The following is a 114,561-nucleotide window of genomic DNA, read 5'->3' as shown; positions in this document are numbered from 1 at the left end:
AGGCTGCGTCCATGCCGGTCCGCGGCGATTGCTCGCGGACCGATCCAATCGCTGCGACACGCACCTGGGAGGGGACGTGGAACTGAAGACTCTGACATGGGGCAGCGCCTGCGCGTTGCTGTGCCTGGCCGGATCGGCGCGCGCCGCCACCGACGACGATGGCCCGGTGACCGCCGAGTTCGGCGGCCGTCTGCACTGGGATTTCGCCCACTTCGACAACGACCATCGCGGCACGCCCAACCCCGACGACACCGAGATCCGCCGCCTGTGGCTGGACGTGTCCGGCAAGTTCTTCGGGTTCGGCTACAAGGTCGAGGGCGATTTCGCCGGGTTGCAGGACGATTTCAATGGCAAGGGCATCGAGGCCAAGGACGTCTACATCACCCGCACGTTCGGCGCCGGCATGCTGACCGTGGGCCAGTTCAAGCAGTACTTCTCTCTCGACGACCGCACCGGTTCCAACTTCGGCCAGTTCCTGGAGCGCAGCGGCGCGGGCAGCACGCTGGCGCCGCTGTACCGCAAGGCGGTGTCGTGGCAGGCCGCGGGCACCGATACCACCTGGGCGGCCAGCGTCTACAGCCTGCAGAGCATCGATGTCTCCAACGTCCGCGGCCATGCGTTCGGCGGCCGCGGCACCTGGGCGCCGGGCGCGCGCGACGGCGACGTGCTGCACTTGGGCCTGTCGCTGGCGCACGAGCACTACGACCACCCGGGCGCCGGCGGCGCACCGGCGCTGAGCATCCGCCCGCGCCCGGCCGGCCACCTGTCCGACGACAGCCGCGTCACCCTGGCACGCTTCGCCGACGGCCGCGACACCGACGTGGACAAGTGGTCGCTGGAGTACGCACAGGTGCGCGGGCCACTGTCGTGGCAGGGCGAATTCAGCGGCGGGGTGTTCGACGACGGCGCGCAGCGCGCCGACGTGATGTCCGCCTACGGCTTCGTCAGCTGGTTCGCCACCGGTGAGTCGCGCCGCTACGACCGCAAGACCGGCCGCTTCACCCGCATCAAGCAGGTCAACCACAAGTACGGCGCCTTCGAACTGGCGCTGCGCTACGACCGCATGTGGGGCGAGCAGCACCGCGACGGGCAGCCGGACCTGCTCGACGCCTCCACCGCATCGTGGACGCTGGCCGGCAACTGGTACCTCAAGCCGAATCTGCGGCTGATGCTCAACCTGATCGACAGCCGCAACCGCGATCACCTGGCTGGCGTGACGCTGGACCACACGCGGGCGATTACTGGACGCTTCCAATATGACTTCTGAGAGCCGGGATTGGGGAGTGGGGATTCGGGATTCGCAACGGCGGCATCTTGCGATGTGACGTTTGGTCGGCCTCTTTTCTGATCCCTGATGTGGGGTCCACTTTCTTTCATGCATCACCCTGAGGAACTTCCATGCTGACCGCGCTCGGTTTCGGAATGGTCATTACCTTCATGTACTTGATCATGAGCAAGCGGCTGTCGCCGCTGGTCGCGCTGATCATCGTGCCGATCGTGTTCGCGCTGGCCGGCGGCTTCGGCACCGGCATCAACGAGATGATGCTGGAGGGGATCAAGAAGATCGCGCCCACCGGCGTCATGCTGATGTTCGCGATCCTGTACTTCGGGGTGATGATCGACGCCGGTCTGTTCGATCCGCTGGTGCGGCGCATCCTGCGCCTGGTCAAGGGCGACCCGATGAAGATCGTGGTCGGCACCGCGGTGCTAGCGCTGCTGATCTCGCTCGACGGCGACGGCTCCACCACCTACATGATCACCGTCTCGGCGATGCTGCCGCTGTACCGCCGCCTGGGCATGAACGCGCTGAACATGACCTGCGTGACCATTCTCGCCGGTGGCGTGATGAACCTGACGCCGTGGGGCGGCCCGACCGCGCGCGCCGCCACCGCCCTGCACGTGGACCCGGCCGACGTGTTCGTGCCGCTGGTGCCGGCGATGGCGCTGGCGATCGTCGGCATCCTGCTGCTGGCCTGGTACCTGGGCCTGAAGGAGCGGCGCCGGCTCGGCGTGGTGACGCTGCCCGGCGATGCCTGGATGGACGGCAGCGTCGCCGACGACGGCGAGGCCCTGCCCACCGTGGAAGACGCCGAGGACATCAAGCGGCCGCGGCTGCTGTGGGTGAACCTGGTGCTGACCCTGGCGCTGATGGCGGCGCTGGTGATCGGCGTGCTGCCGATGCCGGTGCTGTTCATGATCGGCTTTGCGCTGGCGCTGCTGATCAACTACCCGAACCTGGCCGAGCAACGCCGGCGCCTGGTCAACCATGCCGGCAACGTGCTGTCGGTGGTGTCGCTGATCTTCGCCGCCGGCGTGTTCACCGGCATTCTGTCAAACACCGGCATGGTCGAGGCGATGTCGCGCAGCTTCCTGGCGGTGATCCCCGACGCCTGGGGCCCGTACCTGGCGGTGATCACCGCGCTGGCGAGCATGCCCTTCACCTTCTTCATGTCCAACGACGCCTTCTACTTCGGCGTGCTGCCGATCCTGTCCGAAGCCGCCAGCCACTACGGCATCACCCCGGTGGAAATGGCCCGCGCCTCGCTGGCCGGGCAGCCGGTGCACCTGCTCAGCCCGCTGGTGCCGTCCACCTACCTGCTGGTCGGCCTGGCCAAGGTCGACTTCGCCGACCACCAGCGCTTCACCCTGAAGTGGGCGGTGTTGATTTCGTTGGTGTTGATGGGCGGCGGGTTGTTGTTCGGCCTGTTCCCGCTGGCCAAGTGAGCGCCGCCCGGGATTGGGGATTGGGCATTCGGGATTCGTAGAAGCCACTGCCCGCGCGCTCATCCAATCCCGACTCCCCAATCCCCAATCCCAACTCCGAAGGAGTTCACCGTGACCCTCAGAATCGCCTACGTCACCAGCGGCATGGGCAGCATCGGCACCGCGATCTGCCAGAAGCTGGCGCGCAATGGCCATACCGTGGTCGCCGGCTGCGGGCCGGACTCGCCGCGCAAGTCGGCGTGGCTGCGCGAGCAGCGCGAGCTTGGTTTCGACTTCATCGCCTCCGAGGGCAATGCCACCGACTGGGATTCCACGGTGGCCGCGTTCGCCAAGGTCAAGGCCGAGGTCGGCGAGGTCGACGTGCTGGTCAACAATGCCGGCGGTAGCCGCGACATGCTGTTCCGGCAGATGGGGCGCGAGGATTGGCAGGCGGTGATCGCCAGCAACCTGCATGCGCTGTTCAACATCACCAAGCAGGTGGTGGACGGCATGACCGCACGCGGCTGGGGCCGCATCGTCAACATCGGCGCGGTCAGCGCGCAGAAGGGCCAGATCGGGCAGATCAACTACGCCACCGCCAAGGCGGCGATGCAGGGCTTCAGCCGCGCGCTGGCGCAGGAAGTGGCCTCGCGCGGTGTCACCGTCAACACCGTCTCGCCCGGCTACATCGCCAGCGCAGCGATCAGCGGCTTCCCGCCGGACGTGCTCGATCGCCTGGCCAGTTCGGTGCCGCTGCGCCGGCTCGGCAAGCCCGAGGAAGTGGCCGCGCTGTGCGCCTGGCTGGCCTCTGACGAGGCCGCCTACGTCACCGGTGCCGACTACGCGGTCAACGGCGGCCTGCACATGGCCTAGGGCGTGTCACCAATTCCCGAGTATGCCGCGTTGGGTCTGGCAGGCGCGCGGCCGGCGTTGCGTGGCGCAGCGCCTGACTGGCCGTCAGGTCAAGCCGCGCGGCGCCGGCCGCGCGCCTGCCAGGCCCAACCCGAAGGGCCGCGATTGCGCGCGCCCATGGCCGCGTCATCGCTCGGGCGTGGACGGACGTCCACTTCCTCGCTCTTCCTTGCCACAGGCGCACGCAATCGCGGCGCGGCATGCTCGGGAATTGATGACACGCCCTAGCCATGCGCAGCGCCGCGACGCGCGCCTGGCATACACTGCCGGTTCCGTTTCGTCCGTCGCGCCCGCTCCGCATGTCCGACAAACCCGAACCCGGCGCGCCCGCCGCGCGCCTGCAGATGGCCGACATCGCGCGCATGGCCGGCGTGTCCGAATCCACGGTGTCGCGCGCGCTGGCCGACAATCCGGTGGTCGCCGAACGCACTCGCGCCTACATCAAGCAGCTTGCGCGCGATGCCGGCTATCGGGTCGACCCGGTCGCGCGCAGCCTGCGCTCGCGCCGCTCCAACATCGTCTGCGTGGCGGTGCCGCTGATGCACGCGCACGAGCAGCCGCTGTCGGACCCGTTCATGATGACCATGCTGGCGCTGCTCGCCGACGCGTTGACCGCGCGCGGCTACAGCATGCTGTTGTCCAAGCTGGACCAGCACCAGGACCACTGGGTCGAGGACCTGGCGCAGAGCAGCCGCGCCGACGGCGTCATCATGCTCGGCCAGAGCCACGAGCACGCCTCGCTCGACGCCGCCGCGCGCGGCGGCCTGCCGATGCTGGTGTGGGGCAGCCGCATCGACGGCCAGGCCTATGCCAGCGTGGGCAGCGACAACCTGCGCGGCGGCGAACTGGCCACCGCACACCTGATCGAGCACGGCCGCCGACGCATCGCCTTCCTCGGCGACGAGCAGCTACCGGAAGTGGCGCCGCGCTTCGCCGGCTACCGGCGCATGCTCGACGCGCACGGCCTGGCGTTCGACCCGCGACTGCACGCGCGCAGCCATTTCCTCAGCGAGGACGCCTATCGCCTGACCCGGGCGATGCTGAAGAAGACCGACCCGCCGGATGCGGTCTTCGCCGCCTCCGACGTGATCGCACTGGGCGCGATCCGCGCCCTGATCGAAGCCGGCCACCGCGTGCCGCAGGACATCGCCCTGGTCGGCTTCGACGACATCCCCCTGGCCGCCTACAGCCAGCCGCCACTGACCACCGTGCGCCAGGACCTGGCACACGCCGCTACGCTGCTGGTGGACGGTGTGCTGAACCTGATCGCCGGGGCGCCGGTGGAATCGGTGGAGCTGCCGGTGAGTCTGGTGGTGCGGGAGTCGGCGTGAAAGGCTGGGATTGGGCATTCGGGATTCGGGATTCGTAAAAGCGGGACTTGCGCGCTGAGGGTGTACTGGCTGAGCCGGCTTTTTCCAATCCCGACTCCCGACGCGCGAATCCCGGCTCCGCCGCTTTACGAATCCCGAATCCCTACTCCCGAATCCCGCCCCCTCACCAACCCCATCGCCACCGCCGCCGCCAGCATCAGCGCGCCGGCCAGGCGAATCACGTTGCGCGGGTCGCCGTGCAGCAGGCTGTCGTAGTACAGCGGCAGGGTCACGATCTGGATCAGCATCGGCAGCACGATGAACAGGTTGAACAGGCCCATGTACACGCCGGTGCGTTCGGGCGGGATGCTGTTGGCCAGCATCAGGTAGGGATTGCCCATCATGCTGGCCCAGGCCAGGCCGATGCCGATCATCGGCAGCAGCAAGAGCCAGCGGTCGTGGATCGACGGCAGCAGGCACATGCCGAGGCCGGCGGCGACCAGGCACACGGCGTGGGTGGCCTTGGGGCCGAACCGGCGCGCCACCGGCACCATCGCGAACGCGGCCAGGAACGCGACGAAGTTGTAGAAGCCACCGATCTGCCCGTTGACCAGGCCGGCCTCGCGGAAGCCATGCGAATCGGCCGCGGTGGTGCCGAACAGGGTGGTCGACAGCGACAGCACGATGTACTGCCAGTAGCAGAACATCGCATACCACTGGAACAGCATCACCGGCGCCATCTGCCGCATCGTCGGCGGCATCTGCCGCACCGCGTCGACGATCTCGCGCAACGTCGCCAGCGGCCCGACCGCGGCGCTGCGCAAGCGCTGCAGTTGCGCCGGCGGCAGCACCGGCTCACGCACGCTGCGCGCGGTGAGCAGGATCGACGCGGCGGAGAAACCCGCACCGATCGCGAACGCGGCGATGGTGACGTAGGGAATGTGGTGGGCGTTGGCCGCGTCCTGGTTCATGCCCAGCCACACCAGGAGCGGCGGGGTGACGTAGGCCAGGGTCTGGCCAAGGCCGGTGAACGCGCTCTGGGTCAGGTAGCCCAGCGGCCGTTGCGGTGGCGCCAGCACGTCGCTGACCAGCGCACGGTACGGCTCCATCGCCACGTTGTTGGCCGCATCCAGCATCCATAGCAGGGCCACCGCCATCCACAGCGCCACGCTGAAGGGCATGGTCAGCAGGCACAGGCTGCAGACCAACGCGCCCACCACCATGTACGGCATGCGCCGGCCCCAGCGGGTCAAGGTGCGGTCGCTGAGCACGCCGACCACCGGCTGCAGCACCAACCCGGTGATCGGGCCGGCCAGCCACAGATACGGCAGGTTGGCGTGGTCGGCGCCCAGGTAGTTGTAGATCGGGCTCATGTTGCTCTGCTGCAGCCCGAAGCTGTACTGCACGCCGAAGAAACCGGCGTTGAGCGCCAGCACGCGTGAGAGCGGAAGCAGGGGACGATCGGAACGCATGAGCATCGGCATCGGCCTGAAGGGGTCGGACACGCGGGAGGCGTGCCGCGGCGGCGGAGCGGAGTGTCGCTGCGCCTGCAATCGTTTGTAACGCTGCGTTGCACCATGCAAAATGCAACCTAATCCCGTTTGAAAGAGAGCGAACGGTACGGCGACCGGCTTTGCTGCACTGCAAGTTGCAATCGTTTGCAGGCAGCCGTATCTGTAGCCCGCCGCACCCACCGTTCGCGCCGTGTCCTGCCCGTTTGCGGCATTGGCGCGCCGCCGCCCACTGCACCCTCGCTTCGGGAGAGACAGCGATGCACCACCCTTCGATCCGCCTGCAGACCCTGGCCCTGGCCGTCGCCGCGGCGCTGTCCGCCCCGGCCGCGCTCGCGCAACAGGCCACCCCCGCCACTGCAGACGCCCCGGCGGCGCAGGGTGACGTGGTCAGCCTGGACTCGGTGTTCGTCACCGGCACCGCCACGCCCAAGAGCAAGCTCAAATCCAGCGTCTCGGTGAGCACCGTCGGCGCCGAGGCGATCGAACAGTCGGCGCCGCGCAGCACCGCCGAGATCTTCCGCAACATTCCCGGCATCCGCTCCGAATCCAGCGGCGGCGAAGGCAACGCCAACATCGCCGTGCGCGGCCTGCCGGTCGCTTCCGGCGGCGCCAAGTTCCTGCAATTGCAGGAAGACGGCCTGCCGGTGCTGGAGTTCGGCGACATCGCCTTCGGCAACGCCGACATCTTCCTGCGCGCCGATTACAGCCTGGAGCGGATCGAGGCGATCCGCGGCGGCTCGGCCTCCACCTTCGCCAGCAACTCGCCGGGCGGCATCATCAATTTCATCAGCAAGACCGGCGAGACCGCCGGCGGCAGCGTCGGCCTCACCCGTGGCCTGGGCGGCTACGACAACACGCGCCTGGACTTCGACTACGGCGCACCGTTCGCCGAGCACTGGCAGTTCAACGTCGGCGGCTTCTACCGCCGTGGCGACGGCATCCGCGATGCCGGCTACACCACCGACAAGGGCGGCCAGCTCAAGGCCAATCTGACCCGGCTGTTCGACAACGGCTACGTGCGCGTCTACGCCAAGTACCTCAACGACCGTGCCGCCGGCTACCTGCCGGTGCCGACCCGGGTCAGCGGCCGCGACGGCGCACCGCACTTCGGCAGCATCGACGGCTTCGATCCGGGCACCGACACGCTGTACAGCCCGTACTTCCGCAGCAGCGCCACCCTCGATGGCGGCAACAAGCCCTCGCGCGTGGAACTGGGCGACGGCATGCATCCGCTGTCGCGTGCGTTCGGCGCCGAGGCGCAGTTCGACGTCGGCGGCGGCTGGACCCTGACCGACAAGTTCCGCATCGCCGACACTTCCGGCCGCTTCGTCTCGCCATTCCCGGCGCAGGTCGCCGATGCCGGCGCGCTGGCGGCGAGCATCGGCGGCGCCGGCGCCGGCCTGCGCTACGTCGACGGGCCGAACGCCGGCCAGGCCTACACCGGCCTGGCGCTGCGCACGCACCTGTTCAACGTGCACCTCAACGACCTGGGCAACGCGGTCAACGATGTCAGCCTGGCCCGCGACTTCGGCAGCGGCGACGGCGGCAACCTCAACCTCAAGGCCGGCTGGTACACCTCGCGGCAGACCATCGACGTGGACTGGACCTGGAACTCCTACGTGCAGTCGCTGGCGCATCGCCCGCGGCTGCTGGACGTGGTCGCCGCCGACGGCAGCCTGCGCTCGCAGGACGGTCTGTACGCCTACGGCGTGCCGTACTGGGGGCTGGACAATACCCGCCACTACGACGTGCGCTACGACATCAACGCACCGTATCTGGCGCTGAGCTGGGACCAGGGCCCGCTGAGCGTGGACGGCAGCCTGCGCTACGACATGGGCCGCGCCCGCGGCAACACCGCCGGCGGCGTGCTGGCCAGCAATGTCGACGTGAATGGCGACGGCGTGATCGAGGCGCCGGAGCAAAGCGTGGCCACCATCGACTACGCCAACCGCAAGCCAGTGCGCTACGACTGGAACTACCTGTCGTACTCGTTCGGCGGCAACTACATGTTCAACGACGATCTGGCGGCCTTCGCGCGCTACAGCCGCGGCGCTCGCGCCAACGCCGACCGCCTGCTGTTCGGCGTGATCCGCGACGACGGCTCGGTGTCCTCCAACGAAGCGGTGAACGTGGTCAAACAGCTCGAAGGCGGCCTGAAGTGGCGCAGCGGCGGGCTGAGCCTGTTCGCCACCGCCTTCGCCGCGCGCACGCAGGAGCAGAACTACGAAGCCACCACCCAGCGCTTCTTCGACCGCACCTACAAGGCGCACGGCCTGGAGCTGGAAGCCGCGTACCGCGCCGGTGGTTTCAACCTCAACGGCGGCCTGACCTGGACCGATGCCACCATCGACAAGGACCAGATCACCCCGGCCAACGCCGGCAACACCCCACGGCGGCAGGCGCGCTTCGTCTGGCAGCTGACGCCCAGCTACCGCGGCGAGCGCTACCAGGTCGGGGTCAACGCGATCGGCACCAGTTCGGCCTACACCCAGGACAGCAACCAGTTGAAGATGCCAGGCTACACCCAGGTCAACCTGTTCGCCGACTACCGCATCACCGATGCGCTGACCGTCTCGCTCAACGTCAACAACCTGTTCGATACCTTCGGCCTGACCGAAGCCGAGGAGGCCTCGATCGCCGATGCGTCCTCCGGCGTGATCCGCGCGCGCTCGATCCCGGGCCGCACCTCCAGCCTCAGCCTGCGCTACGACTTCTGACGAGGACCGCACATCCGCGCCCCGCCCGGGGCGCGGCCAAGCCCCCCATGACCGCACCCGCTCCTTCCGCACTGTCCGCGCTCGCCCACACCCTCTGGCAGGCGCATCTGCCTCCGGACGCCGCCGCCGTGTTGCTGCCGCGCCTGCAGCGCCACGGCGAACGCCTGCTGGCGCCTTTGCACGCGCTGTACGGTGCGCATCCCGCGTTCGCGCAATGGCTGCCGCACTGGCTGACGCAATTGGCGGCTATCGCCACTGCGCGGCCGCCAGCGCTGCGCCAGCTCGATGCCGAGCGCGCCCCCGACTGGTTCGCCACCCCGGCGATGCTCGGCTACAGCGCCTATGTGGACCGCTTCGCCGGCACCTTGAACGGCGTCGGCGAACGCGTGCCCTACCTGCAGGAACTGGGCGTGCGCTACCTGCACCTGCTGCCGTTCCTGCGCGCGCGCGCCGGCGACAACGACGGCGGCTTCGCGGTCAGCGACTACGGCCAGGTCGAGCCGCGACTCGGCGACACCGACGACCTGGCGGCGCTGACCGCGCGCTTGCGCGCGGCGGGCATCAGCCTGTGCGCCGACTTCGTGCTCAACCACACCGCCGACGACCACCCCTGGGCGCTGGCGGCCAAGCGCGGCGATGCGCGGTTCCTGGACTATTACCACCACCTCCCGGACCGCGACGCGGTGAATGCCTACGAGCGCACCCTGGGCCAGGTATTCCCGCACACCGCGCCGGGCAACTTCACCTGGGTGGAGGAGGCCGGCGCGTGGTTGTGGACCACGTTCTATCCCTACCAGTGGGATCTGGACTGGAGCAATCCGGCAGTGTTCGGCGAGATGGCGCTGGCGCTGCTGCACCTGGCCAACCTGGGCGTGGAGGTGTTCCGCCTGGATTCCACCGCCTATCTGTGGAAGCGCCCGGGCACCGACTGCATGAACCAGCCGGAAGCGCACACGATCCTGCAGGCGCTGCGCGCGCTTACCGACATCCTGGCCCCGGCGGTGCTGCTGAAGGCCGAGGCGATCGTGCCGATGGCGCAGTTGCCGCCCTACTTCGGCGACGACGCCGCGCGCGGCCACGAATGCCACCTGGCCTACCACAGCACGCTGATGGCGGCCGGCTGGGTGGCGCTGGCCGAGCAGCGCGGCGACATCGTGCAGGCAGCGATCGCGCAGACGCCGGCGCTACCGCCGGCCTGCGGCTGGCTCAGCTACGTGCGCTGCCACGACGACATCGGCTGGAACGTGTTGCAGCGCGAAGCCGCCGGCGGCGATGGCGTGGCCCCGTTCGCGCTGGCGCGCATCGCCCAGTTCTACGCTGGCCGCACGCCGGACAGCTATGCGCGGGGCGAAGCCTTCCAGAGCAGCGGCGATGGCGTGCACGGCAGCAACGGCATGAGCGCGGCACTGACCGGTATCGCCGCGGCGCTGGCCGCCGACGACGCCGACGCGCTGGAACTGAGTGTGCGCCGCCTGCTGCTGCTGTACGCCGTGGCGCTGGCGATGCCGGGCATCCCGCTGCTGTACATGGGCGACGAATTGGCCCTGGGCAACGACGAAGCCTATCGCGACGACCCGCTGCGCCGTCACGAAGGCCGCTGGTTGCATCGCCCAGCCATGGACTGGGAGCGTGCTGCTCGACGCCACGACACCGCCAGCCTGCCCGGCCAGGTCTATACCCGCCTGCGCCACCTGATCACCGCGCGCGCCGCTACCGCGACACTGGCTGCCGATCAGCCGCTGCGCGCGGTGCCGCTTGGCGATCCCGCCCTGCTCGGCCTGGCCCGCGGCGAGGACTTCGTGGCGGTCTACAACTTCAGCGCCCACCCGATCGCGGTGGATGTCGCCGCGGCGCTGGGCACTGGCGACTGGCAGACCATCGCCGACGGCGGCAGCGATCCCGCAGCGCTGGCGAACTGGAACGGCACCCTGCCCGCCTACGGCCTGCGCTGGTGGCGGCGCGGCTGAGACGGGAGCAGCAGTGGCGTGCAGCCGGGACTGAAGTCCCTCCCACAAGGCACAAGCTGTCTGATACGCGGCGGCACAGGTGTGCGTTGTAGGAGCGGCTTCAGCCGCGACCAGCGTTAATGGGAACGCCCGTCGCGGCTGAAGCCGCTCCTACAAGGACAAAGCAAGCTGCGTCCGGCGGCGACTAACGGAGATAGGCTTCAACCGCTGCACCATCTCACTTCCGGGAACCGAAGCGCCCTACACCGAGATGGCAAGCCGCCTTGCCATCATCGCGATCGGTAAGTTCTTACTTGCCGCGCAGCATTCCCAGCAACGCCTCGGCCGCCGCCTCGGACGAGGCAGGATTCTGCCCGGTGACCAGGTGGCCGTCCTCGATCACGTGCACGCCCCAGTCGGCGCCCTTGCTGTAGTCGCCGCCCAGGCGCTGCAGTTCGTCCTCGACCAGGAACGGCACCACGTCGGTCAGGCCGACCGCGGCTTCCTCGCCATTGGTGAAGCCGGTGACGCGGCGGCCCTTCACCAGGGGCGTGCCATCGGCCGCGGTCACCCGGCGCAGCACGCCCGGCGCATGGCAGACGAAGCCGATCGGCTTGTCGGCGCGCGCGAACGCCTCGATCAGCGCGATGGAATCGCGGTCTTCGGCCAGGTCCCACAGCGGGCCGTGGCCGCCCGGATAGAACAGCGCGTCGTAATCGTCCATGCGCACCGACGCCAGCGGCCGGGTGCTGGCCAATTGCTGCTGCGCCGCCGGGTCGTCCTTGAAGCGGCGCGTGGCTTCGGTCTGCGCGTCCGGCGCATCGCTCTTCGGGTCCAGCGGCGGCTGCCCGCCCTTGGGCGAGGCCAGCGTGACCTCGGCGCCGGCATCCTTGAACGTGTAGTACGGCGCGGCGAATTCTTCCAGCCAGAAGCCGGTCTTGTGGCCGGTGTCGCCGAGGCGGTCGTGCGACGTCAGCACCATCAGGATCTTCATGCGGGTCTCCTCGTGAGGGGAAGCGGCCATGCGGGGGCAGGCCGGGCGCCGCAGTATCGGCAGCCGCACATTCGCGGCGGGTGAGCGTCACGCGGCGCCGTTCAGTCAAGCGCTCGATGCCGCAAGCCCGCCGACGCCACCCGCTACGACGCCAACCTATCGACCCGCTACGGCGGCGTACGAGCGAGATGACCGGTGCTTAAAACACGACCTGGCCCAGCACGAATCGGCCATCGGCCGCCGATGGCCAGCACTCGGATACCGACGAGCATTGACGCCAGCGCTATGCTCTGGGTTTCGATCCAGGTGAGCCGCATGGCGCGCAGCATGGACGCGATGCGGGCGATGGTGCGCTCCGTACGCACGCAGCCAAGCATCGAACTCGGCATGGCCAGGAGAGATACACGGTCAAGCCAGCAGCTCCACGACATGCACCGCACATGGCGATGCAGTCGCGACGGCCACGACAGGGCCCCACCCCACCGCTGGATCAGCAGGGCCAACGGCTCGGCCTGGAGGGCACAGAAAGCCGAAAAAGTGTTCTTCGGCAGCGGCTTTCCGCCGTCGAGAACATCCACACAGGACATCATCGATGCAAGGAAAGCCCGACCATGACACACATCCCTCCACATCTTCCCTCTTGGCCAGCCTTATCTTGTTCGATAGCGACTCTTGAGCATGCAGCTACTTCTTCACGACGGACGTTTCCGGGAGACTCTGAATGACGTCACCCTTGTCATCCATAAAGTCCAACGACGCCTTGCCGCCGGGAGAAACGGACATGACGATCCTGGGCGTTCCGGAATTGTCCGCAAGAATGACAGCGGACGATTTTCCGCGAGTACGTCCGACAAAGAGTCTCTGCGTCTGCTGGCCGCCTGCATCCTTCCATTGCTTCAACAACGCATCCTTCTCCGGTCCTTCTGGAGCAGCCAGATACTTTTCATATATCCCCTCGTACTGCTTAGAGAGTCCGCGGTCGAACACGGAAAGGCCGGTTTCCATGAATCCGTCTTCCTCGTAGTGATGCAGCGCCAGTTGCTGATCTCCGCCATAGCGATCCATCGAAAGATGCACGCCACCATTGGGCTGCCCATCCTTGTCGACGTTGCCGTCATAGATCAACCCACCGACCTCGTCGCCTACACCGTTATAGAAGAGCATTCCAGGCATCTTGCTCCTTTCGGTTTTCACGACCTTCCCGTCCATCACCGGATCGGGCAGCAATCCGCGGGCCGCCAACACCATGGATCTCGACCCATCCTCATTGACGATATTGATGCGCTTGACATCGATCTCGGAAAATACCTGCTTACCGGCAGGGCTTCGGGCACCCATCAGCATTAGCCCCAAAGGAAAAGCGAACGCCACAGCCGAAAAGATCTTCAGAATTCTATTTTGCCTGCGCAACTGCGCGATGACCCCAGCGGCCCCCACATCACTATCCTTGCCTTCCATCATAGACACGCGAGCCTCCTGATTGGCGATAAGTGCGCGACCCAGCATAAGTACTTAATTCTTCTTTCTACAAGCAAGACGGACATGAGCAAACCATCGTTCTTGCCAGAGAAAATGCCTCGGACTTCCTTTCGTTTCTTTAAGCAACAAACGGCCGACCGCCCGCAATGCGAGGTTGCGATAGCCCCAGGAACAATGCAGTCGCATTCGACGCGTGCAATCGTCCACGCGGCTGGGCCGCTCCGAATGCCGCCTCGCAGCGGCAACTCCTTCATTTCTGGAGCGATCCCTGCTCCACCTGATCCATGCGGATGCGGTTGGCGAACAGCGAGAACGCCAGCATCCCGGCCAGGCCGCTCGCCCGTGCCACCCATGTCGGCAACCAGCGTGGCGGCGCCAGCACGCCGGACTCGAACAGCGGCGCGAACGCGGCTACATCCTCCAGCGCCATCTTGCCGGCGAACAGCCAGCGGCACAGCGGCAGCCGATCGCGCTGCAGCGCCTGGCGGAAGAAGGTGTGCACGGACACCAGCCCACGCAGGTACACGGTGTCCTTGGTGAAGGCAGCGCCGCCGCTGGTGGGGACGCCGCGGAACACGCGCTGCGCCGAGGAGAAGCTCTCCGCGGGCGATTGCCCGGCTGCGTCGAAGTAGCGGTACACCTCGATGAAGTCGGCACCGTCGCGGGCCAGCGCGATCGCCTCGATGCGCAGGCTGATCCGCTTCATCCGCGCGATGTCGATGCTGCCGGTGATCTGCTCGGCGAACGTCGCCAGGCCTTCCTGCGTGGCGGTGGTGCGCGGGGAGGACAGCGCCAGGCTCGGCAACTGCGCCTGTTGCCGGCCGTTGAGCGCGGTCAGCGAATGCACCAGCGCCTCATGGTGGAACAGTTGCGCGCGGTCGTAGTCGCTGAAGTGCGCGCCGGAGCGCAGGCGGATGCGCTGCGCGCCGGCCGCGGCCTTGGCCAGCAGGTCCGGATCCAGTTCCACCGTGATCACCCGCGCGCCGAAGAATTCATCGAGGTCGCGCTGCAGCAGCAGGCGCAAGGCGGTGGCCGAGACCGGCACCTGTTCCTCGGCCGAGAACAGCTCGCGGTCCAGCTCCTGAGCGATGCGGATGAAGTGGCCGGCGGCCTCGCGGGTGGTGGGGCCGTGGCCAGGCATCGGGTCGTCCGGCACCCCGAACAGCTGCGCCGAATACGTGCCCACCGCCGGCGTGCCGAGCGCTTCCAGCAGGGCAGCGGCCAGATCCCAGCTGTGCACCGAGGCCTGCAGATAGGCGCCGAGCGGATGCGCCGGATCGGCGGCCTGCGCGATCGCCGCCAACTCGCGGCGGGTGTCGGTGAAATCCAGCCTGGGGTAGTCCACCTGCGGCAGCTGCGGCTGCCCGCGCGCCACGCTCTCCAGGAACGGCGCCTGCAGCGCCACCGGCCAACTGGCCAGGGCCAGCAGGCGGATGCCGCGCACCGCCTTGACCAGCCGCGCATCGAGCGCAGCGTGGTGGCGGATCTCGGTGGGCAGTGCGCGCTTGGCCACGACTGGCGTCAGCGGCGCAGGGTGCGTGGTGGCGGCCGCTTGGCACCTGGTTTGCCGCCACCCGGTTTGCCGCCGCTGGGCTTGCCGCTGCGGCCGGCAGCCGCGTTCTGCGCCTGGCGCTGTGCCAGCTTGCCGGCGGCGCCAGCGACCTCGTCGCGCAGCTTCAGGTAATTGGCCAACCGCGCCTCCTCGATCTCGCCGCGCTCGATCGCCGCCTGCACCGCACAGCCCGGTTCGGCCAGGTGCGCGCAGTCGTTGAAGCGGCACTGCGCGGCCAGCGCCTCGATGTCGGCGAAACCGCCCTCGGCCAGGTCTTCCTCGCCGGTGGGTTTGAGTTCGCGCATGCCGGGGGTGTCGATCAGGCAGGCGCCGGACGGCAGCGGCAGCAGCGCGCGATGGGTGGTGGTGTGGCGGCCGCGCGAGTCGGTGGCGCGCACCGCCGCAGTGCGCATCTTCTGCACGCCGAGCAAGGTGTTGGTGAGGGTGGACTTGCCGGCACCGGACGAGCCCACCAGCACCGCGGTCTGCCCCGGCCCCAGCCACGGCCGCAGCGCGTCGACGCTCTCGGCCTGGCGGGCGTTGACCGTGAGCAGCGGAATCGACTGCGCCGCCAGTTCCTCCAGCACCGCCAGCGCATCGTCGGCGTATTCGGTGAGGTCGGCCTTGGTCAGCACCACCACCGGCGCCGCACCGCCGCCGCCGACCAGCAGCAGATAGCGCTCGATCCGGCGCGGATTGAAGTCCGCATCCAGGCCGCAGACGATGAAGACCGTATCGATGTTGGCCGCGATCACCTGCTGGTGGTAGTGCTCGCCGGCGGCGCCGCGCTTGATCGCGGTGCGCCGCGGCAGCAGCGCGACGATGCGCGTGTCCTCCAGCAACACCCAGTCGCCGACCGCGGCGCGTTCGTGGCTGGGAAAGCGCGGCCGCTGCCAGTCCGGCAGCGATTCGACCTTGAAGCCGGTGTCCACCGCGTCGGCGACCACGTAGCCGGTGCGGTGCTGCTCCACCACCCGCGCCGGCCGCGCCTGCGGATGCGCGTCGAACAACGCGCGCCAGGCCGGCTCCTCGGGCAGTCCGGGCCAGGGCCAGCCGATGGGGCGCAACGCGTCGAAGTCGATCGGGGAGGAGGTCATGCGCGGATTCTAGAGGGTGCGCCACGCTTGAGGTGAGCACATTGCGTCCGCCGGCAGACGCGCAGGGTGGCGCCTGGCGGGCTGACCGCCTCGCCGCGACGATACGGCGCGCGGCAGTGCGGCTTCCCGGGATTGGCCAGCAACAGCGCAGGACCCGCGCGACGCGTGTGTTGGCGCCACAGGGACCAGCCACGCGCCGCGCCCGTTGCAGCGCCGAGCGTGGAGGCCAGCCGCCGTAGACGACCCGCCACCACGGCGCCCCTCCGCCCCGCCGCGGTGTCACATTTCCGCTACCATGCAGGTCCCACGCCCCACCGGCCGATGCGATGCCCACCCTGCCGATCAAGCCGCTCGCGATCCGCGATCGCCTGTCCGAAGTCCGCTACGAAATCCGCGGCGAACTGGCACGGCGAGCCCGCGAGCTGGAGGCCCAGGGGCGCAAGCTGATCAAGCTCAACATCGGCAATCCCGGCGCGTTCGGCTTCCGTGCACCGGAACATCTGCAGCGCGCCATCGCCGACGACATGGGCCGCACCGATCCCTACACCCACCAGCAGGGCCTGCCGGAGGCGCGCGAGGCGATCGCCGCGGCCTACGCCCGGCGCCAGCATCCGGACGCGCATCCGGACCGCATCTTCGTCGGCAACGGCGTCAGCGAGCTGATCGACCTGTCGCTGCGTGCGCTGCTCAACCCGGGCGACGAAGTGCTGGTGCCCTCGCCGGACTACCCGCTGTGGTCGGCCGCCACCATCCTCAACGACGGCCGCCCGGTGTACTACCGCTGCGCGCCGGAGAACGGCTTCCAGCCCGACCCGGTGGAGATCGAGACGCTGGTGTCCTCGCGCACCCGCGCCATCGTGCTGATCAACCCGAACAATCCCAGCGGCGCCAGCTATTCGCGCGCGTTGTTGGAGAAGATCGTCGCCATCGCGGTCAAGCACAACCTGCTGCTGATGGTCGACGAGATCTACGACCAAGTGCTGTACGACGCTGCGGAATTCGTGTCGGTGGCGCCGCTGGCCGGCGCGCATCCGTGCATCAGCTTCGGCGGCCTGAGCAAGGTGCACCGCGCCTGCGGCTGGCGCGTGGGCTGGGCGCTGCTGTCCGGCGACGCCGAGCGCGTCGGCGATTTCCGCAACGCCATGGACCTGCTGGGCGCGCTGCGCCTGTGCGCCAACGTCCCCGGCCAGTTCGCGATCGATGCCGCGGTCAACGGCCCGGACACGATCTCGCCGCTGTGCGCGCCGGGCGGGCGCCTGTACGAAACCCGCCGCGCGGTGATCGAGGCCTGCGCGGCCAGCGAGCACCTGTCGCTGGTGCAGCCGGCCGGCGCGCTGTACGCGTTCCCGGCCGTGGTCGGCCCCGCCGCGCGTGGGTTCGACGATCACGCCTTCGCCCTGGAACTGATGGAACAGGAAGGCGTGCTGGTGGTGCCAGGCTCCAGCTTCAACGTGCCCTACCGGCACCATTTCCGGGTCACCCTGCTGCCGGAGGCGGCCACGATGCGCGAGGTGTTCGCGCGCATCGACCGGGTGCTGGCGCGGCGTGCCGAGGACGCCACCAAGGTGGTGCCGCTGAAGCCGCGGGCGGCTGTGGGGCGGTGAATCGGGAATGGGGAATTGGGAATGGGCAAAGCGCGCTGGTCGGCGCAGCTGAGCGCATGCGCGGCCACGTTTCGACGGTCGCTGCGCGATGAACGCATCCATTTCGGCGCCCCAGCACCACGCGCACTTGCGTTACCTGGCGCTCGGCGATTCCTACACGATCGGCGAAGGCGTTGACGCCGACGGACGCTGGCCGATGCAACTGGCCGCGGCGCTGCGCCGCGACGGCATTGCCCTGGCCGATCCGCAGATCATCGCCACCACCGGCTGGACCACCGACGAACTGGACGCCGGCATCGATGCAGCCGCGCCGCAGGGACCGTTCGACCTGGTGACGCTGCTGATCGGCGTCAACAACCAGTACCGGGGCTATCCGCTCGACGACTACCGCGCGCAGTTCGACGCGCTGCTGCAGCGCGCGATCGCCTTCGCCGACGCGCGGCCGCAGCGGGTGCTGGCGGTGTCGATCCCGGACTGGGGCGTGACCGCCTTCGCACAGCCGCCCGCGCACGATCCGGCGCGCATCGCCGTGCAGATCGATGCCTTCAACGCTGCCGCGCAGGCCTGCTGCGCCGCACGCGCGGTGCGCTTCGTCGACATCACCGGTTGCAGCCGCGATGGCGGTGGCGCTCCGGCGATGCTGGCGGCCGACGGGCTGCATCCCTCGACGGCAATGTATGCGCGCTGGACCGCGCTGCTGTTGCCGGCGGCCCGCGATGCGTTAGCCTAACTAGCACACGACGCCCGCTGCCAAGGACCGACATTGCGCGACGCCAGCACCACCCAGCCCATGACCCGCCCGCAGGCCCTGGCCATCGCCCGTGCCTTCCTGCCCACGCATCCGCTGGGCAACCGCTACGACTACTACTACACGCGCACCAAGCTGCGCACCGATCCGCTGTACCCCGGTGTGCTCGCCGCGCTGCGCGGCACCGACGCGCCGGTGCTGGACCTGGGCTGCGGGTTGGGTCTGCTCGCGCACGCGCTGCGCGCCGACGGCCAGCGCCAGCGCTACCACGGCGTGGACATCGATGCGGCCAAGATCCGCCGCGCCGCGGCCATCGCCGCGCGCAACGGACTGCAGGACACGCAGTTCGCGGTCGTCGACCTGGGCCAGTCCTGGCCCGAGCACCACGGCAGCGTCGCGATCCTGGACGTGCTGCAGTACCTTGACCGCGACATGCAGTCCAACCTGATCCGCAGCGTGGCGCGAATGCTCACGCCCGGCGCCAAGCTGGTGATCCGCAGTGGCCTGGGCGATGCCAGCGGCCGCGGCCGCACCAGCCGCATCACCGACGTGCTCGCGCACCTGGCCGGCTGGATGCAGGAGCTGCCCAAGGCCTACCCCACCCGCGACAGCCTGCAGGCCCAGCTCGACGACGCCGGCCTGCGCGCCAGCTTCGCGCCGCTGTACGGCAATACGCCGTTCAACAACTGGTTGATCGTGGCGGAACCGCGCTGAGGCGGCCCCCGCCGCGCGCGCAAGCCGCCTCCCCACGCCTGCGCGCCTCGGCGGCGCGACGCTCCTCTCCCCCCACGGAATCCCCATGACATCCCCCACGCTTCCGCCCTATTCCGGGCTCGGCATCGCCGCGTTTGCGGTCAGCCTGATCGCTGCCGTCCTGACCCTGGCCTTGGTCGGCGTCTCCGCCGCGCTGGTGTATTACCAGCCCGCCAGCCTGGACGAAGACGCGCCGCTGGCGATGCTGGTCGGCATGGCGATGATGGTCGGCGTGATCGCCGAACTGGCCGCCGCAGCGCTCGGCATCGGCTGCCTGTTCCAACGCGACCGCAGGAAACTGTACGGTGTGCTCGGCCTGGTCTTCGCGGTCACGACCCTGGTCGGCATCACCGCGCTGATCGTTTTTGGGCTCGTCCAGGGCGGCTGAGTCCCGCGAACCGCACGCCGCGGGCGACGCGACGCGGGCCTACCGGGATGGTCGGTCGGCGCTCGGCATGGCCATCGCGCCGACTGGCGGCGCTAGCCCGGCAATGCGCTGCCGAGGCCGCGCTCGCGCATCGCCTGCAACACGCCTTCCACGATCGCCGGGTTGTGCCCGTGCGCCGCGCCTTCGTGCAGCAGCACGATGGCGCCGGGCCGCAGGTCGCGGGCGATGCGCGCGACGGTGACCGCGGGGTCGCAGCGCACGCCATCGAATCCGCGCGCGCTCCAGGCCACCCGGGTCAGGCCATGCCGGCGCAGCGGTGCGGCGACGAAGGGATTGGTCATGCCCACCACCGAGCGGTACCAGCGCGGCGCGGTGCCGGCGATCGCCGCCAGCGTCTGCTGCGCCTGGCCGATTTCCTGCGCCATGCGCCGCGGCCCCAGGGCCCAGAACCAGGCTTGCGGATGGTGCTGGCTGTGGTTGCCGATGCCGTGGCCGCGGCGCAGGATCTCGCGCACCAGCTGCGGGCGCGCGGCGGCGCGGGCGCCGACCAGGAAAAAGGTGGCCTTGGCCTGATAGCGATCGAGCAGGTCCAGGATCGCCGCGGTGTCGTCGGAGGGGCCGTCGTCGATGGTCAGCCACACCTGCGGCGCGCTGCCGGGCAGGCGGTCCAGCACCGGCGCGTACAGCCGCGCCCGCGGCAGGAACACCGGCAGCACCAGCGCTGCGTGCGACAGCAGCAGCGCCGGCAGCCCGACCCGCCAACCGTAGGCCCACCACAGCGCCGCCACCAGCACCTGCGAGGCCAGCGCCCAGGGCAGCCAGCGATACGGGTGGCGCGGGATGCGATGCAGCGTTTCCGGAACTGTCATGCCCCATGATGCCATGCGGCGTAGAATGACCGGTCCGACTCTGCGACGACTGCCTGCCATGTCCCTCGACCCCGCCCTGCGCTCCCGTATCGAAACGCTGCTCAGCTCCAACCGCGTCGTGCTGTTCATGAAAGGCCAGCCGAGCATGCCGCAGTGCGGGTTCTCCGCCAAGGCGGTGGGCGCGCTGAACGAGCTCGGCGTCGACTTCGCCCACGTCAACGTGCTGGCCGACCAGGACATCCGCGAGGGCATCAAGGTCTACGGCGACTGGCCAACCATCCCGCAGCTGTACGTGGACGGCGAGCTGGTCGGCGGCAGCGACATCATTCTGCAGATGGCCGGCAGCGGCGAACTGAGCGAACTGCTGGGCGTGGCCGCGCCGGACCGCACCCCGCCCTCGATCACCATCACCGACGCCGCCGCCGAGATGCTGCGCGGCGCGCTGGCCGACGCTCCGGGCGCGAGCCTGGCGCTGGCGATCGACGCGCAGTTCCAGCCGAACTTCCAGCTGGCGCCGACCGATCCCAACGCCATCGCCGCCGAGTCCAACGGTCTGCGCGTGCAGTTCGACCTGGGCAGTGCGCGTCGCGCCGACGGCATCACCATCGACTGGGTGGACGACCTGCGCGGTCGCGGCCTGGCGATCGACAATCCCAACGCGCCCAAGCCGGTGCAGGACCTCAGCCCGCGCGACGCCGACGACCGCGTGCGCGCCGGTGGCCTGATCCTGGTGGATGTGCGCCCGCCGGAAGAGCGCGCGGTGGCGGCGGTCAACGTGCCGTTCCGCACCCTCGACGGCGAGCAGCGTGCGCAACTGGAAGCGCTGCCGAAGGACACCGCCCTGGCCTTCCTGTGCCACCACGGTGGCCGCAGCGGGCAGGCGGCCGAGCATTTCCGTTCGCTTGGCTTCACGAAGGTGCACAACGTGGTCGGCGGCATCGACGCCTGGACCGACCAGGTCGACGGCAGCGTACCGAAGTACTGAGCCACGCACCTCGTGCTGGTTTGCGTCCAGTGTGGACGCGTCGAAAGGGCGATCGAACGATCGTCCTTTTTTGTGCCCGGCCGCCACAACGCGCAAACGCGTAGGAGCGGCTTCAGCCGCGACCGGGCGTTCCCGGTAAGGCCCGGTCGCGGCTGAAGCCGCTCCTACGACAAGCCCGTCGCACACCACCGCGATGCATGCATTGGTGCGCCAGATTCAAAGCATTGGCCCCGCCATGCGCCCATCGCCTGCCATCGCGGCGTGCGCGGCGCATATCGCCTGTAGGAGCGGCTTCAGCCGCGACGGGCTTTCTCGGGAAAACCTGTCGCGGCTGAAGCCGCTCCTACGAAGGTATGACGTCGGTTGCATGAGTGCACATCAAGGCGCCAGACGGACATCACGCGCGCCGCGACACATCGATCAACGGCGTGCGATAAAGCGACGCCACATGAGGGGTAAAGATGTAGGCACCGCCGCCCTCACCCAGGCCTCTCTCAACCAGGCCTCTCTCAACCACTCTTCCCTCAACCAGCGAACCCACCCGCATCCAAAAACGCCTGCTCTTCCGCCGTGGTCGCGCGCCCCAGCGCCGCATTGCGGTGCGGGAAGCGGCCGAAGCGCTGGATCACGTCCTCGTGCACCACCGCCCACTGCAGCGACTCCGCGTCGCCGAGCGCGCTGAACAGTTCCACCGCCTGGCGTTGCCGCGCGGCGTCCTCGGCATGTGTGTAGGGAAGATAGAAGAACATCCGCAGTTCCGCTTCGGTCTCCTGGTCGAACCCGGCCGCCAGCGCCCGGTCGGCGTAGCGGCAGGCCAGGCCGTCGGTAGCGAAGGCGTGCGCGCTGCCGCGGAACACGTTGCGCGGCACCTGGTCGAGCAACAGCAGCAGCGCCAGCGCGCCCTCGGCGTCGGCCAGCCAGTCGCCGCGTTCGCCGCGCGCGGCGGCGTGGTGCACCTCCAGCAGGTGTTGGCGGACGTTGGCGTCGAAGGAGTCGTTGGCGGCGAACCAGCGTTCGCGGCCGGCGCTGCGCCAGAAGTCCACGACGGTATGCGCAGGGGTGTCGGTCATCGCAATTTCCATGGGCGGCAATCGGCCTGCATAGCAGGTCCGGCGTCGCGGTCCGGTGCAGCCGGCGACGTCGATGCCGCAGCCGCACTTGGCAAGCGCGCCGGCTCGGGCTAGCGTGCGGGCACGGCCGCAACGGCCGCGTCCATCTTCCGGGGAAAATTCGATGCGTCATCTGTTGCTCGCCTGCCTGGGCGTGGCGTTGTGCGGCCCGGCCGCTGCCGCCTCGCGTTTCGTCGACGATCCCTATCCCAGCACCTACCGTGCGCTGCCGTCGGTGCCGGTGCTGATCGAACACGCCACCGTGCTCACCGGCACCGGCGAGCGCCTGGACGATGCCGACGTGCTGCTGCAGGACGGGCGCGTGCAGGCGGTCGGCCGCGCACTGACCGCGCCGGCCAACGCCACCCGCATCGACGGCCACGGCAAGTGGGTCACGCCCGGCATCATCGACGTGCATTCGCACCTGGGTGTGTATCCCAGCCCGGGCGTCAGCGCGCACAGCGACGGCAACGAGGCGACCGCGCCGGTGACCCCGAACGTGTGGGCCGAGCATTCGATCTGGCCGCAGGATCCCGGCTTCGGCACCGCGCTGGCCGGCGGCGTCACCGCGCTGCAGGTGCTGCCCGGCTCGGCCAACCTGGTCGGCGGCCGCGGCGTCACCCTCAAGAACGTGCCGGCCACCACCTACCAGGCGATGAAGTTCCCCGGCGCGCCGTGGGGCCTGAAGATGGCCTGCGGCGAGAACCCCAAGCGGGTCTACGGCGAGAAAGGCGGCCCATCCACGCGCATGGGCAACGTCGCCGGCTACCGCGCGGCCTTCATCGACGCCAGCGAATACCTGCGCAAGAACGCGCCGAAGCAGAAGAGCCCGCCCAAGCGCCACTGGTGGAGCCGCGGCGCCGGCGACAACGACAGCAGCGGCGACAGCGGCGGCAAGCGCGACCTGAAGCTGGACACGCTGGCCGGCGCCATCAACGGCGACATCCGCGTGCACATCCACTGCTACCGCGCCGACGAGATGACCACCATGCTCGACCTGGCCAAGGAGTTCGGCTTCAAGATCGCCGCGTTCCACCACGGCGTGGAGGCCTACAAGATCGCCGACCGCCTGGCCCAGGAGAACGTCTGCGGCGCGCTGTGGGCGGACTGGTGGGGCTTCAAGATGGAGGCCTTCGACGGCATCCAGGAGAACATCGCCCTGGTCGATCGCCCTGCCAACGGCTGCGCGATCATGCATTCGGACTCGGAGGAAGGCATCCAACGGCTCAACCAGGAAGCGGCCAAGGCGATGGCCGCCGGCCGCCGCGCCGGCATGGACATCCCGCCCGAACGCGCGATCCGCTGGCTGACCAGCAACCCGGCCAAGGCGCTGGGCATCGACAAGCAGACCGGTTCGCTGGCGCCGGGCAAGATGGCCGACGTGGTGCTGTGGAACGGCAACCCCTTCAGCTCCTATGCCCTGGCCGACAAGGTCTACATCGACGGCGCGCAGGTCTACGACCGCGCCGACCGCCGCCTGCAACCCACCTCCGATTTCATGCTCGGCCAGGAGGCTGCTCGATGAGCCGCGCCATGCACTCGCCCCATCGCCTGGCGCAGCGCCTGGCCCTGGCCGCCTGCCTGCTGCTCGGCAGCGCGCCCGGCTTCGCCCAGGACGTGCTGATCCGCGGCGCCACCGTGCACACCGCCAGCGCCCGCGGCACCCTCGCCAATGCCGACGTGCTGGTCCAGGGCGGGGTGATCCGCGCGGTCGGCCCCGGCCTGAGCGCGCCGGCCGGCATGGCCGTGGTCGAGGCCAAGGGCCGCCCGCTGACCCCGGCGCTGTTCGGCGGCATCACCGAGATCGGCATCGAGGAGGTCTCCGGCGAGGCCTCCACCGTCGACAGCACGCTGACCCTGCCGCACGACCAGCCGATGCGTCCGGAGTTCGACGTGACCCTGGCCTACAACCCCGAGTCGGTGCTGATCCCAGTCGCACGGGTGGAAGGCATCGGCTTCACCGCGCTCGGCGCCAATACCGGCGGCGCCTTCGTCGCCGGCCAGGGCGCGGTGATGCGCCTGGACGGCGGCGCCGACCCGATCGGCCCGCACGCGCTGTACCTGCACCTGGGAAGCGATGCGCTGGAACTGAGCGGCAAGTCGCGCGCGGCGCAGTGGATGCTGCTCGACCAGTTGGTGGCCGAAGCGCGTGGGCGCATGCCTGCCGATTCGCCGCATGCGCTGTTGACCCCGGCCGGACGCGCGGTGCTGGCGCGCTATCTCGCCGGCCAGGGCCGCATCGTGGTGACGGTGAACCGGGCGGCCGACATCCGCCAACTGCTGCGCTGGGCCCAGCGCGAGAAGGTGCGCATCGCCATCGCCGGCGGCGACGAGGCCTGGAAGCTGGCGCCGGAACTGGCAAAGGCGCAGGTCCCGGTGTTCGTCAACGCACTGGACGACCTGCCGGCCAGCTTCGACCAGATCGGCGCCACCCTGGAGAACGCCGCACGCCTTAATGCCGCCGGCGTGGCGGTGAGCTTCACCCAGGGCGGCGACGGCGCGCACAACGCGCGCAAGCAGCGGCAGTTGGCCGGCAACGCGGTCGCCCACGGGCTGCCGTGGGATGCCGCCCTGGCCGGCCTGACTCGTGTCCCGGCCGAGGCCTTCGGCGTGGGTGACCGCCTGGGCAGCATCGCCCCCGGCAAGCTCGCCGACCTGGTGCTGTGGGAAGGCGATCCGCTGGACGTGGCGCACTACGCCGAGCAGGTCTGGCTGGGCGGCCGCGCCATCCCGATGCGCTCGCGGCAGACCGAACTGCGCGACCGCTACATGCAGCAGAGCGGCGCGCTGCCGAAGGCCTACAGCCACTAGCGTCGCCGGCGGCGCAGGTGCGGCATTGCCCAGGCGTGCCGCACGTCGCTGGCGACGACGTGCGCGAGCGGCGATGCGCCGTACCATGCCGCGCGAAAAACGCACGCGCGACGCACCGACCGCGACAGGCCGCGACCAACCGATGCGCGGATCGATGCGTCGGTCGCGCGAGCGCCGACGCCGTGCGCTCAGTTGGCGCCGATGTTGGCCTGGATCCAGGCCCAGCCGTTGCCGCGCACCACCTCGAAGCCGGCCTCGACCACGTGCAGGTACATCGCGTTGCTGAAGCGCCCGTCCTGCGCGCGGTTGGTGTGCAGCCAGTTGAGGAACGGCTTGATGTCGATGTCGAGATTGCCGTTGCTCGGCAGGGTCGGCTGGCCGGCGGTGTTGTGCGGAATGAAGGTGTAGACGTAGTAGCCGGCGGCGCTGTTCATGCCTTCCCACAGATCGAAGGTGTAGCCGCCGGCGCTGATGACGTTGCTGGCGGTGAGGGTGCCGATCGGATACGAGTTGTGGCCGCCCCAGATCATCACTTCGGCCTGCGGGATCGCGCTGGAGGAGACCGTGCTGTCCCAGCGGAAGAACAGGTCGTAGGCGAAGTCGCCGGCCAGGTTGCTGCCGCCGGACGAGTACGCGAAGGTCGCCGGCAAGGAGCGCAGGGCCGAGACCTGGCGCGGGAAGGTGCGGTCGGAGGTGGGATTGAAGCCGTAGTGCGAGCCGCGCAGGATCGCCGGATAGCCGTACAGGCTGGCGTTGGGGAAATTGAAGGTCACGGTCATGCTCGGCGTGCTGCCGCTGTGGAAGGTGCCCTGGATGACGTTGTTGGGATCGTTGAAGTTGTTCACCCAGGCGTACTGGTTGCCGTAGACCTGGTAGGGCCCGGCCAGCGCCATCGGCGCAGCGGCGAACAGGGCCGCGGCGAGCAGCGCGCGCACGGACCGCATGCGGCCGCGCAGTGACGGTGCAACGGTGGCGGGAAGGCGCGGCGAAGCGGTGGCGGCGCAAACGGGAGCGGAAGCGTGCATGGCGGTCTCTCCTGAGCGTGCAGGGGCAGCGAAGGTGCTGCCGCGGCGGACGCTAGCAAGGCACGCGCGCCACGAGCTATGACAAGACCCGCGCGCGCCATGCGCCAGCGCAATAGCGCTACCGCGATCCAGGCCGCGGGCGTGGGGCGCTTCACAGGTATCTCGTGCCGGCGAGATTTTCGGCAGGGCATCGTCTACGCAGCGCTGTCGTCGCGACGCCCAAGCGGCACCAGCATTCCGCACTGCACCATGCGCAGCGAGTCGCAGTGGGCACGACGTCGCGATAAGCTGATGGGTCCTTGCGGAGAAGCACGATGACGTTGCGCTGGTACTTCGATTTCATCTCGCCGTTTTCCTATCTGCACTGGCAGCAGGTGAAAACGCTTCCGGAGTTCGACCGGATCCAGCCGGTGCCGATCGTGTTCGGCGCGGTGCTGGCCCAGTTGCAGGCGCGCGGGCCGGCCGAGGTGCCGCACAAGCGCGAGTTCACCTATCGCTTCGTGCAGTGGCAGGCGCAGCAGCAGGGCGTGCCGCTGCGCTTTCCGCCGGCGCATCCGTTCAATCCGCTGACCGCGCTGCGCCTGTGCATCGCTGCCGGGACCACGCCGCAAGCCATCGACGCGATCTTCGACTGGCTGTGGCGCGATGGCCACGCCGGCGACGACGCCACGGCGCTGGCGCCGGTCGGCCAGGCGCTGGGCATCGCCGACGTGGCCGCGGCCACCGCCGAGGCTCAGGTCAAGGCGCAACTGCGCGCCAACACCGAGCAGGCGCTGGCGGCCGGCGTATTCGGCGTGCCGACCCTGCAGATCGACGACACCCTGCTGTGGGGCAACGACGCACACGCGCTGATGCGCGCGGTGCTGGCCGACCCGCAGTTGCTGCAGCGCGGCGAGATGGCGCGCCTGGGCGCCCTGCCGGCCGCGGTGCAGCGCGGCGCCTGAGCCGTCTCCATGTCCATCGACATTTTCCCCTCCCGGAGATCCAGCGGATGCGCATCGGCATCGTCGTAGATTCCGCCTGCGATCTGCCGCAGGACTACATCGCCCGACACGACCTGGTGGTCCTGCCGATCAGCGTGCGTCTCGGCGGCACCGTGCTCGCCGATCGCCGCGACGAAGCAGCGACGCTGGAGTTCCTGCATGCGCAGGTCAGCGCGCACGGCGCCGAGGCCGAAACCGTGCCGTACAGCGTGGCGCAGATCCGCGAGCTGTTCCTGGGCCGGCTGGTCATCGACTACGACCACGTGTTCTGCCTGACCATCGCCAAGACCCGCAGCCCGATCCACGACCACGCGCAGCAGGCCGGCTTCGCCATCCTCAACGACTACAAGCCGATTCGTCAGGCCGCCGGCCACGCCTCGCCGTTCGCGCTGCGGGTGATCGACACCCAGAACCTGTTCGCCGCACAGGCGGTGGTGGCGGTCGAGGCGGTGCGGTTGCGTGCCGATGGCGCGGGCGTGCAGGCCATCCGCGAGCGGCTGGAGACGCTGGCCGAACACACCCATGGCTACATGATCGCGCGCGACCTGTATTACCTGCGCAGCCGCGCGCGCAGCAAGGGCGACCGCAGCGTCGGCCTGCTCAGCGCCGCGCTCGGCTCGGCCCTGGACATCAAGCCGGTGCTGCACTGCCACCGCGGCGAGACCGCGCCGGTGGCCAAGCTCAAGGGCTTCGACCACGCCGTGCAGACGCTGTTCGGCCTGGCCGCCAAACGCGTGGCGGCCGGGCTGATGACGCCCACGCTGTGCCTGAGCTATGGCGGCGAACTGGCAGAACTGCACGCCCTGCCCGGCTACGCGGCACTGCGCCAGGCCTGCGATACCCACGGCGTGGACCTGCTGGAAAGCGTGATGAGCCTGACCGGCATGGTCAACGTCGGCAAGGGCGCGCTGGTGCTGGGCTTCGCCGGCGAGGCGCTGCGCTTCGGCTGATCCGCGCGTCGGCCACGTCGACGGCGGGGCGCCGCCGGCTCTGCTAGGCTGCGCCGCTTCGTACCGCCCACAAGAGATGCCCATGGCCGTCACCTACTCGATCAGCCTGCCCGATCCCGCCCGTGCCCGCGGCAGCCAACCGTCGCTGAGCTTCACCGCGCACGGCGCCGACGCCTTCGCCGAACAGTTGCAGGCCGCCCTGAGCGATCCGGCCTGGTTCGAGCGCTGGCGCGCGATGCAGCCGGAGCCGGACGAGGTGGATCCGGCCCTGGGCGTGACCGATCCGGCGGCACGGGTCAGCGGCCGCCAGGACGATCTGCGCATCGACCTGTCCGCCACCACCAGCATCCCCGGCGACATCCTCAAGCAGCGCCTGCGCCTGCTCGCCGGCAGCGGCTGGGAACTGCGCGACGTGCGCTGAGCCGAACGGCACGGCCGCCGCGCTGCGGTGGCCGAGGCGAGCGCCGCGCCGCTAGGGTGCGGCGACCGCGCGGCGCGGCCAGGACCAGCGCAGATTGACCGCCAGCGTCCCCAGCACGATCAGCGCCAGGCCGAGCCACTGCACCGGCACCAGCCGGTGGCCGTACAGCAGGTAGTCGAGCAACAACGTCACCAACGGGTAGACGAAGGCGACCACCGCGATCGCCGCCACGTGCAGGTGCCGGTAGGCGCTGTAGAACAGCACGTACACCACGCCGCTGTGGATCACGCCCAGGCCGACCAGCCAGAACCAGTGCCGTCCGGGATGCAGCGCCGCGCTGCTGGAGAAGCCGGCCAGCATCGCCGCACCGACCCAGCACTGCACCGTCACCACCGCCAACGGCCGCTCGCGGCTGATCCGCCGCGACATCAGCAACGACGCGCCGCACAGCAGCGCGCCGAGCAGGGTCAACGCGATGCCGACCAGGTAGCCTCGGTCGGCGCTGGACCACAGCCGCAGTGGATCGGCCGAACAGGCCACGCCGACGAAGGCCAGCAGCGTCCAGCCCAGGTCCGAGCGCCGGCTGCGCTCGCCCTGCAACAGCGCCGCCAGGATCAGCATGACGAACGGAAACACGTGGTAGACCATCGTCGCCACGCCGATCGAGGAGCGCGCCATGCCGGCGAACAGCGCCACCCAGTTGAGCACCAGCAGCACGCCGCTGAGCGCAGCGTCGCGCAGCAACGCGCGCTCGCGCCACAACCCGCGCAACTGTCCGCCGAGCAGGCCGCACACGGTCAGGAACAGCGCCCCGAACAGGCAGCGGTAGAACACCGCGGTCACCGGATCCTGGCCGCTCTCATGCACGAACACGCCGACCGAGCCGATCAGCACCTCGGCCAGCAGCAACTGCCACAACGCACGCCGTGCCGCGCCCACAGGCGCTGCCTGCACCGCGCTCACAGTTCGATGCTCCCGTGCAGGTACTGCACGGCCGCGCCGCGCACCTGCACGTGGTCCGGCGTCACCCGGCAGTCCAGTTCGCCGCCACGCGCCGAGGCCTGCCACGCGCGCAGGTCCTGCTTGCCCAGGCGCTGCGCCCACAGCGGCGCCAGCGCCAGCATCCGCGCCAGGTCCGGCACCACCGCACGCACCTGGGCTTCGTCCGCGTACACGGCGATGTAGGCCTGGGCGTTGCGGTACGCCGCCTGCGGCGCGATCGACAGCGCCTGCGCGAGTTCCTGCGGCACCGTCGCCAATGCGGTCGGCGCCTGGTTCGGGAAGCGCAGGACGAAACGCCCGTCGGCCTCGCGGTCCACCGCCAACTCGCCGACCGCCGCGGCGCGGAACCGCAAGGGCAGCGGTGCCAGGCCCTGGGTGGCGACGACGAAGGCGCTGGCCAGGGTGGCATGGCCACAGAACGCCACTTCGCGCAGCGGCGAGAACCAGCGGATCGCGAACGCGCCGTCGGCCTCGCGCACGAAGAACGCGGTCTCCGACAGATTGTTCTCGCTGGCGATGGCCTGCATCAGCGCATCCGGCAGCCAGGCCTGCAGCGGCACCACCGCGGCCGGGTTGCCGCGGAACCGCACCGTGGTGAACGCATCGACGATGAACAGCGGCAGCTGCACGTGCGGCCTCGCGGGATCGGAAAGGAGGCGGCCAGTGTGCGCCCGGCTGGGCGACCAGCACAGAGTCAGATACGCTGCAAATCGACCGATACAGATGAGGCCCGCGCATGCGCCTGTACGAAGCCCTCGCCAGCCAGTTGCGCGACCAGATCGCGCAAGGCACGCTGCGCGCCGGCGAGCGCCTGCCGTCGATCCGGCAACTGGCCGCCGGCCACGGCATCAGCGCCGCCACCGCGGTGCAGGCCTGCCTGCAGCTGGAACGCGAAGGCCGGGTGCAGGCGCGGCCGCGCTCGGGCTATTTCGTGCGCGCGGCGGCCACGCCGGTGCCGACCGGCGCCGGCCCGTCGCGACGACGCGCCCCGGGCACAGTCGCCAATCCCGCGTTGCAAGGCGTGCTGGACATGCTCGCGCGTTCGGACCTGGTGCCGCTGCACACCGCCACGCCGGCGGCGGCGCTGCTGCCCGGCGCGCACCTGGCCAGCGCACTGGCGCGGCAACTGCGCCGCCAGCGCAGTGCCGCGCTCGACTACGCACCGCCCCAGGGGCACGCCGCGCTGCGCCGGCAGATCGCGCAGCGCTACGCGCACTGCGCCACCGCCGTGGCGGCCGACGAGGTGGTGGTGACCGCCGGCGCGATGGAGGCGATCAGCCTGGCGCTGCGCACCCTCACCGCGCCCGGCGACGTGGTGCTGGTCGAGACCCCGACCTACCACGGCATCCTGCAAGCGGTGGCGGCGCTACGCCTGAAAGTGCTGGAGGTGCCCAACCGGCCCGGCCAGGGCATCGACGCCACGCGCCTGGACGCGCTGCTGCAGCGCACGCCGGCGCGCGCCGCGGTGCTGGTGCCGAACTTCAACAATCCGCTCGGCAGCCTCACGCCCGACAGCGCCAAGCGCAGCCTGCTCGACAGTTGCGCACGCCACGGCACGGTGGTGATCGAGGACGACATCTATGGCGAACTCGACTGGTCGGGACAGCGCCCACGGCCGCTGCGCCATTTCGACACGCACGGCAACGTGATCACCTGCGGCGCCTTCTCCAAGGTGCTGGCGCCCGGCCTGCGCGTGGGCTGGCTGCTCGGCGGCGCCTGGACCGACGCGCTGGTGCGTGCCAAATACTTCTCCACCATCGGCGGCGCCAGCCTGCCGCAACTGGCCCTGGCCGACTACCTGGAGCGGCACGACCTGGAACGCCACCTGCGCAAGCTGCGCCGCACCCTGGCCGACAACGGCCAGCGCCTGCGCGAGGCAGTGCTGCGGCACTGGCCGGCCGGCACCCGCATCGGCGACCCGGCCGGCGGCCTGTCGCTGTGGCTGCAACTGGCCGACGCCGGCAGTGGCCAGGCGCTGTTCGAGGCCGCCCTAGCCGAGGGCATCGGCACCTCGCCCGGGCATCTGTTCTCCAGCCGCGGCGACTACGCCGACCACCTGCGGCTGAGCTGCGGCCAGCCGTGGAGCGAGACCCTGGAACACGCGATGCGGCGGCTGGGCGCGCTGGCTGCACGGCTGTCGCGCTGAACTCGGCGTCCAGCGCTGCGCCGCATTCCACACGCTAGGCACGCGCTGCCAGCGCTTGCCTCCCAATCGACTGCAAGGCGTCCTGCCCCGCCTCCGAGCGAGGCGATGCATCCGAATCCATGCACGAGCGCCGGCCGGTCGCGGCGATCGCCCGCGCAGTGGGACACGACCGTGGTGACGTCATCCGACGCAACGGCGCAACGCGATCGACGGCAGTCAGGAGCGGCTTGCGCTATGGCGTCGCCGCGCCGATCGCCAACGCCACGCAGGCACCAAACAGCGTGCAGGCAAGCATCGCCACCGCGCTGAGCGGGCTGCGCCAGCGCTGCCAGGGGAGCAGCAAGATGCGACGGCAAGACATGGCGCGGCTCCGATCCAGGGACGTGGCGAGGGCGAACCCTGCGCAATCTAGCCAGCGCCCGTCTCAGCAGGCGCGAACGCGGTCGCACAACCGCGTGAAGGGCGATTCGCGCCCCCTGTTTGTTTACGAGACCGGCCACGCGGCGCCTGTCGTGGTCACCGGCCTGTCATCTGCGCGCCCGGCAAGGGGCCGGCGGCCCTGCTCGCGTGCCGTCGCGCCGGCACCGTGCAGCACGGCCAGAGGCGACGGCGCGGAAGGCCGGTGCGTCACCGGCAGCCCCGCGCGCGGCACCCTGCCCGGCGGTCCGCGTCGTGCGCGACCGCCGGCGGAGCGCGCTCAGCCCTGCAGCGCGCGTGCGTGGAAGGCGATGTGCTCGCCGATGAAGCTGCCGATGAAGTAGTAGCTGTGGTCGTAGCCAGGCTGCACGCGCAGGGTCACCGGATAACCCGCTGCCTCGGCGGCGGCCTGCAGCAGCTGCGGACGCAACTGCTTCTCGAGGAACTCGTCGCCGCCGCCCTGGTCGATCAGCAGCGGCAGGCGCTCGCTGGCGCTACCGATCAGCACGCTGGCGTCGTACGCCTGCCATTGCGCGCGGTCCTCGCCCAGGTAGGCGGTGAACGCCTTCTCGCCCCACGGCACCTGGGTCGGCGCCACGATCGGCGAGAACGCCGACACGCTGCGGTAGCGGCCGGGATTCTTCAGCGCGATGACCAACGCGCCGTGACCGCCCATCGAATGCCCGCTGATCGCGCGGCGGCCGTTGTGCGGAAACTGCGCTTCGATCAGCGCCGGCAGTTCCTGCACCACGTAGTCGTACATGCGGTAGTGCGCAGCCCACGGCGCCTGCGTGGCGTTGACGTAGAAGCCGGCGCCCTTGCCCAGGTCGTAGCCCTCGGCATCGGCGACCTGCTCGCCACGCGGACTCGTGTCGGGCGCCACCAGGATCACCCCGTGCTCGGCCGCGTAGCGCTGCGCGCCGGCCTTGGTGATGAAGTTCTGCTCGGTGCAGGTGAGGCCGCTGAGCCAGTACAGCACCGGCAGCGTGGCGTGCTCGGCCTGCGGCGGCAGGTACACGGCCACCTGCATGGGGCAGCCAAGCACGGCCGAGTCGTGGCGATAGACGTCCTGCCAGCCGCCGCAGCAGGCATGGTGTTCGATGCGTTCCATGGACAGTTCCGTAGAGAGAGCGCCTGCGGCCGCGACCGGCCGCAGGCGGGGATGCCGCGACGCGCCGAACGGCGACGCGCGCGGCAGCGGGCTTCAGTGCAGCACGCCGTTCTTGCGCGCCACGTGGGTGGAGATCGCGTCCATCAGCGGCGGCGACAGGCAGTCGTACGGTTCCAGCTGCAGTTCGCGCAGGCGCTTGCGTACCCCGTCCATCGCCTCCGGGGGCGTGCCGCTCTCGATGATCGACGACACGAACGCGGCGAAGCCCGGTGCCGACCAGCCCTGCTGCGGCGACAGTTCGGTATGCACGAAATCCAGGCCGTAGAACGGATGCTCGGTGTTCTCGATGCGTCCGTACATGTGCACGCCACAGCCGGTGCAGGCGTGACGACGGATCGTCGCGCTCTCGTCCACCACCTTCAGCTTCTCCGGATGCGCGGTGACCTTGACCTTGTCGCGTGCCACCACCGCCACCACCGAGAAGGTCGCGCCCTTCGGCTTCCAGCACTTGGTACAGCCGCAGGCATGGTTGTGCGCGGTCTGCGCACCCACGTCCACCACCACCTTGTCGCTGGCGCAGTGGCATTCCAGGGTGCCGCCCTGGAACTGCTCCGCGCCGGCACGCACGCCGGCATCCACCGACGGATGAATCGTCACAGTACTCATCTTTCCCCCTCCCGGGTTCGTTGCGTCGCTGCAATGCGCGGAAACGGCCGCGCGCCGGACTGACCTTCGGGTCAGAAGTGGATGACGGTACGGATCGACTTGCCCTCGTGCATCAGGTGGAAGGCTTCGTTGATCTCGTCCAGCGGCAGGGTGTGGGTGATGAACGGATCGAGGTCGATCTCGCCGTGCATCGCCTGCTCCACCATGCCGGGCAGCTGGGTGCGGCCCTTGACCCCGCCGAACGCGCTACCGCGCCAGACGCGGCCGGTGACCAGTTGGAACGGACGCGTGCTGATTTCCTGGCCGGCGCCGGCCACGCCGATGATGACGCTCTCGCCCCAGCCCTTGTGGCAGCACTCCAGCGCCGAACGCATCACGTGCACGTTGCCGATGCACTCGAAACTGAAGTCCACGCCGCCGTCGGTCAGCTCGACGATGACCTCCTGGATCGGCTTGCTGTAATCCTTCGGGTTGATGCAGTCGGTGGCGCCCATGCTGCGCGCCAGTTCGAACTTGCCCGGATTGGTGTCGATGGCCAGGATGCGCCCGGCCTTGGCCTGCACCGCGCCCTGGATCACCGCCAGGCCGATGCCGCCCAGGCCGAACACCGCGACGCTGTCGCCTTCCTTCACCTTGGCCGTGTTGTGCACCGCGCCGATGCCGGTGGTGACGCCGCAGCCGAGCAGGCACACCTTCTCCAGCGGCGCTTCGGGATTGACCACGGCCAGCGAGATCTCCGGCACCACCGTGTACTCGCTGAAGGTGCTGCAGCCCATGTAGTGGTAGATCGGCTGGCCGTTGTAGGAGAAGCGCGTGGTGCCGTCAGGCATCAGGCCCTTGCCCTGGGTGGCGCGCACCGCCTGGCACAGGTTGGTCTTGCCGGACAGGCAGAACTTGCACTTGCGGCATTCGGCCGTGTACAGCGGGATCACGTGGTCGCCGACCTTGACGCTGGTCACGCCCTCGCCCACCGCTTCGACGATGCCGCCGCCCTCGTGGCCGAGCACCGCCGGGAAGATGCCTTCCGGGTCGTCGCCGGACAGCGTGAACGCGTCGGTATGGCATACGCCGGTGTGGGTGATGCGCACCAGCACCTCGCCCTGGCGCGGCGGCTCGACATCGATCTCCACGATCTGCAGCGGCTGGCCGGCTTCGAAGGCAACGGCGGCTCGGGATTTCATGCGATTTCTCCTGGCTGAGGAAATGGGTGTGGGGTATGGATCACTTGAGATAGGAGCGGACCAGCATGCCCATCTCGCGCACGCGCGCGGCGCGCTGCGCGTCGGAGCTGGCGGGCTGGCCGAATTCTTCGCGAACGTGGGCTTCCATCACCTCGGACATGAGGCCGTTGACCGCACCGCGGATGGCGGCGATCTGCTGCAACACCGCCGCGCACTCGGCGCCGCCCTCGAGCGCGCGCTCCAACGCTTCGGTCTGGCCGCGCAGGCGGCGGATGCGGGCGAGGACGCGCTTCTTCTCGTGCGGGGTATGCGGCATGCGACGGGGAACCCGGGAACTATACTGGGGGATAGTATTCCCGCAGCCGGCAAAAGGGAACGCCCGGACCGCCCCGCAGCCCGTCGGCGCGTCCTCGGCCGCCGCCGGAGACCCCGCCAGCGCAGGTGCCGGCGCATGGCAACGCATGTCGGCACAGGACACGAACCGGCCATGTTCGCGCCCCTGGCGCTGCCTATGATGGCCATGCGTTCAAGCGCGGCCCCCGGTTCCGGCGGCCACGTCCCTGTCCGCCCCAGTTCCAGGCAGCCGCGGCCACGTCTAGACTGGGCGACTCCCCGTGTGGCCGCCCCTCAAGATCGTGGATATGAAATCCTTCATTCTGGTCGTCGACGACGATCCGGATCTGCGCCGACTCATCAGCGAGTTCCTGAGCGACCACGGGTATCAGGTGGACACCGCCGAGACCGTGGCGGAAATGCGCCTGCGGATGGCCGAGCGCCAGCCGGACCTGGTGATCCTGGACGTGATGATGCCCGGCGAGGACGGCCTCAGCGCCGCCCGCCAGCTCGCCAGCGAGCGCGGCGCGCCGGCGGTGATCATGCTCAGCGCGCTGGGCAGCGACACCGACCGCATCATCGGCCTGGAAGTGGGCGCCGACGACTACCTGGCCAAGCCGTGCAACCCGCGCGAGCTGCTGGCGCGGGTGCGCGCCCTGCTGCGACGCAGCCAGGCGGCGACGCTGCCGCCGGAAGCGCGCGGCAACGTCTACGAATTCGCCGGCTGGCGGCTGGACGTGATCCGCCGCGACCTGCGCGACCCCACCGGCATCTTCATCAACCTTTCCGACGGCGAGTTCGCGCTGCTGCGTACCTTCGTCGAGCACCCGCAGCGTGTCCTCAGCCGCGATCAGTTGCTCGACTACGCGCGCGGCCGCGACACCGAGGTCTACGACCGCGCCATCGACAGCCAGATCAGCCGCCTGCGCCGCAAGATCAACGAACGCGTGCAGACCGAACTGATCCGCACCGTGCGCAACGAGGGCTACATGCTGCTGCCGAGCGTCGCCCGCCTGTGAGCGGGGCCACGCGCGCCCGCCGCGGCGTGCCGATCTTCGCCCGCGCCTTCCTGCTGCTGGTGGTGGCGCTGCTCACCGCGCAGCTGATCGGCATCGCCCTGGTGCTGCGCACGCCGGTCTACGAGATGCCGGTGCATCCGCCGGAAGTGATCGCCCTGCTCAGCACGCGCATGCCGGCCGGCACCCAGACCCTCAAGGTGCAGGACACGGCGCATGCGCCGCTGCCGGCGCGCGACCAGGTGCGCGACCGCAACGTCGAACGGCTGATGGCGCACTGGCTGGAAGTGGCGCCGGACCAGGTGCGCTTCTACCGCAACAGCGACGGCCGCCTGGAACGCCTGCGCCTGCGCCTGGGCGAACGCCCACCGCCGCCGCCGCACGCGGTCGCCGCCGACGACGACGCCCCCGCGCCCGCCGCGATGGCACCGCCAGCCACCGCGCAGCAACCGCCACCGCTGGAGCCGCCGCACGCGCCGGGCGAGGCGCCGCGCAATGGCGCCTTCGGCGCGACCATGCGCGCGGTGGGCTGGCGCGAGCGCGGCTTCGCCCCGGCGGTGCCGCTGCTGGACGGCTTCACCGCAGCGCTGCGCCAACCCGATGGGCACTGGCGCAGCGTGATGTCGCCGCCGCGGCGGTTCTCCAACGAATTCAAGACCCAGGTGGTGATGCTGTTCCTGGTCGGCATGCTGGCGATGCTGCCGCTGGCCTGGTGGTTCTCGCGGGCGCTGTCGGCACCGATCCGGCGTTTCGCCGAGGCGGCCGACCAGCTCGGCCGCAATCCCGACGCGCAACCACTGCGCCGTAGCGGTCCCAGCGAGATCGTGCAGGCGGCCGATTCGTTCAACGCCATGCAGGCGCGTCTGAACCGGCTGATCAACGAGCGCACGCACATGGTCGCGGCGATCGCCCACGACCTGCGCACGCCATTGGCGCGGCTGGCGTTCCGCCTGGAGACCCTGCAGCCGCCGTTGCGCGAGAAGACCATGGCCGACATCGACGAGATGAAGGCGATGATCTCCGCAGCGCTGGACTTCATCCACAACGACAGCCGCCGCGGCACCCGCTCGCCGCTGGATTTCCGCCTGCTGGTGGAAAGCGTGGTCGACGACGCCAGCGACACCGGCGCCGACGTGGTGCTGCTGCTCGGCGAGGCCATCACCCTCGACGGCGACCCGCTGTCGCTGCGACGCATGGTGATGAACCTGGTGGAGAACGCGCTGAAGTACGGCAAACGCGCGCGCCTGCAGTTGCGTCGCGAGGCCGGCGAGTGCGTGCTGTGGATCGACGACGACGGCCCCGGGATCGATCCCGCGCAGCGCGAGAAGCTGTTCCTGCCGTTCTTCCGCGGCGAGAACTCGCGCAACCGCGATACCGGCGGCATCGGCCTGGGCCTGTCGGTGGCGCACAGCATCGTGCTGGCGCATGGCGGCCAGATCGCCCTGGACAACCGCCCCGAGGGCGGCCTGCGGGTCAGCGTGCGGCTGCCGTGCCAGGCGGTCGGCGGCTGAGCCGGGCGCGCCGCCGTACCGCCTCATGCCGATCGGCTCAGCGCTGGTTCGGCTCGACCACCACCGCAGTGCCGTAACACAACACCTCGGTCAGGCCGGCCATCAACTCGGTGGCGTCGTAGCGCACCGCGACGATGGCATTGCCGCCCATCTGCCGTGCGTGCTGCAGCATGTCCCGGTAGGTCTCCAGGCGTGCCTGCTCGCACAGCTGGGTATAGATGGTGATATTGCCGCCGAAGATGGTCTGCAGCCCGCCCAGGAAATTGCCGACGATGGAGCGCGAGCGCACGGTGATGCCGCGCACGATGCCCAGATTGCGCACGATCCGGTAACCGGGAAGCTCCAGCGCGGTGGTCACCATCGCATCGTTCAGCGGCGAGGCCGCCGCACGCGGCGGCGAGGAATTGTACGGATCGGTCATCGATGCCCCCTGGTGGCGTGGCCCGTGGCTCCGCGGACCGCAGACCCGGTGCGCGCGCACCGAGGCCGGCAGTGTTAGCACCGCAGAAAGAACCACGCAATCGCCAGGACCAGGCCGCCACTCCACAGCAGCAGCATCGCCACCACGCCGGCCAGGACGATCGCCGCGCGCCGCCACCGGCGCAGCCCGCGCGAGCGCCGTACCGCCCACACGCACAGCCAGCCGCCCAGCACCACGCCGCTGACGATCACGGCCCAGCCGAGCAGATCGATGAGCGGATCCTTGGAACCGAACTCGGTGGGGCATTGGCTCGTCGCATGCGCGGATGTCATGCATCCGAGCGACGCGGCCACAAGCGCAACTCGTTCGGGAAGACGCCATCGAACGTTCCTGCGCTCTGCGAGCGCCTGCGAACGCGTGCCGTGCGCCATCAAGGCGCGTGCTTGAGATTGGATTTGCGCAGGCCAAGCCCGTTCCAGAACGCCGGCGGATAGCTCAGATCCGGGCGGCCGACCCACCCCCGCACCAGATCGAGTTCGTAGCCATCGTCCAGCTTCCGATACTGGACGGACGCAATGGCGATCTGGTCCCAATCGCCAGTGAAGGTGAGATCGGCCAACGACGCGGGATAGGACCCGGTACGCAGCTTGTACAGCTCCACCAGCGATACCACCGTCTTGAAATGCTGGTCGCCGAACTTGGCGTCGGCCTGCTTCTGCACGCCGCAGGCGCAGACGGCAAGGGCAACGAGCAACGCCATGCCAACGTTCTTCAGTTTCATGCATCCCCCATATGATCTCTTCGCCGCCGCTGCACTGTCCGCCCGGACCGCAACGGCGACGCGGACATTCCTCAGCGACAGCAGGCACGCAAGCTGCGCAGCTTACCTCGCCAACGGGGGCAGTCGGCTACGGCGGAAGCGGGCACCATTCCGCGATCCAGTCCTGCGACGACGCCGCAAGCGGCACGCACTCTCCTCGGCCAGCGCACCCAGATCGCACAGGAACACCGGATGCGCCGGTGCGACCAGCGCGACCAGCATGCCCTAGCCGCCGCTGTCATCGCCGATCAGCACATGGCCCGCAGATCACGAGCGACCTCGAAGGGCGCATTGCGTTCGGCCAGGTCGGCGGCGGCGTACGGCAGCAATCCATCCGTGCGCGGCTGCCCCGCCTGCGACGCAACCAGCGCGCGGATGGGCGGTGGCAAGGCGGCTAGCGCGAGCGGAATAGCCGTCGCCACCACGACGCCCGCGCGGCGCCCGCGTGGCGCTGCGCCAGGGCCGCGGCGTGGCGGGCAAGCAACAGCGGCACGGCGGTCGCCCGCCAGAACACCAGGCTGACGTACCCCGAGGACATGCCGCCATGGCTGAGGCGCGGCACGAAGACCGACTCGACGGAGGCGTCGTCCAGCGCCGTGCCGACCAGGCGCGCGAAGGTCTCGGTGAGCAGCGCCTCGCACTGCGCCGCCGTCGCCGGCAGCGGCACACCGGCCAGGGTCGAGGCCATCTCCTGCCACAGATACGGATCGCCCCGTCCGCCCCATCGCATCGGCTCGCCCTGGAACAGGCCCGCCATGTCCTCGATCGCGGTCATCGTCCTGCTGGCCTAGGGGCGTGCGGCGCGACGCTCAGTACGCGAACTCGCGGAACACACGGTCGATGTCGCCCTGCCACGCGCCGTGGTACAGCGCCAGCTTGCGCTCGGCCGCGGTCTCGCCGGCGTGCAGGATCTCCACCAGCGGTTCGAGGAAGCGCGATTCGTCCTGGCCGTCGAGGTTCAGGCGCGCGCGGCGGCGCAGACCGTCCAGGGCGATCTTCACCGCCTCGGCGGCAAGGTCCTGCACGGTGCCGTTGCGGAACGGCAGCTTCAGCGCCTGCTTCGGCACGCCATCGCGCAGCGCGTGGCGTTCGACCAGGCTGAAATCCTTGACCAGGTCCCAGGCCGCGTCCAATGCGGCATCGTCGTACAGCAGGCCGACCCAGAACGCCGACAGCGCACACAACCGGCCCCACGGACCGGCGTCGGCGCCGCGCATTTCCAGGTACTTCTTCAAGCGCACTTCCGGGAACGCGGTGGTCATGTGGTCGGACCAGTCGCGCAGCGTCGGCAGCGCGCCCGGCAAGGCCGGCAACCTGCCCTGCATGAAATCGCGGAAGCTCTGCCCGCTGGCGTCGACGTAGGTGCCGTCGCGGTAGGAGAAGTACATCGGCACATCGAGCAGGTAGTCGACGTAGCGCTCGTAGCCGAAGCCGTCCTCGAACACGAAGTCGAGCATGCCGGTGCGGTCGGCGTCGGTGTCGGTCCAGATGTGCGAGCGGTAGCTGAGGTAGCCGTTGGGCTTGCCCTCGGCGAACGGCGAGTCAGCGAACAGCGCGGTGGCGATCGGCTGCAAGGCCAGCGACACGCGGAACTTCTTGATCATGTCCGCTTCGCTGGCGTAATCCAGGTTGACCTGTACCGTGCAGGTGCGGGTCATCATGTCCAGGCCGAGCGAACCGACCTTGGGCATGTAATTCTTCATGATCTGGTAGCGGCCCTTGGGCATCCACGGCATCTCGTCGCGGCGCCACTTCGGCTGGAAACCCATGCCGAGGAAGCCCAGGCCCAACTCGTCGGCGACCTGCTTGACCTCGTTGAGGTGGCTGCCCACCTCCACGCAGGTGTCGTGGATGGTCGGCAGCGGCGCGCCGGACAGTTCCAGTTGCCCGGCCGGCTCCAGCGTCACCGAAGCGCCGTCGCGCAGCAGGGCGATGGTGTGCCCGGCTTCGCGTACCGGCTCCCAGCCGAAACGGGTCAGGCCGAGCAGCAGCGCCTCGATGCCGCGCTCGCCCTCGAAGGTCGGCGGCCGCAGGTCGTCCAGGCGGAAGCCGAACTTCTCGTGCTCGGTGCCGATGCGCCACTGCGCTTCGGGCTTCTCTCCGGAGGCGAGCACCTGGACCAGTTCGGCCCGGTCGGTGATCGGCGTCTCGGCAACGTAGCTGGGGCTCGACAAGGGCAGGACTCGCACGGCGGGTGAGGCGATGTGGGGACAATGTCCCGCCATCGCAAGGCCCGCACTATAGCGTGACGGGGGCGAGGCCCGTATCGCTACCGGCGGCACTGCAGCATTCCACGGTCGCGCCGCTGGCGGCGTCGAGAGTGAGACGCAGCAAGCGCTCGCGGCACTGACTCGGCTAGGCTGCGGTCTCCTTCCGCTCCGCTGCAGGCAGCGCCATGCGCCAGACCCACGCCGAACGCCATCGCACCGACCGCGCCGGCTGGCTGCGCGCGGCCGTGCTCGGCGCCAACGACGGCATCCTCTCCGTGGCCGGCCTGGTGGTCGGCGTGGCCAGCAGCGGCGCGTCGGCCGCCACGGTGTTGACCACCGGCATCGCCGGCCTGGTCGCCGGTGCGATGTCGATGGCCGCCGGCGAATACGTGTCGGTGCAATCGCAGGCCGACACCGAACGCGCCGACCTGGCGCTGGAGCGTCGCGAACTGCACGAGGATCCGCAGAGCGAGCTGGACGAACTCACCGCGATCTATCGCCAGCGCGGGCTCGATCCCGTGCTGGCCCGCCAGGTCGCGGAGCAGTTGACCGCGCACGATGCGCTGGGCGCGCACGCGCGCGACGAACTCGGCATCACCGAGAGCCTGCGCGCGCGTCCGCTGCAGGCGGCGGCCGCGTCGGCGGCGGCGTTCTGCACAGGTGCGGCGCTACCGATCATGGCCGCATGGCTGGCGCCGGACGGCCGGCAACTGTGGGTGACCGGCGCGGCGACCCTGGTCGGCCTGTCGCTGACCGGCGCGCTGGCCGCGCGCGCCGGTGGCGCCCCGGGCCTGCGCGGCGCGGCGCGCGTGGTGTTCTGGGGCGCGGTGGCGATGCTCGCCAGCGGCGCGATCGGCCATGTATTCGGCGTGCATGTCTGAGCGGGCGCGGCGCACGCCACGGTCGCATCGCGGCATGGCCGACACCCGATCTCCCGGAGGCTCGCGATCGGCAGGCTGGGCGCCTGACTGACGGCGCCAGGAGAGCACTGACCACCCCGTCATTGCCGGTGCCTGCGCCTCGAAATCCCCAGGTGGCAGCGACAGGAGTGTCCTGTCCAGCGAGGCGCCATGGGTAGAACACAAGGCCACGACGCGCCTATCCTTCGAACAGAACGGGAAGCAGAGTGATGAATAGCAAGACCGATACCGTCGTCGTCGACCACGTCGGATTCTCCGTTTCCTCATTGGAGGAGGCGATCAAGTTCTGGACCGAGGCCCTGGGCTTCGAACTTGTTCGCACGGGCGAAATGGGCGGCGACTTCCTGCAGCAGGTGACGGGTGTCGAGGATCCGCGTTGCCGCATGGCACTGGTGGTCTCGCCCGCCGGGTTTCCCATCGAACTTCTCGAGTACTCGACAGCCCGCACGTTGGGCAAGGCACCCGAGAGCGCTGGCGCGATCGGCGCGACCCATCTGGCCGTCACCGTGGCGGATATCGACTTGGTTGTCGCCAGGATCCAGGCGCAGGGCTGGCACCTGAAAGGATCTCCCCGGCCTATCGAGGCCGGGCCACGCGCGGGAACCGTCGTTGCCTACGTCAGCGGGCCCGATGGGATCACGATCGAGGTCATGCAACCTCCCGCGTAGGCCTCATCCGGCGTGGTGCAAGCCGCCGCGGCTCTTTCGATCGCCGATGGCGAGCGCGTGTCGTGGGCGGTGAGGCGAGATGCGTCGGCGGTCCGCAGCGCATCACCGCGCTGTACCCGTTGCCCGGGCAGCGAGCCTGGGGCCACGGCGCACGCCTTGTCTCCCTGGCGCCGCCTCCGGTCTGCATGGCGGGTGGCGGTCCACGGCGCGGCGGCAATGCTGGCCACGATGCGATCGGCCGGATCCTGGCGTGCAGGTCCGAGCCCGCGCGCAACGCGCTGCGGTAGCATCGTCAGCCATGGCCGACACCGCCTCCCCCGACGCCCTGCTGCTGGCGCGCCTGGCCAGCCTGGCCGACTGCGCGCAGGCCGAAGGCTATGCCTGCATCAGCGCGCGCCGCGAACACGGTGCGCGCTCGGTGGAGATCCCGCGGCCGCAGCTGGCGATCCTGCTGCAGGGACGCAAGCAGGTGCGCACCGCGACACAGACACTGGCCTTCGTGCCGGGCGATCTGTTCCTGGTGACGCGGCGCTGCCGCATCGATGTGGTCAACATCCCGGATCCGCACAGCGGCGTGTATCTCAGCGTGCTGGTGCCACTGTGCGAGGAAGCGCTGAGCGCCGCGCGCGTGCTGTGGAACGAACCGCTGCCCGCCGCCGGCGCGGAGCTGGCGCGCCTGCGCGCCGAGGACGTCGGCGGCACCCTGCTGCAATGGCGACAGGCGCTGCAGGACGGCCGTTACACCGAGGCGCGGCTGGCGCTGGCGGCGCTGGTGGTGGCGCTGTGCCGGCGCGGCCATGGCGGCCTGCTGCTGCCGCCGGCGCCGAGCGTGGCCGCGCAGGTGCGCGACCTGGTCGCCGCGCAGCCGCAACGCGCCTGGCGTTCGCGCGACATCGAAGACAGCCTGGGCCTGAGCGGCGCGACCCTGCGCCGGCACCTGGCCGGCGAAGGCACCTCGTTGCGCGAACTGCTCGCCGATGCGCGCCTGGCGCATGCGATGCAGTTGCTCTACACCACGCGCTGGCCGTTGAAGACGGTCGCCGCGCACGCCGGCTACCGCTCGGTACGCAGCTTCAGCCAACGCTTCCAGCAACGCTACGGCCTGGACCCGTCCAGCATCGGCAACTGAGCCGCGTCGGCGCTGAGCGCCGCGCGCAGCGGAATGAGCGAATCGCGCAGCCGCGCCGGCGCAGCATGCCGGTACCGCGGCGCCTGCCGCTTTGCCAGGAAATCCCCATGCCCCTGTTCCCGTTGCGCGCGCTGTGCGCGCTGGCGCTGAGCGCCAGCGCGGCGCTGACGCTGCCGTCCCCCGCCCATGCCGCCGCACCGGAGGCGACCGCTGCGCAGGTGCCCGGCGTCTATCGCCAGGCGATCGGCCGGCTGCGCGTCACCGCCCTGTTCGATGGCACCGTAGCGCTGCCGCGCACGCAATTGCACAACGTTCCACCGGAGGCGATCGCGCGCCTGCTCGACCATCGCTACGTGCCGGAGAGCGACAAGGGCCTGCAGACCGCGGTCAACGCCTATCTGGTCCAGGACGGCACGCACCTGACCCTGGTCGATACCGGCACCGCCACCTGTTTCGGCCCCGGGCTCGGCCAGGTGCTGGCCAACCTGCGCGCGGCCGGCTATGCGCCCGAGCAGGTCGACGACGTGCTGCTCACCCACGCCCATCCCGATCACCTGTGCGGCCTGCTCGACGCGCACGGCCAACCCGCCTATCCCAAGGCGACGGTGTGGCTGAGCAATGCCGACGCCGCGTACTGGCTGGACACGGCCAGCGAGGCCGGTGCGCCGCAGGCGCTGCGCTTCGCCTTCCCGCTGGCGCGTGCGGCGGTGGCGCCCTACCAGGCCACGCAGCGGCTACGCCGTTTCCGCCCCGGCGACGCGCTGCCTGGCGGCGCGGTCGCGCTGGATACCCACGGGCACACGCCCGGGCACGTGTCGTACCGCTTCGATGGCAGCGATGGGCAACAGTTGCTGGTGTGGGGCGACCTGATGCACTACCACGCGGTGCAGTTCGCGCAGCCGCAGGCATCGTACGAGGCAGACAGCGACCGCGATGCCGCGATCGCCGCGCGCAAGCGCATGCTGGCGCAGGCCGCGGACCACGGCTGGTGGGTGGCCGGTGCGCACCTGCCGTTCCCGGGGCTGGGCCACGTGCGCCGCGCGGACACCGCCTTCGCCTGGGTGCCTGCGGAGTTCTCGCCATTGCCGGCGACGCCTTGAGACCGGTCTTTTCCCGTTGGAAGAAAGAGCCGCTAGCCCCTCTCCCTCCGGGAGAGGGGTTGGGGTGAGGGTCCGTCGCGAAGCGTCTCGCAGAGTCCAAGCACGCGAGGCTACGCCCGGACCCTCATCCGCCCCTTCGGGGCACCTTCCCCCAAAAAGGGGGCCATGGTCCCGATGGGAGAAGGAAACGGCCGTTAGCCCCTCTCCCTCCGGGAGAGGGGTTGGGGTGAGGGTACGTCGCGAAGCGTCTCGCAGAGTCCAAGCACGCGAGGCTACGCCCGGACCCTCATCCGCCCCTGCGGGGCACCTTCCCCCAAAAAGGGGGCCATGGTCCCGATGGGAGAAGGGAACGGCCGTAGCCCCTCTCCCTCCGGGAGAGGGGTTGGGGTGAGGGTACGGCGCGAAGCGTCTCGCGGCGTTCGTGCGCACGAGGCCTCGCCCATACCCACGCCCGCCGCCGCGCTCACTCCGCAGCGGGCGGTTCGACGTCAAGCCCCAGCCAGCCGCCGACGATGCCGCGCGCCTCGTCCACGCCCTGGCGGGTCTCGCCGGAGAAGGTCTGCACGCTGACCGTGTCGCCGAACGCGCTGGTCAGTTCCTTGCGCACCTGCTGCAGCACCTGCCCCTGCTGGCCACGGCCGAGCTTGTCGGCCTTGGTCAGCAGCGCGTGCGCGGGCAGGCCGCGCTGGGCGGCGTAGCCGAGCATCTGCCGGTCGTAGTCCTTGAGCGGGTGGCGGATGTCCATCACCACCACCAGTCCGCGCAGGGCCTCGCGGGTGCGGAAATACCTGTCGATGAACGCCTGCCAGTGCGCCTGCAGCTCCTGCGGCACCTTGGCGTAGCCGTAGCCGGGCAGGTCCACCAGGTAGCGCTCGGGCTGGACCTGGAAGAACACCAGTTGCTGGGTGCGGCCGGGCGTCTTGGAGACGCGGGCCAGGGCGTTCTGCCGGGTCAGCGCGTTCAGCGCGCTGGACTTGCCGGCGTTGGAGCGGCCGGCGAACGCCACTTCCCAGCCACCGTCGTCGGGCAACTGGCGGGCGTTGTGGGCGGAAAGGAGATAGTGGGCACGTTCGAGGATCAGCGACATCCCGCTAGGATCGCACGTCCGCGGCCCCGGGCGGGCTTCGTTGACCGCCGGGCCGCAGCATGCCGATAATCGCGCGAGTGCGGTCGCCGTCCGGCAGCCGCGGGGTCGGGTCATACGGAGCTTCAGCTAATGCGCCACGCTCGCGTTCTTGCCTTTGCCGGTCTAGCGGTTTCCGTCGCCGCCGCGGTCGCGTTCGCGCAGACCTCGGTGGTTCCCATTCCCGACCACGCCCCGGTGCGCACCACGCCGCTGGAGGGCGACATCGGCAAGGCCGCCTGGGGCGACCCCAAGGCCGGCCAGGCCAAGGCCGCGGCCTGCGCCGCCTGCCATGGCGCCGACGGCAATCCCGCCATCGCCATGTATCCGCGCATCGCCGGCCAGGTGGAGCGCTACAGCGCGCGGCAGATGGCGCTGATCGCCCACGGCGAGCGCACCAGCGGCGCGGTCGCGGCGATGGTGCCGTTCGTGCAGCCGCTGAGCGCGCAGGACATGCGCGACATCGGCGCCTACTTCGCCACGCAGAAGGCCGGTGCCGGCATCGCCGACGACGCGGTGATCGCCGACGGCCCATACGCGGGCATGAAGTTCTACGAGGTCGGCCAGCAGTTGTATCGCGGCGGCGACGCGACCCGCGGCATCCCCGCCTGCATGGCCTGCCACGGCCCCGCCGGCGCCGGCAACCCGGGGCCGGCCTACCCGCACCTGGGCGGCCAGCACGCCGATTACGTGGCGCGGCGCCTGCAGGAATACCAGGCCGGCACCACCCAGGAGCGCGACCCGACGATGTTCAAAATCATGGCGCAGGTGGCCAAGCCGCTGACCGACCAGGAGATCAAGGCGCTGGGCAGCTATCTGCAGGGCCTGCACGACCGCGCCGACGACGCGGCCGCCGCGCAGGCCGCACCGGCCACGGCAACGCCACAACAGCCGGCGCCCGCGCAACAATCCTGACCGTGCGCCGCTGCGGCGGCGCCGGCCCGTTCCCCCTTCGCGCCGGTCCAGACGACCGGCGTTCGTTTTTGCCATTGGAGATCGCATGAACCGTTTGCCCCGCCTGCTGTTGTGCCTGCTCGCCCTGCTGCCGTTGAGCGCCTGCGCGCAACCCAAGTCCGCGACCGCGGTGGAAGGCGAGGACTACACGCTGATCGCCGATCCCAAGCCGTTCGCGCCGCTGGCCGGCAAGATCGAGGTGGTGGAAGTGTTCGGCTACACCTGCCCGCACTGCGCGCACTTCGAGCCACTGCTGGAGGAATGGGCCGGCAAGCAGGCCAAGGACGTGCGCCTGACCCTGGTGCCGGCGGCGTTCGGCGGTTACTGGGACAGCTTCGCCGCCGCCTTCTATGCCGCGCAGCAACTGGGCGTGCAGAGCCGCAGCCACCGCGCCATGTTCGAGGCCATCCACGACAAGCGTAGCGTGCCGGTGCAGAACGTGGCGCCGGAGGAACTGGCCGCGTTCTACGCCGGCTTCGGGGTCAAGCCGCAGGCCTTCATCGCCGCCTATCAGAGCCCGCAGGTCGCCGCGCAGGTGAAGACCGCACGCGATTTCGCCGTGCGCGCGGACATCTCCGGCACCCCGGCGCTGATCGTCAACGGCAAGTACCTGGTCAAGGGCAAGAACTTCGAGGACATGCTGCGCATCGCCGATGCGCTGATCGCCCGCGAGCGCGCAGGCAAGTAATCGGCGCACGGCGCTTCATCCGCGCCATGGCATCATGACGGGGTGGCCGGACCGCGCTTGCGGCGCGTCCGGCATTTTTCCCCCATCCTGCTGGAGATGTCGCCGATGAAGACCCGCTTCGCCCTGACCCTGATGGCCCTGCTGCCGATCCTGGTGGCATGCAAGGCCCAGGACGGCACTGCCGACGCCGTCGCCCCTGCCTCTGGCACCGCCGCGACCCCGGCGGCCGCGCCCGCCACCGGCAACGACGCTGCCGCTACGCCCGCCGAGACGCCGGCCGCTCCCGCGGCCACCAGCGCCGATGCCGCCGCGCAGCCTGCCGCCGAAGGCGACAGCGCCGCGCCGGCCAAGCCGGTCGCGGCCAAGACCCCGAACGGTCCGGAGCCGGTCGCCGGCACCGACTATGTCGACATCGCGGGCGGCCAGCCGTTCCAGCCGACCAACGGCAAGATCGAGGTGGCCGAGGTGTTCGGCTACGTCTGCCCGGCCTGCGCGCGCTTCCAGCCGCTGATCGGCCCGTGGAAGGCCGGCCTGCCGTCCGACGTGCGCTTCGTCTACGTGCCGGCGATGTTCGGCGGCACCTGGGACGACTACGCCCGCGCGTTCTACGCCGCCGAGGCGCTGGGCGTGCAGGAGAAGACCCACGATGCGCTGTACAAGGCGATCCACGTCGACCAGACCCTGAAGGGCGAGCGCGGCCGCGACTCGGTGCAGGACATCGCCAACTTCTACGCCAAGTACGGCGTGGACCCGAAGCAGTTCGCCGACACCATGGGCAGCTTCGCGGTGGCCACCAAGACCAACCGCGCCAAGCAGTTCGCCACCCGCAGCGGCATCAGCGGCACGCCGTCGCTGATCATCAACGGCAAGTACCTGGTCAAGGGCAAGAGCTACGACGACATGCTGCGCATCGCCGATCACCTGATCGCGCGCGAACGCGCGGCGATGGCCAAGTAAGCCGTCCGCCCCGGGCCGCACCGCCGTGACCGCTCCCGCCACCCGCACCCTGCGCGTGCTCACCGCCAACATCCAGGCCGGTTCCAGCACGCGCCGCTACAGCGACTACGTGACCCGCAGCTGGTCGCACGCGCTGCCGGCCGGGCGCAAGCGCAGCAGCCTGGACGCGATCGCGCAGCTGGCCAGCGACCACGACATCGTCGGCCTGCAGGAGGCCGACCCCGGCAGCCTGCGCTCGGGCTTCACCAACCAGACCCACTACCTGGCCGAGCGCGCCGGCTTCAACTACTGGAGCCACCAGCCGAACCGGCGCGTGGGCGGCGTGGCCTCCAGCGCCAACGGCCTGCTCAGCCGGCTGGAGCCGGTGGAAGTGCAGGACCACGCCCTGCCCGGCCGGCTCGGCGGGCGCGGCGTGTTGCTGGCCAAGTTCGGCAACGGCGCCGAAGGCCTGGCGGTGGCGGTGGCGCACCTGTCGCTGGGCGCCAACTCGCGCGCGGCGCAGTTGGCCTTCATCGCCGAACTGCTGTCCGACCATCCCAACGTGGTGCTGATGGGCGACTTCAACTGCGTCGCCGATCGCCCGGAAATGCAGTTCCTCTACCAGCGCACCCGGCTGCAACCGCCGGGCTGCGTGGTCCCGACGTTCCCGAGCTGGCGCCCGCAGCGCGCCATCGACCACATCCTGGTCAGCGACGGCCTGCGCTGCAATGCGCAGCGTGCGGTGCCCGCCGCCTTCTCCGACCACCTGGCCGTGGCCACCGAGATCGAAGTGCCGCAGCACTTGTTGCGCTGAGGCGGCGACACCGGTTCTTGCACCACGCGTAGGAGCGGCTTTAGCCGCGACGGGCGTTCCCAGGGAACATTGGTCGCGGCTAAAGCCGCTCCTACAGCATCAAGGTTGCTTCGCCCCCGCATCAGCCGCGCCCTGCGAGAGCGAACGCTCGCTCTCGCAGGGTGCCATCGCGGGCAGCGCCTAGAACTTCAGATCCGCGCGCACGTACAGGTAGCGTCCACCGGGAATGCCGTAGGTGGAGGCGTCGTAGCCGTTGAGCGAGCACGACAGGCAGATCGGCGGATCCTTGTCGAAGACGTTGTTGACGCCGCCGCTGAGGGTCAGGCCCTTGAGCCAGTCGAAGCGATAGCCGACCTGCAGGTCGTGGTAGGTGATCGCGTCCAGCGTGTTGGTGCCGGCCACCGGATTGCTGCACACCGGGAACGCGACCGCGTCGCCGCACTGTTCGGTCAGCTCGGAAATGTGCCGCAGCGTCCACGACGCATTCCAGCGGCCGCGCGACCAGTCCAGGCTCAGGTTGCTGGTCCACTCGGGAATGGAGCTGTCCACCACTTCCACGCCCGGGCGCTGCGGCTGCACCTGGCCGGCCGCGCCGGTGGCGACGTAGCGGGTGACGAAGGTGTTCTGCCAGCCGATCTTGAAGCGGCCGGCGGCGGTCTCCGGCGAGTTCCAGAACAGGTCCACGTCCCAGCCGTCGGTCTTGATCGAGCCGAGGTTGGTGAGCCGATTGTTGAAGCCATTGATGCCGCCGGTGGAGGCGCGGGTGATGCCGTCGCAATAGGTCGGCGACAGCGTATCCACGCACAGGTCGAGCTGGGTCTGCGCGTTGATCGCCTGGATCGCGCCGTCGATGTCGTGGCGGTAGAAGGTCACCTCCACATCGAAGCGGTCCGACCACGGCACGTTGCTGGCGAACCACGGGCTCCAGACGAAGCCGGCGCTGAAGCTGCGCGCCTTCTCCGGTTCCAGCGCGCGGTTGCCGCCGGTGGTCACCGAGATCTGCGAGTTGGCCTGCTGGTAGCCGGCCGGCACGCCGAGCGTGGCGCAGTTGCTGGCGCTGCCGCGCGGCGCGGTGCCGCCCAGGCCGATCGAGCACGGGTCGGACAGGGTCAGGTCGGCGCGCGCGGCCGAGCCGTACAGTTCGCCGATGCTGGGCGCGCGGAAGCCTTCGGCATAGCTGGCGCGCAGCACGAAGTCCGGCGCCACCTGCCAGCGCAGGCCGTACTTCGGGGTGAACTTGCCGCCGAAGGTGGAGTAGTCGGAATAGCGGCCGGCCAGGCTCAGGTCGAGTTTGTCGCCCAGCGGCGAGTCGGCGAAGATCGGCACGCTCAGTTCGAGGTAGGCCTCCTTGACGTCGTAGCTGCCCTGCGTCGGCAGCGACGGCACGCCGTTGTAGTGGCCGATCACGGTCAGCGGATCGGGGCGATAGAAGCCCTCGTACTTGCGGTACTCGACGCCGGTGGCGAAGGACACTGCGCCGGCCGGCAGCCGGAACAGGTCGCTGCTGAGGTTGGCGGTGAACTGGGTCAGCTCGTTCTGGCTCCGGTCGTGCACCACCGGCTGGATCCAGCGCAGCATGTCCGGGGTGATGCTGCCGGCGCCGCCGAAGATGTTCAGCGGCACGCAGCCGGCCACCGCCGCGCACGCCGCTGGATCGCCCAGCGCCAGGTTGATGTTGTAGATGTTGTAGCTGCCGTAGTTGGTCTGCTCGGCCTTGTTCTTGCTGTAGGCGCCGTTGACGTCCCAGAACCAGGTACGGTCGGCGCTCTCGAAACTGCCGATGAAGCCGGTGCCGACGTACTGGGTGTCCACGCGCTGCTCGAACACGCGCGCGCCGCCTTCCACCGGGCGGCGCCCGATCATGATCAGGTTGCTGCCCGAATCCAGCGCGAAGCCGAACGGGTTGTACGGGTTGGCGGCGGAGATGACGATGTTGTCGGCCAGCGGATTGCCGGTGCCGGCATCAGGGCCGAGGAAGATCGGCTCCGGCGCGGCCTGGTTGGTCGATTCGCGGCGGTTGCCGAGCAGCTTCAGGTACCACTGCACGTCGTCGTTGAAGAAGAAGCGGAACTGGCCGAACACGCCCTTGCGCTCGGACGGCGTCAGCAGCAGGTTGGACGCGGCGAAGTTGTAGCGGTCGGCGGTGGTGAAGCAGTGGTAGTCGTCGCTGCGGCTGCAGCCGCCGGCGCCGTCGTAGCGGGGCGTGCCTACGCCACTGTTCGGGGTCAGGTTCTGCTCGGCGCCGGTGTTGGGGTCGACGAAGATGAAACGCCCGTCCGGCGTGGCCGAGCTGCCGAAGCTCAGGCCGGTGCCGGGAATCGGATACAGCGACTGCGCGCGGTCGCGCGCGTAGATCGGATCCTGCTTGGTGTAGCTGGCGCCGAGGAACAGGCTGGTGCGCTCGGTGCTGTGGCCCCAGGCCAGGTCCACGCCCTTGCTGGCGCCGTCGCCCTTGTCGTACTCGCCGTAGTTCAGCGTGACCTGGCCGCCTTCGAAATTGCGCCGGGTGATGATGTTGACCACGCCGGCGATGGCGTCGGAGCCGTACAGCGAGGAGGCGCCGTCCTCCAGCACCTCGACGCGTTCGACGATGGCCAGCGGAATGGTGTTGAGGTCGGTGGCTGCGCCCACGCCCGAGGCGGAGGACTCGTTGACCCAGCGCATGCCGTCGACCAGCACCAGCACGCGCTTGGCGCCCAGGTGGCGCAGATCCACCTGCGCCGAGCCGGCGCCAACGCCGCTGCCGTCCGGCGGGAAGCCGAAATTGCCGGAGGAATTGAACTTGGCGTTCAAGGCCGAGCCGGAGGCGGTGAGTTCCTGCAGCACATCGCCGATGGAGGTGAGGCCGGTGCGTTCGATGTCGGCGCGGCTCAGCGTCTGCACCGGCACTTGGCCCTCGACTTCGGCGCGGCGGATGCGGGTGCCGGTGACCTGCACGCTGTCCAGGGTCGTGGCATTGCCGGGAGCGGCCGGGGGCGTCTGTTGCTGGGCGCCGGCGATGGCGGGGACACCGCCGAGCAGGGCCAGGGAAACCGCGAAGACCAAAGGATGGCGGTGCAGGAAATTCATCCGTCTCTCTCTCCAGAAAGGATGTGGGTCGGCCGCTGCGACCCCCTGCACCGCGACGGCGTGGAATTCTTTGTAAACAAATCGTAAACGGCCTGCAAGCATCCGGCGGACAAAGCGCGGGCGATCGCGACGACTGGTCGATCTGGTAGACACGGGGGTGCGAGATGTCGTCAACCGGCGCCGCTATGCCGAAGCCCCTCTCCCCTCGGGAGAGGGGTTGGGGTGAGGGTCCGGCACGCGAAGCGCCCGCGCCGATCTCGCGACACGAGGCTTCGCCCGCACCCTCATCCGCCCCTGCGGGGCACCTTCCCCCGAAAAGGGGGCCATGGTCCCGGAGGGAGAAGGGAGAAGCCGAAGCCCCTCTCCCACCGGGAGAGGGGTTGGGGTGAGGGTCCGGCACGCGAAGCGCCCGCGCCGATCTGGCGACACGAGGCTTCGCCCGCACCCTCATCCGCCCCTGCGGGGCACCTTCCCCCGGAAAGGGGGCCATGGTCCCGAGGGGAGAAGGGAAAAGCCGAAGCCCCTCTCCCACCGGGAGAGGGGTTGGGGTGAGGGTACGGCGCGCGAAGCGCCCACGCCGATCTGGCGACACGAGGCTTCGCCCGCACCCTCATCCGCCCCTGCGGGGCACCTTCCCCCGAAAAGGGGGCCATGGTCCCGAGGGGAGAAGGGAGAAGCCAAAGCCCCTCTCCCACCGGGAGAGGGGTTGGGGTGAGGGTACGGCACGCGAAGCGCCCACGCCGATTCGTGTATCCAGTGCGATCGCCGGCGCGCCGGGACGACGCGGAACGACAGCGCCGCAGCCGCGATGCCGGAACGTACCACTGCGTGCGCCCTCGCCCGATGGCACGGCGATTCATCGGCGTTCGGTATAGTCCCGCGCATGATCCTGCGCACGTCTCTCCTGCTGTTCGCCGCCGCGTTGTGCGGCCCCGTTTCCGCCCTCGCCCAGTCCCTGGACGCGCAACGCCCGGCGATCCGCTCGGCGATCGACGATGCCGAGCAAGGCCGCTTCGATCCGGTCCGCGCGGCCGCGTTCAAGCAGCATCCGCTGTACGGCTGGCTGGAGTACGCCAACCTGCGCCGCAACATCGACAAGGTGTCCGATGCGCAGGCGCAGGACTTCCTCAAGCGCTATGCCGGGCAGCCGGTGGCCGAAAGCTTCCGTGCGCTGTGGCTGCCGGCGCTGGCGCGGCGCGAGGACTGGCCGGCGCTGCTGGCGAACTGGAAACCCACCGAGAACCTCGGCCTGCGCTGCGCCCAGCTCAATGCACGCCAGGCCACCGGCCGCGCCGACGCGCAGTGGGTGGACGAAGCGCAGGCGTTGTGGCGCAACGCCGGCAAGTCGCTGCCCGACGCCTGCGATCCGGTGTTCGCTGTGCTGCAGGCGCGCGGCGGCATGACCGACGCGCTGCGCTGGGCGCGGGTGGAAGCGGCTGCGGACGCACAGCAGCCCGCGGTGATGCGCGCCGCCGCACGCGGCCTGCCCGCGGCCGACCTGGCCCTGGCCAACGACTACGCCGCGTTCCTGGACGCGGTGCATGCCCGCGCGCTGAGCTGGCCCAAGACCGAGCGCAGCCGCAAGGTGGCGGTGGACGGGTTGGAGAAGCTGGCCAAGGCCGATCCCGACGCGGCCGAGCGGCAACTGCCGCAGTTCGCCCAGGCGCTGCAGTTCAGCGAGGCGCAGCGCAGCGCGGTGCTGTACCAGATCGCGCTGTGGACGGTGGCCTCGTACGGCCCCGATTCGGCGCGCCGGCTCAACGCCGTGCCCGAGTCCGCCTACGACGAACGCCTGCACGAGTGGCGTGCACGCGAGGCGATGGCGCGCGGCGACTGGCCGGCGGCGCTAGCCGCGATCCGCAAGATGCCGCCGACGCAGCGCAGCGATTCGCGCTGGCAGTACTTCGAAGCGCGGCTGGCGGAGAAGACCGGCAATGCCAGCGAGGCGCAGCGGCTGTACCGCGAGGCTGCCACCTCCGCCACCTTCCACGGCTTCCTGGCTGCCGACCGGCTCAAGCAACCGTACGCGCTGTGCCCGTGGGAACCGAACGACAGCGCGCAGGCGCAGGCGGCGGTGGCACGCGATCCGGCGCTGATCCGCGCGCTGGAGCTGTTCAAGATCGACCGCGCCGGCTGGGCAGTGGCCGAGTGGAACGATGCGCTGAGCCGCTTCGACGACACCCAGCGGCGCCTGGCAGTGGAAGTGGCCAGCGCCAACGGCTGGTTCGACCGCGCGGTGTTCTCGCTGGGCAAGCGCCCGGAGGAACAGCGTCTGTACACGCTGCGCTTCCCGCTGCACCACGATGCCACCATTCGCCGCGAAGCCGGCAAGAACGCCATCGATCCGGCCTGGGTGGCCGCCGAGATCCGCGCCGAGAGCGTGTTCAATCCGAACGCGCGCTCGCCGGCCAATGCGATGGGCCTGATGCAGGTGGTGCCGGCCACTGGCGCCAGCGTCGCCCGCAACCTCGGCCTGGCCGGCTACGGCGGCGCCGCCAGCCTGTACGACCCGGACACCAACATCGCCATCGGCACCGCCTACCTGCGCCAATTGCTCAACACCTACGGCCTGCCTTACCTGACCATCGCCGCCTACAACGCCGGCCCCGGCCCGGCCGCACGCTGGCAGAGCCAGCGCCCGGGCCACGATGCCGACTTCTGGATCGAGACGGTCAGCTACAAGGAAACCCGCGAGTACGTGGCGCGCGTCCTGGCCTTCAGCGTGATCTACGACTGGCGCCTCAACGGCGACGCCCTGCCGCTCAGCGAGCGCATGCTCGGCAAGCTGGATGCGCCGCGCAAGAAGTTTGTGTGTGAGGCGGGGAATCGGGATTAGGGAGTCGGGATTGGCAACAGCGCAGCGCATCCGTATGCAGGTAGCATCCGCCGGAATAGGCCAGGGCAGCGTCCATTCGCACGACGCCGCTCTGGCCAATCCCGAATCCCCAATCCCGAATCCCCGCCCATGAACACCTACCTCGTCGGCGGCGCCGTCCGCGACGCCCTGCTTGGGCAGCCGCCCGGCGACCGCGACTGGGTGGTGGTCGGCGCCACCCCGCAGCAGATGCTCGACCTGGGCTACAAACAGGTCGGGCGCGATTTCCCGGTGTTCCTGCATCCACACAGCGGCGAGGAATACGCGCTGGCGCGCACCGAGCGCAAGTCGGGGCGTGGCTACCACGGCTTCGTGGTCGATGCCGATCCGTCGGTGACGCTGGAGGAAGACCTGCAGCGCCGCGACTTCACCATCAACGCGATCGCCCGCGACGAGGACAGTGGCGCGCTGGTCGATCCCTACGGCGGCGCGCGCGACATCGAACGCCGCGTGCTGCGCCACATCGGCCCGGCGTTCGGCGAAGACCCGCTGCGCGTACTGCGCGCGGCGCGCTTCATGGCACGACTGGCGCCGCTCGGCTTCAGCGTGGCACCGGAAACCATGGCCTTGATGCGCGAGATGGCGGCCAGTGGCGAACTGGACACGCTGGTGCCCGAGCGCGTGTGGCAGGAACTGCGCCGCAGCCTCGCCTCGGCGCAACCGTCGGCGTTCCTGCGCACCCTGTACGACGCGGGCGCGCTGCTTAGCGTGCTACCTGAGCTGGACGCGCTGTACGGCGTGCCGCAGCGCGCCGAGTACCACCCCGAAGTCGACACCGGCCGCCACCAGGAACTGGTCAGCGACATGGCCGCGCGACTGGCGCCGGGCGATGCGCTGATCGGCTTCGCTGCGCTCACTCACGACCTGGGCAAGGCGCTGACGCCGCCGGAGGAATGGCCGCGCCACCTGATGCACGAGCAACGCGGCCTGGCGCCGCTGCGCGCGCTGTGCGAACGCCTGAAGGTGCCGCAGGAGTACCGGCAACTGGCCGAAATCGCCTGCCGCGAGCATCTGAACGTGCATCGCCTGGACGAGCTGCGCGACCGCACCGTGCACGAACTGCTGCAGCGCTGCGACGGCTTCCGCAAGCCCGAACGCATCGCGCAGCTGGCAACGGTGTGCGAGGCCGACAAACGCGGCCGCCTCGGCAGCGAGGATGCCGACTACCCGCAGGGCCGCACGTTGCAGCGCCTGCACGCAGCGGCCCTGGCGGTCAACGCCCGCGACCTGGCCGCGCAAGGCCTGAGCGGCCCGCAGATCGGCGAGGCCCTGGCCAAGGCGCGGATCGCGGCGATCGCCGCGGCGCGCCGCGCATCCGCAGACTGACGCGGCCGGGCCTTGCGCCGCATGCCGTTCCGCAGGTACGGCGCGGTTTTCGCCTGATGAACGGCGGTTCGAAGCGGCTGCGGGGACGCGAAGCGCTGCGTTTGCAGCGGCTGGCCGAGCGCGGCTCCGCGCACCTCGACCACTGCGGCTGTTCCAGGCCGCGGGCCTCTGCCCTTGGTCAACGGCCCAGCCCTGACTGACCGGGAAACTGGATCACCACGTCGTTGAGCGGCAGCTGCGACCGGCGATCTTCGATGGGCGAGGCGTGCCATGGCTCGCCCTGCCCAAACAGCTGGGCTTCGGATTCGGTGCCGAGATAGCCGAAGCGCTCGAACGCGTAAGGCACGCCTTCGGAACCTTCGAACGCGACGGCATTGGACAGCTGAAAGTGCAGATGCGGCGCCGCGGAATTGCCGGACTGTCCCAACTGCGCGAGCACTTGTCCCCGCCGCACCCGCTCGCCCGCTTTCACCTTGAGGCTGCCCCGGCGCAGATGCGCATAGCTTGCGAACGTGCCAGGTGCGATTTCCAGCACCACGTAGTTGCCGAACAGGCCGTCACTGGTGAGCGAGGCGGGTTCCGGTTGCGCACTGAGCGGCTGGTGTTCGGCCTCGCCATCGCGCGCGCTGCGCACGACGCCGTCGGCCACGGCAAGCACGTCCGCGCCGTAGCCGATCCAGTCGGCGTAGCTGGATCTGTGGATGTCCTTCACGCCGGCTCTCAGCACGTGCCCGGCATCGTCGACACCCACCAGATCCAGGGCGTAGCGCTGCGGAATGGTCAGTTGCCCGTTCACCGCCACCAGGCTGCCCCAATGGTGCGACTGGGCGGCACCGGGGCCTTCGTGGGCCAACCAGCGGCCGCCGCGCAACGGCGCGCCGATGACCATGGGCTGCGCATCGCCGACCTGGACGGTGGCGCCGTCGAGCATGCTGCTCGCATGGGCGTCCGCGGTGAAGTGGATGCGGTGACGCAAGCGGTGCGGCACCGACACCCCCGCCGGCAGGGTCAACCAGACGAAGAACACCGCGCGCTTGCCGGGGAGGATCGCCACCGGCTCCTGCGCCGCCGGCGCAGGCTTCACCACGTGCGACAGTTGCTTCGCATCCAGTGCCAGCAGGGGCGTGGCCGCATCGTCACCGAACACGTCCAGCCCCTGCGGCGCCAGCGCGCCGGAATCGCCATAGAAATTGGTGACGTGCAGCTCATAGGCCAGATGCGTGCGTCCGTCGCTGCCGGTGAACGCAGCGGGCGCGAACGGGACGCGCGCTTCCACCGGCGCCAAGGCGTCCTCGGCACGGGCGGCGGAAATGCCGGCGATTCCTGCAAGCAGGAGCACCAGTGCAGCGCTGCGAGTCATTCGATGCACACTCCTGGCAGATGCATGGAGCGCGGCGACGACCGTGCGTCCCTGCGCCATCGCTGCGTGGAAACCGATGGCCAAGCTTGCCGATGACCCAGGCCGGCCGCAAGGTGTCCTTCGGCATGCCTACCCAAAGCGGGACAGCACCCGCTCCACGCCAGGCAGCGCTTGCACCTGCACGATGCAGCAGCGGCTTTTGCGAGGACTCGCGCTGCCACTCCCACGAGTGCGCTTCCCGGAGCGAGCAGAGGCGCCTTTCCGCCTCGACCCGCTGGCCATCACCGCCGCCGCTGACCGGCGCATCGCCGGAAAACGCGGCAATGGCAACTTCGCTGCCGTCGATCGGCGCACCGCCGGCCCAACGACCGCTACGGCACCTGGATCGCCTCTCCGCTGGCCACGACCACCGTGGCGATCTGCGACGCGGCATCGCGGCTGTCCACATCGGCCAGCGTCCCCAACAGCGTGCTGTTTTCCTGCATCTCCAGGGCGTCCCGGTAGCGCGCGTTGGCCACATCGACCAGTTGCAGGCCGAGCTCGCTGGTACGCAGCGCTGCCGCGTCCAGCACACCGTCCAGCAGCTGCGCGCCCTGCAGGGCGATGCGCGCCGCGCGCGCGTTGGCGGTATCGCCCAGGTCGACGACGCCGGTGAATCCCTCCAGCGTGCCCGCCGCGTCGATCACCTCATCCATCAACTCGCCATACACGAGCGACACGCGCTTGGCCGACGCCGACAGCGCGCCGCCGGCGTTCGCGCTGCGCCGCACGCGCAGTTCGGCGCTGGCATCGCGCGCGTCGACCAGGTCCAGCAGTTCGTCGACTAGTTCGCCCTCGACGATGTCCAGCGCCTGGACCCGTGCGTTGCCGGCATCGGTCATGTCCAGGCGCAGGTCCGCCTGCGCGAGCAGGCCCTGCAGGTCGAGTGCTTCGTCGATCAGTTCGCCATGGGCGATGGTCAGGGCGTCGCCGGTGACATTGCCGCTGTCCGCGAACGCGATGGTGAGCGTACCGCCGTCGAAGGAGGCGGCATCGATCGCCTCGTCGATCAATTCGCCCTCCTCGATCCGCGCCGTCACCGCATCCAGATTGCCGGCATCCTCGAACCGCACCGACAAGGCCGCGTCCTGCACCGCACCGACGTCGATCGCTTCGTCGATCAGCTCTCCGTCCACGATCAGCGCATCGGCGGCGACGGCGTTGCCGCTGCGCAGCAGCGTCACCGCCACGTCCGAGGCGAGCAGATCGGACGCGTCCAGCGGCTCGTCGATCAGCCCACCATCGCGGATGCGCAATGTGCCGGCGAGAATCGCGCTGCCGGCATCGCTCAGGCGCAGGTCGATCGCCGCGTTCTCCACGCGCTCGGCGTCAACCAGTTCGTCGATCAGCACCGCATCCTGGATCTCCAGCGCGCGCGCATCGACGTTGGCGACGTTGGCCAGCCCGATCGCGATCTGCCCACCCAGCCACGGCCCGGCTTGTAGTACCTCGTCCAGCAGCTGGCCGGCGAACAGGCGGACCTCGTCCGCCGCTACGTTGGCCACGTCGTCAGCCTGCACGGCGACGCGGCTGCCACGCAGCGGATGCGCGACCAGCGCGCCCTGCAGGCGGCCGCCGCCGACCGTCAGCACACCGCGACCGCCGCGGACCCGGTCGCTGCGCTCCACCGCGACCTCGAGGCAGGCCGCATCGGCGGCCACGGCCGACGCATCGCGCGGCGCGATCAACCGTTCGCTCAGGCTGCCGCCACCCAGATGCAGATGGCTCTGCGCCGTCTGCAAGCTGACGTTGGCCGAATCGCGCAGGTGCAGGTCGATGCGCGCACCGGCCGCGATGGGGCCGTCGACCAGCGTGCCGATCAGCGCGGCCTGCACCGGCCCCACCGGCGCGCGCAGCGTGCCATCGGCGGCGAGCGTGTCCTCGCCCAGGGTCAGGCGCCCGTCCAGCGCCACATTGGCGCTGTCCTGCACCAGGATCGCCAGCGCGGCGTCCGCGCCGACGCTGTGGACCAGCGTCGGCAACAGCGATGGCTGTGCCAGCCAATGCGCATCCTGCACGGTCTGGTTGGCCTGTCCGCAGATCGCGATGGCCAGGGTCTGCCCTGCCGGCACGTCGAGCGGCGCGGCGAACGCGTAGGGCTGCCAAGGGCCGGCATTGCGGGCGACGAAGCGCCCGACCGCGTTCGGGCCCGTACAGGCCACCGGCAACGCAGGCCGCCGGCATGCGGCCGGTGCCGTCGCCGCCCAGGCCGGCCAGGACACGGCCCACAACAGCAGAACGATCCCGGCACCGATGCCGCCGGCACTGCGCGGATGGGGCCCCTGCCAGTGCTGATGGCGCCGCCCTCGCGGCGCGCGCGGCACATCGGCGCCGATGCCCTTCCACTGTATTCGCCAGGTCGCGGCGATGCGCGACACACCGTCGAACCAATCTTGGCCGCTGCCGCAAAGACGCGGCACGACCGTATCCACGATCCGCATGACGATCTCCCCCTGTGGCGATCGCCCGCGATCCTACTGCATGCAGGCGACAGCATCGGCACACAGGTGTGGCGGAAGCCCTTGGCTGCCGAGGCCGAGGATCGTCACCTCGCCGGGAGACACCTGCCGTGTTGGCGGCGGTGCCCGCGGCCGCCTACTCCATCGCGCCGGCGATCCAGGTGTGGCGGACCTGCAGCGCCTCATCCAGCAGCACCAGGTCGGCCTGGTAGCCGGGCGCGATGTGGCCGTAGCGGTGGTCCAGGCCCACGCACTGCGCGGGGTACAGCGAGGCCATGCGCGCGGCTTCTTCCAGCGGCACGCCCAGCCATTGCACGCTGTTGCGTACCGCGCTGGCCATGTCCAGCGCCGAGCCGGCCAGGGCGCCGGCGGCATTGCGCACCACGCCGTCGATGGCGGTGATGGTTTCGCCGTACAGGTCGAACGCGGGACTGTCGGCGCCGACCATCGGCATCGCGTCGGTGACCAGGAACACGGTGCCGCGCGGCTTGGCCGCCAGCGCCACGCGCAGGCTGGCCGGATGCACGTGCACGCCGTCGACGATCACCCCGCACCAGGCGTTGCGGTCTTCCAGCGCCGCGCCGACCACGCCGGGATCGCGCCCCTGCAGCGGGGTCATGGCGTTGTACAGATGGGTGAAGCCGCAGATGCCGGCGTCCAGCCCGGCACGGGTCTCTTCGTAGCTGGCGGCGGTGTGGCCGGCGAACACGCGCGCGCCGGCCGCGGCCAGGGTGCGGATACTGGCCGGCGGCACGCGTTCCGGTGCCAGGGTGATCAGGGTGACGCCGTTGTCCAGCGAGGTAGCCAGCGCCAGTTCCTCGGCGTCGGGCACGCGGAACTTGTCGGCGTTGTGGGTGCCCTTGCGCGCCGGCGCCAGGTACGGCCCTTCCAGATGGATGCCGAGCACGCCCGGCACGCCGTCGGCGATGGCCTGGCGGGTGGCGTCGATCGCCGCGCGCATCACCTCCAGGTCGTCGCTGATCAGCGTCGGCAGGTAGCCGGTGGTGCCGTAGCGGCGATGGCCCTGGCCGATGCGGCGCAGCGCCTCGACGTCGGTGCGGTTGTTGAACAGCACGCCGCCGCCGCCATTTACCTGCAAGTCGATGAAGCCCGGCAGCAGGCTGCCGCCGCCCAGGTCGTGCTGCACCGGCGCTGCCGCCACGCGCGGGTCGGCGTCGTCGAGCAGGGCGAGGATGCGCCCACCCTCCAGCAGCACGCTGACGCCGTCGAGAAACCCGTCCTCGCCGAGCACGCGGGCATTGCGCAGCGCCACCGTGGTCATCAGACGGTCTCCGTCACTTTGTTCAGATGCGGCGGCAGGTCCGGGTTGTAGCCACGGCGCAGCGCCAGGGCGTTGATCGCGCGGTAGAAGCTCTGGATCGCCAGCAGCGGCGCACAGGCCGGGTGCGGCGCGGCCACCAGCGGCAGATCGCCGCCGGCGCTGGCCAGCCACACCTGCGCGCCACGGCCGCGGAACTCCTCGGCCAGGCGCCGGGTGCCCTCGCCGGCCTCGTCCGGCTGGTCGAAGGCCAGCACCGGGAAGCCCGGACCCACCAGCGCCATCGGCCCGTGCTTCACTTCCGCCGAGCTGTAGGCCTCGGCATGCAGGCCGCAGGTTTCCTTGAACTTCAGTGCCGCTTCCTGCGCCGCCGCCAGGCCCAGGCCGCGGTCGAGCACGAACAGGTTGTGGGCATCGACCAGGCCGTCGGTGAGCGAGCGCCAGTCGGCCTGCCAGGCCGCGCGCAGCGCCTGCGGCAGTTCCTGCAGCGCGCCCAGCAGCGCCGGGTCGTTCTTCCAGTGCGCACCGAGCTGCAGGATCGCCGCCAGCGAGGCCAGGTAGCTCTTGGTCGCGGCCACGCTCTTCTCGGGGCCGGCGCCGAGCGGGATTACCGTGTCGGCCAGTTGCGCCAGCGGCGAATCCTCGACGTTGACCAGGGCCACCACGCGCGCGCCGGCATCCTTGGCGGCCTGCGCATTGCGCAGCAGGTCCGGGCTCTTGCCCGATTGCGAGATCACCAGGTACAGCGCCCCACGCAACTGCAGCGGCGCCTCGTAGACCGAGCCCACCGAGGGCGAGGCCGAGGCGGTGACCACGCCGAGCTGGGTCTCGAACAGGTACTTGGCGTAGGTGGCGGCGTGGTCGGAACTGCCGCGCGCGCAGGTCACCACGAACGGCGGCGGATCGGCGCGCAGCGAGGCGGCCAGTGCGGCCACCGTGGCGTGGTTGCGCTCGAACTGCGCGGCGACGACCGCGGCGGCTTCCGCGGCTTCGCGGAACATCAGGGTTTCGGTTTCGGAGGGCAGCGCCATGGGCAGGGTCATGTGGGGTCGGGGGAGGAGGAACGGCGGGAATGCGGCTGGGAATGCGGCTGCATGGGCGCAGTCGAGCCGCGCACCACCAATTGCGGCACGAAGCCCTGGTTGTGCACCGGCGCCGGATGGTCTTCGTAGGCATCGCTGCGCAACTGGCTGATCAGCAAGCGCGCGGCATGGCGGGCGATGTCCTCGGTGGCCTGCTTGGCGGTGGTCAGCGGCGGCCACGACTGGCGCGAGAACGGGCTGTCCTCGAAGCCGGCGATGGACAGGTCGTAGGGCACGTTCATGCCCGCCGACTTGGCCGCGGCCAGCACGCCGGCGGCGATCTCGTCGTTGGAGCCGAAGATCGCCGTCGGCGGTTCGCGCAGTGCCAGCAGGCGCCGCGCGCCACGGAAGCCGTCGTCGAAGGTGTAGTCGCCGGGGATCACCAGGTGCTTGTCCAGGGTGATGCCGTAGTCCTTCAGCGCCGCCTCGTAGCCGGCATAGCGCTCGCCGCTGGAGCGGTGCGAGGTGCCGCCCCACAGAAAGCCGATGCGCTGGTGGCCGAGCTGGATCAGGTGTTCGGTGATCGCGTAGGCGGCGTCGCGGTCGTCGACGTAGACGCACGGGCCGTCCTGCGGATCCTCGGTGGCGGCGATGATGCGCACGGTCTTGATCCCGCGCGCGGCCAGCGCCGCGACCAGGTCGGCGCGCTCGGACATCGGCGCGGTCAGCACCAGCCCGGCCAGGCGCGAACGCTGGGTCCACTCGGCCAGTTCCTCGGCCAGCATCGGCGCGGTGGAATCGCAGGGGTGGATCTGCAGGCCGAAGCCGGTCTCGCGGCAGGCGGCGAGCACGCCGTTCTGCACGCCGATGATGTGGTACGGATTGGGGTTGTCGTACACCAGCCCGATCACGAACGGGGTGCCGCTGCGCAGATTGCGCGCCGACGGATCCGGCTCGTAGTCCAGTTCGGCGATGGCATGCAGCACGCGCGAGCGCGTGGCCTGCATCACCGACGGTTCGTTGTTGATGACCCGCGAGACGGTCTTCAGCGACACCCGCGCCCGTTCGGCGACGTCTTTGATGGTGGGTCTGCGCATTGGATAGTTTGCCGAGTTGGGGGAAAAGCGCGTCAGCGCGCCGCGCCCTGGCCGACGCGGTGACCGCGCAGCGCAAAGAACAAGATGTAGAGGTAGCAGGCGATCATCAAGCCGGCGAAGACCACCTGGAAATCGAAGAACTCCTTCAAATGGGCGAACAGCTGCGGAACCGCGGCGCCGCCCACGATGCCCATGATCAACAATGCAGCGCCCTTTTCGGTGAACTTGCCCAGGCCCTTGATGGCCAGGGGGAAAATGGCCGGCCACATGATGGCATTGGCGAATCCGAGCGCGGCCACGAATGCCACCGACACGTAGCCGCCGGTCAACATGGCACACAGCGAGAAGACGATGCCCAGGCAGGCCGAGAAGGACAGGTACTTTTCCTGGGAGATGTACTTCGGGATCAGCACCAGGCCGAGCAGGTAGCCCGCCAACATGCAGGCGAGCGTGCCGATCGTGAAATATTTCGCGTAGTCGAGCGACAGACCGAGGCTCTTGCCATAGATGCCGATCGCATCGCCCGCCATCACCTCCGCACCGACGTACACGAAGATGCACAACGCGCCCAGCCACACATGCGGAAACGCAAAGATGCTGTCGCGGTTTCGCTCGTCCGATGCCGACGCGTTCGCCTTCTCGGGGCTGATCTCGGGCAAGGGCGAAAACAGGAGGGCGACAGACAGCACGGCGAGGACGCCGGCGATCGCCATGTACGGGCCGTGGATTCGGCCAGCGAACTCCTGCAGCAGGATTTCCTTCTGCGCAGGCAGCACCCGTTCGATCTGGGTCGAAAAATCCTCCATGCCGTGCAGGACCACTTTCGCCAGGCCATAGGTGGCCAGCGCTCCGGCCACCTTGTTGCAGATGCCCATCAGCGCGATACGACGCGCAGCGCCGTCGATCGGCCCGAGAATGCTGATGTACGGATTGACCGCGGTCTGCAGCAAGGCCAGGCCGCCGCCGATGATGAAGATGCCGCTCACCGCGCCCACGTAGGAGCGGTCATTGGTGAACTGGCCGAAGATGGCGGCACCGATCGCCATGATCAGCAGGCTCAGGGCCAAGCCCTTCTTCATCCCGGTCAGCTTCAGGATGAACGAAGAAGGCAGCGCCAGGCAGAAGTAGGAAATGTAGAACGCGCTCGGGATGAGGAACGCGAACGCGTCGCTGACGTTGAAGGCGACCTTGGCGAACAGGATCAACGGCCCGTTGATCCAGGTAAAGAAGCCCATGATGAAGAACAACAGGCCGACGATGGCGATGGAGGCGTAGGGACTGGCGGGCCGTGCGGTGGTCATGGGCGGGCGTGCTCCGGGAGGGCGCGGGGTTCGGCGATCAGCGTCGCAGCTCGGCGACGAAGTCGTAGTAGTCGTTGTGGCAATAGGTGTCGGTCAGTTCGATCGCGCTGCCGTCGCGGGTGTAGCCGACCCGCACCACGTGCAGGATCGCCTCGCCTTCCTTCATGCCCAGGTGGCCGGCCAGCCGCGCCGGCAGGTTGATGGCGCGGAAGTACTGCAGCGCCCGCACCACCGGGGTGCCGCGCTCGTCCAGGTAGGTGTAGAGCGAATCGGCGATGGCGTGCGGATCGGGCACCACGTGCTGCGGCAGCACCGCCTTCTCGTAGGCCATCACCCGGCCGTCGGCGCTGCGCAAACGGGTCAGCGCCGCGACCACCGTGTCCGGCGATAGGCCCAGGCGCAGGATCTCCTCGCCGTGCGCCGGGCGCGTGCGCCGCTCTAGCCAGCGCGTGCCCGGCTCCAGCCCCTTCATGCGCAGGGTCTCGCTGAAGCTGGCCAGGCCGCTGAGCTGATGCTGGATGTGCGAAGTGACGAAGGTGCCGGCGCCCTGGCGGCGCGACACCAGGCCTTGTTCGACCAGCGCATCCACGGCCTGGCGCAGGGTCACTCGCGACACCTGCAGGTACTCGCACAGTTGCCGCTCGGCCGGCAGCGCCTCGCCCGGCTTCCACTGCCCGCCCTTGATCGCCTCCACCAGCTTGCTGGCCAGTTGCAGGTACAGCGGGGTCGGCGCGTCCGGATCCACGGCCAGCGCTTGCAGGCGGGGATCGGCCTGCGGCTTGGGCTTGGTCATGGCGCGCTCTCCAGTCCGCATGAATTCGTTATGTCCAATATAGTACCAATTCGCGGTCCGTGCACGCCGGGCTACAGCCGCAGGTACAGCCGCCGTCGATCCATCCACCAGCCCATTCCCCAGCACAGCAGGGTGTAGGCCAGCGCGCAGGCCAGGCTGCCCCAGGGGCCGGGCAGCAGCCGCTGGAACACCTCCACGCCCAGCCACTGGTACAGGTCCATGCCGCTGGCACCGGCCGGGATCAGCCGCAGGCAGACCACGAACAGCTCGGAAAACAGGTAGATCGCCAGCGGATTGCGCCCGAGCACGGTGAAGAAGCCGCTGCCGGCCCGCCAATGGCGCACCTCGATGGCCCACAGCAGTGCGCCCAGCAACAGCAGGTCCAGGCCCACGGTCAGCAGCACGAACGAGCCGGTCCACAGCTTCTTGGCCAGCGGGAACCACGGCTGCCAGGCCAGGGCCAGCAACGTCAGCGCGATCCCGGCCAGCAGCAGCCAGCGCACCGTGCGCGCCTGCTTGCCGGCGTGGCGCACGTACAGCCCGGTCAGGTAGCCGGCGATGACGTTGACCGTGGCCGGCAGCGTACCGAGCAGGCCTTCCGGATCGAATCCGCCGTCCTTGCGATACAGCTGCGCCGGGTCCAGCAGCCACAGGTCCAGGCGCGTGCCGGCGTTGCCGAGCTTGCTCAGCTCCGCGCCCGGCTGGCCCCACAGGTACAGCGCGCCCCAGTAGCCGAGCAGCAGCGCGACGCAGGCGCCCAGCAGGGCGCGCGGCGACAGCCAGCGGCACAACAGCGCGGCCAGCGCGTAGCACAAGGCGATGCGCTGCAGCACGCCGGGCACCCGGGTCTGGTCGATCGCGGTGAGGGTCCAGTGGCCGTCGGCGCCCTGGTGCACGAACGGAAACCAGTACATCAGGAAGCCGAGCAGGAAGATCAGCGCGCTGCGCTTGCCGACCCGGCGCAGGAAGGCGCCGAGCGGCTGGCCACGATCCAGCGCGAAGCTCATCGCGTTGCCGACCGCGAACAGGAACGACGGGAACACCAGGTCGGCGGCGGTGAAACCGAACCACGGCGTGTGCCGCAGCTGCACGAACGCATCGGCGCCGGCGCCCGGCGTGTTGACCAGGATCATCAGGAAGATGGTCAGGCCGCGGAACACGTCCAGCGACAGGAAGCGTTCGCGCGACGGCGCCGCGGCGGGAGGGCTGGCGGGCACGGCGCTCATGGCGCATCCACCTGTTGCAGCAGCGCACGCACCGCGGCGACCGGATCGGCCGGCGCCTGCCGCGCGTAGGCCGTGTCGCGCGCCACCCAGTCGCGCTCCCAGGCGCGCAGGCGCTGCTGCAGCTGCGCCTCGTCCACGCTGCCGCCGGCCACCGCCGCGTCACGCAGCATCTGCAGCGCCAACGTCCAGCGCGGCAGGTAGTAGTCGGCGTACATGCCCTCCCAGGCCTTGGACGCGTAGTCGCCAAGATTGCCCTCGCCGCCCCACACGCTGACCTGCGCCTTGGCGTCGCGCCGGTAGTACGCGGCATCCTGCGGCGTCTTGGCATAGTCAGCCGCGGCGTCGAGCCAGCTTGACAGGGTCTCCTGCTGGCCGCCGACCAGACGGTCGAGTTGCGTCACCGCTTCGCGCACCCTTTCAGTCGCGGCGTCGCCGGCCGCGACGTCGCCGCGTCGGTAGGCGGCCACCGCCTGCTGCAACTGCGCGTCCACGCGACCGGTGGCGTAGTGGCGGGCGAAGTCGACCAGGTCGTAGCGATACAACGGCGCGTTGGCATATTCCGGCGCCAGCGCCAGCAATTGCTGCAGGGCGCGGCGCAACCGTGGCGGATCGCCGGGGGCCTCATCGAAGTCGCCGATGTCCAGCGTCGGCCGCTTGAATAGCAGGTAGGCGCCGGCCCGGCTGCGCCACCAGCGCGGCGTCCAGTAGCGGGTCGACAGCACCGAGGCCTGCAGGTCGTCCCAGGCCGCGCGCAAGGCCGGCGAGGTGTGTCCGTAGCGGGCGCGGGTGTAGTCGTCGAGCCAGTCCTGCAACGGGCGCTGCTGTGCGCCCCAGGCCAGCGCGTACATGTATTCGTAGACCACCGAATTGGTGTGCAGCCCTTCCGGGAACGCGCCGAAGCCGACCAGGTGCTGCTTGTCCTTGTCGGCGAGCAGTGCGCGCAGGTCCTGCCGGTAGAACGCCAGGTCGCCGTACACCGGATTGCTGCCGCCGTAGTTGTGCACGTAGCCGTAGATCCATTGCTTGCCGTCGAACGCGTCGGAGAGCTTCCAGGTACCGGGGTAGCGGTCGTTGCCGATGTCCAGTACCAGCAGCTTGTCGTTGGGCACCTCGCGCAGGAACGCGGCGATCGCCTGCGGCGTCCAGAAGTGGCGGTCGGCGCCGAACAGCCAGCCCTGCATCACCCACACCGCATCCGGATTGGCGCGATGGATCGAGGCGTACAGCGCGCGGCCGTATTCGGCCAGGCGCTTGTCGCGCTGCGCCGGCGGCACCTCGGGTGGCGCGGCCTTGGCGGTGTTGGCGGTGCTGTCGCCGTAGCTGGCCAGGCGCGCGTCGCTGCCGTCGGCGGCGATCGGCGGCAGCATCTCGTTGAACGCATCGGCCAGATAGTAGGTGCCCTTGCCGTAGGTGCGGTCGTAGAGTTGGATGAAGCGTTGCGCGATCTGTGCGAACAGCGGATCGGCCGGATCCAGCCAATAGGTCTCGTGGAAGCCCTCCCAGGCGCGCATGCGGTAGATGCGCGCCTGCGGATGCGCCTGCGCGAACGCCTTCGGCACGTAGCCGGCGAAGGCCGGCAGCACCGGCTTCATGCCCAGTGCGCGCATGCGCTGCAGGATGCGCAACTGCAGGGCATGCTTGTCCTCGATCCACTGCTGCGGCAGCGGCGCGTCGTAGCCCTCGATGTTGCCCATGCGCTGCCACGGCGCGAACGCCGGGCCGGAGAAGTACTGCGCCAACTCCGCATCGGCCACCCCGAACTCGCGCCACAGCGCCTGCCACACGTACTCCTGGCCTTCCATCGCCAGCGGCATGTCGATGCCGTGCAGGGCCATCCAGTCGATCTCGCGCTCCCAGCGCGCCCAGTCCCACCACGGCGTGGTGTAGCCGTAGGTGCAGACGTTGAGGTAGGCGCGGTGCGCGAACGGGGTGGCCGTCCGCTGCCCGCGGAAGTCCGCATAGGCCGCAGGCAAGGCGATCCGGCTGCCTTCCCAACTCACCGATGCCGCGCCGATCGACTGCAGATAGCTGTAGGCGCCATGCGCCAGCGCCACTTCGGACGACCCGGACACGCGCAGCGCGCCGGCCTCGGCGGCGACCTGGTACCAGTCGTTGCCGCGGCCGCGCGGCTGCCGTTGCAGCTGTAGCTCGGCCGCGCGCGGGCCGAGCGTGCGCAGCAGCACGCCGCGCGCGGCATCGCCCTGCGCGTCCTGCACGTCCTGCGCCGCCGCGGCGGACGCGACCGGCACCAGCAGCGCACAGGCCAGCAGCAACAGCACGGCATGCGCGCGCATCGACAGCGCCTGGACGCGGCGCAGCCCGGCATGGCCATGCGGGAAGATCTGGCGGAAAGCACGTTTCATTGGCTCAATACTCCACTGTCGCGACATCGTCGAAGCCGAACGGCGTTCCGGCCGTCACCTGCATCACCACGGCCAGCACGCGTTCGCCGGACGCTGGCGGCAACCGAAGGGACACCGGCTGCCCCGCGGCCACGCTGGCGACCCGCTGCCGGTCCAGATACACCTGGACCGCGCCGGTCGCGCGGCCCAGCCGCAGCCGGCCACCACGCTGCTGGATCCCGGCCCAGGGCGTGAACGCGGTCCGATACAGCACGTAGCCGTCGCGCTCGGCACGCGTCTCCAGGTTGCCGGGCTGGCAGAAGCTCCAGCTGTTGTTGTCGTTGGGCGCGCGCGGCAGCGCCGGATCCGGCGGCGCGGCGAACGGCAGGGTATGCCGCCAGCCGCCCACCACCATCGCCGCGGCAGCCGGCGGCAACGACAGCGGCGGCGGCGCCGCCTCCAGCGCGATGCTCGCCTGCGCCGCCCGCAGGCCCGGCGCGCTTGCCTCGATGCGCAGCCGGCGGCGATCGCTGCCGGCCTCGACGATGGCCTGCGCCAGGCCGTTGAACAACTGCACCTGCGGCACGTTGTCGGGCGCATGCCGGTTCGGGTCGCCGTTGCCGACGCCGAGCAGGCGCCCGCCCTCGATCTGCAGCGTGATCTGCGCGTCGGCGAACGGCACGTGGCGGCCTTGCGCATCCACCGCCTCCAGGGTGATCGGTTGCGCGTCGCGGCCGTCGCCGCGCATGCGCAGCCGGTCCGGGGTCAGCCGCAGCGCCACCGGCGCGTCGACCGTCTGCACCCGCTGCCGCGCGACCTCGCGCCCGTCGCGGTACGCCACCGCTTCCAGCACGCCGGGCGCGTACACGACCTGCCAGGTGTTCATCGCGATCCGGTCCACCGCCTGCCGCCCCTGCGAGCGGCCGTTGAGCCACAGCTCCACCTGCTGCGCGTTGCAGAACGCCATCACCTTGATCGGGATGCCCTCGCGGCCCGGCCAGTTCCAGTGCGGCAGCAACTGCAGCACCGGCGCATCGTCGATCCACTGCGCCTGGCGCAACCAATAAGCGCCTTTCGGGAAGCCGCACAGGTCCATGATGCCGAAGAACGAGGACACCGAGGGCCATTCGAACGGGGTCGGCTCGCCGCGATAGTCGAAGCCGGTCCAAACGAAGCTGCCGGCCAGGTAGGGCCGCTCGTCGATCAGTTTCCAAGACTGGCGATGGGTGTTGCCCCAGGGCGCGGCGACCGAATCGTCCTCGGCGATGACGTGCGCATCCATGTCGGTGAACCAGGCGCCGCGGGTCTGGAACGCACTGGTGTCCTCGCTGGACAGCAGCGGCGTGTGCGGCATCGCCGCATGCACCCGGTCGTAGTTGAACTGGCGGTAGTTGAAGCCGACCACGTCCACCGCATGGGCCGCGTTGCGCTGGGTCAGCATGCCGTCGTTCATCGCCGCGGTCACCGGGCGGCTGTCGTCCAAGGTGCGCACCAACGCAACCGCGCGGCGCACCATCTCGTAGCCGGCGGCGGTGCCCTGCATCGGCTCTTCGTTGAACACCGACCACAGGAACACGCAGGCGCGGTTGCGGTCGCGGCGCACCAGCCAGCGCAGTTGCGCGGCATAGTCGGGCGCGGGATTGAACACGCGGTTCTCGGCCATCACCAGCATGCCCAGCCGGTCGCACACGTCGAGCAGTTCGGCGGCCACCGCGTGGTGCAGGCGGATCGCGTTGCAGCCCAGCGCCTTGAGCCGGCGGATGCGGAATTCCAGCAGGCTGTCCGGCACCGCCACGCCGACCCCGGCATGGTCCTGGTGCAGGCAGGCGCCCTTGATCTTGAGCGGCCGCTCGTTGAGGAAGAAGCCTTGCTGCGCATCGAAGCGCAGCGTGCGAAAGCCGATCGCGCATTCGCGGCGGTCGCGCTCGCGGCCTTCGCTGCGCAGCACCGTCGCGAGCCGGTACAGGTGCGGCGCGGCCACGTCCCAGCGCTGCGGCCGCTCTACCTGCAACACCACCTGCGCCTCCGCCTGCGCCAGTGCGCCGGCCTGCAGCGCGGTACTGCCCTGCGCCACCACCGTGCCCTGCGCGTCGTACAGCGTGGTTTCCAGCCGCGCCGCATCGGCCTGTTCGCCGACATTGGCGACGGTGACCGTCACCGGCAGCGTCCAGCGATCGTCGGCCCCGGCGCGCGGCACCGCATGCACGCCGTCGCCGACGATATGCAGGGCATCGCGCACCGCCAGCCAGGTATGCCGGTAGAGCCCGGCGCCCTCGTACCACCACCCGTCCATCGCCTCGGCGTCCACGCGCACCGCGATGGTGTTGAGATCCTGGCCATAGCGTGCGATCGCGCTGATGTCGATGGCGAGGCCGTCGTAGCCGCTCCAGCCACGCGCCATCAGCAGGCCGTTGACCCACACCGTGGCGCGGCTGGCGACGCCGTCCAGGCGCAGTTCCAGCGCCTTGCCGCGCTGCGCCTGGTCCAGCCGCAGGCTGCGCCGGTACCAGGCGATACCGCGGCGACGATAGCCCTGCGCCACGTTGGCGCTGGCCTCGATCGGCTGCTCGATGGCGAAATCGTGCGGCAGCCGCAGTTGCCGCCACTGGCTGTCGTCGAAATCGCCGGCGGCCGCGCCCCAGGCCTTGCCGGCCTTGGCGTTGTCGTAGCTGGCGTCCTGACCGGTGATCGGCGGAAACGGGATGTCGCCTTCGTGGAAACGCCAGCCCTCGTCCAGGCAGAACAGGCCGGGATCGGCCGCGAGCGTCAGCCCCGGCACGGCCGCCACCGCGGCGGCGCCGCTGCCGGCGATGCCCGCGGACGCCGCCATGCCGGCCCAGCTTCCGCGCGGCAGTGCCAGCAGCAGGCCGGCGCCGGCGCTGCCGGCCAGGAACGTTCTTCGTTGCATGCGCTTGTCCTCATCGGATCGAGCGCCCGGCGCCACCGCGGCGCCGGGCCAGGGTCGCGCTAGCCCGCAGGCGCGTGCGCCGCCCTCACAGGATGTCCCACTGCATCGACACGTAGAAGCTGCGGCCGGTGACCCCGGTCATCTGCCAGCGGCTGCTGATGTCCTTGTACGCCTCTTCTTTCTTGTTGGTCAGGTTGAGCGCGCCGAGCTGGAAGCTGAGCTTGTCGGTGGCCTGGTAGCCGAGCACCGCGTCGACCTGGGTGCGCGCCTTCATGGTGTGGCCTTCGCGGGCGAAGAAGCTGTCGCTGCTGTCCTGCTCGTACTCGCTGCGGTGGTTCAGCGACAGGCGCGCGGAGAACATCGCGTTCTCCCAGTAGCCGGTGGCGTTCCAGGTCTTCTCCGACAGGTTGCGGATCTTGAAGTCGGTGTCGCGCTGCGGGATCACCCGGGTGAAGTTGGCGGTCAGGCCGAAGCCGGGGATCGGCAGCCAGGCATCGAACGATTGCGTCCAGCCCAGTTCGTAGCCCTTGATCTTGACCTTGCTCGGGTCGTTGCGGGTGGCGGTGATCTCGTAGATGTTGCCGCCGCCGTCCACGCAGTCGCCGGCGCCATTGGTGGACAGCGCCGTGCCGTTGAACGTGGCCGGGCAGACGATGCTGTTGAAGGTACCGTTCTTGACGTTCTTCCAGAAGCCGGCCAGGGTCAGCCCGCCGCCTTGCCCGTAGTACCACTCCAGGCTGAGGTCGGCCTGGTCGGCGGTCAGCGCCTTCAGGTCGGTCTGGCCCAGCGACACGTCGTAGGTGGTGGTGCCGCCGGTGTTGCTGCCGGAGGAGATGGTCGTGGCGATGGCGGTGTTGCTGTCCAGAATCGGCCGCACCAGCACCTTGCCGGCGGCCAGGCGCAGCAGCAGGTCCTCGCGCATGTCCAGCACCAGGTTCAGGCTGGGCAGCCAGTTGTGGTAGTCGTACGGCGCGCGCTCGGTGCCGACCACCTCGTTGGCATCCTCGCTGTACTGCGAGGCGGTGGTCAGGTAGGTGTCGGTAGTGCGCTTGGTGTTCTCGTAGCGCACGCCGACGTTGCCGCGCAGGCGCATGCTGCCCAGGTCGGTGTCGATCTTGGCCAGCGCATACGCGGAGAAGATGTCGTTGCGGATGTGGTAGCTGGCCTGCGGCGCGAACAGCACCGGCACGGTGATGCCGGAGGCGGCCAACGCCCTGGCGTAGGCGTAGACGTCCGGTGCCACCCAGTCGCTCTGCGAGGCCAGGTTGCCGTCGAGGAAGTTGCTGACGTTGGAACTGGCCGCCGACAGCTCCGGGAACATGCCGTAGCCGGACACCGCGCCGGAGTTGATCAGGTACAGGAAGTCGCGGCGCCAGACGTTGCGGTCGAAGGTCTCGCGGCGGAACTTGGTGCCGACCTTGATCGCGTCGAGAAAGCCGTTGCCGACGTAGCGCTCGGCATCGAACTGCAGCGACCATTCCTTGTTGCGCAGCGCGTTGATCGCGCCGTTGGGGTACTCGTCGCGGACCAGGTTGGCCTTGTTCCAGGCGCTGGCATCGGTGGCGTCGGCATCGGTGGTCAGCGAGATCGCGCCGGGGTTGGACATGTCGAACAGCGTCGCGGTCGGCTTGCGGCCGAGGATCGCCGCGCGCTCGTCCTCGTCGGTCTTGCCTTCGGTGTAGTTGGCCACGCCGCTGAAGGTCCATGCGTCGCCCTTCCAGCGCGCGTCCCAGGTCAGCAGCTGCGAGGTCAGGTCGTGGCGCTCGAGCTGGCGGTTGTTCTCCAGCCAGTAGTTGGACGCCGACACCTTGGTCGCGGTCAGGCCGTCGGTCTGCAGCACGCTCAGGTAATTGCGTTCGAAGGAGTAGACCAACTGGTTCATGTCGTTGTCGGTCTTGTCCTGCGAGTACAGCGCCGTCAGGTTCATCTCCAGCCGGTCGTTGGGCTTCCACTGCAGCCCGGCGGTGAGCATCTTGCGGTCGGTCTCGCGCTCGATCGAGCGGTAGCGCGGACGGCGCGGGATGTAGAGCGTGCCGTCCCCGGTGTCCTGGGTGTACCAGCGGTCGATCCACAGGTAGTCGGCGCGGTCCTTGAGCTTCTGGTAGCCGGCGTTGACGAACACGCCCAGTTCGCCGCCGTCGGCCAGATGGAACTGGTCGATGTAGGTCAGCACGCCCTTCGGCGTCGGCGCGCCGCCGGCGAATTCGGAATACTGCTCCTTCGCCGAAAAGATCAGCTTGCGCTCTTTGTAGTCCAGCGGCTTGGTGGTCTCGATGTTGACCGTGCCCGACAGCCCGCCGGCGTCCATGTCCGCCGAGGGCGACTTGATCACTTCGATCGCCGCGGCCACTTCCGGCTGGATGATGTCGTAGCGGAAGCCGTCGGTGAAATCGGCGCTCTTGATGGTCTGGCCGTTGATCGTGGTGGCCGAGTACTGCGGACCCAGGCCGCGGATGCTGATGGTCGAGCCGCGGCCGTTGATGGTGGAGATCTGCACGCCGGGAATGCGCTGGATCGCCTCGGCGATGTTCTCGGCCGGGAACTTGCCGATGTCCTCCGACGAGATGCCGTCGGTCATGCGCGCGTCTGCGCGTTTGTTGTCCAGCGCGGTGATCAGGCTCTTCTGGTAGGAACTGGTGACGGTCACCGTATCGAGCTGGGAAATCGAATCGGACGCTGGCGCTTCCTGCGCCTGCGCACCGGTACTGAGCAGGCCGAACGCGATGGCGCTGGCGAGGACGGACAGGGGACAACAATGCGAACGGGAGCGGGCGACATGTGGCATTGGGCTATCCTGGTTGATGGCTGATCGGCACGACGACGGCTGACATCCAGGGCGGCGATCGGCAGGCAGCACCCTCCATCGCGCCCCACGCGACGCGCAGGGCGATGCCGTCCGTGCGGACACGGAATCGATGAAGCGTTCTGTCTGTTTCCTGCGCCCTGTCTTGCGGGAGGCGCGTCCCCGTCCCTTCCCCGGAACGGGCGACTGCATGTGCTGCTGGACGGATCGAGCCCGAATTGGCAAGGACCAATTCCAGGCGCCTCGATTCTTATGGTCTTAGAAAGATTGTGTCAACGCCGTGCCGCACGAAATCGCACAATGACGCCTGGACTCGCACGCGGATCTCAGTAAATTTCTTATTTATCAATTACATGCGCGGATAAAATATTTCCGGCGCGGCATTTTCCACGCATCGTTGTCACGATACCTATGCCGCACCAATTGTGACAACGAGACCAATTTTGTGCGATGCCACATAACCGCACTGCATTCTCATCTGTGCACGGTCGCGAACCCGCCCGACCGCTCGCACAACCACTTGATAACCATGCATTTCTCCCCCGGCGCAACATTCTTTCCGGGATCCAATACCGATTTTTTGTGGCAAAACCAGAACCAGACAAATTTTCCTGCCAAGACTTGACATCGTTGTCATAGCCTCGTAAGAATCGGCGCACACGGGGGTGTAGCCGCGCATGTGCGGCGCGAAAGCGGGGCCAGGGGAGGCATGTGATCGCAATGATCCGGATGCGCGTACCGCGTGTCGCACGCGGCACTTCGTGGCATGAGCAGAGACGGCGGCCCGCCCTGCCCGGCTTGCGGCCGTCGGCGCATGCCGCGCCAAGCCCCCTGTCGCGATGGCTGCGGCATCTCGCTGTCGGTGCGTGGTCCGATCGATCGCCACGGGCGGCGTCGCCGTCATCCGCACCCGATTCACGCCATCTCGCCCTGAACACGCCGGAGCCCTTGAGGAACGCGCGTCTGCGCGACACCGGCAGCACCCGCCTTCCTGCGCAACGCGACACGGCCTCCGCGTTCCGCATCACCCGGCACTCCAACCCGCTTCCGCACCACAGGCAGTAAGGCAACAGGCAACTCCGGCACGCGGCCCGACGTCCGCGCAATCGCGTTGATTCATTGAATGATGAGGGAGAGACATCATGCAATATCGCCATTCCGTCCTGTCCGCGGCCATCGCCGCCAGCGTCCTCGCCTTCGCCGCGCAGGCGCAGCAGGCCGACTCCGCCGCCACCGATCTGGACGCGGTCCAGGTGGTCGGCATTCGCGCCAGCCTGGAGAAGTCGCTGGACACCAAGCGCAACAACGTCACCGTGTCCGAGGCGATCACCGCCGAGGACATCGGCAAGTTCCCCAGCACCAACGTCGCCGAAGCGTTCGCGCAGATCCCGGGCGTCACCATCGACCGCCGCTTCGGCCAGGGCGAGCGGGTCAGCATCGACGGCACCGATCCCAGCCTCAACCTGTCGTTCCTGGACGGCCACCCGGTGGCGCAGGCGATCTGGCTGTACGGCGAGCAGCCCAACCGCGGCTTCGACTACACCCTGCTGTCGCCGCAGATCCTGGGCCGCGCGGAGATCGTCAAGTCCACCGAGGCGCGGCTGACCGAGGGCAGCCTCGGCGGCACCGTGCTGATGCACAGCCGCCAGCCGCTGGACCTGAAGGCCAACGAGATCGCCGGCTCGGTGGGTTACAGCTACAGCCAGCAGGCCAGCGAGGGCAAGCCCAACGCCTCGCTGCTGTACAGCTGGAAGAATCCGCAGGAAACCTTCGGCGTCGCGGTCTCCGCGCAGCACTACGAAGAGCGCGTGGACCGCCAAGGCCTGGAGGTGTTCGGCTACGCCAAGGCCAGCACCTTCGCCAACGCCGCCGGCGTGCCCGCCGATGCCGACGTGCCCAACTCGATCAACGCCGCCTGGTTCCAGCAGGACCGCAAGCGCGACAGCGCGGTGCTCAACCTGCAGCTCAAGCCCAGCGACGCGCTGGAGTTCAACCTCAGCGGCCTGTACATCAAGGAAGACTTCGACAACTACAACCAGTCGATGTACAGCTTCCTGACCTGGAACCCGGGCACCGTGGCCGCGGTCGACGCATTGGGCGACGTGCGCAACGGCGTGGTCAACAGCGGCCATTCCAGCGCCAACGCCAGCGCGGGCGGCGGCACGGTGATCTACGACAACAACGTGCGCCAGTCGCAGGTGACCACCAAGGGCCTGGACCTGCGCGGCGCCTACCGCGGCGAACGCTGGACCTTGCGCGGCCAGGTCGGCCAGAGCAAGTCCGACAACGACCACCTGGCACAGTATTTCATCGAGCCGTTCTACAACGGCGGCTTCCGCTGGGACCTGGATCGCGGCATCCGCTTCGACGATGCGGCGGCCGCGCGCAATCCGGCCAACTGGGGTTCGGCCGGCGGCTGGATCGGCAACAACGGCGTGTTCTCCACCCAGAGCAAGGACCGCTACGGCCAACTCGATCTGGACCTGCAGTTCGACGGCGTGTTCAACCAGTTGCTGGTCGGCGTGCGCCAGGGCAAGCACGACGAAGACTTCGCGCTCAACGTGTACGGCGGCGTCACCCCCGCCACGCTGGCCGACATCGGCACCATCGGCCTGACCGACATCCGCGGGTTCTATCCCGATCAGGGCCAGCACGTGCAGGCCGGGCGCGGCAACGTGATCGACTGGATCCGCAACAGCCCGGTCGACTACGCCAATCCCGACCCGTCCAGCTACCTCAACAACACCTGGGCGCTGCAGCAGACCAACAACGCCGCCTACGCGCAGCTCAATTTCTCCAACGGCGGCCTGCGCGGCAACCTGGGCCTGCGCTACGTGCGCTCCAAGACCGAGGGCAGCGGTTTCGTCTACAGCGGCACGCCGACCCTGCAGGACCTGGACAGCAAGTGGCAGTCCCGCACGCAGACCGAGCATTTCCTGCTGCCGTCGCTGAACCTGGCCTACGACACCGACAACGACTGGGTGTTCCGCTTCGGCGCCGGCAAGGTGATCGCCTGGGCGCCGTACAACCAGATGGTCAACAACACCTTCCTCAACGACACCACGCTCACCGGCAGCGGCGGCAATGCCGAGCTCTCGCCCTACGAATCGTGGAACTTCAATCTCTCGGCCGAGTACTACTTCGCGCCGCAGGCGGTGGTGGCGTGGTCCATCTTCTACAAGAAGATCGACAACTACATCGACACCTCGGCCACCATCGAGCGCCAGTACAACGCGATCCGCGACACGTCGCCGCAGACCTGGGCGCAACTGCTCGGCAGCAACGGCTGCACCGCCGACGGCTATTGCGACTACAGCATCCAGCGCCCGCGCAACGCCGGCGACGGCAAGGTCAAGGGCTTCACCCTGGCCTACCAGCAGCCGTTCGGCGAGAGCGGCTTCGGCCTGTCCGCCAACTACACCTACGCCAGCGGCGAGAACAACAGCGGCAACCCACTGCCCTACCAGTCGCGCAACAGCGTCGCCTTCAGCCCGTACTACGAGAAGGGGCCGTGGAACGCGCGGATCAGCCTGAACTGGCGCGACAGCTACCTGGCCGGCGGCTACGTCGCCGGCGCCGCGCCGGCCAGCGTTGACGACTACACCGACCTGGGCGCCAGCGTGGGCTACGCGATCAATGCGCAGTGGTCGCTGCAACTGGACGCGCAGAACCTGCTGGACGAGGAATACCTGCAGTACCTGGGCGACAAGGACCATCCGGTCGGGCGCTACCACAACGGCCGCCGCTACATGGCGACGGTGCACTTCAAGTTCTGAGCCAGCAACGCGCCTGCACCGCGGAGCCATCTCCGCGACGCAGGCGCGCGTCTACCGATAGCGCATGCGCGACCGTGCTTCAGCGCGGAAACTGCACGTGCCCGTCGGCGAAGTACACGTCCTTGTCGCCCTGGCTGGGCAGCGCGGCGAGCGTATCGGTGACCACCTGGCCGCGGATGTCGGTGAGGCGGATTTCCAGCAGTTGCGCGCCCATCTGCTCGCCGACGAAATGGTTGTACGCGGTCTTGGGCAGGCTGATCCAGTCGCCGTTCTTCTTGTATTCGAACTTCACCACCGGATAGCGGTGGTTGCGCACCTGGATCGCCGCCCAGTATTGCGAGCTGCCCTCCTTGATCCGGTACACCACGTTGCCGCTGACCGGCGCGGCCACCACCTGCCAGCGGATCGGGATGCGCCCGGCGCTGGTGTCGCCGATCGCGGCGAAGGCATTGGGCGACAGATCCAGCCCGCAGTCGGCGCCTTCCGGATACAGGTCGGTGACGTAGACGGTGACCGTACCCCGCGGTCCCTGCACCTGCAGGTAGGCGCCGGCCAGCGCCGCCTGGATTCCGCCGTAGTTGAGCTGCGTCGGATTCAACGCGGTGATCGGCGCGGTGGGATCGATGGGATCCAGCAGCAGGGCGCCGCCGGAATAGCCGGAGCTGGTGTAGGTGGCGGTGCCGCTGCAGACATCGTTCCAGGCCGCGCTGGCGGGGGTGGCGCTGGCGGCCAGGCACAGCGCGGCGAACAGGCCGGCGCCGCGCGCGGCACGGGGGGAGTGGCGTGCTTGCATGCGTGTTCTCCTGCACAGGCGCGCGGAGTCGCCGCGCGGCGACCGGGCAGTCTGCCCGGCGCCGGCACTCTAGGCTGCCGCGCGCCTGCCGCGCCTTGCGCGCGGCCGGGAATTCCACAACTTGGCCGACGCCGTAGACCGCGCGGCGACATCGTCAGCGACGGCGCAGGCTGCCGCGCTCCAGCCGCCAGAGCAGATCGCGCCACGGCGTGGCCGCGGTGGCCATGCCGGCCGCCACGCCCAGGGCATCGGCCAGCGCATCCAGCGGATCGGCCGAGCGCGTGGTGGTCCAGGCGCCCTGCGCGAACTCGATGCCCACGCCCAGCGCCAGCAGGCCCAGCGCAGCCCAGGCCCAGGCGCGTGGCCCGGCATAGACCTGCACCGCCGCGGCGGCCAGCAGCAGGTAGGCAATGAAGTGCTCGGCCTTGTCGCTGTCGGGCAGGTCCGACAATTGCGGCGGGTGCGGCATCATGCACACGTAGATCAGCACCGCGATGCCCAGCCACCACAGCCCCAGCCACAACCAGGGCCAACGGAAGGCGCGCACCGCCGCCATCACAGCCGCCAGGTCAGGTCGCCGGACAGGAACGCCGGTGCCAGCGACACGTCGCGCTCGAAGCCCATCACCTGGAAGCGCTCGCCCATCTCGCTGGGCAGGGTCAGCCGCTTCACCTGCTGGCGCAGACGCAGTTGCGCGGCTTCGTCGCCGCGCGCCTCGGCCTCGGCCAGCAGCGCGTCCAGGCCGTTACCGAGCAGGAAGCTGGCCTGGTTGCAGTAGCCGGCCAGGTCGAAGCCCGCTCCGGTGCCGGCCTCGGCCAGCGCGGTGAAGTCCACCGACGCGGTCAGGTCCTGCAGGCCCGGCCAGCGGTACGGGTCGGCGTGCGTGCGGTGCCGGTAGAACGCGCGCAAGGTGCCGTCGTCGCGCTCGGGCAGATAGAACTCGCGGCGCGGATAGCCGTAGTCCACGAACAGCATCGCGCCGCTGCGCAGGCCGCCGGCCACCGCCTGGATCCAGTACGGCAACTGCGGCAGCAGCTCGGAGCGGTAGCCGTCGGCGAACGGCACCTGCAGATAGCGCTCGATGTGCCGCACCGCCGCCGCCAGCAGCGGGTCGGCCGGCTGTTCGCCGCGGCGGAAGCGGCCCTCGCCGTCCAGGGTCACGGTCTCCTCGAACACTTCGCCGTCGCGCAGCGCGAAGCGCGGCGTCGGCAAGGCATCGATCACCTCGTTGGCGAACAGCACGCCGTTCCAGTCGTCGTCGAACGGCCGGTCCAGCCACTCCACCAGATCGAACACCGGCGGGATCAGCGTGCGCGCCAAGCGCTCGCGCTGGCGTTCGCGCAGGTCGGCACTGGGTTCCAGGATCGCGTAGCGCTCGGGCAACGCATCCAGCGCCAGCAGGCGCTTGAGCATGACCTCGGCGAAGGCGCCGCTGCCGCCGCCCACCTCCAGCATGCGTGCCTGCGGCCCGAGTTGTTGCAGCACCGGCGCCAATGCATTGGACACGGTCGCGGCGAACAGCGGCCCCAGTTCCGGCGCCGTGACGAAATCGCCCTCTTCGCCGAACTTGCTGCTGCCGGCGCTGTAGTAGCCGAGGCCGGGCGCGTACAGCGCCAGCTCCATGAAACGCGAGAAGGGAATGGCCCCGCCGGCGGCGGCGATCTCGGCGCGCACATGCGCGGCCAGGCGCTCGCTGTGGGCCAATGCGGTGGCATCGGGCAAAGGAAGGTCGGTGGGCATGCGGTGCCGGATTGCGTGGACAATGCACAGCATAGCCGAGCATGGAACCCGTACATGACCCAGACCAAAGTCGCCCTGATCACCGGCAGCGCGCGGCGCATCGGCGCCGGCATTGCCCGGCGCCTGCATGCGGCCGGCTACGACGTCGCCTTGCATGCGCACACCTCGCAGGCCGAGCTGCACGCGCTGGCGCAGGAACTGGAAACCGTGCGCACCGGCAGCACATTGACCCTGCAGGCCGATCTGCGCGACACCGCACGCCTGCCCGAGCTGGTGACGCGATGCGTGGCGCGTTTTGGCCGGCTCGATGCGCTGGTCAACAACGCCTCCAACTTCTATCCCACGCCATTGCATGACGCCACGCCAGCGCAGTGGGACGACCTGTTCGCGGTCAACGCGCGCGCCCCGCTGTTCCTGGCGCAGGCCGCGGCCCCGCAGCTGCGCCAGCATGGCGGCGCGATCGTCAACCTCACCGACCTGCACGCCGAACAGCCGCTGCGCGCGCATCCGCTGTACAGCGCGGCCAAGGCCGCCCTGGCGATGCTGACCCGCTCGCTGGCACTGGAACTGGCACCGCAGGTGCGGGTCAACGCCATCGCCCCCGGCGCGATCCTGTGGCCCGACGCCGGCAAGGACGCCGCCGCGCAACAGGCACTGCTGGCACGCACCCCGCTGGCGCGCACCGGCCAGGTCGAGGAAATCGCCGAGGCCGTGCGTTGGCTGCTCGACGACGCCAGCTTCGTCACCGGACAGACCTTGCGGCTGGATGGGGGGCGCGGGCTGATGTGAGGCCGGGATTGGGGATTCGGGATTGGGGATTCGCTGTGAAGCAGGGATTCGGGATGTAGGGATTCGGGATTCGCTTCAGGCAGCAGCAACGGCGAGAGCGCATCGGGTATCCGCTTTTGCGAATCCCCAATCCCGAATCCCCACTACTCAACCAACTCCACCACCTCGAACGCCTTGCCATGCTCCGCATGCGCCTGCCACAGCGCACCAAGGCGTTGGCCGCTGACAGGATCGACGAAGTCCGCGGCGATGTCGGCCAGCGGCTTGAGCACGAAGGCGTGGCGCAGCTCGGGGCGGGGGATGCGCAGGTGGCCGGGACCTTCGACGATGCGATCGCCGTAGAACACCACGTCGATATCCAGGGTGCGGTCGCTGAAGCGCGGGCCGCTGCGGTCGCGGCCGTGCGCATCCTCCAACGCGTGCAGCCAGGTATCCAGCGGCGCCAGCTCCCAATCGGTCTGCAGTGCCACTGCATTGTTGAGGAACGCCGGCCCATCGAAACCGACCGCTGCGGTGCGATAGGTCGGCGACACGACGATCGCGCCGAACTGCCGGCGCAGCGCCGCGATCGCCGCGGCCAGGTGGTGATGCGGGCGCAGGTTGCTGCCCAGGCTCAGAAGCACAGTGGTCATGCACTATTCGCGCATGCCGCGGCCGCGAGCGTCAACCGGCAAATGCGCTCGCCACCACGGCGCCGGGTCGCTGCCGACTGCTCCGCCCGTTGCGCGCGATAGAAGATCCATCGGATGCGCTCTGCGAACATGGCGATGCATGCGAAGCGCAGGCCTTCGGACGGTAAAGACGACACGCCCGTCGTCTCACCCTAGAGAACGTCACCCCGGATCGACCGTTCCCGGCGCCAGCACCGCTCGCGCCTGTGACCACGCGACAACACGGCCCGAGAGTTCAGCGCGCGACCGCGCGTCACGCCGGAACGGATGGCCCGGCCTCGATGCCGCGCGGAATCCTCATCGCCCGTCGCGGCGCCAACGCAGGGCGCGCAGGGCGGGCCTGTCATCTGCTGCAGCGAATGACCCCACGGAACAGCCCGCGGCCATGCCATGGCGTAACCGCGCGGGGCCGATACCCACGCGCTGCGGGTCGCATCACGGAGATCTGCTCATGCCCAACCAGACCAGCGTGCTATCGCAAAACGACACTCCGGCAGCCCATCACACCTTGCTCACAACAGCCCTAAAGGTCTCTGCTCACCCGCCGATACGTGAAGAGTTCGTCAAAATTGACCTCATTTTGTAAACAAATTGGCTTTACTTCACTAGTGTTTCAGATTTGTTCATAAATGCAGTCAGTCCGCAACTTGTCCATTCAAATCAAACACCTCCATCCTCCCAAGGACCCGTAATGGCACTCGTGAAACATTCCCAGAAGCAAGCCACCAGGGCGTCCGACGGCCCGCGTGCGACCACCACCCGCGATGCCGAAGCGCAGCGCAAGCGCGCCCGCACCCTGGCCAAGCAGCAGCAGGCCGCCGAGCGCATCGCCGCGGCGACGACGCAACTGGCCTCGGGAATCAACGAGGCCGCCGCGGCGGCCGAAGAACTGAAGCGGGCCTCCGATCAGATCGCCGCCGGCGCGGAAGAAGCGAGCAGCGGCGCGCAGGAATCATTGGCCGCCTTCAAGCTGATGGACGACGCCATCGCCCGCCAGCGCCACAACGCGGACCTGAGCCAGGCGCGGGTGGAATCCACGCAGGCGCTGGTGGCACGCGCCAACACCGACATCATCAGTCTGGTCGCCAACGTCGGCTTCGTCGCGCAACGCCAGGCCGCCTCGGTGCAGCGGGTGCAGGAACTGGAGCAGCAGGCCGCCAACATCGGCGACATCGTCAAGGCGGTGGTACGCATCGCCGACCAGACCAACCTGCTGGCGCTCAACGCCGCGATCGAGGCGGCCCGTGCCGGCAAGCATGGCAAGGGCTTTGCCGTGGTCGCCGACGAGGTGCGCACGCTGGCCGAGACCTCGGAGAAGAGCGCCAAGCAGATCCAGGACCTGGTCGGACAGATCCAGCAGGAAGTGAAGGTGGTGGCCGAGGGCATCAACACCTCCGCGACCTCCATCGAAAGCGAAGTGGCCAAGGGCCGCACGATCACCGAACAGCTCGAGCAGATCCGCAAGGACGCCATCGAGGTCGCCGCCGGCGCCACCGAGATCGCCAATGGCGCGCAGCAGTCCGCCAGCGCCACCCAGCAGGCGCTGAAGGGGTCGGAGAACATCGCCGCGGCGGCCGAGGAGCAGTCGGCGGCGGCCGAGGAATCGGCCAAGACCGTGGCCGAACAGTCGCGTGCCCTGAGCGAGTGCGAGCAGACCACGCAGGCGCTGTCGGAACTGTCCGAGGACCTGAAGAGTTCCACCGATGTGGCCAAGAGCGCCGAGGAAGTGGCCTCGGCCGCCGAAGAGCTGTCCTCGGCGGTGCAGGAGATCAACCGTTCCAGCGCGCAGATCCTGACCGCGATCGACCAGATCCGCCGCGGTGCGCAGGTGCAGGCGGCCAGCGTCGAAGAAGCGGCCACGGCGGTCGCGCAGATCGAAAGCGGCCTGACGATCGCGCAGAACCGCGCGCAGACCAGCAACGAGCGCGTGATCGCGATCAAGGGGCTGATGGCGGTCAACAAGAGCGCGGTCGATACGCTCATCGCCGGCATCGGCCAGTCGGCCGAAGCCACCCGCATCAGCATCCGCCAGATCACCGAACTGGAGCTGGTGTCGCGGCGCATCGACAAGATCGTCGACGCCATCACCACCGTCTCGATCCAGACCAACATGCTGGCGGTCAACGGTGCGATCGAAGCCGCACGTGCCGGCGAGTTCGGCAAGGGCTTCGTGGTCGTGGCCACCGACATCCGCAACCTGGCCCACGATTCGGCCGAGAACGCCGACCGCATCAAGGACCTGGTGAAGGCGGTGCAGGACCAGATCGGCGTGGTCGGCCGCGACCTCAACGAGATCGTCACCACCACCTTCAACGAAGCCGAAAAGGCCAAGGTCAGCACCGCCAACCTGATCCAGATCGAGACCGACATCACCGCCGCGGAAGCCGGCATCGCCGAGGTGCTGGCCAGCGCCAACGACATCGCCACCGCGATCTCCCAGGTGCGGACCGGCATGACCCAGATCTCGGCGGCGGCGCAGCAGGCCGAAAAAGCCGCCAGCGAGTCCGCCGCCGCCGCCCAGCAGCAGTCGCAAGGCACCGAAGAACTGGCCGCCGCCATCGAGGAGATTTCCTCGCTGGCCGACGAACTGCAAAGCGCGTGAGCGCCAGCGAGGGTCTTATGAGCAACGATCCTTCTTCGCAAGCCGCAGCGGCTGCGCGAATGGACGACGACGCGTCGGACGCCGAGGGCGCCGGCACGTCCAGCGGGCGCCTGTTCGTCACCTTCCTGGTCGGCAGCGAGGTCTTCGCGGTGGACATGGCGCCGGTGCAGGAAATCATCCGCGTCCCGGACATGGTCCGCGTGCCGCTGGCGCCGCCGGCGCTGGACGGCCTGGCCAACCTGCGCGGCCGGGTGTTGCCGATCATCAGCCTGGCGCGCGTGTTCGGTCTGCCCGAACGCCCGGCCGACGACAGTTCGCGTGCGGTGGTGATCGACCTGGGGCAGCCGCTGGGCTTCGTGGTCGACCGTGTCGCCAGCGTGGTGGAGGTGCAGCCGGATTCCATCCAGGACATCGGCGAGATCAGCGCCACCGTCAACAGCGAGCTGCTGTCGGGCCTGCTCAAGGACGTGGGCGGGCACCAGATGGTGATGGTGCTGGATTTCGCCCGCCTGATCGCCAGCCAGTTCGGCACCATCGGCGCGCTGGTCCGGCATGCCGGCAGCGCCGGCTTCGTCGAGGACGCGCGCGACGAGGAAGACGACGCCAACAACGATCAACTGCAGTTGGTCAGCTTCGAGGTCGCCGGGCAGGAATACGCCATCGGCATCGAGCAGGTGCAGGAAATCGTGCAGGTCCCGGAACACCTGGTGCAGGTCCCGCACTCGCAGCAGCACGTGCTTGGCGTGATGACGCTGCGCCAGCGGCTGCTGCCACTGGTGTCGCTGCGCAGCCTGTTCGGCCTGCCCAGGCAGGGCGTCAACGAACGCAGCCGCATCGTGGTGATCAACAGCGGGCACCTGTCCGTCGGCGTGGTGATGGACAGCGTCAAGGAAGTCCTGCGCGTGCACCGGAGCGCGGTGGACCAGGTCCCGGCGCTGCTGGCGCGCGGCGGCGACATGGCCGAGATCAGCCAGATCTGTCGCCTGGACCAGGGACAGCGCCTGGTGTCGATCATCGAAGCGAGCAAGTTGTTCGACCACTCGAAGATAAAGGAAGCCCTGCACATGGATCTTTCCCGCCAGAACGACGCCGCCGACGAACTGCTCGACGAGGAAATCGACGACGAAGAGCAGGTGGTGGTGTTCCACCTGGACGCGGAAGAGTTCGCCGTGCCGATCGCCAGCGTGCAGGAAATCGTGCGCGTGCCGGCGGAACTGACCCGGGTCCCGCGGACGCCGGCTTTCGTCGAAGGCGTGATCAACCTGCGCGGCGCCGTGCTGCCGGTGATCGACCAGCGCCGGCGGCTGGGCCTGGCCCGCGTGGACCGTGACGACCGGCAGCGGATCATGGTGTTCCTGCTCGGCGGCGTGCGCACCGGCTTCATCGTCGATGCCGTCACCGAAGTGCTGAAGCTGCCGCGCCAGGCGATCGAACCGGCGCCGCAGCTGAGCGAGGAGCAGGCCAACCTGATCACCCGCGTCGCCAACCTGGAGAAGCAGCGCCGCCTGATCCTGCTGATCGAGCCGGAGCGGCTGCTGCCGCACAGCGACCTGCAAGCGCTGGAACACCTGAGCGAGGCGGCGTGATCAAGCTGCTCATCGTCGACGACTCGGCGCTGATGCGGCGCAAGTTGTCCACCCTGTTCGAGCAGGCCGGCGGCTTCGAGATCCGCCTGGCGCGCAACGGCAGGGAAGCGGTCGAGGAAAACCGTGCGTTCCTGCCGGACGTGGTGACGCTGGACATCAACATGCCGGAAATGGACGGACTTACCGCCCTGTCGCTGGTGATGGCCGAGCGCCCCACCCCGGTGGTGATGCTCTCCTCGCTGACGGTGAAAAGCGCGCTGGCCACCTTCGAGGCATTCGCGCTGGGTGCGGTGGACTGCGTCGCCAAGCCGGACGGCACCATTTCGCTGCACCTGGAGCGGATCGAAGAAGAGCTGCTGAGCAAGGTCAAGCAGGCCGCGCGCGCGCGGCCGCGGACAGCGCGCGCCACGCCGGCGCCCAAGCCGAAAGCGGCGATGCCGGTGCCCAAGCCGGCCGCCGCACCGCGGCGCGAAGGCGGCCTGGTGCTGATCGGGGTGTCCACCGGCGGGCCGCGCACGCTGGAAGACATCCTGCCGCTGCTGCCGGCGGACTTCCCCTGGCCGGTGCTGATCGCACAGCACATGCCGGCGGCGTTCACCGGCCTGTTCGCGCAACGCCTGGATCGCATCTGCGCACTGCAGGTACACGAAGTGGCCGAACCGATGCCGCTGGTGCCCGGCAACGTCTATATCGCCCGCGGCGGTGGCGATGTAGTGGTGAGCAAGCGCCGCGACCAGCGCGTGGCCCTGCCGCAGCCGGCGCATCCGCAGCACCTGTGGCATCCATCGGTGGAACTGCTCGGGCGCTCAGCCCTGCAGCACTACCCGGCGCGCGAACTGGTCGCGGTGATGCTCACCGGCATGGGCCACGACGGCGCCGAGGCGTTCGCCGAGATCCATCGCGGCGGCGGGCTCACGGTCGCCGAATCGGAGGAGTCGGCCGTCGTGTTCGGGATGCCGGAACGGCTGATCCAGCAAGGCGGCGCCGATCGGGTGCTGCCGGCCAACCGGATCGCCAAGCAACTCGTCGAATGGCTTCACTAACAGGATTCCCCCGATGCCGCTGATTCCTTCCCGCGCCGCCCTCCCCACCGACAGCGGAACCGACTACGCCGACCTGCTGGCGCAACTCGCTGCCGACTCGGCAGCACAGCGTCGTACTGCCGCCCGTGAATTGCAGGCGCACCCCGATGCCGCCGCAGCGCTGGTCGCGCAGTTGCAGAACGAGAGCAGCCCCAGCGTGCGCGAAGCGATCCTGCTGACGCTGGCACACCTGCGCGATTCGGTTGCGCTGCAGGGCCTGGTGGACTGCCTGCGCAGCGAAGACGCCGCGCTGCGCAACGAAGCCATCGCGGCGATGCAGCAGTTGCCGGAGGAAGTGGCGCCGCTAATGAGCCAATTGCTGACCGACCCCGATTCGGACGTGCGCATCTTCGCGGTGAACATCCTCGAATCCTTGCGCCATCCGGAGATCGAGGAGTGGCTGCTGCAGGTCATCGAGCAGGACGCGCACAGCAACGTCTGCGCCACCGCGGTCGACCTGCTCGGCGAAGTCGGCAGCGCGCGCGCGCGCGGGCCGCTGCAGCGGCTGAAGCAACGCTTTCCGGACGACCCGTTCATCCGCTTCGCGGCCGACCTCGCCCTGCAACGCCTGGAAGCCCCGTGACATGAGCATGTCGCTGAGCGACGCGGACTTCCACAAGTTCCGCGAATTCTTCTACCGCAAGACCGGCATCCGCTTCGACGACAGCAAGCGCTACTTCGTCGACAAGCGCCTGCTGGACCGTATCCGCGACACCGACAGCGGCGATTTCCGCAACTATTTCGTGACCCTGCGCTTCGAAGCCTCCGGGCAGGAGCTGCAGACGCTGACCAACCTGATGACGGTCAACGAAACGTACTTCTTTCGCGAGGAGTATCAGTTCCGCTGCCTGGTCCGGTCGCTGATGGAGGAGATCGTCGCGCGCAAGACCGATCGCAAGCCGATCCGGATCTGGTCGCTGCCGTCCTCGTCCGGCGAGGAGCCCTACTCCATCGCGCTGTATCTGCTCGAGTACTGGAACCGCATCAACGACTGGGACGTGGAAATCATCGCATCGGACATCGACACCGCGATCCTGCGCCAGGCGCAGCAGGGCCTGTTCAGCGCGCGCTCCATCCAGCATCTGCCCCCCAGCGTCCTGCAGCGGTATTTCGAGAAACAGGCCGACGGCTTCCAGCTCTGCGACGACGTGCGCGATGCGGTCCGCTTCACCCGCGTCAACCTGATGGATGCGGACGACGTGCGCGGCCACGACAGCTTCGACGTGGTGTTCTGCCGCAACCTGCTGATCTATTTCGACGACCTGTCGCGACGCCGGGCCGCGGAGACCTTCTACGAGGCGCTGGTGCCGGGCGGCTTCGTCTGCCTGGGGCATTCGGAGTCGATGAGCCGCATCTCGTCCTTGTTCCGCGTTCGCAAGTTCCCCGAAGCGATCGTCTACCAGAAGCCCTTGGAGGACCGGTGAAACGCATCCTGATCATCGACGACGCCGCGACCGTGCGGCTGTATCACCGCAGCATTCTGGAAAGCGCCGGGCACGGCGTGGAAGAAGCGATCAACGGCATCGAGGCGCTGGAGAAGGCCTTGTGTGCGCCCTACGACCTCTACCTGGTCGACGTCAACATGCCCAAGCTCGACGGCTACGGCTTCCTGCGCGAACTGCGCGACCAACCGATTCCGCAGGCGCCGGCGCTGATGATCTCCACCGAGTCCGATCCGATCGACGAGCGCAAGGCCTACGCCGCGGGCGCCAACTTCTATCTGGTCAAGCCGGCCAAGCCGGAAGAACTGCTGATCTATGCCGGCCTGCTGCTCGGGGAGATCGCCGCGTGAATCCCCTGCTCGCCCAGTTCATCGCCGAGTCGCGCGACCTGCTGCAATCGATCGGCCAACATCTGATCGAGATGGAGCTGGCGCCGGACGACGACGCCCTGATGAACGAACTGTTCCGCATGGTGCATACCCTCAAGGGCAACAGCGGCCTGTTCGAACTGCCCGGCATGACCTGGCTGCTGCACGCGGCCGAGGATCTGATGGATGCGGTGCGCCACGGGCGCGTGGCCTACTCGCGCGACCTCGCCGATACGCTGCTCGAGGCGATGGACGAGGTCGCGGCGCAACTGGACCTGCTCGAAGAGGGCGCCGAACGCATCGCCGAGTCCGCGGCCACCCGGCAGCTGGCGGCGGGACTGCGGGCCCTGATGGACACCGACACCGCCCACGCCCGGGTGACGACGGCGCACGACGCGCCACACGTGCAGGGCGCACAGGACACCGAGCCGAGCGTCGATGCGCAGCTTCAGGCCGAACTGCAGCAGATGCCCGAAACGCTGCGCATGCAGCTGTTCCGCGAGGCCTGCGCCGGCGCGACGCTGCACTGGGTGGTGTACCAGCCCGAACCGGATTGCTTCTTCAAGGGCGAGGATCCGCTGCACCTGATGCGGCAGATCCCGGACACGCACTGGACGCGCGTGCAGCCGCTGGCGCCCTGGGCGCCGCCGACCGAACTGGACATCTATCGCTGCCAAGTGGTGTTCCACGCGCTCAGCAGCGCCAGCGCCGAGGCGTTGGACCACCTGTTCCGCTATGTCACCGAGCAAGTCGTGCGGCACTCGGTGCCGGCAGCGGCGCTGGTCGTGGCGCAGGGACAGCCTGGCGCCTGGGCCGACGATGCGGCATTCCAGCAGGACGCGCTGGCGGTGCTGGAGGGCGGCGACCTGTCCGCGTTGCGCCAGCACGTGCAGGCACGCCTGGAGCAGTGCCCGGAAACCTCGTGCAGCGCCTCGGCGTTGCGCTGGCTGGACCTGCTGCTGGACTGCGCCGTGCCCGATGTGGCGCTGTTGCGGCGGGTGCTGCGGCAAGACGATGCGGTCGCGCAGAGCGCGGCCGCCGCCGTCGCCCTGTCGCCGGCGCAGCAGATCGCCTTGCGCAACCTGATCCAGGCGCAACGCCAGATCCTGGGCCAGGCCGATCCGCTGTCGCCGGGCAGTCTGCTCGGCGTCGGCGCGACGCTGTCGGCCTGCTGCGCCGCCAGCGGCCAGACCGCACTGCAGCCAGCGCTGACCGATGCCCTGGACATGAGCCTGGTCAGCCACTCGGCACAACCGCTGCTGGACTGGCTGGAGCGCCATGCCCGGCAGTTGCCCACAGCCGCCGCGGCGACGCAACCCGACACGCCACCCGCTGTGGACGCAACGCCCGTCGTCACCCGCGACGCGACGCCCGCGCTGCCTGCAACGACGACGCAACCCGCCGATACGATCGCCGCGCCAACGGCGCCATCATCGGGTGCCGACGCCGGCGCACGGCGCAGCGAAGAAGGCGGCCAGGGCTCGCGCATCCTGAAAGTCGACCAGGCCCGCATCGATCGGCTGATGGACCTGATCGGCGAGATCGTGGTCGCCAAGAACGGGCTGCCCTACCTGGCATCGCGTGCCGAGGAGCACTACCGCGTGCGCGAACTCGGCCGCGAGATCAAGGCGCAGTACGCGGTCATCAACCGGATCGCCGAGGAGTTGCAGGACGCGATCATGCAGGTGCGCATGCTGCCGCTGTCGTTCATCTTCCAGCGCTTTCCGCGCCTGGTGCGCGACATCTCGCGCAAGCTGGGCAAGGAGGTGGAACTGGTGATCGAGGGCGAAGACACCGAGGCCGACAAGAACATCGTCGAAGCGCTGGCCGATCCGTTGATCCACATCCTGCGCAACAGCCTCGATCATGGACTGGAAACGCCCGAGCAGCGTCGCGCCGCCGGCAAGCCGGCGGTCGGGCGCCTGTTGATCCGCGCCCAGCAGGAAGCCGACCGCGTGCTCATCGAGATCAGCGACGACGGCCGCGGCATCGATCCGCACGTCATCAAGCGCAAGGCGTATGCCAAGGGCCTGATCAGCGAAGCGGCGCTGGACAACCTCAGCGACGTGGACGCGCAACGGCTGATCTTCACACCAGGCTTTTCCACCGCCGAGACGGTGTCCGATCTGTCGGGCCGCGGCGTGGGCATGGACGCGGTGCGCTCGGCGATCGAGAAGGTCAACGGCAGCATCGGCCTGGACAGCACCCCGGGCAAGGGCACGCGCCTGCGACTGACGCTGCCACTGTCGATGGCGGTCAGCAATGTGATGGTGATCGAGACCGCCGGACAGATCTTCGGCATCCCCATGGACCAGGTCGTGGAGACCGTGCGCGTGCCGCAGTCGTCGGTGCGCACCATCAAGCAACAGCGCACCGCCACGTTGCGCGACCGCATCGTGCCGTTGGTGGCCCTCAACGACCTGCTGGCGCTGGACGCGCCGCCACGCCCGAACGCCGATGACGCGCTGGCCACCCTGGTGGTGCGCGTGGAAGGCGAACACGTCGGCATCCTCGTCGACGACTTCCGCGCCACCACCGACATCCTCCTCAAGCCGATGAGCGGCGTGCTTGCCGGACTCGGCGGCTACGCCGGCTCGGCCCTGCTCGGCGACGGCTCGGTGCTGATGGTCCTCAATCCCAAGGAGCTGCTCTGATGCCCATCGCGTATCGCAAGCGCTCCGCCACCCTGGCCGGCGTGGTCAGCGTGGAAGACGCCGAAACGCTGCTGGCGTGGCTACAGGCCAACCGCAATGCCAAGCTCAATTGCGCCGACTGCGAACACCTGCATACCGCGGTGCTGCAGGCGTTGATGGCGACGCAGGCCGGCGTGTCCGCCTGGCCAAAGGACTCCCAATTGCGGCAATGGCTGCATTCCGCCCTCCATCCCTGATTCAAGGAACCCCCACCCAATGTCCAAATCCATCCTCCTTGTCGACGATTCAGCCACGATGCTCATGAGTCTGCGCAGCAGCCTGGAGCTGTCCGGCGGATTGACCGTGGAGACCGCCAGCGACGGCGTGCAGGCGCTCAAGCGCCTGCGCAGCGGGCCGCGCCCGGACCTGATCATCACCGATATCAACATGCCCAACATGGACGGCCTGGAACTGATCCGCCAGGCACGCCAACTGCCTGGCTTGCGCTTCACGCCGCTGCTGGTACTTAGCACGGAAAGCCAGCAGACTCGGCGTGACGAAGCCAAGACCCTGGGCGCGACCGGCTGGCTGGTCAAGCCGGTCGCCCCCACCGAGCTTCTGCAGGTGATCAAACAGGTGCTGCCCGGCGCATAGCCGAAAGGACGCTTCTCCCATGCTAGCCCCCGCTTCCTCTCCCGATCCGCTGGCGCGCTTCCGACGGCACCTGCTGTGCGGCCTCGCCGTGCTGGTGCCCTGGCAATGGCTTGGCTGCTGGCTCCTGCTCGGCCATGCCAGCGGCCGTCCGCTGCTGCAGGCCACGCTCGCCGCCGGCATCGCCGTGCTCGGCGCCGCCGTACTGGCGCTGTGGCTGTTCCGGCTGCCGTTCGCGGGCTGGCGCGAACTGAAAGCGAGCGCGTCGCAAGGCCGCGTGTTGGCGCACAACCAGCGCGTCGACGCCGAGGCCGGGGCGAAACTGGATGTGGCGATGCACGAGCGCCTGCAGGACGTGATCCAGGAAACCGAGCATTCGGCCTTGAACATCCTTCGCAAGCTGGAGTCGCTGCGCAAGCATTCCGATGAACTGCTGCAATACCTGCACAACTCGGCGCACAACAACGTGAGCCTGCAGGACGATATCGTCGCCAGCACCAAGCTGATCGAGGAAACCGGCGAATTTCTTCTGGCGCTGCCGCAAATGCTGTCCAACGAGTACGCCAATGTGCATCGGCTGGTGGACGAGATCGGCGCGCTCGGCGATCTGGTCAAACTGGTGCGCGAAATCAGTGCGCAGACCAACCTGCTCGCGCTCAACGCGTCGATCGAGGCGGCCCGGGCCGGCGAAGCCGGGCGTGGCTTCGCGGTCGTCGCCGAGGAGGTCCGCAACCTCGCCAACCGCTCGGCCAACGCGGCGCAGTTGGTGCAGAAGAACATCGAGCAGGCACAACGCCTGGCGATGGACAGCTTCGCCCTGGAAAGCCAGCTGAAGGAAAGCGTGCCGCTGCGCAACGCCTGCAAGCTGGCGAGCACCGTCGCGGAACTGCGGGCCAGCTATGTCGACCTGCGGTCGTTCCACAACACCCTGACCGCCAACGCCACAACGCACAACCAGGAGCTGGCCAACGGCATCGTCGATCTGCTGGGCGACATCCAGTACCAGGATGTGGTCCGGCAGCGGCTGGAGCGCATCCAGACGGTGCTGCGGCAGCGCAGCAGCGGCGACGTCGGCGACCCCAGCGCCCTGGTCGCGCAGTACCTCAGCCAGGACGGCCACCACGCACGCTACGGCCAGGCCGGGGTGCAACGCATCGAGCTGTTCTGATGGATGTACAGGGCGCCCCGAGCCCGCTCCGGGCCACCCGGTTGCCGCCAGCAACGGTAGCCAAGTCAGAGCCACCCCGCATAGAATCGGGACGTACCTGGTTTTTGGCAGCGCCATGACATATTGCGTCGGCATCGAAGTGGACGAAGGCCTGGTCTTCGCCGCTGACACGCGTACCAACGCCTCGCTGGACGACGTCCGCGTGCATCGCAAGCTGCACGTGTTCGAGTATCCGGGCCAGGCGGTGTTCGCCCTGATGTCGGCCGGCAACCTGGCGACCACGCAGCTGACCCTCTCGCGCCTGCAGCGCGACGCCGACGATCCCGACGCGCCGCGCAGCCTGCGCACCTTCCGGCATCTGTTCGAGGTCGCCGAGTACGTCGGCGAAGTGCTGGCGTCCAGCCAGATCAAGCTCTCCGAGCAGTCGCAGAACAGCGGCGTCAACGTGCAGTCGACGCTGATCCTGGGCGGGCAGATCGCCGGCGAACGGCCCGGGCTGTACATGATCTATCCGCTCGGCAACGCCATCGCCACCTCGCCGGAGACGCCGTATCTGCAGATCGGCGAATCCAAGTACGGCAAGCCGATCCTGGACCGCATCATCCGCTCGGAGATGCAACTGGAGGACGCCGCGCGCACTGCGCTGGTGTCGCTGGACTCGACGATCCGTTCCAACCTGTCGGTGGGCATGCCGATCGATGTGGCGCTGATCCGCCGCAACGACCTGCGCGTCACCGAGCGCATGCGCCTGGAAGCCGATACCCCGCTGTACGCCGAGATCCACGACACCTGGTCGCGCAAGCTGGAAAACGCCGTGCGCACCCTGCCGCGCTTCCCCTGGGAACCGGCGCTGGCCGCCGATCACGACGACACCTCCCGCGACACCCTGCCGCCCCTGCCCCCGCGTCGCGCCCCGGCCCGCCGCGACCCGGAAGACCAGTCGGCGCAGCAGTGAAAGGCTGGGATTGGGGAGTTGGGATTGGGGGTTGGCTGTGAAGCAGGGATTCGGGATTTAGGGATTAGGGATTCGTTTCAGGCAACAGCAACGGCGAGGCCAGCGTCATCGCGGAAATCGCAGAGAGGTTCAAACAGGCGCTATCAGACCAGCGCAACCCGCTTCTGCGAATCCCCAATCCCGACTCCCGAATCCCCGCTTCACAACGAATCCCCAATCCCCAATCCCAGCTCCTCAACCGCTTTCGAGGGCATGCGCCACCGCACGGAACACGCGCTGCATTTCCAGCGGCTTGCGTAGGACGTGCACGGCGATGTCGGCGGGGAAGTGGTCGCGTTCCAGGTGGGTGCCGGTGTCCTCGAGCACGATCGCCGGGCCCTGGTAGCCCAGGTCCTGCAGCGCCAGCAGCAGGCGCACCGCCGACAGCAGGATGATGTCGCTGTCGACGATCATCAGATCCGGCAGGCCGTGCTCCTCGACGTCGCGCAGCGCGGCGGCGCCGTCGGACGCCAGTTGCGGACGATAGCCCTGGCTGGACAGCGCATTGCCGAGCAGCGACAGCCGCGTGGCCTCGCCGTCGACCAGCAGCACGCGCTGGCCCTTGCCCATCGGCAACGACAACTCCGGTTCGGCCGATGGCGCCGTCGCGCGCAGCGGCATCAGCATTTCGAAGCAGGTGCCCTCGCCCGGCGTGCTGTCCACGCCGATCTGGCCGCCGTAGCTCTCGACGATGCGCTTGCACGAGATCAGGCCCAGGCCGGTACCGTCCGGCTTGGTGGTGAAGAACGGGCTGAACAGCCGCGCCTGAGTCTCCGCGTCCATGCCGATGCCGCTGTCGCGGACCAGGATGCGCACCTGCTCGCTGCCGTCGGCGCCGATCGCCGGCGTCGCCGACAAGCTGAGCTGGCCGCCGTCCGGCATCGCCTGGATCGCGTTGAGGCCGAGGTTGAGCAGGCACTGCTGCAGCTCGGTGTAATTGGCCTCGATCGACAGTGTCGGATCGGCCACGTCCACCTTCAGCGTCACCCGCTCCGGCAGGCTGCTCTTGAGCAGCATCTGCACCGCCTGGAACAGCTCGGCCAGGCGCACCGGCTCGCTGGGCGTGCGCGAGCCGCGCACGAACGACAGCATCGACTCGGCCATCTCATGGCCGCGCCGGCCGCACTCTGCGATGACGTCGGCCAGATGCCGCAGTTGCGGATCGTCGCTGCGCCCGACGATCAGTTCCGGCACGATCAGCAGCGGCTGCAGGATGTTGCGCAGGTCGTGACTGAGACCGGCGGCGAGCAGGGCCAGGCTCTCGAGCCGCTGCGCGCGCATCAGTTCGCGCTCCACCCGCTGCCGCTCGCGTTCGGTGCGGGCCTCGCGGATCGCGCGCGCCACCGCCGACGGCAGACGCGTGGGGTTGTGCTTGATGATGTAGTCGTTGGCGCCGTCGCGCAGCGCCTCCACCGCGGTCTCCTCGCCGATGGTGCCGGAGACGAAGATGAAGGGCACCGCGTTGCCGTCCTCGCGCACCACCCGCAGCGCCTCGTGCCCGGAGAAACCGGGCATGCTCAGGTCCGACAGCACGATGTCCGGGGCGAACTCGCCGAGCGCCTCGCGCAGCGCCGGCTCGCTTTCCACGCGGCGGAACACCGCCTCCAGGCCGGCCTCCAGCAGCTGATCGGACAGCAGCTCGGCATCCTCCGGCGAATCCTCCACCATGAGGATCCGGATCGGGCCAAGCCTGGGGCCGGTGGTGGGCATGCGCGCTTACTCTTTGTCCGGCGCCTGGTTGATCAGCGCCCAGAAGGTTCCCAGGGTCTTCACCGCGGTGAAGAACTGGTCCACGTCCACCGGCTTGACCACATACGCATTCACGCCCAGGTCCCAACTGCGGGCCAGGTCGCTTTCCTCGCGCGAGGACGACAGGATCACCACCGGCAAGCGCTTGAGCGACTCCTCGCTGCGCACCAGCTTGAGCACTTCCAGGCCATCCATGCGCGGCATCTTGATGTCCAGCAGCAGCACCGCCGGCAGGCCTTCCTCGCGGTCGGCGTAGGCGCCGCGGCGCAGCAGGTAGTCCATCGCCTCCACGCCGTCCTCGACGTGCACGATGGGATTGGCCAGGCGCGCGTCGCGCAACGCATCCACCGCCATTTCGGCGTCGGCGGGACTGTCTTCGGCAAGCAGGATGGTGCGGATGGCGGTCATGCGATGAACTCGGTAGTGGGCGCTTCGGGCGCCGGAGGCAGGACGAAATGGAAGGTGGCGCCCTGTTCGGGGGCGGACTCGGCCCAGATATGGCCGCCATGGCGGGTCAGCACGCGACGCACGCTGGCCAGGCCGATGCCGGTACCGGAATACTCGCTGGCCTTGTGCAGGCGCTGGAACACGCCGAACAGCTTGGCCGCGTAGGTCATGTCGAAGCCGGCGCCATTATCGCGCACGCTGAAGTGATGGCTGCCGTCCGGCTGCACCTGATAGTCGACCTGGATCTGCGCGACCTCGCGCTTGGCGCTGTACTTGACCGCATTGCCGAGCAGGTTCAGCCACAGCTGCCGCATCATGTTCTCGTCGGCGACCAGGATCGGCAACGGCGCGATGGTCCACTCGATGCGGTGGCCGCTGTCGCCGTGGTCGGACTGGTAGTTGGCGTCGAGCACCGAGCGCGTCTCCGCCACCAGCGACTGCATGTCCACCGCCTGCAGGCGCAGCGCGCTGCGGCCCAGGCGCGAGTACACCAGCAGGTCGTCGATCAGCGAGGCCATGCGCCGCGCCGAAGTGCCGATCACCTCCAGGTAGTGCCGGCTCTTCTCGTCGGCGCTGTCGCCCAGGTGGCGGGCCAGCTTGTCGGCGAAGCCGGCGACGTGGCGCAACGGCGCGCGCAGGTCGTGCGAGACCGAGTAGCTGAACGCCTCCAGTTCGCGGTTGACTTCCGACACCTGCTCGACCTTGCCCTCCAGCTGCCGGTTCAGCTCCTGGATGCGCTGCTGCGCGGTTTTCTGCAGGGTGATGTCGCTGACCGTCATCAAGACCACTTCGTCCTCGCTGTCCGGCAGCGGCATGCGCCGCGCATTCAGCAGCATGGTCCTTGGTACGCCGTCGGCACCGACTTGTTCGTGCTCGAAATCCCACAATTCGCGTCCGCGCAGCAGCACGTCGGCCAATCGCTGCACGATCACCGGATCTTGCCAGACGCCGTCGCCGACGTCGGCGAGCAGCTTCGGCGGATCCGCCAGGTCCATGCCGTACAGTTCGGCGAAGGCGGTGTTGTGCATCAGCATCCGCTGCCCATTGTCCAGGAGCACGATCGGCTCGCGCACGGTCTGCAGCACCGCCGCGGCGCGGCCGTTGGCGCGCAGCATGTGGCGCTCGGCGTCCAGGCGCCGGCCGATCTGCCGTTGCAGCAGCCAGATCACCAGGCCCAGCAGCAGGAGCTGCACCACCAGCGAGGTCCAGCTCATCATCGAGGCGAGCATCCGACGCTGCTCGGCGTCGGCGGTGCGCTCGCTCAGCAGTTCGTCCTCGCGCCGCTGCAGCTCGGCGATCAGGCCGCGCACCGGATTGTCGGCGGTCATGTCCTGGATCAGCGCGCGGATCCGCTCCGGATCGCGCGCCTGGGCGATGCGCTCGGCCAGCAGGCCGCGCCGTTCCAGCGTGCTCTGCAGGCGGCCGATGCGGATCTGCTGGTCGGGATTGTCGCGGGTCAGTTCGGCCAGGTGGGCCATGGTCGGCTGCAACGACGCGCGCGCCTCCTTGAAGCGCGCGGTCAGGATCGGCGACTGCACGCCATGCGACATCGCCATCGCCGCCGACTCCATGTCGCGCATGTCCGCTTCCATCGCGTTCAGCGTGGCGGTCACCTCCTGGCTGTGGCCGACCCAGTCGGCAGCGCGCAGGGTGCTGGCATTCATTTGCCGCAGCAGCAGCGAGGGCAGGATGACGATCAGGACGACGGCCAGGGCCAGCAGCGGCAGGCGCCAGCGGTCCCAAGCATCGTGTTTGGCGATGGTCTGCATAGCGGTGCGTTAGAAGAAGGAACGGCTGCGGCCATCGCGGGCGCGCATTGTCGCCCATCTTCCCCGGCAGCAGATAAATTGTTCAGCGAGCGTGCGACCCCCCGATCGCGCCAGCGGCGTGGACGCTATCCCAGCCAGCACGCACGGCGGTACCGGCGGCAGGCCGCCGCCGAAGCGCCACCCGCGCGCGCCGCTCAGGGTTGGCGCGCCAGTGTAGGGGCGGCGCCGTGGGTGCCGGCCAGGGTCCAGGCCGGCATGCCGGCGCGGACCAGCAGGAAATCGGCGTGACCACGCAGGCGGCGGCGCTCGGACTGGCTCAGGCCCTGATCCAGTTCCTGCATCAGCGTCGTGAACGCCGGCCAGAAACCGGCATCGTCATGGAAAGTCGTCAACAACATGCTCAACTGCACTTCGAGCCTGCGCACCGCGGGCAGCAGCGGCGACGTCTGCGTGTCACGGCTGGACAGCGCAGCGCCCAGCGCTTCGGCAGCCGAAGCCGCATGCCCCGCGGCCGGGTGGGGTTGGGTGTCCAACATTGCGCGCGATCCGTTGACGAACATGAAGGCATGATGTCTGAGCGGGTGTCAAAACGGCGCGAAATGCGATGCAGGTCGCGAATTTACGCCACTCCGCCCCAAAAAAAACGCACCCCGCAGGGTGCGCCATTGGCCGGTGTCGCGAGTGGGGCGCCTCGTCGCACCCCACCCGCGGCCGCGGATCGCAATGCTTACTTCTTGGCAGCGGCGCTGACCGTCAGGTCGGCCGCATCCACCTTCTTGACTCCCTTGATCTTCTTGGCAACCGCCACGGCCTTGTCCTTCTCCGCCTTGGTCGCGACCGTGCCGGACAACTTCACCGTGCCGTTGACGGTATCGACCTTGATTTCGGTGCCCGACACGTTCTTGGTGGCCAGCAGATCGGCCTTCACCTTGGTGGTGATCCAGGTGTCGGTGACCGGCTCGTTGGAGTCGTGATGGCTGGCGTCATGGGCAGTGGTGTCGTGCTGCATCGTGTCCTGCTGGCCCATGGTGCCGTGGTCCTTGGCGCTGGTGGCCTGGCCGGCTGCGAACGCCTGGCCCGCGCCGAACGCGAAACCGGCCACCAGGGTGGCGCCAAGCAGGGTGCGTGCATTGATCGTTTTCATCGTGTCTTCCTCCGCTGAAGGTGTGCGTGCAGTCTCCCCTAGTCCGTTGTACAGGCAACGTGACCGCCGAATCGCCGTAGCGTGAATACGCAAGCCGCCGACGCAGGGCGGGCGATACTGGCGTCCCGTCGCTTCCCGCCCGCGCCCATGTCCGACTTCAATCTCGCCCTGCTCGGCTTCGGCTACGTCGGCCGCACCTTCCATGCGCCGTTGATCGCACACACGCCCGGTCTGCGCCTGCATACCGTGGTCTCGCGCCAGGCCGAGGCAGTGAGCGCAGACTGGCCGCAGGCGCGCGTGGTCGCCGATGCAACGCAGGCCTTCGCCGATCCGCAGATCGACGCGGTGGTGATCGCCACGCCCAACCAAACCCACGCGCCGCTGGCGCTGGCCGCGCTGGCGCAGGGCAAGCACGTGCTGGTGGACAAACCGTTCACCCTGGACGTGGCCGAAGCGCAGCAGGTGCTCGACCAGGCGCAACGCGTCGGCCGCATCGTCAGCGTGTTCCAGAACCGGCGCTGGGACGGCGACTTCCTCGGCGTGCGCGCCTTGTTGGAGGCCGGCACCCTGGGCGAGATCGCCGAGTTCCATTCCCATTTCGATCGCCATCGTCCGCAGGTGGGCGACCGCTGGCGCGAGCACGCCTTGCCAGGCTCGGGGCTGTGGTTCGACCTGGGGCCGCATCTGCTCGACCAGGCGCTGCAACTGTTCGGACCACCGCAGGCGCTGCAGGCCGACCTGGCGCTGCAGCGCCCCGGCGCGCAGGCGGTGGACTACGTGCATGCGGTGCTGCGCTATCCGCGATTGCGGGTGGTGCTGCATGCCGGTTCGCTGGTCGCGGCCAACGGCCTGCGCTTCGCGGTGCACGGCACCGGCGGCAGCTACCTCAAGCACGGCCTGGATACGCAGGAAGCGCAGTTGCGCGCCGGCGTCGCGCCGGGCGCGCCCGACTGGGGCGCCGATCCCCTGCCCGGCCAGTTGCGCTTGGTCGGCGCCGATGGCACGCACGCGCTGCAGACCCTGCCCGCGCATCGCGGCGACTACCGCGAATGCTACGCGGCCTTTCGCGAGGCGATGGCCGGGCGCGCGCCCGCGCCGGTGGATGCGGCGCAGGCGCTGGCGGTGATGCGCCTGCTGGAGGCGGGCGTGCGCAGCGCCGCCTCCGGGTGCAGCGTGACGCTGGACTGAGGCGTCAGGCGGGACGCGTGCCGCCCGGCGCGGGCGCGTCGCCGCCCTCGTGCTTGATCGCATGGCCGCCGAACTGGTTGCGCATCGCCGCCAGCAACTTGTCGGCGAACGAATCGTCGTCGCGCGAGCGCAACCGCTCCAGCAACGACAGGGTGATCACCGGCGCCGGCACGTCCAGGTCGATCGCCTCGGCCACGGTCCAGCGGCCTTCGCCGGAGTCCTGGACGAACGGCGCGATCCCGGCCAGGGTCGGATTGGCGCCCAGCGCATCCGCGCACAGGTCCAGCAGCCACGAACGCACCACGCTGCCCTCGCGCCAGACCTCGGCCACCTGGTGCAGGTCCAGCGCGAATTCCTGCTTGCGCCCCATCAGCGCGAAGCCCTCGGCATAGGCCTGCATCATTCCGTACTCGATGCCGTTGTGGACCATCTTGGTGAAGTGGCCGGCACCGCTGGGGCCGACATGTCCCCAGCCGGCATCGGCGGCCGGCGCCAGGGTCGCGAACACGTCGTGCAGGCGCTGTACCGCGGCGGTGTCGCCACCGATCATCAGGCTGTAGCCCTCGCGCAATCCCCACACCCCGCCGCTGGTGCCGCAATCGACATAGGCGATGCCGTGCGCGGCCAGTTCACCGGCGCGGCGCATCGAATCCTTGTAGTAGGAATTGCCGCCGTCGATCACCACATCGCCCTTGTCTAGCAGCGGCAGCAACGCGGCCAGGGTGTCGTCGACGACCTTGCCGGCGGGCACCATCAGCCACACCGCACGCGGCGCCGGCAACGCCGCGATCAGCGCGGCCATGCTGTCGACCGCTTCCACCCCGCGCTGCTGCGCCGAGTTGCGCGCGGCCTCGCCCAGGTCGAAACCGACCACGCGATGCCCGCCGCGCACCAGCCGCTCGGCCATGTTGGCGCCCATCCGGCCCAAGCCTACAAGTCCCAGTTCCATGCGTCGTTCCCGGTTCGAAAAAAGGAGGATTAGGGTCTCACGAAGCGACGGCGCCGACGTGACGCGCAGCTAAGGCGCTGGTGCGGCGGCGGGCGCCGGCGCTGGCGCTCGCGCCTGCGCGCAATCGCGCAGTTGCAGGTCGCGCCAGCGTTGGTACAGCGTGGTGTGCAGATTGTGCAGGGTCAGCTCGACCGCGAACGGCGTGCGCGGATTGCGATCCAGCAACCGCACCACGTGATAGCCGATCGGCTTGACGCCCTTGGGATGCACATAGACCTGGAAGCCGCGGTAGAACGGATCGTCGAGCAGGGCGTCGAGTTGCGCGAGCGCCGCCTGCTGCGTCGGATCCAGGCGCGCGCGCAGCGCCGGGTCGCGCGCGTACAGCAGCCGTTCGAAGCGTTCGCGGCCCGGGCCGCGCAGCGTCTTCGCTAGTTCCCAGATGCGCCGGTTCTGTGCGTCGTAGTACGCGAAGCCGCCGTGCGCGCGCAGCGCCGCCGCGGCCTCGGCGCTGACCGCGGCGACCACGAAGTTCTCCGCCTGGTTGTTGATGTCGTCCAGATAGCGGCGCTCGAACACATGCACGATGTAGCCCGGCGCGCCGAGGAAGGCGGCACGGCCGCGCTGCGACGTCTTGACCGCCTTGCCGTCGGCGAAGAAGGTGCCGGCATGCGCGCCGAGCAGGATGCTGTCGGTGTCGTGCAGGGTCAGGAAGGTGCCGATCGACAACTCGTCGGCACTGAACGCACGATCGAATGCGGCATCGCCGTACAGCTCGCGCTGCGTGGCCAATTGCGCGATCTGCCGGCCGACGCCGCATTCCGAGCGCACGTGGCCGCTGTAGAACGCCTCGATCGCCTGCGCATTGCCGCCTGCCGGGCGATAGCCGCGGCCGAAGCTGCGGAAGCGCTCCCAACCCTGCGCCTGCGCCCCGCGCAGGCCGAAGCCGATCCAGCCCAGTTGCAGCGCCGAGAAGCGATAGCCGGGATTGTCCTCCAGCCGTGCGACCGCGCGCGTGGTGGCCGCGCCCAGCTGCAGGAAATAACCGCACTGCGTCGCCGGCGCGTCCAGCAAGGCACGCAGCGCCTGCTGCCGTTGCGCGGCGTTCCAGGTCGCGGGCAAGGCCGCCTGCAGATCACCGTGCGCCTGCGCCTCGGCCAGCGAACCGCGTTCGCATGGCGCGCCGGCCGCAATCTGCGGTTGCGCGGCGGCGGTGCTACCGAGGCGCCAGCCCAACCGCTCCAGTAGTGCCGCCAGGCAGGCCGCGCTGGCCTGGTCGGCCGGCGCTGGCGCGGCCGTGGCCGCGGCACTGGCGAGCAGTGCGGCCAGCATCAGGCCAACGCTGCGGCGCAGACGCGGCATGCGAGCGAAGCGGGGTGGTTGGATCATGGGGCGGGCATCGAGAGCAGGAACGTCCGTTGGCCGCGCCGCGGCGGCGCCCGCGCAGCGTCCCGCATGGCCCGTGCAGGCATCGCGAAACCACCCGCCACATCGACGGCCCCCGGTATTCACTCTTCCGCCATGCCCAGCGCCCCTACACTGCGGCTCCCTTGGCGCCAGCGATCCCCTGCATGCACGTGCTCGTTACCGGAGGCACCGGATTCATCGGCCGCGCGCTGTGCCCGGCCCTGCTCGCCGCCGGGTACCAGGTCAGCGTACTCACCCGCGACCCCGCACGCGCGGCGCGGCTGTTGCCGGCGGTGCAGGTGCTGGACGACCTGCAGCGCGCCGCAGCGGCCGACGCGGTGATCAACCTGGCTGGCGAACCGCTGGGCGAGGGCCGCTGGAGCGCCACGCGCAAGCGCCGCTTCCGCACCTCACGCATCGGTACCACCCGAGCGCTGATCGACTGGATAGGCAAGCTCGACGCCGCGCAGCGTCCAGGCTGCCTGATCTCCGGCTCGGCGATCGGCTACTACGGCGACCGCGGCGACGAGGTCCTGGATGAGAACAGCACGCCCGGCGACGACTTTTCCGCGCAGCTGTGCCGCGACTGGGAAGCCGAAGCGCTGCGCGCGCAGGAACTGGGCGTGCGCACCAGCCTGGTCCGCACCGGCGTGGTGCTGGGCCGCGACGGCGGGGCGCTGGCGCGGATGCTGCTGCCGTTCCGTTTCGGCATGGGCGGGCGCATGGGCGATGGCCGCCAGTGGATGAGCTGGATTCACCGCGACGATCAGGTCGGGCTGCTGATGTGGCTGCTGCAGCAAGGCGGCGAAGGCGCCTATGACGCCACGGCGCCGGCGCCGGTGACCAACGCCGCATTCGCGCAGCAACTCGCCGCGACGCTGCATCGCCCCGCGCTGTTGCCGATGCCGGCGGCAGCGCTGCGCCTGGCCTTCGGCGAGATGGCCGACCTGTTGCTCGGCAGCCAGCGTGTCCTGCCGGCACGCGCGCAGCGCGAGGGCTATGTGTTCCGCTATCCGCAACTGGACGTGGCACTGCGCGCCCTGCTTGCCGACTGAGGCACCGCGTCGCCACATCGCGCAACGTCGCACCGCACACCAAAACGAAAACGCCCCGGCGGAGGCCTCCGCCGGGGCGAGCTGCATCAGGTGGCCGCGTCGGCGTCAGGCGCCGATCGGCACGCTGCGGTCGCGCGACTCAATAGCGCTTGCAGACGGTCTCGACCACGCGATTGCCATTGGCCTGCTGACGCTGACCCTGGATGTAGCGGCCGGTGGCACCGCCGGCGACCGCGCCGCCGACCGTGGCCAGCTTGCGGCCATCGCCCTTGCCGATCTGGTTGCCGAGCAGGCCGCCGATCGCCGCACCCGCCACGGTGCCGCCGATGCGGTCGGGGTCGGTGCTGTTCTTGCGCACCGCGACCTTCTTGCAGTGCACGCGGGTGCCGTCGCTGAAGCGGCGGCCGGCGTCCTCGGGACCGTAGTGGCGTTGCGCCTCGGCCAGCGGCGCAGCGGCCGTGGCGATGGCGAGCACGGAAAGACACAAGGCGGACTTGAGAGTGTTCATGCTGATTGCTCCTGGGTGGCGGAGCCGATGCGCAAGCACCGCGCTCTTGACGGGCGCCACCTTCTCACCGGCTTCGCGAATGGTTCGTGAAGCGAAATTTGCCGCATTCAGCTTCTACAGCTGCACCTGAATCAGTCGGCCCCGCCGGGGCCGCCGCTCGGCGGCACCGTGGTGGCCGGCGGCGGCACCGCGGTGGTGGCCGCGGGTGCCGGCGGCGGCGTGGGCGCCGCGGCGGGCGTCGGAGTCGGCGTCGGAGTCGGTACGGGTGCCGGTGCGGACGGCGTCGGGGCCGGCGCCGTCACGGCCGCGGGCGGATGCGCAGGCGGCTCCGGTGCCGGCTTGCTCTTGGGCAGGTACTCGGTCATCAGCTGGAAGAAGCGCTTGTAGAAGTCGCCGTCCTGCACCGTGCTGCTGGCCACGCGCACCATCGAGTCGTCGCTGCTGCCGATCGGCAGCGACACCGAACCGAGCACGCCGACGCCGACGCTGGCCGAGGTCGGGCTCTTCTTCAACGCATAGCGGTCCTGCAATGCACTGACGAACACCCAGGACTCGTCCTGCCCGTGCGCCACGCAGGACACGCGCAACTCGAGTTGCTCGTGCAGATCGTCGCTGGGCTGGAAGTTCTTGGTGCCCTCCACCGCATCGGCGGTGGCCTTGGACACCACGTAGCCCTGGCTGAGCAGCGCGCGGCGCGCCGATTCGCAGGCCTGCGCCGGCTGCACCGGGTAGTTGCGCGAATAGGTGTTGTCGGAATTGAAGGTCTCTTTCACCAGGCCGTCCTGCTTGCGGGCGAAGCAGCCACTCAGGCCGATCGCAATCAGCGCGAGCGCGGGAATGGCGAGAACCTTGGAGGTAGCGGACATAGGCCGTTGACCGAAGAGAGGGAACCGCGGCAAAGGATAGCCGCAAGCGCGTCGGCACGGCCTTGACGCCGCCACGGCCGCTCATCCCGCGGTTAGCGAGGTGCGCGGCGTGGGGTACCGCCGCGTCAGGCGGCGGACTCCAGCGCCAGGTCCACGCGCAGCAGGCCGCCGTCGCGGTCGCGGCGTTCGGCGCGCAGGTAATGATGGGCGTCGAGCAGTGCCAGGGTCGGCGGCGTCGCCAGCGGTTCGCCCCACAGGCTCAGCAGGAAGCCACGTGCGCGCAGCCAGTCGAGCAGCCGCAGCAGCCTGTCCAGGTCGCGCGGCAGCAGCAGGTCGACGTCGCCGGGCAGGCGCGCCGCCGCCGCCGGATCGGCCAGCCAGCATGGATAACTGCCGTGCACCGCGAAGGCAAACCCGTCGGCACGCAGGGCCGCCAGCAATTGCGCCGTGCCCGGCAGGTCGATGGGCTGGCGCCGGTGCTGGAAGATCAGCGCGTACTCGTGGCTGCGGTCGCTGCGGGGATCGCCAGGTGCCAGCGACTGCGCCGTCGCGCGCGGGTAGCACAGCACGCGCTCGGGACAAGGCGCGAACAGGCTGCCGAGGATCCGCGCCAGGTCCCAGGCCTGCGGCAGCGTGGCCTCGCCGAGTTGCACGTTCTCCACCATCGCGATGCAGAAGCCGTCCTCGCGCAGCAGGCGGCGCACGCCATGGAACACGGCGCGCAGGCCCTGCAGATAAGCGGCGTAGTCGGCGCTGGCGTAGAGCTGACCAGGCGCCGCCGCGGCCGGCCAGGCGCAGCCGAAATACGGCACGTTGGTCAGGCACAGATCCACCGGTGCGTCGGGCACGCACAGCGGCAAGCCGCCGTCCAGCACTTCGGCCCGTAGCCCGAGCCGTTGCAGCCGTTCGCGCGCCAGCAGCGCGCGCGCCGCGTCGATCTCCAGGCCGATGCCGTGGCGGCCTTCCACTTCGGCCGCGAGCAAGGTGCTGCCGAAGCCGCAGAACGGATCCAGCACGCGCTCGCCTGGCGCGCTGAAGTGACGCACGAACGGACGCATCTGCCCGACCCAGCCGCAGTCGCGCGCGCCCAGCGGATCGCGCTGGCGCAGGTCATCAGGCAAGCGATGCTCCGGCGGATCCTGCACCGGCGTCCACCAACTGCGGCTATCCATGCTCCGCCCGCCACAGCAGATCGCGGTCCGGCTGCCAGCCGGCGCACAGCCGGCCGTCGGCGAAGAACACCAGCTTGTAGATGTCGCCGCTGTCGTGGCGCGCCTGCATCGCGCCGTAATCGGAGGTCTCGAACACCACCTCCATGCCGTCGGCGGTGGCCAGGCGCAGGTTCCAGAAGTAGTAGCCCTCGGTGATCTGCAGCGGCTGCAGGTCGCGCCACCATGGCGCGGCCATGCAGGCGCCGAGCACCTGTTCCACCGCGACCCGTGCCTGGGTCAGATAGCGCGCGGTTCCGCCGTCGCGGTAGCCGTCGCCGAGCCGGGAGAACTCGCGGAAGATCACCGTACGCGCCCCGCAGGCGCGCGCCCAGTCCAGATAGGCCGCGACGCCGTCGGCATCGGCGATGCCGCCGTGCTGCAGGATGCACACCAGGCGCAGCGGCAGCGCGTCGGCGATGCGCTTCGCGGTGGCGACGAAGACACCCGCATCGGCGATCGCCTCGCCGGGGCGAAAACGCATGATCGCGTCGTTGCGCGCCTGTTGCGGATGGTGCCGCGACAACTCCAGCCACGACAGGCCGAAACGCTGCAGCGCCTGCAGCAGCGTCTCGCCCTGGCCGCGGGCGAAGCCGGCGCCATTGCTGTACAGCACCCGCTGTTCGACCAACAGGCCCTCGCGCTCGGCCGCGCCCAGGGTCTGCAGCAGTTCCACGAACCAGTCTTCGTCGTCGGTCATCTCCAGCCCCGACAGCGAATGCGACAGCGGCAGCCCGCGCAGCTGCGCCAACGCCTGGCGCAACTGCGGGAAGTAATCCGGCGGCGGCCGCAGGCTGGCCGCGGCGGTGCCGCCGGCCTGCGGCCGCAGGGTTTCCGAGCAGAAGCGGCAGCGCGCCGAACACGGCCGCACCGACGCGTAGGGAGTGAAAGTCACCGGCTGCGCGACGCGGTAGTCGCGCGCAGCGATGCGCTGCTGTCGCCAGCGCGACGCATCCGCCGCGGCCGGCACCCGCCATTCCAGATGCGGGGTGCTGGCGCGCAGGGCGGCGAACAGCGGCGAGCCGCCGCTCAACGGCGGCGGACTCGGCAGGGACGCATCCATGGGCGCCTCCTACAGGCGCGCGGCGTTCGCGCGCTCGCGCACCTCGGCGAAGGTCCAGTCGTGCAGCAGGCGGCCGTTCTCCCACACGGTGACCATCGCATCGTCGTAGCCGGCCGGACCGGCGACCGCCTCGGCCGACACCGCGTCTGGCGCCACCGGCTCGGTGCGATAGCTGCCGTACTCGCGGTGACGCAGCAGGCGCATGCGGCCGCGCTTGCTGAGCTTGCCCTTGTCGGTGACCGGGTCCTTGTAGACGTCGATCCAACGCCCGTCGACACGGGCGGCCGAGCACTTCAATGCGAACTTCTGCGTATCGCGATCGAGCCGCTGCAGCAACGCACCGCCCATGCCGAAGGCCAGGTTGTCGGTGGCGTAGCCGGCGCTGGTGATGCGCTCCAGGATCGCGCGAATGCTGGTCGGGTTGACCCCGTCGCCCTGGATCACCCGCACGTGGTTGAGCACCTTGTAGCCCTTGCCGTTGACGGTGTGGCCGAAGGCCTCGTCGAGCAGTTCCAGGCACTGGTGCACCACCGCCACCGGATCGCCGGAGTCGGGGCGGATCACCACGGTGGCGCCGGAGGCGATCACCTCGTCGCGCAGCGTGGTGCCCCAATGCTCGCGGATCGCGTGGAAGATGTCGTAGCTGTCCGACACCACCGCGACCACGCCGCCGGGCTTGCCGAACTGCTTGAGCATGTTGCGGTACGCATCGACCTCGCGCTCGCGGCCCCAGCTGGTGATGGTGCTGTGCTCGGCGGCGGGAATCGAATAGCCGGCCATCGGCTCGTGGTAGTGCGCGCGCGCCAGCAACAGCCCGGACACGGTGTCGGTGCCGAGGAAGTTGACCAGGTGCGAGGCACCGCCGATCGCCGCCGATTCCAGGCTGGATACGCCGCGCGCGCCGAAGTCGTGCAGCTTGAACGGCAACTGCCCATCCGGATCGTCGCTGGTGCGCTCCAGGAACTGGCGCAGGGTCTGCTTGGCGTGCCAGCTCACCGTGGCCACCGTCACCGGGTACCAGATGCGCAGCAGCAGCGTCTCCAGGTACGACGGCACCCAGTAGGCCTGCGCGTCGGTGGATTCGATGGTCATCAGCGCGTTGTGGGTCGGCACCACGCTGCCCTCGGGCACGGCACGGATGCGGATCGGCAGCTGGCCGCCGAGGCGGTCGACGATGTCGCGCCAGCCGGCCTCGTTGAACGGCTCGCCGTGCGCGGCGAACAGGTCGCGCGCCTCGTCGATGTCGGCATGGGTGACGGGGCGGCCCAGCGCCTCCTTGAGGATCGACTGCAGGCCGAAGAACACGGTCCGGTCATAGACGCCGCCGCGCGATTCCACGTAGAAGAACGTGGCGTCGGTGCCGGGCGGGTACTGCAGCCAGTGGCTGGCCTTGTAGCTATCGGTGTTGAGCAGCAGGTTGTTCAGGCATTGCATGACGGAAGCTCCTTCGCGTCTGGGAAAGCCGGCGGTCTGTCCGCCGGCCGGGAGGCCGCATCAACCGCGGCCCAGGAAGAATTCGAGCAGGTGCAGATGGTCTTCGAACAGTTTCGGGCCCATGCCCAGCACTTCGCTCACCGGCACCCAGCGCGCCTTGTCGGCGTCGTCGCCGCCGCGCACCTCGGGCAGTTCGCCGAACACGAACTCGAAGTGGAAGGCGTGGGTGATGGTGCGCCCGCGCAGGCTGCGCTCGGGATGATCGAACACGTGGCGGTTCTTCAGCGAGCCCTTGAGCACCGGCACCGGGATCTTCAGCCGGGTCTCCTCGCGTAGTTCGCGCAGGCAGGCGTCGAGGATGCTCTCGTGCTGGCCGACGAAGCCGCCCGGCAGCGCCCACAGGCCCTTGCCCGGGGCCGCACGGCGGCGCACCAGCAGCACGTGCCCGGAATGCACCACCACCGCGTCGGCGGTGACGAAGGTGGGCGGATACGGCGCCTCCTTCCAGGCGGCGCGGTACTGCTCGATGAACTGGTATTCGGCGAGCAGTTCGGCATACGAGGGCGAGTTCTTGCGGAACGCCTCGAGCATGTCGAACACCGGCGTCGGCACGTTGCCGCGCAGCATCAGCAGCGCGCCGTGGAAATCGATGCTGCCGGCCTCGAACAGGTAACGGCGCAGCTCGGTCGCCGACAACGTCTCGGTATGCTGCACGTCGACCAGCGGCCACTGCGGGAACTCGCGCAGGTAATAGCTGCTGGCGTCCTTGTCCATGCCGATCAGGCCAATGCGCGCCTCGGCGCTGCCGCCGTCGCTGCGTACCGCCTCGGCCACCGTCGTCTGCACCGCGGCGATCCACTGGCTTTCGTTGTACAGGTGGTCGCGCAACGGACGCAGGATCAGCCGCTCGCCGGCGCCTTCCAGCGCGGCCTGGATCATCACGCTGCGCTCGGCAACGGTCCAGGGATTGCGAATGGTGCGGGGGGTCTCGGCCGAGCCGATCAGGAAGATGAGTTTCTGTCCACGCGCCAGGGCGTGGCGGGCAACGGCGGCGTGGCCGTTGTGGAAGGGCTCGAAGCGCCCGATGAACACGAGATAGTCGAATTCCATGAGCATCCCTCACGGTTGGGTGGATCGCCGCGGGTCTGTCCCTTGGCGTGAGCGGAATGCTACGCCGATGCGGCATCGCGTCAAGTGACGCACCGCGCAGATTCATCGGCCGTCCAGACAGCGCTTGCGGACGCCGCGCCGGAGGAGCCCCGCTGCAGTGCAGCGCGCGTCGCCACGACGATCGCGCTAGCCTCGTGCGCGCCGCGGCCGCGGGGACGGTCCGGCACGTCCTGCAGGCCGCCGCTCAGGGCCACGCGACGCCCTCCCTCCCCGCTCCCACATCACCGCGAGAATCGCATGAACCGATCGAGCAAGCGCATGTCCGCCTGGCTGCTGTTGTTGCTTGCGTGCCTGTGTGCGCCGGCCATGGCGCAGAGCTTCGCCAAGGGCGCCGATGTCAGTTGGATCGACCAGCAGGAGAGCAGCGGCCGCGTGTTCCGCAACGCCTCCGGTGCCACCACCGATTTCTTCGCGCTGCTCAAGGGCACCGGGGTCAATGCGATCCGGCTGCGCGTGTGGGTCAATCCGCAGGGTGGCTGGAACGACGGCGCCGACACGCTGAACATGGCCAAGCGGGCCAAGGCGCAGGGCATGCGCATCATGATCGACTTCCACTACAGCGACAGCTGGGCCGATCCCGGCAAGCAGACCAAGCCGGCGGCCTGGAACGGCCACGACTTCGCCACGCTGGTCAAGGACGTGTACGCGCACACCAGCGGCATCCTCTCCTATCTCAAGTCCAACGGCATCGACGTGAGCTGGGTGCAGGTAGGCAACGAGATCAACAGCGGCATGCTGTGGCCGGACGGCAAGACGCCCAACTTCGGCAACCTCGCGCAACTGATCAACAGCGGCTACAACGCCAGCAAGTCGGTCTACCCCAATGCCAAGGTGATCGTGCACCTGGCCAACGGCTACGACAACGCGACCTTCCGCTGGTTCTTCGACAGCCTCAAGTCGGCCGGCGGCAAGTGGGACGTGGTCGGCATGTCGCACTATCCCTCCACCAATGCCTGGCAGAGCGCCAATACCCAGATCGCCAGCAACATGCAGGACATGGTGACGCGCTACGGGTCGGACGTGATCGTCAGCGAGGTCGGCATGGACTGGCAGCAGGCCGCCACCACCCGCGCGATGCTGGCCGATCTGCTGAGCAAGACCCGCGCGCTCGGCAGCCGCGGCCTGGGCGTGTTCTATTGGGAACCCGACGCGTACCCGGGCTGGCAGGGCTACACGATGGGCGCGGTCGACAACAACGGAAAACTCACTCAGGCACTGTCGGCGTTCAACTGATCGCCGCTCGGCGGGAGCGCCACGCGGTGGTCACCGACACCACCGCCATGCCACCATCGCGTGCTCCGCTCCTGTCGAGATCTGCCATGTCGCTGTCGCTGTCGCTGTCGTCCGCGCGCAAGCTCGCGCTCCCTCTGATGCTGGTGCTGGGCGTGTGCATCGCGCCGGCGCAAGCGCGCGAGCCGGCGTCGCCCGCCGCACCGGCCCCGCTCAAGGTGATGAGCTTCAACGTGCGCGTGCCGGTCGACACCGACGGCGACAAGCGCTGGGACGTGCGCCGCAGTGCGATGGCCGCGCTGATCCGCGCGCAGCACCCGGATGTATTCGGCACCCAGGAACTGGTCAAGCGCCAGGCCGACTACCTGGCCGCGCAATTGCCGGAGTACCGCTGGTTCGGCCCCAGCCGCGACGGCAAGGACGACGGCGAACGCATGGGTGTGTTCTACGACAGCCAAAAACTGAAGCTGGTGGAATCGGGACACTTCTGGTTGTCGGACACGCCGGAAGTCATGGGTAGCATCAGCTGGGGCCATCCGCTGCCGCGCATGGTCAACTGGGGGCTGTTCGAGCGCGTCGGCGATGGCCGCCGCTTCTATCTGTTCGACACCCACCTGCCCTATCGCGACGAGGACGAAGCGGCACGCGCCAAGGGCGCGGCGCTGATCGTGTCGCGCCTGAAAGGCCTGCCGGCGGACGTGCCGGTGGTGCTGACCGGCGATTTCAACACGGTGCCGGACTCGCCGACCTACCGCACCCTCACCGCCAGCCTGGCCGATGCGCGCACGCAGGTCACACAGCCGCAGGGCCCGGAAGCGACCTTCCACGATTTCACCGGCCACCCGGACCGGCGCATCGACTGGATCCTTTCGCGCGGGCTGCAGGCCACCCACTACGCCACGCTCGACGCGCGGCCGCAGGGTCACTGGCCGTCGGACCATTTCCCGGTGATCGCCACGTTCGCCTGGCCGCAGTGACGGGATGACGCCTGCGGCATGGACCGCAGGCGCGCGTGCAGGAGCGGTTTCAGTTGCAAAGAGGCGCTAGCGGTAACGCCTGTCGCGGCTGAAGCCGCTCCTTGTATCTGGACCTGGCGCCCTTAAACAGGCGTCATGTCTTCCGACTGATCATCGGAGGAGGTGGGGGA

96 protein-coding genes and 1 pseudogene are annotated in these 114,561 nt (G+C 69.3%); 46 read left to right on the top strand and 51 right to left on the bottom strand.

Going from position 1 to position 114,561, the window contains the following annotated elements; all coding sequences use genetic code 11:
• Positions 1 to 76 precede the first annotated feature (76 nt).
• From GGR64_RS19140 to GGR64_RS19125, 4 genes are all read left to right on the top strand, one after another.
• The gene (locus GGR64_RS19140; RefSeq protein WP_184647822.1) at positions 77 to 1,267 is read left to right on the top strand and encodes a porin; all 1,191 of its coding nucleotides are present in this window, start codon (positions 77 to 79) and stop codon (positions 1,265 to 1,267) included.
• Between the two features lie 131 nt (positions 1,268 to 1,398).
• Complete coding sequence (locus tag GGR64_RS19135; RefSeq protein WP_160965242.1) at positions 1,399 to 2,724, top strand: CitMHS family transporter; 1,326 nt, start codon at positions 1,399 to 1,401, stop codon at positions 2,722 to 2,724.
• 111 nt (positions 2,725 to 2,835) lie between these two features.
• Positions 2,836 to 3,576: an acetoacetyl-CoA reductase gene (gene phbB / locus GGR64_RS19130; RefSeq protein WP_184647820.1), complete on the top strand. Its 741-nt coding sequence runs from the start codon at positions 2,836 to 2,838 to the stop codon at positions 3,574 to 3,576.
• A 338-nt stretch (positions 3,577 to 3,914) separates the two neighbouring features.
• Positions 3,915 to 4,946 carry a LacI family DNA-binding transcriptional regulator gene (locus GGR64_RS19125; protein WP_160971117.1) on the top strand — a complete coding sequence of 344 codons (1,032 nt, stop codon included), beginning with the start codon at positions 3,915 to 3,917 and terminating at the stop codon, positions 4,944 to 4,946.
• Positions 4,947 to 5,071: 125 nt separating this feature from the next.
• On the opposite strand, the gene GGR64_RS19120 is transcribed toward GGR64_RS19125, so the two are convergent.
• On the bottom strand, positions 5,072 to 6,397 hold the full coding sequence (locus GGR64_RS19120; RefSeq protein ID WP_184647818.1) for an MFS transporter: 1,326 nt from the start codon (positions 6,395 to 6,397) through the stop codon (positions 5,072 to 5,074).
• A gap of 299 nt (positions 6,398 to 6,696) precedes the next feature.
• Here GGR64_RS19120 and GGR64_RS19115 point away from each other — a divergent pair, with 299 nt between their 5' ends.
• Together GGR64_RS19115 and GGR64_RS19110 are read left to right on the top strand one after the other, a co-directional pair.
• Complete coding sequence (locus GGR64_RS19115; RefSeq protein WP_184647816.1) at positions 6,697 to 9,156, top strand: TonB-dependent receptor; 2,460 nt, start codon at positions 6,697 to 6,699, stop codon at positions 9,154 to 9,156.
• 47 nt (positions 9,157 to 9,203) lie between these two features.
• Positions 9,204 to 11,123 carry an alpha-amylase family glycosyl hydrolase gene (locus tag GGR64_RS19110; RefSeq protein WP_184647814.1) on the top strand — a complete coding sequence of 640 codons (1,920 nt, stop codon included), beginning with the start codon at positions 9,204 to 9,206 and terminating at the stop codon, positions 11,121 to 11,123.
• Between the two features lie 289 nt (positions 11,124 to 11,412).
• Here GGR64_RS19110 and GGR64_RS19105 read toward each other — a convergent pair whose 3' ends face one another.
• From GGR64_RS19105 to rsgA, 5 genes are all read right to left on the bottom strand, one after another.
• Positions 11,413 to 12,096, bottom strand: coding sequence for a type 1 glutamine amidotransferase domain-containing protein (locus tag GGR64_RS19105; protein WP_184647812.1), 684 nt, complete (start codon positions 12,094 to 12,096; stop codon positions 11,413 to 11,415).
• A gap of 167 nt (positions 12,097 to 12,263) precedes the next feature.
• A complete protein-coding gene (locus GGR64_RS19100; RefSeq protein ID WP_184647810.1) occupies positions 12,264 to 12,674 on the bottom strand; it encodes a hypothetical protein in 411 nt (136 codons plus the stop codon).
• 106 nt (positions 12,675 to 12,780) lie between these two features.
• Entirely contained in the window at positions 12,781 to 13,563 is a 783-nt protein-coding gene (locus tag GGR64_RS19095) for a hypothetical protein (protein ID WP_184647808.1), read from the bottom strand.
• Positions 13,564 to 13,825: 262 nt separating this feature from the next.
• Positions 13,826 to 15,088 carry a flavohemoglobin expression-modulating QEGLA motif protein gene (locus GGR64_RS19090; protein WP_184647806.1) on the bottom strand — a complete coding sequence of 421 codons (1,263 nt, stop codon included), beginning with the start codon at positions 15,086 to 15,088 and terminating at the stop codon, positions 13,826 to 13,828.
• Between the two features lie 8 nt (positions 15,089 to 15,096).
• Positions 15,097 to 16,224, bottom strand: coding sequence for a ribosome small subunit-dependent GTPase A (gene rsgA / locus GGR64_RS19085; RefSeq protein WP_184647803.1), 1,128 nt, complete (start codon positions 16,222 to 16,224; stop codon positions 15,097 to 15,099).
• 326 nt (positions 16,225 to 16,550) lie between these two features.
• Between rsgA and GGR64_RS19080 the strand changes: the two genes are divergently transcribed.
• From GGR64_RS19080 to GGR64_RS19065, 4 genes are all read left to right on the top strand, one after another.
• Entirely contained in the window at positions 16,551 to 17,828 is a 1,278-nt protein-coding gene (locus tag GGR64_RS19080) for a pyridoxal phosphate-dependent aminotransferase (RefSeq protein WP_184647801.1), read from the top strand.
• Between the two features lie 88 nt (positions 17,829 to 17,916).
• Complete coding sequence (locus tag GGR64_RS19075; protein WP_184647799.1) at positions 17,917 to 18,558, top strand: SGNH/GDSL hydrolase family protein; 642 nt, start codon at positions 17,917 to 17,919, stop codon at positions 18,556 to 18,558.
• A 60-nt stretch (positions 18,559 to 18,618) separates the two neighbouring features.
• Positions 18,619 to 19,290, top strand: coding sequence for a methyltransferase domain-containing protein (locus GGR64_RS19070; protein ID WP_160966912.1), 672 nt, complete (start codon positions 18,619 to 18,621; stop codon positions 19,288 to 19,290).
• An 85-nt stretch (positions 19,291 to 19,375) separates the two neighbouring features.
• The gene (locus GGR64_RS19065) at positions 19,376 to 19,717 is read left to right on the top strand and encodes a hypothetical protein (RefSeq protein WP_184447132.1); all 342 of its coding nucleotides are present in this window, start codon (positions 19,376 to 19,378) and stop codon (positions 19,715 to 19,717) included.
• A gap of 92 nt (positions 19,718 to 19,809) precedes the next feature.
• Here GGR64_RS19065 and GGR64_RS19060 read toward each other — a convergent pair whose 3' ends face one another.
• Entirely contained in the window at positions 19,810 to 20,601 is a 792-nt protein-coding gene (locus tag GGR64_RS19060; RefSeq protein WP_184447133.1) for a polysaccharide deacetylase family protein, read from the bottom strand.
• Between the two features lie 43 nt (positions 20,602 to 20,644).
• Here GGR64_RS19060 and grxD point away from each other — a divergent pair, with 43 nt between their 5' ends.
• A complete protein-coding gene (grxD, locus tag GGR64_RS19055; RefSeq protein ID WP_184647797.1) occupies positions 20,645 to 21,571 on the top strand; it encodes a Grx4 family monothiol glutaredoxin in 927 nt (308 codons plus the stop codon).
• Between the two features lie 524 nt (positions 21,572 to 22,095).
• Here grxD and GGR64_RS19050 read toward each other — a convergent pair.
• Positions 22,096 to 22,641 carry a DUF924 family protein gene (locus GGR64_RS19050; protein WP_184647795.1) on the bottom strand — a complete coding sequence of 182 codons (546 nt, stop codon included), beginning with the start codon at positions 22,639 to 22,641 and terminating at the stop codon, positions 22,096 to 22,098.
• A 163-nt stretch (positions 22,642 to 22,804) separates the two neighbouring features.
• Between GGR64_RS19050 and GGR64_RS19045 the strand changes: the two genes are divergently transcribed.
• Together GGR64_RS19045 and GGR64_RS19040 are read left to right on the top strand one after the other, a co-directional pair.
• Positions 22,805 to 24,205 (top strand): amidohydrolase, encoded by a 1,401-nt coding sequence (locus tag GGR64_RS19045; protein ID WP_184647793.1) that lies wholly within the window; start codon positions 22,805 to 22,807, stop codon positions 24,203 to 24,205.
• Between the two features lie 8 nt (positions 24,206 to 24,213).
• Positions 24,214 to 25,491: an amidohydrolase family protein gene (locus tag GGR64_RS19040; protein ID WP_260303497.1), complete on the top strand. Its 1,278-nt coding sequence runs from the start codon at positions 24,214 to 24,216 to the stop codon at positions 25,489 to 25,491.
• 188 nt (positions 25,492 to 25,679) lie between these two features.
• Here GGR64_RS19040 and GGR64_RS19035 read toward each other — a convergent pair whose 3' ends face one another.
• The gene (locus tag GGR64_RS19035; RefSeq protein WP_260303489.1) at positions 25,680 to 26,435 is read right to left on the bottom strand and encodes a cellulase; all 756 of its coding nucleotides are present in this window, start codon (positions 26,433 to 26,435) and stop codon (positions 25,680 to 25,682) included.
• A gap of 395 nt (positions 26,436 to 26,830) precedes the next feature.
• On the opposite strand from GGR64_RS19035, the gene GGR64_RS19030 reads away from it, so the two are divergent.
• From GGR64_RS19030 to GGR64_RS19020, 3 genes are all read left to right on the top strand, one after another.
• The gene (locus GGR64_RS19030; protein ID WP_184647787.1) at positions 26,831 to 27,460 is read left to right on the top strand and encodes a DsbA family protein; all 630 of its coding nucleotides are present in this window, start codon (positions 26,831 to 26,833) and stop codon (positions 27,458 to 27,460) included.
• A gap of 47 nt (positions 27,461 to 27,507) precedes the next feature.
• Positions 27,508 to 28,449, top strand: coding sequence for a DegV family protein (locus GGR64_RS19025; protein ID WP_184647785.1), 942 nt, complete (start codon positions 27,508 to 27,510; stop codon positions 28,447 to 28,449).
• A gap of 82 nt (positions 28,450 to 28,531) precedes the next feature.
• Positions 28,532 to 28,870 (top strand): hypothetical protein, encoded by a 339-nt coding sequence (locus tag GGR64_RS19020; RefSeq protein ID WP_160966881.1) that lies wholly within the window; start codon positions 28,532 to 28,534, stop codon positions 28,868 to 28,870.
• A gap of 51 nt (positions 28,871 to 28,921) precedes the next feature.
• Here the strand turns inward: GGR64_RS19020 and GGR64_RS19015 are convergent, their stop codons facing one another.
• Both GGR64_RS19015 and GGR64_RS19010 read right to left on the bottom strand, forming a co-directional pair.
• Positions 28,922 to 29,833: a DMT family transporter gene (locus GGR64_RS19015; protein WP_184647783.1), complete on the bottom strand. Its 912-nt coding sequence runs from the start codon at positions 29,831 to 29,833 to the stop codon at positions 28,922 to 28,924.
• Entirely contained in the window at positions 29,830 to 30,501 is a 672-nt protein-coding gene (locus GGR64_RS19010; protein ID WP_184647781.1) for a PhzF family phenazine biosynthesis isomerase, read from the bottom strand. Before GGR64_RS19010 ends, GGR64_RS19015 begins: the two co-directional genes overlap by 4 nt.
• A gap of 107 nt (positions 30,502 to 30,608) precedes the next feature.
• Here GGR64_RS19010 and GGR64_RS19005 point away from each other — a divergent pair, with 107 nt between their 5' ends.
• Entirely contained in the window at positions 30,609 to 32,018 is a 1,410-nt protein-coding gene (locus tag GGR64_RS19005; protein ID WP_184647779.1) for a PLP-dependent aminotransferase family protein, read from the top strand.
• Between the two features lie 232 nt (positions 32,019 to 32,250).
• Here GGR64_RS19005 and GGR64_RS20960 read toward each other — a convergent pair whose 3' ends face one another.
• The 5 genes from GGR64_RS20960 to GGR64_RS18985 all read right to left on the bottom strand — a co-directional run bounded on the left by GGR64_RS20960 (position 32,251) and on the right by GGR64_RS18985 (position 35,709).
• A complete protein-coding gene (locus GGR64_RS20960; protein ID WP_260303487.1) occupies positions 32,251 to 32,379 on the bottom strand; it encodes a hypothetical protein in 129 nt (42 codons plus the stop codon).
• 336 nt (positions 32,380 to 32,715) lie between these two features.
• A complete protein-coding gene (gene fghA / locus GGR64_RS19000; RefSeq protein WP_184447144.1) occupies positions 32,716 to 33,546 on the bottom strand; it encodes an S-formylglutathione hydrolase in 831 nt (276 codons plus the stop codon).
• A 93-nt stretch (positions 33,547 to 33,639) separates the two neighbouring features.
• The gene (gene gfa / locus GGR64_RS18995; protein ID WP_160966871.1) at positions 33,640 to 34,212 is read right to left on the bottom strand and encodes an S-(hydroxymethyl)glutathione synthase; all 573 of its coding nucleotides are present in this window, start codon (positions 34,210 to 34,212) and stop codon (positions 33,640 to 33,642) included.
• 71 nt (positions 34,213 to 34,283) lie between these two features.
• Positions 34,284 to 35,393: an S-(hydroxymethyl)glutathione dehydrogenase/class III alcohol dehydrogenase gene (locus tag GGR64_RS18990; protein WP_048490914.1), complete on the bottom strand. Its 1,110-nt coding sequence runs from the start codon at positions 35,391 to 35,393 to the stop codon at positions 34,284 to 34,286.
• 40 nt (positions 35,394 to 35,433) lie between these two features.
• Positions 35,434 to 35,709: a metal/formaldehyde-sensitive transcriptional repressor gene (locus GGR64_RS18985; RefSeq protein WP_048490915.1), complete on the bottom strand. Its 276-nt coding sequence runs from the start codon at positions 35,707 to 35,709 to the stop codon at positions 35,434 to 35,436.
• Positions 35,710 to 36,028: 319 nt separating this feature from the next.
• On the opposite strand from GGR64_RS18985, the gene GGR64_RS18980 reads away from it, so the two are divergent.
• Together GGR64_RS18980 and GGR64_RS18975 are read left to right on the top strand one after the other, a co-directional pair.
• On the top strand, positions 36,029 to 36,745 hold the full coding sequence (locus tag GGR64_RS18980) for a response regulator transcription factor (protein ID WP_026143454.1): 717 nt from the start codon (positions 36,029 to 36,031) through the stop codon (positions 36,743 to 36,745).
• Positions 36,742 to 38,253 (top strand): ATP-binding protein, encoded by a 1,512-nt coding sequence (locus tag GGR64_RS18975; protein WP_184647777.1) that lies wholly within the window; start codon positions 36,742 to 36,744, stop codon positions 38,251 to 38,253. The genes GGR64_RS18980 and GGR64_RS18975 overlap by 4 nt, the downstream gene beginning before the upstream one ends.
• 37 nt (positions 38,254 to 38,290) lie before the next feature.
• On the opposite strand, the gene GGR64_RS18970 is transcribed toward GGR64_RS18975, so the two are convergent.
• The 5 genes from GGR64_RS18970 to GGR64_RS18950 form a co-directional block, all read right to left on the bottom strand.
• Complete coding sequence (locus GGR64_RS18970) at positions 38,291 to 38,674, bottom strand: YbjQ family protein (protein ID WP_184647775.1); 384 nt, start codon at positions 38,672 to 38,674, stop codon at positions 38,291 to 38,293.
• Positions 38,675 to 38,748: 74 nt separating this feature from the next.
• The gene (locus tag GGR64_RS18965) at positions 38,749 to 39,027 is read right to left on the bottom strand and encodes a hypothetical protein (RefSeq protein ID WP_326520379.1); all 279 of its coding nucleotides are present in this window, start codon (positions 39,025 to 39,027) and stop codon (positions 38,749 to 38,751) included.
• A gap of 77 nt (positions 39,028 to 39,104) precedes the next feature.
• Positions 39,105 to 39,455 (bottom strand): hypothetical protein, encoded by a 351-nt coding sequence (locus tag GGR64_RS18960; RefSeq protein ID WP_160966863.1) that lies wholly within the window; start codon positions 39,453 to 39,455, stop codon positions 39,105 to 39,107.
• Positions 39,456 to 39,888: 433 nt separating this feature from the next.
• Positions 39,889 to 40,269 carry a hypothetical protein gene (locus GGR64_RS18955; RefSeq protein WP_184647773.1) on the bottom strand — a complete coding sequence of 127 codons (381 nt, stop codon included), beginning with the start codon at positions 40,267 to 40,269 and terminating at the stop codon, positions 39,889 to 39,891.
• A gap of 34 nt (positions 40,270 to 40,303) precedes the next feature.
• Positions 40,304 to 41,668, bottom strand: a complete 1,365-nt coding sequence (locus GGR64_RS18950) for a glutamate--cysteine ligase (RefSeq protein WP_184647771.1) — start codon at positions 41,666 to 41,668, stop codon at positions 40,304 to 40,306.
• A 221-nt stretch (positions 41,669 to 41,889) separates the two neighbouring features.
• Between GGR64_RS18950 and GGR64_RS18945 the strand changes: the two genes are divergently transcribed.
• The 4 genes from GGR64_RS18945 to GGR64_RS18930 all read left to right on the top strand — a co-directional run bounded on the left by GGR64_RS18945 (position 41,890) and on the right by GGR64_RS18930 (position 45,521).
• On the top strand, positions 41,890 to 42,585 hold the full coding sequence (locus GGR64_RS18945) for a VIT family protein (protein WP_184647769.1): 696 nt from the start codon (positions 41,890 to 41,892) through the stop codon (positions 42,583 to 42,585).
• A gap of 248 nt (positions 42,586 to 42,833) precedes the next feature.
• Entirely contained in the window at positions 42,834 to 43,292 is a 459-nt protein-coding gene (locus GGR64_RS18940; protein ID WP_184647767.1) for a VOC family protein, read from the top strand.
• Positions 43,293 to 43,590: 298 nt separating this feature from the next.
• On the top strand, positions 43,591 to 44,421 hold the full coding sequence (locus GGR64_RS18935; protein WP_184647765.1) for a helix-turn-helix domain-containing protein: 831 nt from the start codon (positions 43,591 to 43,593) through the stop codon (positions 44,419 to 44,421).
• Positions 44,422 to 44,528: 107 nt separating this feature from the next.
• Positions 44,529 to 45,521 carry an MBL fold metallo-hydrolase gene (locus GGR64_RS18930; protein WP_184647763.1) on the top strand — a complete coding sequence of 331 codons (993 nt, stop codon included), beginning with the start codon at positions 44,529 to 44,531 and terminating at the stop codon, positions 45,519 to 45,521.
• A 463-nt stretch (positions 45,522 to 45,984) separates the two neighbouring features.
• Here the strand turns inward: GGR64_RS18930 and yihA are convergent, their stop codons facing one another.
• Entirely contained in the window at positions 45,985 to 46,608 is a 624-nt protein-coding gene (gene yihA, locus GGR64_RS18925; protein WP_184447153.1) for a ribosome biogenesis GTP-binding protein YihA/YsxC, read from the bottom strand.
• A gap of 129 nt (positions 46,609 to 46,737) precedes the next feature.
• Here yihA and GGR64_RS18920 point away from each other — a divergent pair, with 129 nt between their 5' ends.
• The 4 genes from GGR64_RS18920 to GGR64_RS18905 all read left to right on the top strand — a co-directional run bounded on the left by GGR64_RS18920 (position 46,738) and on the right by GGR64_RS18905 (position 50,036).
• Positions 46,738 to 47,559, top strand: coding sequence for a c-type cytochrome (locus GGR64_RS18920; protein WP_160966848.1), 822 nt, complete (start codon positions 46,738 to 46,740; stop codon positions 47,557 to 47,559).
• Between the two features lie 85 nt (positions 47,560 to 47,644).
• Positions 47,645 to 48,286: a thiol:disulfide interchange protein DsbA/DsbL gene (locus GGR64_RS18915; RefSeq protein WP_160966846.1), complete on the top strand. Its 642-nt coding sequence runs from the start codon at positions 47,645 to 47,647 to the stop codon at positions 48,284 to 48,286.
• A 105-nt stretch (positions 48,287 to 48,391) separates the two neighbouring features.
• Positions 48,392 to 49,243 (top strand): thiol:disulfide interchange protein DsbA/DsbL, encoded by an 852-nt coding sequence (locus GGR64_RS18910; RefSeq protein ID WP_184647761.1) that lies wholly within the window; start codon positions 48,392 to 48,394, stop codon positions 49,241 to 49,243.
• 25 nt (positions 49,244 to 49,268) lie between these two features.
• Positions 49,269 to 50,036: an endonuclease/exonuclease/phosphatase family protein gene (locus GGR64_RS18905; protein ID WP_152237554.1), complete on the top strand. Its 768-nt coding sequence runs from the start codon at positions 49,269 to 49,271 to the stop codon at positions 50,034 to 50,036.
• A gap of 180 nt (positions 50,037 to 50,216) precedes the next feature.
• On the opposite strand, the gene GGR64_RS18900 is transcribed toward GGR64_RS18905, so the two are convergent.
• A complete protein-coding gene (locus tag GGR64_RS18900) occupies positions 50,217 to 53,105 on the bottom strand; it encodes a TonB-dependent receptor (protein ID WP_167087877.1) in 2,889 nt (962 codons plus the stop codon).
• A gap of 883 nt (positions 53,106 to 53,988) precedes the next feature.
• Here GGR64_RS18900 and GGR64_RS18895 point away from each other — a divergent pair.
• Together GGR64_RS18895 and GGR64_RS18890 are read left to right on the top strand one after the other, a co-directional pair.
• Positions 53,989 to 55,941 carry a transglycosylase SLT domain-containing protein gene (locus GGR64_RS18895; protein WP_184647759.1) on the top strand — a complete coding sequence of 651 codons (1,953 nt, stop codon included), beginning with the start codon at positions 53,989 to 53,991 and terminating at the stop codon, positions 55,939 to 55,941.
• 129 nt (positions 55,942 to 56,070) lie between these two features.
• A complete protein-coding gene (locus GGR64_RS18890) occupies positions 56,071 to 57,306 on the top strand; it encodes a multifunctional CCA addition/repair protein (RefSeq protein ID WP_184647757.1) in 1,236 nt (411 codons plus the stop codon).
• A gap of 178 nt (positions 57,307 to 57,484) precedes the next feature.
• Here GGR64_RS18890 and GGR64_RS18885 read toward each other — a convergent pair whose 3' ends face one another.
• The 11 genes from GGR64_RS18885 to GGR64_RS18835 all read right to left on the bottom strand — a co-directional run bounded on the left by GGR64_RS18885 (position 57,485) and on the right by GGR64_RS18835 (position 75,917).
• A complete protein-coding gene (locus GGR64_RS18885; protein ID WP_184647755.1) occupies positions 57,485 to 58,750 on the bottom strand; it encodes a M23 family metallopeptidase in 1,266 nt (421 codons plus the stop codon).
• 287 nt (positions 58,751 to 59,037) lie between these two features.
• Complete coding sequence (locus GGR64_RS18880; RefSeq protein ID WP_221236288.1) at positions 59,038 to 60,867, bottom strand: hypothetical protein; 1,830 nt, start codon at positions 60,865 to 60,867, stop codon at positions 59,038 to 59,040.
• A gap of 433 nt (positions 60,868 to 61,300) precedes the next feature.
• A complete protein-coding gene (gene nagA / locus GGR64_RS18875; RefSeq protein ID WP_184647751.1) occupies positions 61,301 to 62,446 on the bottom strand; it encodes an N-acetylglucosamine-6-phosphate deacetylase in 1,146 nt (381 codons plus the stop codon).
• Positions 62,446 to 63,474: an SIS domain-containing protein gene (locus GGR64_RS18870; protein WP_160966910.1), complete on the bottom strand. Its 1,029-nt coding sequence runs from the start codon at positions 63,472 to 63,474 to the stop codon at positions 62,446 to 62,448. Before GGR64_RS18870 ends, nagA begins: the two co-directional genes overlap by 1 nt.
• Positions 63,475 to 63,482: 8 nt before the next feature.
• Positions 63,483 to 64,562 (bottom strand): LacI family DNA-binding transcriptional regulator, encoded by a 1,080-nt coding sequence (locus tag GGR64_RS18865; RefSeq protein ID WP_160966830.1) that lies wholly within the window; start codon positions 64,560 to 64,562, stop codon positions 63,483 to 63,485.
• Positions 64,563 to 64,594: 32 nt separating this feature from the next.
• A complete protein-coding gene (locus GGR64_RS18860; protein ID WP_184647749.1) occupies positions 64,595 to 65,863 on the bottom strand; it encodes a sugar MFS transporter in 1,269 nt (422 codons plus the stop codon).
• Between the two features lie 37 nt (positions 65,864 to 65,900).
• Positions 65,901 to 66,656, bottom strand: coding sequence for a GntR family transcriptional regulator (locus tag GGR64_RS18855; RefSeq protein WP_160966826.1), 756 nt, complete (start codon positions 66,654 to 66,656; stop codon positions 65,901 to 65,903).
• A 71-nt stretch (positions 66,657 to 66,727) separates the two neighbouring features.
• Complete coding sequence (locus tag GGR64_RS18850) at positions 66,728 to 67,882, bottom strand: heparan-alpha-glucosaminide N-acetyltransferase domain-containing protein (protein WP_184647747.1); 1,155 nt, start codon at positions 67,880 to 67,882, stop codon at positions 66,728 to 66,730.
• Entirely contained in the window at positions 67,879 to 70,245 is a 2,367-nt protein-coding gene (locus tag GGR64_RS18845; RefSeq protein WP_184647745.1) for an alpha-N-acetylglucosaminidase, read from the bottom strand. The genes GGR64_RS18850 and GGR64_RS18845 overlap by 4 nt, the downstream gene beginning before the upstream one ends.
• Before the next feature lie 4 nt (positions 70,246 to 70,249).
• Positions 70,250 to 73,132: a beta-galactosidase GalA gene (galA, locus tag GGR64_RS18840; RefSeq protein ID WP_184647743.1), complete on the bottom strand. Its 2,883-nt coding sequence runs from the start codon at positions 73,130 to 73,132 to the stop codon at positions 70,250 to 70,252.
• 85 nt (positions 73,133 to 73,217) lie between these two features.
• Positions 73,218 to 75,917, bottom strand: coding sequence for a TonB-dependent receptor (locus GGR64_RS18835; RefSeq protein ID WP_184647741.1), 2,700 nt, complete (start codon positions 75,915 to 75,917; stop codon positions 73,218 to 73,220).
• Positions 75,918 to 77,077: 1,160 nt separating this feature from the next.
• Between GGR64_RS18835 and GGR64_RS18830 the strand changes: the two genes are divergently transcribed.
• Positions 77,078 to 79,711 carry a TonB-dependent receptor gene (locus GGR64_RS18830; RefSeq protein ID WP_184647739.1) on the top strand — a complete coding sequence of 878 codons (2,634 nt, stop codon included), beginning with the start codon at positions 77,078 to 77,080 and terminating at the stop codon, positions 79,709 to 79,711.
• A 79-nt stretch (positions 79,712 to 79,790) separates the two neighbouring features.
• Here the strand turns inward: GGR64_RS18830 and GGR64_RS18825 are convergent.
• From GGR64_RS18825 to GGR64_RS18815, 3 genes and pseudogenes are all read right to left on the bottom strand, one after another.
• A pseudogene (locus GGR64_RS18825) lies at positions 79,791 to 80,396 on the bottom strand (expansin EXLX1 family cellulose-binding protein); the annotation flags it as partial.
• A 262-nt stretch (positions 80,397 to 80,658) separates the two neighbouring features.
• Entirely contained in the window at positions 80,659 to 81,060 is a 402-nt protein-coding gene (locus GGR64_RS18820) for a VanZ family protein (RefSeq protein ID WP_160966811.1), read from the bottom strand.
• On the bottom strand, positions 81,060 to 82,244 hold the full coding sequence (locus GGR64_RS18815) for an SAM-dependent methyltransferase (protein WP_160966809.1): 1,185 nt from the start codon (positions 82,242 to 82,244) through the stop codon (positions 81,060 to 81,062). Before GGR64_RS18815 ends, GGR64_RS18820 begins: the two co-directional genes overlap by 1 nt.
• Before the next feature lie 54 nt (positions 82,245 to 82,298).
• On the opposite strand from GGR64_RS18815, the gene GGR64_RS18810 reads away from it, so the two are divergent.
• The gene (locus tag GGR64_RS18810) at positions 82,299 to 83,033 is read left to right on the top strand and encodes a pteridine reductase (protein WP_184647735.1); all 735 of its coding nucleotides are present in this window, start codon (positions 82,299 to 82,301) and stop codon (positions 83,031 to 83,033) included.
• 143 nt (positions 83,034 to 83,176) lie between these two features.
• Here GGR64_RS18810 and folK read toward each other — a convergent pair whose 3' ends face one another.
• The gene (folK, locus tag GGR64_RS18805; protein ID WP_184647733.1) at positions 83,177 to 83,665 is read right to left on the bottom strand and encodes a 2-amino-4-hydroxy-6-hydroxymethyldihydropteridine diphosphokinase; all 489 of its coding nucleotides are present in this window, start codon (positions 83,663 to 83,665) and stop codon (positions 83,177 to 83,179) included.
• Between the two features lie 730 nt (positions 83,666 to 84,395).
• Between folK and GGR64_RS18800 the strand changes: the two genes are divergently transcribed.
• The 11 genes from GGR64_RS18800 to GGR64_RS18750 all read left to right on the top strand — a co-directional run bounded on the left by GGR64_RS18800 (position 84,396) and on the right by GGR64_RS18750 (position 96,191).
• Complete coding sequence (locus tag GGR64_RS18800; protein ID WP_184647731.1) at positions 84,396 to 86,306, top strand: methyl-accepting chemotaxis protein; 1,911 nt, start codon at positions 84,396 to 84,398, stop codon at positions 86,304 to 86,306.
• Between the two features lie 59 nt (positions 86,307 to 86,365).
• On the top strand, positions 86,366 to 87,892 hold the full coding sequence (locus tag GGR64_RS18795; protein WP_221236287.1) for a chemotaxis protein CheW: 1,527 nt from the start codon (positions 86,366 to 86,368) through the stop codon (positions 87,890 to 87,892).
• Positions 87,889 to 88,935, top strand: coding sequence for a chemotaxis-specific protein-glutamate methyltransferase CheB (cheB, locus tag GGR64_RS18790; protein WP_184647727.1), 1,047 nt, complete (start codon positions 87,889 to 87,891; stop codon positions 88,933 to 88,935). Before GGR64_RS18795 ends, cheB begins: the two co-directional genes overlap by 4 nt.
• Positions 88,936 to 88,948: 13 nt before the next feature.
• Positions 88,949 to 89,557, top strand: a complete 609-nt coding sequence (locus GGR64_RS18785) for a HEAT repeat domain-containing protein (RefSeq protein WP_184647725.1) — start codon at positions 88,949 to 88,951, stop codon at positions 89,555 to 89,557.
• Between the two features lies 1 nt (position 89,558).
• Entirely contained in the window at positions 89,559 to 90,398 is an 840-nt protein-coding gene (locus GGR64_RS18780; protein ID WP_160966801.1) for a protein-glutamate O-methyltransferase CheR, read from the top strand.
• The gene (locus tag GGR64_RS18775; protein ID WP_160966800.1) at positions 90,395 to 90,766 is read left to right on the top strand and encodes a response regulator; all 372 of its coding nucleotides are present in this window, start codon (positions 90,395 to 90,397) and stop codon (positions 90,764 to 90,766) included. The genes GGR64_RS18780 and GGR64_RS18775 overlap by 4 nt, the downstream gene beginning before the upstream one ends.
• Positions 90,763 to 93,438 carry a chemotaxis protein CheA gene (locus GGR64_RS18770; protein ID WP_184647723.1) on the top strand — a complete coding sequence of 892 codons (2,676 nt, stop codon included), beginning with the start codon at positions 90,763 to 90,765 and terminating at the stop codon, positions 93,436 to 93,438. The genes GGR64_RS18775 and GGR64_RS18770 overlap by 4 nt, the downstream gene beginning before the upstream one ends.
• Entirely contained in the window at positions 93,438 to 93,674 is a 237-nt protein-coding gene (locus GGR64_RS18765) for a hypothetical protein (protein WP_160966798.1), read from the top strand. Before GGR64_RS18770 ends, GGR64_RS18765 begins: the two co-directional genes overlap by 1 nt.
• Positions 93,675 to 93,693: 19 nt before the next feature.
• Positions 93,694 to 94,071 (top strand): response regulator, encoded by a 378-nt coding sequence (locus GGR64_RS18760; RefSeq protein ID WP_160966797.1) that lies wholly within the window; start codon positions 93,694 to 93,696, stop codon positions 94,069 to 94,071.
• Between the two features lie 19 nt (positions 94,072 to 94,090).
• On the top strand, positions 94,091 to 95,236 hold the full coding sequence (locus GGR64_RS18755) for a methyl-accepting chemotaxis protein (RefSeq protein ID WP_184647721.1): 1,146 nt from the start codon (positions 94,091 to 94,093) through the stop codon (positions 95,234 to 95,236).
• 115 nt (positions 95,237 to 95,351) lie between these two features.
• Positions 95,352 to 96,191: a 20S proteasome subunit A/B gene (locus GGR64_RS18750; protein ID WP_184647719.1), complete on the top strand. Its 840-nt coding sequence runs from the start codon at positions 95,352 to 95,354 to the stop codon at positions 96,189 to 96,191.
• A gap of 234 nt (positions 96,192 to 96,425) precedes the next feature.
• Here GGR64_RS18750 and GGR64_RS18745 read toward each other — a convergent pair whose 3' ends face one another.
• The 5 genes from GGR64_RS18745 to GGR64_RS18725 form a co-directional block, all read right to left on the bottom strand.
• The gene (locus tag GGR64_RS18745; protein WP_184447177.1) at positions 96,426 to 97,940 is read right to left on the bottom strand and encodes a hybrid sensor histidine kinase/response regulator; all 1,515 of its coding nucleotides are present in this window, start codon (positions 97,938 to 97,940) and stop codon (positions 96,426 to 96,428) included.
• A gap of 6 nt (positions 97,941 to 97,946) precedes the next feature.
• Positions 97,947 to 98,387, bottom strand: coding sequence for a response regulator (locus GGR64_RS18740; protein ID WP_010343137.1), 441 nt, complete (start codon positions 98,385 to 98,387; stop codon positions 97,947 to 97,949).
• Positions 98,384 to 100,195: an ATP-binding protein gene (locus tag GGR64_RS18735; RefSeq protein ID WP_184647717.1), complete on the bottom strand. Its 1,812-nt coding sequence runs from the start codon at positions 100,193 to 100,195 to the stop codon at positions 98,384 to 98,386. The genes GGR64_RS18740 and GGR64_RS18735 overlap by 4 nt, the downstream gene beginning before the upstream one ends.
• A 194-nt stretch (positions 100,196 to 100,389) precedes the next feature.
• Entirely contained in the window at positions 100,390 to 100,755 is a 366-nt protein-coding gene (locus GGR64_RS18730) for a hypothetical protein (RefSeq protein ID WP_184647715.1), read from the bottom strand.
• A 167-nt stretch (positions 100,756 to 100,922) separates the two neighbouring features.
• On the bottom strand, positions 100,923 to 101,339 hold the full coding sequence (locus GGR64_RS18725; protein WP_160966785.1) for a BON domain-containing protein: 417 nt from the start codon (positions 101,337 to 101,339) through the stop codon (positions 100,923 to 100,925).
• A gap of 147 nt (positions 101,340 to 101,486) precedes the next feature.
• Here GGR64_RS18725 and GGR64_RS18720 point away from each other — a divergent pair, with 147 nt between their 5' ends.
• Complete coding sequence (locus GGR64_RS18720; RefSeq protein ID WP_184647713.1) at positions 101,487 to 102,527, top strand: oxidoreductase; 1,041 nt, start codon at positions 101,487 to 101,489, stop codon at positions 102,525 to 102,527.
• Positions 102,528 to 102,531: 4 nt separating this feature from the next.
• Here the strand turns inward: GGR64_RS18720 and gnd are convergent, their stop codons facing one another.
• Complete coding sequence (gnd, locus tag GGR64_RS18715) at positions 102,532 to 103,476, bottom strand: phosphogluconate dehydrogenase (NAD(+)-dependent, decarboxylating) (RefSeq protein WP_184647711.1); 945 nt, start codon at positions 103,474 to 103,476, stop codon at positions 102,532 to 102,534.
• Positions 103,477 to 103,545: 69 nt separating this feature from the next.
• A complete protein-coding gene (locus GGR64_RS18710; protein WP_260303493.1) occupies positions 103,546 to 104,805 on the bottom strand; it encodes a hypothetical protein in 1,260 nt (419 codons plus the stop codon).
• A gap of 239 nt (positions 104,806 to 105,044) precedes the next feature.
• Between GGR64_RS18710 and GGR64_RS18705 the strand changes: the two genes are divergently transcribed.
• Positions 105,045 to 105,935 carry a TIGR01777 family oxidoreductase gene (locus tag GGR64_RS18705; RefSeq protein ID WP_184647707.1) on the top strand — a complete coding sequence of 297 codons (891 nt, stop codon included), beginning with the start codon at positions 105,045 to 105,047 and terminating at the stop codon, positions 105,933 to 105,935.
• 139 nt (positions 105,936 to 106,074) lie between these two features.
• On the opposite strand, the gene GGR64_RS18700 is transcribed toward GGR64_RS18705, so the two are convergent.
• From GGR64_RS18700 to GGR64_RS18675, 6 genes are all read right to left on the bottom strand, one after another.
• Positions 106,075 to 106,443, bottom strand: coding sequence for a glycine zipper 2TM domain-containing protein (locus tag GGR64_RS18700; protein ID WP_160966777.1), 369 nt, complete (start codon positions 106,441 to 106,443; stop codon positions 106,075 to 106,077).
• A gap of 131 nt (positions 106,444 to 106,574) precedes the next feature.
• On the bottom strand, positions 106,575 to 107,309 hold the full coding sequence (locus tag GGR64_RS18695) for a DUF2242 domain-containing protein (protein ID WP_184647706.1): 735 nt from the start codon (positions 107,307 to 107,309) through the stop codon (positions 106,575 to 106,577).
• 125 nt (positions 107,310 to 107,434) lie between these two features.
• Entirely contained in the window at positions 107,435 to 108,481 is a 1,047-nt protein-coding gene (locus GGR64_RS18690) for a DNA methyltransferase (RefSeq protein ID WP_184647704.1), read from the bottom strand.
• On the bottom strand, positions 108,474 to 109,580 hold the full coding sequence (locus GGR64_RS18685; protein WP_184647702.1) for a hypothetical protein: 1,107 nt from the start codon (positions 109,578 to 109,580) through the stop codon (positions 108,474 to 108,476). Before GGR64_RS18685 ends, GGR64_RS18690 begins: the two co-directional genes overlap by 8 nt.
• A 9-nt stretch (positions 109,581 to 109,589) precedes the next feature.
• On the bottom strand, positions 109,590 to 111,014 hold the full coding sequence (locus GGR64_RS18680; RefSeq protein ID WP_184647699.1) for a nicotinate phosphoribosyltransferase: 1,425 nt from the start codon (positions 111,012 to 111,014) through the stop codon (positions 109,590 to 109,592).
• Positions 111,015 to 111,074: 60 nt separating this feature from the next.
• Positions 111,075 to 112,130, bottom strand: coding sequence for a bifunctional nicotinamide-nucleotide adenylyltransferase/Nudix hydroxylase (locus tag GGR64_RS18675; RefSeq protein WP_184447188.1), 1,056 nt, complete (start codon positions 112,128 to 112,130; stop codon positions 111,075 to 111,077).
• Between the two features lie 291 nt (positions 112,131 to 112,421).
• On the opposite strand from GGR64_RS18675, the gene GGR64_RS18670 reads away from it, so the two are divergent.
• Positions 112,422 to 113,417 carry an arabinogalactan endo-1,4-beta-galactosidase gene (locus GGR64_RS18670; protein ID WP_184647697.1) on the top strand — a complete coding sequence of 332 codons (996 nt, stop codon included), beginning with the start codon at positions 112,422 to 112,424 and terminating at the stop codon, positions 113,415 to 113,417.
• Between the two features lie 92 nt (positions 113,418 to 113,509).
• Entirely contained in the window at positions 113,510 to 114,391 is an 882-nt protein-coding gene (locus GGR64_RS18665; protein WP_184647846.1) for an endonuclease/exonuclease/phosphatase family protein, read from the top strand.
• The last annotated feature ends 170 nt before the right edge of the window (positions 114,392 to 114,561 follow it).

It is taken from the genome of Xanthomonas sp. 3307 (assembly GCF_014199735.1).
GTDB classification, from domain to species: Bacteria; Pseudomonadota; Gammaproteobacteria; order Xanthomonadales; family Xanthomonadaceae; genus Xanthomonas_A; species Xanthomonas_A rydalmerensis.
Note: the sequence above shows the minus strand (reverse complement) of the source record. Positions and strands in the feature narration are given on the sequence as shown.

What these genes read in the sequence shown, in the direction of transcription:
- GGR64_RS18795 (WP_221236287.1), top strand. Translation starts at nt 86,366, where the DNA reads ATGGACGACGACGCGTCGGACGCCGAGGGCGCCGGCACGTCCAGCGGG.
- GGR64_RS18760 (WP_160966797.1), top strand. Translation starts at nt 93,694, where the DNA reads ATGTCCAAATCCATCCTCCTTGTCGACGATTCAGCCACGATGCTCATG.
- GGR64_RS19110 (WP_184647814.1), top strand. Translation starts at nt 9,204, where the DNA reads ATGACCGCACCCGCTCCTTCCGCACTGTCCGCGCTCGCCCACACCCTC.
- GGR64_RS18710 (WP_260303493.1), bottom strand. Translation starts at nt 104,805, where the DNA reads ATGCTGGCCGCACTGCTCGCCAGTGCCGCGGCCACGGCCGCGCCAGCG.
- GGR64_RS18725 (WP_160966785.1), bottom strand. Translation starts at nt 101,339, where the DNA reads ATGAAAACGATCAATGCACGCACCCTGCTTGGCGCCACCCTGGTGGCC.
- GGR64_RS19120 (WP_184647818.1), bottom strand. Translation starts at nt 6,397, where the DNA reads ATGCGTTCCGATCGTCCCCTGCTTCCGCTCTCACGCGTGCTGGCGCTC.
- GGR64_RS18895 (WP_184647759.1), top strand. Translation starts at nt 53,989, where the DNA reads ATGATCCTGCGCACGTCTCTCCTGCTGTTCGCCGCCGCGTTGTGCGGC.
- GGR64_RS18810 (WP_184647735.1), top strand. Translation starts at nt 82,299, where the DNA reads ATGACCCAGACCAAAGTCGCCCTGATCACCGGCAGCGCGCGGCGCATC.
- GGR64_RS18670 (WP_184647697.1), top strand. Translation starts at nt 112,422, where the DNA reads ATGAACCGATCGAGCAAGCGCATGTCCGCCTGGCTGCTGTTGTTGCTT.
- GGR64_RS18870 (WP_160966910.1), bottom strand. Translation starts at nt 63,474, where the DNA reads ATGGCGCTGCCCTCCGAAACCGAAACCCTGATGTTCCGCGAAGCCGCG.
- GGR64_RS18910 (WP_184647761.1), top strand. Translation starts at nt 48,392, where the DNA reads ATGAAGACCCGCTTCGCCCTGACCCTGATGGCCCTGCTGCCGATCCTG.
- GGR64_RS18690 (WP_184647704.1), bottom strand. Translation starts at nt 108,481, where the DNA reads ATGGATAGCCGCAGTTGGTGGACGCCGGTGCAGGATCCGCCGGAGCAT.
- yihA (WP_184447153.1), bottom strand. Translation starts at nt 46,608, where the DNA reads ATGTCGCTGATCCTCGAACGTGCCCACTATCTCCTTTCCGCCCACAAC.
- GGR64_RS19050 (WP_184647795.1), bottom strand. Translation starts at nt 22,641, where the DNA reads ATGACCGACACCCCTGCGCATACCGTCGTGGACTTCTGGCGCAGCGCC.
- GGR64_RS19060 (WP_184447133.1), bottom strand. Translation starts at nt 20,601, where the DNA reads ATGGCATCATGGGGCATGACAGTTCCGGAAACGCTGCATCGCATCCCG.
- GGR64_RS19045 (WP_184647793.1), top strand. Translation starts at nt 22,805, where the DNA reads ATGCGTCATCTGTTGCTCGCCTGCCTGGGCGTGGCGTTGTGCGGCCCG.
- GGR64_RS18765 (WP_160966798.1), top strand. Translation starts at nt 93,438, where the DNA reads ATGCCCATCGCGTATCGCAAGCGCTCCGCCACCCTGGCCGGCGTGGTC.
- GGR64_RS18835 (WP_184647741.1), bottom strand. Translation starts at nt 75,917, where the DNA reads ATGCCACATGTCGCCCGCTCCCGTTCGCATTGTTGTCCCCTGTCCGTC.
- GGR64_RS18940 (WP_184647767.1), top strand. Translation starts at nt 42,834, where the DNA reads ATGAATAGCAAGACCGATACCGTCGTCGTCGACCACGTCGGATTCTCC.
- gnd (WP_184647711.1), bottom strand. Translation starts at nt 103,476, where the DNA reads ATGGAACTGGGACTTGTAGGCTTGGGCCGGATGGGCGCCAACATGGCC.
- GGR64_RS18930 (WP_184647763.1), top strand. Translation starts at nt 44,529, where the DNA reads ATGCCCCTGTTCCCGTTGCGCGCGCTGTGCGCGCTGGCGCTGAGCGCC.
- GGR64_RS18735 (WP_184647717.1), bottom strand. Translation starts at nt 100,195, where the DNA reads ATGCAGACCATCGCCAAACACGATGCTTGGGACCGCTGGCGCCTGCCG.
- GGR64_RS18800 (WP_184647731.1), top strand. Translation starts at nt 84,396, where the DNA reads ATGGCACTCGTGAAACATTCCCAGAAGCAAGCCACCAGGGCGTCCGAC.
- GGR64_RS19040 (WP_260303497.1), top strand. Translation starts at nt 24,214, where the DNA reads ATGCACTCGCCCCATCGCCTGGCGCAGCGCCTGGCCCTGGCCGCCTGC.
- GGR64_RS19075 (WP_184647799.1), top strand. Translation starts at nt 17,917, where the DNA reads ATGAACGCATCCATTTCGGCGCCCCAGCACCACGCGCACTTGCGTTAC.
- GGR64_RS18785 (WP_184647725.1), top strand. Translation starts at nt 88,949, where the DNA reads ATGCCGCTGATTCCTTCCCGCGCCGCCCTCCCCACCGACAGCGGAACC.
- GGR64_RS19080 (WP_184647801.1), top strand. Translation starts at nt 16,551, where the DNA reads ATGCCCACCCTGCCGATCAAGCCGCTCGCGATCCGCGATCGCCTGTCC.
- GGR64_RS18990 (WP_048490914.1), bottom strand. Translation starts at nt 35,393, where the DNA reads ATGAAATCCCGAGCCGCCGTTGCCTTCGAAGCCGGCCAGCCGCTGCAG.
- GGR64_RS18985 (WP_048490915.1), bottom strand. Translation starts at nt 35,709, where the DNA reads ATGCCGCATACCCCGCACGAGAAGAAGCGCGTCCTCGCCCGCATCCGC.
- GGR64_RS18860 (WP_184647749.1), bottom strand. Translation starts at nt 65,863, where the DNA reads ATGACCACCGCACGGCCCGCCAGTCCCTACGCCTCCATCGCCATCGTC.
- GGR64_RS18740 (WP_010343137.1), bottom strand. Translation starts at nt 98,387, where the DNA reads ATGACCGCCATCCGCACCATCCTGCTTGCCGAAGACAGTCCCGCCGAC.
- GGR64_RS18890 (WP_184647757.1), top strand. Translation starts at nt 56,071, where the DNA reads ATGAACACCTACCTCGTCGGCGGCGCCGTCCGCGACGCCCTGCTTGGG.
- GGR64_RS18960 (WP_160966863.1), bottom strand. Translation starts at nt 39,455, where the DNA reads ATGAAACTGAAGAACGTTGGCATGGCGTTGCTCGTTGCCCTTGCCGTC.
- GGR64_RS18755 (WP_184647721.1), top strand. Translation starts at nt 94,091, where the DNA reads ATGCTAGCCCCCGCTTCCTCTCCCGATCCGCTGGCGCGCTTCCGACGG.
- GGR64_RS19025 (WP_184647785.1), top strand. Translation starts at nt 27,508, where the DNA reads ATGCGCATCGGCATCGTCGTAGATTCCGCCTGCGATCTGCCGCAGGAC.
- GGR64_RS18900 (WP_167087877.1), bottom strand. Translation starts at nt 53,105, where the DNA reads ATGAATTTCCTGCACCGCCATCCTTTGGTCTTCGCGGTTTCCCTGGCC.
- GGR64_RS18695 (WP_184647706.1), bottom strand. Translation starts at nt 107,309, where the DNA reads ATGTCCGCTACCTCCAAGGTTCTCGCCATTCCCGCGCTCGCGCTGATT.
- GGR64_RS20960 (WP_260303487.1), bottom strand. Translation starts at nt 32,379, where the DNA reads ATGTCTTGCCGTCGCATCTTGCTGCTCCCCTGGCAGCGCTGGCGCAGC.
- GGR64_RS18915 (WP_160966846.1), top strand. Translation starts at nt 47,645, where the DNA reads ATGAACCGTTTGCCCCGCCTGCTGTTGTGCCTGCTCGCCCTGCTGCCG.
- GGR64_RS19035 (WP_260303489.1), bottom strand. Translation starts at nt 26,435, where the DNA reads ATGCGGTCCGTGCGCGCGCTGCTCGCCGCGGCCCTGTTCGCCGCTGCG.
- GGR64_RS18750 (WP_184647719.1), top strand. Translation starts at nt 95,352, where the DNA reads ATGACATATTGCGTCGGCATCGAAGTGGACGAAGGCCTGGTCTTCGCC.
- rsgA (WP_184647803.1), bottom strand. Translation starts at nt 16,224, where the DNA reads ATGACCTCCTCCCCGATCGACTTCGACGCGTTGCGCCCCATCGGCTGG.
- grxD (WP_184647797.1), top strand. Translation starts at nt 20,645, where the DNA reads ATGTCCCTCGACCCCGCCCTGCGCTCCCGTATCGAAACGCTGCTCAGC.
- nagA (WP_184647751.1), bottom strand. Translation starts at nt 62,446, where the DNA reads ATGACCACGGTGGCGCTGCGCAATGCCCGCGTGCTCGGCGAGGACGGG.
- GGR64_RS18970 (WP_184647775.1), bottom strand. Translation starts at nt 38,674, where the DNA reads ATGACCGATCCGTACAATTCCTCGCCGCCGCGTGCGGCGGCCTCGCCG.
- GGR64_RS18730 (WP_184647715.1), bottom strand. Translation starts at nt 100,755, where the DNA reads ATGTTCGTCAACGGATCGCGCGCAATGTTGGACACCCAACCCCACCCG.
- GGR64_RS18745 (WP_184447177.1), bottom strand. Translation starts at nt 97,940, where the DNA reads ATGCCCACCACCGGCCCCAGGCTTGGCCCGATCCGGATCCTCATGGTG.
- GGR64_RS18700 (WP_160966777.1), bottom strand. Translation starts at nt 106,443, where the DNA reads ATGAACACTCTCAAGTCCGCCTTGTGTCTTTCCGTGCTCGCCATCGCC.
- GGR64_RS19020 (WP_160966881.1), top strand. Translation starts at nt 28,532, where the DNA reads ATGGCCGTCACCTACTCGATCAGCCTGCCCGATCCCGCCCGTGCCCGC.
- GGR64_RS18850 (WP_184647747.1), bottom strand. Translation starts at nt 67,882, where the DNA reads ATGAGCGCCGTGCCCGCCAGCCCTCCCGCCGCGGCGCCGTCGCGCGAA.
- GGR64_RS18685 (WP_184647702.1), bottom strand. Translation starts at nt 109,580, where the DNA reads ATGGATGCGTCCCTGCCGAGTCCGCCGCCGTTGAGCGGCGGCTCGCCG.
- GGR64_RS19030 (WP_184647787.1), top strand. Translation starts at nt 26,831, where the DNA reads ATGACGTTGCGCTGGTACTTCGATTTCATCTCGCCGTTTTCCTATCTG.
- GGR64_RS18680 (WP_184647699.1), bottom strand. Translation starts at nt 111,014, where the DNA reads ATGCAATGCCTGAACAACCTGCTGCTCAACACCGATAGCTACAAGGCC.
- GGR64_RS18705 (WP_184647707.1), top strand. Translation starts at nt 105,045, where the DNA reads ATGCACGTGCTCGTTACCGGAGGCACCGGATTCATCGGCCGCGCGCTG.
- GGR64_RS18935 (WP_184647765.1), top strand. Translation starts at nt 43,591, where the DNA reads ATGGCCGACACCGCCTCCCCCGACGCCCTGCTGCTGGCGCGCCTGGCC.
- GGR64_RS19105 (WP_184647812.1), bottom strand. Translation starts at nt 12,096, where the DNA reads ATGAAGATCCTGATGGTGCTGACGTCGCACGACCGCCTCGGCGACACC.
- GGR64_RS18855 (WP_160966826.1), bottom strand. Translation starts at nt 66,656, where the DNA reads ATGACCAAGCCCAAGCCGCAGGCCGATCCCCGCCTGCAAGCGCTGGCC.
- GGR64_RS18780 (WP_160966801.1), top strand. Translation starts at nt 89,559, where the DNA reads ATGAGCATGTCGCTGAGCGACGCGGACTTCCACAAGTTCCGCGAATTC.
- GGR64_RS18830 (WP_184647739.1), top strand. Translation starts at nt 77,078, where the DNA reads ATGCAATATCGCCATTCCGTCCTGTCCGCGGCCATCGCCGCCAGCGTC.
- galA (WP_184647743.1), bottom strand. Translation starts at nt 73,132, where the DNA reads ATGCAACGAAGAACGTTCCTGGCCGGCAGCGCCGGCGCCGGCCTGCTG.
- GGR64_RS18955 (WP_184647773.1), bottom strand. Translation starts at nt 40,269, where the DNA reads ATGACCGCGATCGAGGACATGGCGGGCCTGTTCCAGGGCGAGCCGATG.
- GGR64_RS19005 (WP_184647779.1), top strand. Translation starts at nt 30,609, where the DNA reads ATGCGCCTGTACGAAGCCCTCGCCAGCCAGTTGCGCGACCAGATCGCG.
- folK (WP_184647733.1), bottom strand. Translation starts at nt 83,665, where the DNA reads ATGACCACTGTGCTTCTGAGCCTGGGCAGCAACCTGCGCCCGCATCAC.
- GGR64_RS18815 (WP_160966809.1), bottom strand. Translation starts at nt 82,244, where the DNA reads ATGCCCACCGACCTTCCTTTGCCCGATGCCACCGCATTGGCCCACAGC.
- GGR64_RS18945 (WP_184647769.1), top strand. Translation starts at nt 41,890, where the DNA reads ATGCGCCAGACCCACGCCGAACGCCATCGCACCGACCGCGCCGGCTGG.
- GGR64_RS19070 (WP_160966912.1), top strand. Translation starts at nt 18,619, where the DNA reads ATGACCCGCCCGCAGGCCCTGGCCATCGCCCGTGCCTTCCTGCCCACG.
- GGR64_RS18845 (WP_184647745.1), bottom strand. Translation starts at nt 70,245, where the DNA reads ATGAAACGTGCTTTCCGCCAGATCTTCCCGCATGGCCATGCCGGGCTG.
- GGR64_RS19065 (WP_184447132.1), top strand. Translation starts at nt 19,376, where the DNA reads ATGACATCCCCCACGCTTCCGCCCTATTCCGGGCTCGGCATCGCCGCG.
- GGR64_RS19125 (WP_160971117.1), top strand. Translation starts at nt 3,915, where the DNA reads ATGTCCGACAAACCCGAACCCGGCGCGCCCGCCGCGCGCCTGCAGATG.
- GGR64_RS18920 (WP_160966848.1), top strand. Translation starts at nt 46,738, where the DNA reads ATGCGCCACGCTCGCGTTCTTGCCTTTGCCGGTCTAGCGGTTTCCGTC.
- GGR64_RS19115 (WP_184647816.1), top strand. Translation starts at nt 6,697, where the DNA reads ATGCACCACCCTTCGATCCGCCTGCAGACCCTGGCCCTGGCCGTCGCC.
- GGR64_RS18720 (WP_184647713.1), top strand. Translation starts at nt 101,487, where the DNA reads ATGTCCGACTTCAATCTCGCCCTGCTCGGCTTCGGCTACGTCGGCCGC.
- gfa (WP_160966871.1), bottom strand. Translation starts at nt 34,212, where the DNA reads ATGAGTACTGTGACGATTCATCCGTCGGTGGATGCCGGCGTGCGTGCC.
- fghA (WP_184447144.1), bottom strand. Translation starts at nt 33,546, where the DNA reads ATGGAACGCATCGAACACCATGCCTGCTGCGGCGGCTGGCAGGACGTC.
- GGR64_RS18820 (WP_160966811.1), bottom strand. Translation starts at nt 81,060, where the DNA reads ATGGCGGCGGTGCGCGCCTTCCGTTGGCCCTGGTTGTGGCTGGGGCTG.
- GGR64_RS18675 (WP_184447188.1), bottom strand. Translation starts at nt 112,130, where the DNA reads ATGCTCATGGAATTCGACTATCTCGTGTTCATCGGGCGCTTCGAGCCC.
- GGR64_RS18865 (WP_160966830.1), bottom strand. Translation starts at nt 64,562, where the DNA reads ATGCGCAGACCCACCATCAAAGACGTCGCCGAACGGGCGCGGGTGTCG.
- GGR64_RS19135 (WP_160965242.1), top strand. Translation starts at nt 1,399, where the DNA reads ATGCTGACCGCGCTCGGTTTCGGAATGGTCATTACCTTCATGTACTTG.